Origin of the sequence: Paenibacillus luteus, from assembly GCF_006542765.1 — a bacterium.
Classification (GTDB): Bacteria; Bacillota; Bacilli; order Paenibacillales; family Paenibacillaceae; genus Pristimantibacillus; species Pristimantibacillus luteus.
Window position 1 is genome coordinate 115,343 of the sequence record NZ_SKCD01000011.1, and the last position, 115,343, is coordinate 230,685.

Sequence of the window (115,343 nt, forward strand, 5' to 3'; positions counted from 1 at the left end):
ACGAGGCCATGCGAAGCGGCGGCGAACGATATGTAACCTTCCCAGATCGGCAAAAATACGAAGGGCAGCCTTACTTTGTCAGTGAATATGGCGGAATTTGGTGGAACCCGGGGCAAGCCGACCAGAAGAGCTGGGGCTACGGCGACCGTCCGAAGACGGAACAGGAATTCATTAGCCGTTATGAGGGCTTAACTTTATCGCTGCTTGAGAACCCGTATATTTGTGCCTTCTGCTATACGCAGCTTTATGATGTTGAACAGGAAGTTAATGGTCTGCTGACTTACGATCGAAATCACAAGTTTGATCCTGAAATCATTCGCCGTATTAATGCTACCGTTGCGGCTATCGAGAAGATAGCCGCAAATACAGTAAAGTAAATGTTCATACGGAAAACAAGCCATTCCCTCAGGAAATGGCTTGTTTTCTTAGCTTAGATTCAACCTTGCTTAGCTTATTCTAGCGCCTTCAAAACGTGTGGCTAAGCCGCTTTGTATATCTCCGTTTTCCCCGGTTGCCCTTGCAAATACCTCTACCCGATCACGTGCATGTAATTGTATAATGCCTGCTGCATCAATCAACCCTGTTCTAGGGGTGAAGTTTTCTTGATCAGATATTCGGGGAACGCCATTGATTCTAATCTGCAAATCCATAACCACAGGTGTAAGTGTGATAGTTTCAAAAGAAACACTTGCAAATAGAGAATAGATGCCATTGTGCTTTGGACGGAAAGTGGATGTCGCTGAATTATACTCATTGTTCAGATCTAATTCTTCCACTTGGTATCTCACTTTAGTAAATACACCATTTAGGATCGTTTGATCCGCACCGGAGACCGCTCTAAACGCTGATCTCCGGATTTTAATCGGTTTACAGACACGCTTCCTGCTAACTGCTTTTTTACAAACCGTTTTTTTGCAGATGATTGTTGTACAAGTCCTCTTTGCGACTCTAGTTCTTCTAATTGTCATTCATCTTCCTCCTTGTAGTGTGCTATTCTAGCATTTACTATCATATGGAGGAGAGATTCTAATAGAAACGATATCAGCCCGTCCTAGATTAAAAAAGGCTTTTATCAGCCAAACGGTTGTTAATTGCTGCTCAGAGCAGCTTGGTTCGTTATCTCCGTCGTTTGGAATCTATTTTTTTGCTAAGATGTTTTTCTAACAATTGTTTGTTTTCCAATAGATTAGGATCATTTGGAGCATACGAAAGTGCAATTTCGTTATGTCTGTAAGCCTGTTCTAAATCTCCGAGCTTGCCATAGCATGCCGTAAGCTGCAAGTGGGGAAACCAAGTCCAGGCCATGTTATTCATTCCTAACAACCGTTCTTGTGGCTTATCGAGTTTGAGCGCCAACTGATACCAGTAAACAGCTTTGTTAAAATCATGGTTTTCTTGAAAATAGTAAGCAATTCGGCAAACATAATCCGCTCGCGGAATATCGAAATTAAATGTCATTAATAATGCCTGCAGCTCTAGTTCTTTCTGTCCAAGCTCATGATAACAGTGAGCAATCCGGTCACAAGCTTGCAATTTATACTCAAAATAACTGGAAGCGTCAGTGATGATGGAGGTAAAGATCTCGACCGCTTTCTCGTAATTGCGATTAGCTGACAACTCCATGGCATAATGCAATAATTGCCGATCTGATAGTCGCCCCCCTTGACTTGCTATTTCCTCAAAGATACGTAAATTCCGTTTCTGGTGAGTATGGACCCGGTCATGACTTACCGCTATATCGGAGAAGACGATATTCCCGCTGACCAAAAGATACTCATGCACCGGATCCTGCCATTGAAAATCCTTGGAACGCTTTACGAGTCTGTTTCTCTTTACAACGGTAATGGGCTGTCCATGTGGATCGAAAGCGATGTTGTAGTCCATACAAACGGAATCTACTTGGTGATCCAGAGTCTGCTTCAAGGTCTTGAATTTGTTCAGATCGTCAGCCTGCAGCACATCGTCCGCATCTAACCATAAAATATATTCTTGAGTAGCTTGACGAAAAGAGAAATTTCTCGCAGCTGAGAAATCATCGTTCCACTCAAAATGAAACAGGCGATCGGTATACCTCGCGGCTATGTTCTTCGTGGCGTCGGTCGATCCCGTGTCCACGATGACGATCTCATCCACGAGATTTTTTACCGAACGCAAGCATCGCTCCAACACTTGCTCCTCGTTTTTTACAATCATGCACAAACTAATGGTAATCATTCCTAAACCCCTCCGTCACCTGTGACTGTAACCGTTCTGCTCCCTATCCATGTCCTTGGTTAGAGAGCACTGACTGGAACGTTTCTTTATATTACGTATAGACTATTGTAATTGCATGTACATATCGTTAATTTCCACGTCGTGAAGTAAGATACAGCCTTGTGCAAAAAACAAAAAAGCCGCTCCTCAATGAGAAGCGACTTTCTTGATTTAATAGCTAATGTAGATTGGTTGTTTACTCTACTTTTACGGGAATGCTGATCGTTTTGGACCAGGTTTTCCCGCCATCCGTAGTTTTGTATACGGCCGGACTTGTCAGGCTTGTATCCGCCATCCAGCCGCTATTTTTGCTAGTAAACGAGATGACGCTCTCGTAACCTTTGATCGGTTTGAGATTGGTCCAGGTTTTTCCGGCATCTAATGAACGGCCCACGCCAATGGCTTCTCCTGCAGGCGAGTATCCGGCGAGTATAGCCGCTCCGTCTACGAGTTGAAAATTGCTTGGATGGCCGCCTGGCGAAGCTGGGCCTTCCGTCACAATACCTACAGCACCGCCTGGAGCAGGACCTCCGCCTGCGGTGTCTTGGCTAATCACTTTGCGCCAGCTCGCACCACTGTCCGGTGAAGCATACAGGGAATAAGATTGCTGGGACATCCCTGCTCCTCCATAAAATTCGGCCCATACCTCATTGCCCTTCGTGAAAATCTCTCCGCCGCTAACCTCATCGGATTTCACATTGAGCTTGACGGCCCACTTCGCTCCGCCATCGGTAGTTCGGTAAAGTTTATAGCCGTAACCTGGGAGGACAACAAGTGCCCAGCCATGCTTCACATCTTCAAACTCTGCGTATCGTGTATTTGCTGGTGTAGAGATTTTGGTCCAGCTCTTGCCGCTATTGGATGTTTTATAAGCAAAAGCTTTCGTGTAACCAAATCCATTCGATGCATCTGTAAAATGGATTCGCTCCAAAGCGATAGCTCCGGTTGGGTATTTCGTAAAAGTGCTTCCGCCATCCGTTATATGAATAAGGGCATTAGGCCCAGTAACGGATGATTTGGCTAACGCCCAGCCTGTCGTGTTGGATATATAGTCTAACTGGGTAAATTGCCAAGTCCCTTTATAAATGGATTGCCAAGAAGCTCCTGCGTCCGAGGTGCCGATAAGGAAGCCGTTTCCAGCAGCGCGGCCGGTCGTATTGTTCAGAAACTGAATTTCGCTGAACCGATACTCGGAAGCTCCAGCTGGCGTACCGTTGAAAAGTTCCTTGCCTGCGGTACCTTCTTCTGCTTGTGCTAGCGGAGTGATGGTTGCAAGTCCAATGACCAAAGAAGCAGCTACAATACTATGTTTGAATTTGAATTTTTTCATGTGATTCCTCCTTCTTTCTCTTAGCAGTAGGATTAGCTTATTTATGGAAATATACCCGTTTTACCTATAAACGAATCTTAGGAAGAAGTCTACTATAGAATTGAAACGATACAGAACGACGAAAGCCCACTACGGATAGTGGGCTTTCATCGTTCTAATTCTCAGTCAAGTTGTAGGTCAGTTTGGTTTCAGTTCGGTCCATAAAGTAAACATGAGAGAGGAGCAGGCTGCTTCCAACTCGTTCAATTACTTTTAGGCCATCCCATTGATAGAAATAGCTATCTCTTATATCGATTGTTCTATAAATCTCGAGCTTATCTTTATCCAGCAAAACGTCTGCCAAACGTGTCGCTTTATTGGTTTTACGATCAATCAACGTAAGCCAACCTGTATCATGCGGCCGGACCACCATATACTCCTCATCATACAGCTCCACTTGGAAAGAAGAAGCATCCAAACCGGTTAGCGTTTTTAAATCATGGGTCGCTTTAACGCTACCGTCACGATTGACTTCGATTAATTGGGTTCCATTGAGGAGGAGCGCATTTTTTCCCGTAGACCAATCTATATTTTGAATCGGATGGATTCCCCAATACTGAACCTTCGTTTCCAGTTTGAGCTTTTCATCCACAATGAGCAGTTTGTAAATATCATCGTTAAGATGCGGTTCACCATAGTTATCATGAATTTTTAATAAATCGACATTTGAAGAGAGCGTATCGATGGAAAATGTAGGATATTCCCATATATTCACATCCGTGTCAGCGACAAACGTGGCAGCCTTGGCGTTGACAGATAGATAAAGCTTGCCATCCTTTTTATCCACCCAATACGATTTAACGCCCTTCTCTGCAAAAATATATCGTTGATTAAAGGCAAGGTTCACCCGTTGTTCTTTATCGAACCATTGCACGCCTGCTCCTAGCCCTTCCGTCACAAAACGGACTGGAACATATACCGTTCCGTTAATATTTTTGGGTATGGTGGGCAGCGTGTAAGACTTACCGTTCAACATGGTTTGCTTGCTGCCGAGCCTCATTTCGATGTGAGTGGTTGGACTATTCACGATGATGCTTTTACCTTCGGAAAAATAGGTCGTTTTACTATTCATTAGCGTTCCGATTTCTCTTAGCGGCAAGAGTACAGCACCATTGATAAGCAGCGGCTCATTCATTAACTCCACATGACTATCATTAATGGTGACTTTAACAGGCAAGGATTTTGCCTCCGCGTTTTCTAATAATGAAGTTATTCCCATTGTGATAACTGTTATTGCGATCATAGCAGCCAGAGTTTTTTTCCATTTCCTCATTTCAAGCAACCCCCATCACTCTTTTCTTTCAATAATTAGACGGAAATTGAGGGGAAATGTTTCTTTTTTAAAGTAAATTTCCAAATATGTACATCCTAAAGCTCGAAAGCCATCAAATCCCGGCCCATGGTGATCTTGTTTGAGTAGATATCACTCATGCCTTGCATGTACTCGGCTTCTGCTTCATCTGTTGCTGCAGGCGCGGGAATATGATGGGTAAGTACGAGATGAGCCACTCCCGCCTGCTTGGCCATCTGAGCCACCTGCAGCGTAGTTGAATGGTATTTGGCGGGATTGGAAAGCGATTGCGCTTGTTCTGGGAATTTTGCAATTAGCGCATCTAGCCATGCTTTGTTATAGGATTCGTGGATAAGGAGGTCTGCGCCTTGACTATATTTAATCATATTTGGAACAGGAATCGTATCTCCAGAGATGACAACCGTTTTGCCGTTGTATTCGATTTTGTAGGCGAGCGCCGGATAGACCGGACGATGGTCAACCTCGAAAGCTGTAATTTTTAGACCAGCTCTATCATAGACGACACCTTCATTATTTTCGATATAGTTGATTTTCGAGCCTTCGTCAGCGGATAAGTTATAATTGACTCTTAAATTGGCATCGAAATCAAATGATTCTCGCATTTTCCCAATGATTTCTTTTGTCGTTGTTGGTCCATACACGTTCATAGGAACTGATCGTCCTTCAAACACTCTCTCCGGTATGACATGCGTGCGCCAACTGGATATAAACAAATCAAAAAAACCGGAATTATGGTCGCTGTGATGATGGGTGAAAAATACATCGGCTATTCGCTGCGGCATGATGCCTGCTTTGATCAACTGATCGACTACGGCGCCTCCACAATCAATAAGGATGACTTTATCTCCTGCTAATATGGCGACGCTTGATTTGGCTCTTCCACTGTAAGCACGTGGTGTGCCAGTGCCAAGCAGTATGACTTTCAAATTTTCGTGGAAATCGGGAAGCAGTGTTTCTTGTGATTGAATTTGCATAGATAAACCCTCCATCGTATTGAATTGATTTTATAAATTGCTCCAGTTCAGACGTGTTCCGCGCGTTAAATATCATCAAAAAAGCGATTAGGATGCAAAATGCTTATTTTTTTCTTCGTATACGTGATCATCTCGTTCTCTTTCCATTTATTCAACGTCTCAGTTATCGTTTGTCTGCTGCAGCCTATGACATAGGAAATCTCTTCGTGGCTGAGCTGCAAATTCACCTCAAGAGTGCCCTCTCTTCGCTTACCTATTTGATAGAGGAACCAACCAAGGCGCCATGCAGCAGGACGGCTGATCAGCGATTCTACCCTTTGCTGGGTTTGAAGCAACCTGCGTGCTGTTATCACGGCCAATGAATAGGAAAACTCAGCGTTCTGCATGGTCAGCTCGTGATACTGCCTGGACTCCAACGACATGATTTGACTGGCTGTTAAGCATTTGGCATAGCGTCTGCGATTCACATGGGCAAGCAGCTCTGCATTCCCGAAGACCTCGCCGGGGTATCGCAGAAACAACGTTATTCCCTGTCCTTCCTGTGTGGATTGGGAAATTTTCACCAGTCCATTCTCCACTAAATAAACGGCAGTGACAGGATCATTTTCTTGGAAAAGGAACTCGTTTTTCTTATATGTCCTGCTCGTCCCAAATTTGTTAAAGGCATCGAGAATGATTTGATTATGATGATCGGAATGATGTGCATCGATCGCATGACTGGTTTCTATTTTTATTTCTATTTCAGTTCCGCTCATAGCTGCCCTTCCTTCTCCGCAAATCCAACTATTCTTATGCGTTATAGCTAGAGTACCACAATTTCAATAGTAAAAATGTCGGTTAACTGACAAAATCTTATCTTTGGCACTTTACCGGCTGCACTCATAGGGTCATCTTCTGTGAAATGTGTGAAAAAAAACCTGATCATACCGATCAGGTTCGTGATTACCACTCTTGTTAACTTAGGGAAAGGTTAGTGGCCGCGTGATAGCGCCGACTGTGCCATTCGCTCCTGGCGTAAAGACGTTCAGGCCGGCATTGAACATATAATTTTGAGAATTGTTATTATCCCATGTGCCGCTGCCGTTATTAAAGACCGCCTCCAGCTGCGTGGCAGTGCCTAGATCAATGATGACCTTTGCATAGCCGCTAACCTCGGAGTCTGCCATCGGCTTGCCTGGAACGGTCGTCCAAGTTCCGCCAGCTGGTCGATAGTGAATATAAGGTGATGAATATCCTTTCTTATAATAAATCGTTACCTGGTTTAAACTGGATAGTGGATTAGTCGTGACACTCAGGATTGCGCTTGCTTCAGAAATATTTCCAGCACCGTCATACGCCTTGATAAAATAGCTATAAGCGGTATTAGAGGTTAACCCTGTGTTTGTATAGCTCGCAGTAACCGAGTTCGCGATTTTGACACCATTGCGCCAGATTTCATAACCAGCTACCCCGGTCATATCGGTCGATGCCGTCCAACTTAAGGAAATCGAGCTGTCGGTCTTAGTTGTTGAAATTAAGCCTGACGGTACGGTTGGTGCGGTTGTGTCCACGCTTTGCGGCGCACTTGCCGTAATTGTGCCCGCCGCTCCGTTGATACCTGGTGTATAGGTGTTTATGCCTTTATTAAATCTGTAGTTCTGCATGTTGTTGCTGTCCCAAGTGCCGTTTCCATTGTTGAAGCAGGCTTCAAGTTGAGCAGCAGATGCGATGGCGATCGTTATTTTGCTGTAACCGTTTATTTCAGAGTCTGCCATTTGCGCTCCAGGGGCGGTCGTCCATGTCCCTCCAGCCGGGCGATAATGAATATACGGAGTTGCATAACCTTTCTTGTAATAAATGGTGACCTGATTATCACTTGGCTGAGCAATCGGCTGCGCATGGCTGATTACATATTGCTTATAGCCGGCCATACTGCCGCTAGCCGAGCCGTCTCCATTCACTACGTTAGCCAAACGCAGAAGAGTAAAGCCGTTATAGCTCCATTTGGTTATTTGCTCTTCGATTTTTTGGAAGCTTCCTGTAGGAAGCGCATTTTCGCCATTCAACCTAACCCCTTTGGCATTGGCTATCGAAGAAACGGTATCGACAAGCGTGGAGGGCAGCGAAAAAGCAGGTGAACTTCCGCTATCGTACATTTCAAGTGCGGTAAAGGTTAAGTCAAGATTACTATCTTTAAATTTCTGAATCAATTCATTGTAATTGTAGTAGCCAGCTGCATGCTCGGCGCTGTGCTGCGCACTCGGGTTGTTCATTTGCCAGTGGATTCCGGAGATTTTAGCGCCAATTCTCACGCCGAATACAGAATCGAATTGTTGATGGGCTGCCGCTGCAATAACGCCCAAATGATTTTCGAGTACGCTTTGATTCCAAGCCAGAAAATCCTTTCCATATGCCGTGTTGTAGCCTCCGTTAGCGTAGAAGGCATCTCCATCGCTAGGCGGATTGATTTGGCTTGTGTTTGTTAACTGCAATCCCCACGCTTGGTTGACTCCGTTTAACGAGCTGTATTTACTGAGCATTGCTGAACGGAAAGCATTTTTGGCAGAGTCCGTATAGACTTGAAATTTGCCTCGTGACGGATAACTCCAGCCTGCCGACTGGTAATAGGATGGATAGCGAAGCTCACCGGATGGACCGGCGCTCAAGTAAATTTTTGCTATCATAGGCTTGTAGGAAGAGAAGTTTTGGGCGAAGGAAGAATATAGCTCATTATATTGCTGTTCAATGCCACTCCAAAAAGGTGAAATGGCTTCATTGTTGACATAACCAGTCTCGCTTTTATATTTCATTTCGTCAGCAGTGCCTTTGCTCCAGAGCCAGGAAGGAATCGGAATATTGCAGTCATCGCCGGGGTTTCCGCCACAGGTATGCGTAGAGAGGATGGGTACCCATTTTAAGCCGGTTTCTAATACAGCGTTAGCATAGGTCTTATAGTAAGTCCAATCAAACTGGTTGTCCCCTGCTGCTTCCACATCGCCCCACCATACATCGGTAGTCAGTGCATAGACGCCATTGTTTTTCAACGTATTCAGCTGATTTTTGAATGCATTCCAGTCCGTAATCTTCGTAAGCGGTGCCATAACCGAAGCTTGAAAATCGTTTGCAACATTCGCGCTAGCTGATCCTGGAAAAGAACCGAAGAAGGTTGAAATAAACACCATGGCACCTAATAAAAGTAAATGGCCCTTCTTCCAAAGCATTTTTCTGAAATACAAATTGATCATCCTCCCATGTTTTAAAATAAGTAAGCCATCTTTTGTTCCACAATAAGAAAACGCTTACAAATTTAGTTTAAAATCTTTTCCTTCATTTGAACACGCAAATCCTTGTACTAGGAGGTGGAATATTTTGTCTTGCTTTTAATGTTCGGTTGACTGAAATAGAAGTCCAAATAACGATGCACGATCATCTCCACCTTTGTTCCATGCAACAAATTGTAGACCCGTCACGTTAAAGAAGGTAAGCAGATGTAAAATATACCATTACTGAGAAAAGGAGTTTCCCGTATTTTGAAAGCGAAAAAAATAGGATTGCTATTCATTGTACCTGTCGTTTCCATCTTTTTTGCCGTCTACTTCGGAATATATGTCAGCAAAGCCTATTACCCTAACCTTCCTTTCGAAGGCGGATCAAAAAAAAATGTCGTTGAAAAGCTGGAGAATAGCAATCAAGAGCTGGTGACATTAGCAAAGGTAAACGGCTATTATTGGCTAGGTTTTGAAGGGAACCAAAAAGAAGGAAAAGATAAAATCATTAAAGAAATGGAAAGCAAAGGATTGAAATACAATTATTACGAAGGGTCCGGCATTTTTTTCGGAGAAACGGATCGCGTTGTCGTAACTGGGCAGGTTTGGACCCGAAAATATATTCTGTACAAAATTCCGGAAGAAAGCTTTTTGGGGAATGAAGATACATAAAGATATTCCATCTCCATGTTCCACGTAAGCAGACTGCAGCCATTGCAGATAGACTCGATTTTTTGCCACCCTTCTTCGCTTTCATAGTGAATCGATCCGCTGTTCATTCCACGTTCCAATAAAAAAAGCTAACCCTCAAACGAGGGTTAGTCTTGGTATTTTATGGTGCAAAGCTTAGTGACAGAAGAAAATAAAGTCTTAGACTGATTTTACATCATTAAGCTAATGGGCAGATTCTACGTCTTTTGATCAGTCCGGACTTCTCCCTCGATTGGTACAATAATGACATCAGTGAAATCTTCGTTCAAATGGTAGTCGTTAAAGCCTAACACGGTACTTGTACCTTTACTATCGATCGTTCCGTAAATTTTTTTTTCAAGCATAATATTATCAGTGAAAAAGACGGATTCGCCAAAGCCCTCATGTCTCTTGCCTACTTCACCATTCCTTCCCATAGAATCATTTTGCCATGTCACAACCGCAATTCCATCCTGATTAATCTCTCTATAATTAATTAGTCCTTTATACTCTACCTCAAAACGCAGCGCTTCTCCCTTTGGAAAAGTATAAGTAAAAGTGAATCCTTCTCCTGATGCTTCTATTTCTTTATCCACATACGTTGCTGGATAACGAATTGCAATTTCACGAGCTTTTACTAAATCTCCGCTCATGAGTATTTTGAAGCGCTCATGACCAGAAGGAGTCCGAACAATTACAGTCTTATCCGTACTGTTGTATTTCACTGTTCCCCCCAGTGTTTCTGAGAGAAAACGCAGAGGAAGATAAGTTCTACCATCTTTAATCGTTACAGGGGCATCCAGCTTGACGCTTTTACCGTTAAATAGGGCAGTTTTGGCTCCACCAGTAAGGCGCACAGTTAAGTTCTTTTCTTTATTAATTATTATTATCGTTTTAGTAGCCTGTTCATAGGAATAAATTAGTTTTTCAGGATCATTAAAAGATTTTAGTTGTACCATTGTCCTTTCGTTTACTGTTAGTACATTTTCCTGCAACGCGCCATCAATATAAACCAATGTTTGTTTTTGCGGCGCAGCGGAGATTGCCGATCCTGATGCCAGCATTCCAATAATGGAAAGCGAAGCAACTGTTGTGTGCATCCATTTTTTCAATTGTAAGTCCTCCCTATATCGATCTTCTTTATTTCTACTGCTAATGACGTAATTTTCCATATAAAGTTGCAAGTTTATAATATTTTCTAGAAGATGGAGATTCCTTGAGCTAACAGGAGACGTTTGAACTCAATAAAACAGCGGCAGTCTAGGACTTTTTTCCTCGTCCTTGACTGCCGCTGTTTTATAATTGGGGCCGGTCTGATACTTTATTTTCTTTCTATACTTAGTCGTCAAGCAAAGACTTGACGAAACGCAGCGCGTAAAGAATCAAGTTGATGAGATCTAAGTAAATATTAACGACCATGAGTGGAATATCACTCTCTTCAAAGCCTTCCTTGGACATACGGTTGAAGTCATACAAGGTGTAGCCGATAAAGATCAATAAGCCAAAACCGGCATAGATCGTTTCCATCACGCCTCTAAAGGGAATGAAAAATTGCATTAAGCCCATTACGACAAGCCCAATGAGGGACGCGAACAGAAAACCACCGAGAAAGCGGAAATCCTCCTTTGTGTAGGTCGCATAAATAGCAAGTCCCGCATAGATGAGGACTGCAACGGCTACCGTTTGGATGACAATGGATGCCCCCATCGATGCGATGTAATAGCTTAAGGCAAACTGGAGCGTCGCACCGGATACGACCATAAAAGCGTACATTAAAGAATACCCAATGACCTTTGACTTGCGAAGAAACATGATAGCAATGATTAAGCCAATCTCCACTACGAACAGTGGAATTCTCGCTGCGTTAGGAAGCATTGTACCGATCAGCATGCCGCCGACTGAGACGAGCATGGCGAAAAAAAAGGTCAACATCAGCTTTTGCATCGGTTTGCCAAAACTTCCTGATTGAATAATACTCATCTTCCATTTCTCCCCAGTAACGATTTTTATAGACCCAATAATAGCATGAAATATGACTATTAAAAAGAGATATAAAAAAAGAGCAATGAATATGCTGCTGCCGGGGTTTGGGAAGAAGCGGTGAGGACTAATACAAACGTGTGAAGGTCGATCGCGTCCAAGCCAGCTTTAAGCCCGCGCGTTCCATGTTCCGTTGACTGCTGGAACCGAAGCTTGCTTGCGCTGCGACGAGCTCACAGCCATCCTCATAGGCGTCATGCAATCTTCTTTGAAGGAGCGCATATTGCAGCCCACGTTGTCTGAACGCTGGGGCCGTTGCGGCTAGCGTACAGGAAGCGATGCCCTTGCTGATATGCATCACAGCCACCGCAGCAGGAATGCCATTCCAATAGGCTAAATAGATGCTCCAGCCTGCACGGTTCAATAAACCAATATTGTTATTTACGAAATGGTGCTTGTCCGATAAAGGCATGCCCGATCCAAGACAATGAATTTCGGCATAATGCTCAAATTGTTCAGGCTGTTCGATTTTTATGATGCTGATTTGATTTGGCAGCTCGGGCTTCTCCGACACTGGCAGTCCGTACAAGACGGAATGAAAGCCGCTTTGGCGCAAGCCATGTTCGGCAAGCTTCTGGAATAGCGGAGTACTCACTCCAACGGGATTCAAATCCAGCTGGAAGTTTCTGTCTCTGGCTTCGTAGAACTGAAGGATATCCTCAAGGCTTCCGCTGTCTTCATCGGATAAACCCTTTACGGAATTGAAAATCCCCCAGGGCATCGTTCTGATATAACAAGCGGTCGTTCTGCCGAAGGTTTCGATCTCCACGCCTTCGGGATTCCCATCCCGCTCGCCAATCGATTGAATTCTAGATGTTATAAAATCGATTTCCGATTGCTGCAAACGCAAGGCAAGCTCTTCATTCATGATTGGAAGCTTCATCAGCTACCTCCTTATTCGATGATGAAACGATCGTTCATCGCCTAAGTATTCAAAATCAGCTTCAAACCTTCAACCTTTAATTGCTCCATGCGGACAACCCAGTCTCTGAGAGCTTCGAAGGTTTCATCCGAGAATCCGAATAGCCGTTTCATTTCATTCGTGATTTTCTTCTCATCATCGTTAAAGTCTCCGTCTGCATAAATCAGCAGCAAGATCTCGGCGAAAAAAATATTTTTAATATGCTCGTCTTTTAGACCGCCTATAATATCCCCAAGCTGTTTTTCCTTAGAAAAACTGATGTCCGTATGTTTAATTTCCATTTCTTCCATAAACGATTGCAAATAATCTCTTTCTTTCTTATGTACGAAGCCATCAGCGCTTGCCACAAGATGAGCTAATTCCAGAAAAGCCTCTTTATGCTCTTTAGTTTGAAGAAAATGTAAAAACAAACGGTCCACTCCCTAGTTTCAAATATGACTGACATTACAGTAATTCGACATCTGCTTATCTTTTCCTACTAGTTTTCTATTTTATTAGATGTTTAAGGTTCCCTAGTTTTTGTTTACTTCTAATAAAAAAGGAAGGTGACCGCAAATGACACAAAAGTCACAGACGATCCAATTTTTCAAATGTCTTTACAGTCGCTTTAAGGATGATGATGTTCCTGCGCTGGGAGCTCAGCTTACATACTATTTGATCCTTGCTTTCTTCCCGTTCCTCATCTTTATGGTTAGCTTACTGAGCTTTATCGAGCTGTCTGGTGACAGCGTCGTGGCAGAACTTATCCGTCTGCTCCCAGCGGCTGCGAGTGATTCGATAAGCGGAATTTTAACAGAGGTAGTGGATAACAGCAGAGGCACTCTGCTCTCCTTTGGTATGATTGCAACCCTGTGGTCGGCTTCCAACGGAATTAATGCTATTCTTAAAGGTTTAAATAAAGCTTATGATACCGAGGAGGTTCGTCCATTTTGGAAGGTTAGGGGCATTTCCCTTATTGCAACGGTATTCCTCGTCGTTGTTATCATGTTGGTGATGATTATGCTCATTTTCGGGAAAAGCATCGGTCAATATTTATTCGAATGGATGAATTATCCTAATGGATTTGAATGGATTTGGAGTGTCCTGAAATATGCGATACCTATTGCGGCGATGATTGGAGCCTTTTCCCTGCTCTACTGGATTGCCCCTAGCCGAAAAATAGGTTTAAAAGAAGTGCTGCCAGGAGCGGTATTTGTAACCTTCGGTTGGATTGTTACGTCCCTGCTTTTCCAATTTTATATTAACAACTTCGGAAATTATTCGAAAACCTACGGCAGTTTGGGTGGCATGATCATATTGTTAATTTGGCTTTATATTAGCTCCATTCTCATTATGCTTGGCGGCGAGATCAACGCAACGCTGGCTTCGGCTAAATCTAATCCTCCTCGTGATCATTCCGCTCGTCATAGCTTCCGATTGTCCCATAAGAAAAATAACGGCGTGAATACGATTCATTCCTAAACAACAAAAACCTGATAGCTGCGGCCATCAGGTTTTGTTTGAGAACCTTGCACCTCTTTGGGCATATGCTGAATAATCAGCTTTCCAAGGGGGAATTACGTTTGTTAGCTTATGATCACAATGGATTATTTGCTCATTATCCTTATTATAATACGTATCCGTACTCGTTTCGCACGCAGCTAGCCTATCAGCCGCTTACGTTTGTGCTTGTCCATGGCTCTTGGGCGGATGCAAGCTTTTGGGATGAAACGGCGTTTGAGCTGCGCAAGCTGGGTCATCATGTTTATACGCCGGAATATGCTGGCCATGGCGCCGACCCCAACAAAAATGTCACACATGCTATGATTGTCAAATCCGTCACCGATTTTATTGTGGCGCATCAGCTTCAGCAGATTATTTTGGTGGGGCACAGCTTTGGAGGAACGGTTGTCCAGAAGGTGGCGGAGGTGGTTCCTAACCGCATTAAGCGTCTCGTTTTTTGGGATGCATTTGTACTGAAGGACGGGGAAGCGGCAGCGAATGAGTTTCCAGCAGCCGCTTTGGCCGCTTTCCAGCAGCTAAGGAAAAGCTCCAAGGATGATACGATTATGCTCCCTTTCCCCTATTTTCGTGATGCATTCGTTAATATCGCTCCACTAGAGACCGCTCTGCAAATTTATAATAAAATTACGCCCGAGCCGGCGAAACCACTCTTTGAGAAGCTGGATCTCAAAGAATTTTACAGACTCAATATTCCAAGAAGTTATATTTTTTTCACCCAAGACAACGTGCTCCCGCAATACAATGCCGAGTACGGTTGGCATCCGCATATGTCCAGCAGATTGGGCATGTTCCGTTACATCCAAGGTGACAGCGATCATATGTCCGCGACCAAGCTGAATCCGGATATGCTAGCTTGGAAGATATACGAGGCAGGACGAGATTAAAGCTTTAAGAAGGGAGGGCGCCTGCAACAGGCACCCTCCCTTCCTTGTCTGTTTAATTAAAGTGAGATCATATAGCTGCTTTGCTTACCCTTCTAATTCTAAGCGACATGATGGAAGCAAACAGGCATAAGAACCCGGCTACGACAAATGGAACGGTGTAGTTGCCAAGCAAATCCCGCAGTATGCCTGCGCCATATGCAGCTAAGGACGCTCCTGCTTGATGTGCCACGACAATCCAGCCAAATACCATGCCAGCCTTCTCTTTGCCGAAAGCATCGGAGGTGAGCTTGGCGGTAGGCGGTACAGTGGCAATCCAATCCAGTCCATAAAAGACGGAGAAAATAAGCAGCTGCGTATATCCTGCACCGAGCGCATAGGGCAAGAAAATAAGGGAAAGCCCGCGTAAACCGTAATACCAAAGCAGCAGCCATCTGCTGTCAAATCGGTCAGTCAGCCAGCCCGACATCGTCGTGCCTACTAAATCAAACAAACCCATTAACGATAACAATCCCGCTGCAATGACGATTGGAATTTGAAAATCACCGCATGCGGGTATGAGGTGCGTACCGATAAGACCGTTGGTGGAAAAACCGCATAAGAAAAACGTGCCTGCCAGCAGCCAGAAGGTTCCGCTCTTGCTTGCTGAAACCAAAGCCAAAATCGGGGTCAAAAAGAGATTGCCTGCAAATGGAACAGGCTTAGCCAGCTCTGTTTCTCCCAAGGGAGCGATGCCAACGTCATAGGGATGGTTCCTCATCCAGATGGCAACGACCGGAAGAAGCAAAGCGAGTAAAGCAACAACTGAAAATATCGAATATCTCCATCCAATTTCACTTGTTATTTTCGCGATTAGCGGGAGGAACAGCAATTGGCCAGTAGCGGCGCTGGCCGTCAGCAAGCCAATGACAAGCCCCTTATGCTTCACGAACCAACGATTGGCAACGGATACGCCGAGTACATTGGCGAGAGCGCCTGTGCATAGACCGACCACGATCCCCCATAACAACACAAACTGCCAGATTTGTGTGATAAGCGGCGTGAGTGAAATGCTTGCAATTAATAAGATAATCGCAAAAACCATTATTTTGCGAGTGCCATATCTGGCCATTAGTGCTGCGGAGAACGGCCCCATTAAGCCGTATAATAGAATTCGGATTGAGACCGCTCCGGAGATCGCGCTGCGATCCCAGCCAAATTCATTTTCCAGTGAAAGCATCAGTACGCTGGGGACTGAGCCGATGGCAGCGGACACAAGCAGCGTGAAAAACACGATGGCAACGATGATCCAGCCGTAGTAAAAAGGATGTTTTAGCGAACCCTTTTGCATGCAAATCCTCCTCATATGTAACTGGATTAGTTGTATTTGATTGCAAAAAACAGGTTATGGACCTGCATGGGAAAGCGTGTCTTGCACGAGCGTAGTCAGCGTCGTTTTAGACAATTCCTTTCTGAAGGCCGCTTCTGCTGATTCGTAATATTGTGTTAAGGCAGGCTGTATTCCCCTCCCAATAGGACAAGTGTAATTGGGCTCGCTGTAGTGCAGTTCTTTCAGCGGCTTTTCTTCTACGGCTTCATACACGTCAAGCAAGGTCATTAGATCTGCGCTTTTAGCGAGACTCCACCCGCCATTTACGCCTCCACGCCTCACGCTCACCAAGCCTGCTCTGTTAAGCGCCCCAAGAATTCGACGGATAAATACGGCATGGCTGTTCACACTTCTCGCAATGAGCGCTGAAGAGACGAATGGCTGGTTCTTATCCTTGTCTAAATAAATTCTGGATAAAATATGAAGGGCTACTGTGAAATGACTGTTCGATGCCATAGGACCACTCCTTAATGTAACTATATTAGTTTCATTTGATTATGCTGTCAATCGTCATTTGTACAGACATAGAAAAGCCGCGCGATGCGCGGCTTTGAATGTAGCATTCATGTTAAGGCACGAATTGCTGGACGATGCGAATGATCTCTCCATCCTTCACAGTTAAATGATAAGGAAAGCCCTTGATATCCAAATCATCCTCTGTGCTCAGCAGCTCGATAAACTTATCGACCGAAATCGGCTCATTCCATACGATGTCTGCTTCTAATACATTGCCTGTGCGGTTATAAATTTGCATAAGCACCTCGGCATCGCTGGCGATGGGCAAATCATGCAGCGTCTCGTCATCATTAATGATGTAATAATCGTCCGGTGGGCCATCGAGCCCTGAATCTGCTTCTCGCTCAAGAAATTTCTGAACGGCTGCTTCGCCTTCATACCAGTCGACTTGATCAATGGATAGCAGATAGTAATCGTTCTTCTTATGAACGTTTTCAATGTAGCCCGTTTCCATGTCTGGGGTCTGTTCTACTGGCACATATTCACGGCCTCCCGTCGGCGCAAAGCTAAAGGCCGTGAGACAAGCTATCGCAACTACTGCGATGATTGCATATTTTTTCATAGCGCAGACGCTCCTTCTATTTGGTCTATATTCTTATTCAGCTTACTTATAGAATATAACGAGTTGGGGGCACAATAAGTTACAGAAAAGCTACAAAAAAATTTAAAGCAAGAAGAAACGGCTTCTCCGTCCCTTGAAAGAGGACGTAACCCGTTTCTCGCAAAATGATAAGGCTTCTTTATCGTTTAAAACATATAAAGCCTTATATTTTTAAAAAGCGAATGCCTGCGTATGGCGCAGGCATTCGCTTAGATGACAAACAGATCCATGAATCGCTGGACCGAAGTCTGCTCTAACGTCTTTTGATCATTACAAAGCTCTAAGATTGCTTGTGTTTGCTTGGCGGGAAATCGGCTTCTTACATTCGTTTCGAATTTTTGAAGCAAGAGCGGGATCGCTTCCTTCCTCCTTCGGCGGTGACCGATCGGGTATTCCACTGCAATTCGGTCAGAAGTCGTTCCATCTTGAAAGAAAAGTTGGATGGCATTGGCGATGGAACGTTTGTTTTCATCCCTATAATCCAAGGTATAGGACGGTTCTTCGACAACGGTCATTTTTTGGCGCAGCTCATCGATACGCGGATCTAGAGCCGAAGCATCCTCATAGTGGTCAGCAGTCAGAGTCCCATGGAGAAGTGCAATGGCTGTCATATACTGAAGGCAATGATCACGGTCTGCGGGATTATGAAGCGGACCTGTTTTGTCAATGATACGAATGGCAGATTCATGGGTGGTCAACACGATTTTATCAATCTCATGAAGCCTGCTTATGATTAAAGGATGAAGCTGGATGGCGCATTCCACCGCGGTTTGCCCATGAAACTCAGCAGGGAAGGAAATTTTAAACAAAATGTTTTCCATGACGTACGAGCCAAACGGCCGTTGCACGGAGAAAGGTTTTCTTCCAAACAACACATCATAAAAACCCCAACCAGGTGCGGTAAGCGCGGAGGGATAGCCCATCTCCCCTTTTAACGCCAGAAGGGATAGCCGAACGGCCCTGCTTGTCGCATCGCCTGCGGCCCAAGACTTTCGAGGACCGGTATTGGGGGAATGCCTATAAGTGCGAAGCGCATGGCCATCAAGCCAAGCATGCGAGACGGCAGCTTTGATTTCTTCGAGCGTTCCTCCGAGCAGCGCAGTCACAACAGCCGTTGAGGCGACTTTTACCAGTATGACATGATCAAGTCCGACTCGGTTAAAACTATTCTCAAGCGCGAGAATCCCTTGGATTTCATGCGCTTTTACCATGGCGACAAGCACATCACGCATGGTTAGCGGTGGATTGCCATTAGCTAGATTTGTACGGCTTCGATAATCTGCGGCAGCCAGTATTCCGCCTAAATTATCGGACGGGTGCCCCCACTCGGCTGCCAGCCACGTATCGTTATAATCGAGCCAGCGAATCATGCAGCCGATATTGAAAGCCGCTGTGATAGGGTCCAATTGATGCGATGTGCCAGGCACACGTACACCATTCGGGGTAAATGTACCGGGTACAATTGGACCGAGCAGCTTGGTGCATTCGGGGTAACGCAGCGCAAGCAAGCCGCATCCCAAGGTGTCCATGAGACAATAGCGTGCCGTAACAAGAGCCTCTTCGCTTCCTGCCTGACTGCTTACGGCATAGACGGCAATGTCTTCAATCAATGGGTCATAGGCGGGTCTGCTATTGTCAGCAGGCATGGACATTTGCTTTTTCCTCCTCTAACCATTACGGGCGCTGATCGATAGGGAGCCACGACCTGCGATCAGGTCCAATGTAGTCCGCATTTGGCCGAATGATTCTGTTAGTTGCCCTCTGCTCTATAATATGAGACGACCAACCGCTAATTCTAGAGATTACGAAGATTGGCGTGAAAAAGGTTGTTGGTATACCCATCCTCCGGTATGCCGATGCGCTATAGAAATCCAAATTCGCAAATAGACCCTTCTCCCGCTGCATAACCCCCTCTATCCGCACCGATATATCGAATAAAGCCGTATCGCCGGCTTCTTCATTTAACTTTCTAGACCAATTTTTTATGATGTCCGATCTCGGATCTCGGATAGAATAGACCCGATGGCCAAATCCCATAATTAATTGCTTGTTGCCTAGCCTATTCAGGATTCCGGCTTCAGCCTCGTCTGGACTCGCGAATTGCTCAATTAAAGACATTGCCGCCTCGTTGGCTCCGCCATGAAGAGTTCCGCGTAACGTGCCAATCCCGGTTGTCACAGCCGAGTAAAAATCGGACAACGTTGAAGCGGTTACCCTCGCCGCGAAAGTGGACGCATTAAATTCGTGTTCTGCATACAAAACGAGTGAGGCGTCCAACGCGTTCTCATGAAGCTCGCAAGGTTTAGAGCCATGAAGGAGCTGAAGAAAATGGCCTGCAATGCTTGAATTGTTCGTGGCGGTTTCGATTCGAATGCCGTTCGTATGAAAATGATGCCAGTATAGCAAGATCGAGGCGCTGCATGCTATAAGTCTATCTGCGATCGATAAAGGTCCGTGTTCCCCATCTTCAGGTTCGAAAGCGCCGAGTGCAGATATGCCTGTTCGCAAGACATCCATGGGATGAGTCTTTGGCGGCAGCTGTTCTAAAATAACGGTTAATCCGGCAGGCAGCTGCCGCAGAGAGATAAGCTTTTTTGTATACTGCTGCAGTTCGGCATCTTTAGGCAGTTTTCCGCGAAGGAGCAAATAAGCCGTTTCTTCAAAGGAGCCATGTTCAGCAAGATCCTCAATGGTAAACCCTCTGTACGTTAGGCCCTTACCTTCCTTCCCGACCGTGGAAACGGCGGTTTGACCGGCAATGACATCAGCGAGGCCCCCTGCTTTTTTAATCGTCATCGCTGTTTACCTCCTCTTGGCTGGAGTATAGCCGATCCAACTTCTCCTCATAGCTGTAATAACCTAGAAAATCATAAAGCTCCGCACGGGTTTGCATTTGAGCGATCACATTTTTTTGCGTTCCTTCATGCCGAATAGCCTGAAATACTTGAAGCGCAGCTGCATTCATAGCACGGAAGGCGGATAGCGGATAAAGAGCCATGCTGACGCCCGCATGGCTAAGCTGCTGGAGCGTAAAGAGCGGGGTTTGCCCGAACTCCGTAATGTTGGCCAGCACAGGTACATTTACGGCTTCCGCGAAGGCTTGATAATCCTCCAGCTGCATGACAGCCTCGGGAAAAATCATATCGGCGCCAGCTTCTACAAAAGCGCATGCCCTATCAATCGCAGAAGACAGTCCTTCCACTGCAAGGGCGTCTGTGCGAGCCATAATGACGAATTGGCGATCTTCCCTGGCGTCGGTCGCCGCTTTAATTCGGTCAACCATTTCCGACTTGCTGACGATGGCTTTATTCGGGCGATGGCCGCAGCGTTTGCTTGCGATCTGGTCCTCGATATGAACGCCTGCTGCTCCTGCACGCTCCATCATCTTGATCGTACGCGCGATTTGAAGGGCACCGCCAAAGCCCGTATCGACGTCAACAAGGAGCGGAAGCTCTGTAACGCTCGTGATTCGTCTGACCTCCTCCAGAGCATCCTGCAGCGTTGTCATGCCCAGGTCAGGAAGTCCATGAGCCGCATTGGCAACGCCGGCACCGGAGAGGTACACTGCGCGAAAACCGACTTTTTCGGCCATAATGGCTGAGTACGCATTAATCGTTCCTGCAATTTGCAGAGGTTTCTCGATTGTTATTGCTTCACGAAAACGATCACCAGCTGAACGGCCCATTTCGTCACCGCCTTTTCCACATAACGTTTATTTAAGCAGCTTCCCGCTTATGACGATCCGATGGATTTCATTTGTCCCTTCATAGATTTGTGTCGCCTTGGCGTCACGGAATAATCGCTCAAGCGGAAAATCCTTTGAGCAGCCGGTAAGGCCGCAAAGCTGCACACCATCACCCGTCACCGATACGGCGGTATCGGAAGCGAACATTTTGGCAGTCGACGCTTCCTTGGTACACGGAAGGCCTGACTGGTATAAATAAGCAGCGTGGTAGACGAGCAAACGCGCAGCTTCTACCCGTGCCGTCATTTGGGCTAACGCCTCATAAGGCTGACTTCGCTTTATTTGGGATGGGAACGGATGATTGCTGCGAATCGAGAAATGCCGTTCAATCAGTTGAAGCGCTGCTTGAGCAATGCCGAGCGCTTGCGCTGCAATGCCGATCCGCCCCCCATCCAGCGCCCCTTTGGCAATGGCGAAGCCTTCCCCTTCTAATCCGAGGCGCTGTGCTGCGGACACCTTTACCTGATCGAATACAAGCTCGCAGGTGTTTGAGCCGTGGAGGCCCATCTTATTTTCGCTTCTGCTTACCTTCAGCCCCTCTGCGCCGCTCTCCACTATAAATGCCGTAATTCCCCGAGTGCCCTGCATGCGATCCGTTACTGCGAAGGTGATGTACGTATTTGCTGCGCCAGCATTTGTAATAAACTGCTTCACGCCGTTTAAAATGTAAAACTCTCCGTCAAATTGAGCTGACATACGGATCGAAGCAGCATCCGAGCCGGCTTGCGATTCCGTTAATGCGAATGCGCCTAACCATTCCCCTGCCGCTAGCTTTGGCACATAGTGCGCGATTTGCTCATTTGTACCGTAACGAAGGATGGGGAAAGTGCCGACTGAGGTATGAACGGATAGAATAACACCAACGGCTGCGCTGACCTTGGATATTTCATGAATGGCAATGACGTACGATATGAAATCGGACTCCGCCCCGCCCCATTTTTTCGGAATGGGAATGCCCATCAAACCAAGCTCAGCCATCCTTTTTATAAGATGAGTAGGGAACGTGTGGTGCAGCTCCATCTGATCGACAGCTTCGGCAACCTCCGTTTCCGCAAACAGCCTGACGGCTTGCAGATATTCCATTTGCTCCTTCGTAAATTGCAGATCCAAGGTACAGCACCCCTTCCCGAATGCGCTAGCCCTGTTGTCCGTTGTATAGGAAAAAGCCTCTTCCGGCCTTTCGCCCCAGCCATCCGGCTTGCACGTATTTGCGCAGCAAAGGGCAAGGTCTGTATTTGGAATCTCCAAAGCCCTGCTGCAGCGTCTCCATAATGGCTAAGCAGGTATCCAGTCCAATAAAATCAGCTAGTTCAAGCGGTCCCATCGGATGCTTCATTCCGAGCCTCATAATTTGATCGACCGACTCTGGCTCGGCAACGCCTTCATAGACCGCGTAAATGGCTTCGTTAATCATGGGCATTAAGAGCCGGTTGGAAATAAAACCGGGGAAATCCTTTACCTCAACAGGGTTTTTCCCTATCGCCTGCGCAAGGCGATTGATTCGCTTAAACGTCTCCTCTGAGGTGGCAAGCCCGCGAATGATTTCAACTAGCGGCATAATGGGTACAGGGTTCATGAAATGCATGCCGATCACGAGCTGAGGCCGCTTTGTTGCTGATGCCATATCCGTAATCGATAAGGATGAGGTATTCGACGCAAATAGCGTAGTAGGCTGGCAAATAAGATCCAGACGGGCAAATAATGCTTTTTTGACTTCCATTTGTTCAGGAGCAGCTTCAATGACAAGATCTACATCCTTCGCGTCTTCAAAATTTAGGGAAGTAGATAGGTTTGCCAAAATCCGATCACGCTCCTGAACGTCTAGCTTGCCCTTGGTCGCTAACCGGTTCAACCCAGCAGTGATTGCTGCCTGCCCGCTGTCAAGGACATCTTGCGAAATGTCATAGAGCGTGACGGACAGATCGCTTTGGGCGAGGGTCTGAGCGATGCCGCTGCCCATTTGACCGGCTCCGATAATCATGACCTTCTGGATTACCTTCGTCATCTTCATCGTTATACCTCCGGTGTCAGGCATCGACCTGTATCATGACTGCATCACCTTGCGCGCCGCCGCTGCAAATGGCAGCGATGCCAATGCCCCCGCCTCTTCGTTGCAACTCTTGCACCATGGTGAGCAGAATGCGGGCTCCGCTTGCACCGATCGGATGGCCTAGTGCGATGGCTCCTCCGTTTACATTCACTCTCCCTGCATCCCAGCCAAGCTGCTTGCCGCATGCCAAGACGACAGATGCAAAGGCTTCGTTGACTTCGAATAGGTCGATATCACCGATGGAAGCGCCTGTTTTCCTTAATAGCTTCTCGATGGCAAGAGCAGGCGCTGACCCAAGTCTGCCAGGACTCGTGCCTATCGTACTGTGTCCAAGTATTTTCGCCAGCGGTATCGTCCCCGTTCGTCGTGCCTCTACATTTGACATCAGCACTAATGCGGCGGCTCCGTCATTGAGGCTTGGTGCATTACCGGCAGTTATCGTGCTGTTGGTATCATGTAGCGGCTTCAATCTAGCTAGCTGTTCAGCGTTGGTGTCGGGCCGCGGACCTTCATCTGTATCATTGATAGCGCTTCCCGAAGTCGGGAAAGGCACGATTTCTTCCTTGAATAGTCCATTGCGGATAGCAGAAGCTGCGCGTGTATGGCTTCGAAACGCCCATTCATCCTGATTGAATCGGGTTAATCCGTATTCAGCCGCAACCTGATTGCCGTGCACTGCCATCAGAACATCTTCGAAGGGACAAAGCAAACCATCATGGAGAAGTAGGTCGGTCAGCTCCGTATGGCCAAGTCGTCTCCCCCATCTCCCGGTTTGCACAGCAAAAGGAGCCTGGCTCATGCTCTCCATCCCGCCTGCGACGATGGTTTCCGCGTCACCGGTCCGAATTACCTGATCAGCGATCGTAATGGCCCGCATGCCGGAAGCACACACTTTATTGATCGTTTCCGCTGGTACCTGCCAATCAAGTCCTGCTAGCCTTGCCGTTTGCCTTGCCGGGTTTTGGCCGCTGCCCGCTTGAAGGACCATGCCCATAATGACAGCGTCTACTTGATGCGGTTGAATTCCGCTTTCCGACAGTGCTCCTCGGATGGCGGCTGCCCCCAGTTCAACAGCTTTAGCTTCCTTGAATATCCCGCCTAATTTACCAAAAGCCGTTCGCCGTCCGCCCACAATGACTGTATGACGCATGCTGAACTCACCTCCTAGTCCGACAAGACTGCAAGGCTGCAGTCCGTGCTCATGCCTCCGGTCCCCATTTCCGTTTGAATGCATTTGGCATCACGCATCAAGCGCTCCATTCGATATTCCTGCATATAGCCGTTGCCGCCAAAAATTTGAACAGCCTCTTTGGTCGCGAATACCGCCATATCGGCGGCATACTTGCGGGCGATTGCAGCTGCTCTGCCATAGTGCAAGCCCTCGTCCTTACGCCAAGCGGCCTGATAAACGAGGAGCCGAGCAGCATCCAGATTGGCGGACATGTCCGCGATTTTAAATGAAATGCCCTGCTGTTTGCTGATGCTCGTGCCAAATTGCTTGCGCGTCTTGGCATAGCTTGCCGCAGCTTCCAACGCGGCTTGAGCCACGCCAACCGATTGCGCAGCAGCACTTAAATAACCAAGGACTGTTAACGAAGAATACATCTCTTTGCCTTGGTCGTTACGACCAAGTTTATAATTTTCCGGGATGCTGCACTGTTTGAAAGAGGCATTGGTAATTATAAGGGAGCGCAAGCCAAGCGTTCGGAATTCTTTTCCGAATTGAAGTCCATTCGAACCGCCTTCAATAAGAAAAGCTTCCGCGCCAGCACTTCTGTCACGATCCCCTTTGTCCTCCTTAGCCCTAGCATATACCATGTACCAATCCGCATTTCCCCCATGCAGGACGTAGGGATGCCTGCCGTTAAGTAGCCAATGGGTTCCGTATGCTTTCACCGAAAGTGTTTTCATTTGTTTTGCTTTCCCTATTTGCACATCAGGCAGCGCACTGCCTCCCAGGCAGTTTCCGCTGGCAAGCCGAGGCAAAATGAGGTTTCTCGCTGATTCGCTTCCGTAAGCATAGAGCGGCCATGTCGCATAAACGGTATGCGCGTGCAGCGCAGCCGCAGTGGACGCACACACTCTGGCAATCTCCTCCAAAATGATGGCGTACGTGAGCCAGTTGCCCCCAGCACCTCCATAACGCTCTCCGATTGGAATACCGGTTAAGCCGAGCTCCGCCATCTTCTGGAAAAGTGGTCGGTCAAACCGCTCGGCAGCATCCCGTTCTGCAGCGCCTGCTCCAATCTCATTCTCCGCAAACTCCCTAATGATTGAACGGGTGAGTGCCAGTTCCTCGGATAAGGCAAACTGCATCGCCCTCCCCCCTCTTCTCATAGCTGTTCCAACTAGATGGACAAAGTTCGACGGGTTCCGCACATATCGTAGTATATGAGTGCTCCTTCTGGAAAAATGCCTTGCGCTTCGCCTTAGCAAAACCTACCAAACAAACAAAAAAGCCAGTCTCGAGTGAGACTGACTTTGGTGCCGAGTAGAGCTTCATGTCGTACGGTATACATAGGGATCTTCCGGCGTTTCAATCGGTTGCCATTCGTTAACCTTCAAGACAGGAATCGTTTGTTTGAACGGCTGATAGAGCTCCCATGTCAGCTTACCAGTCACACGCACCCAATCATCGTCCTTCATTTGCGTGTTTTTGGGGAATTCAACCAACATTCCGAAAACTCCGGAATCGGCAACACAATGAATGAATCCAAATCGGAAAATGAAATAATGGTTGCCATCCACTTGCTGGCCTTTGTAAGCAAAGCCATCAAACCCAATGGTTTTGCCCATGAAAGCCTCTGGCGAATTATAAATAACCTCCATGCCTTTTAAATAATCCGCTTCGGTTAGGAGAATCTCAGGTCGCTTGATATATTCGGCCAGCTCTTTGTTTTTAACAAGGTCATAGTCATCTTTACGGTAAAAAACGCTGGAATCCGGCTTCAAAAATTGATGGGCGCCAGGATTTTTTTCAATATTTTCTTCAAAGCTGGGAAAGGAAAAGCCTTTGGCTTTAACAAAGCTGGAATCCAGCGCGTAGGCGGGCAGAAATAACCCTGTAACAATCGGTACAAACAATATTGAGTAGCTTATTAAGCGCTTTAGCTTGCTTTCATTGCCATGGGAATGTCCATGATCGTGGTCATGACAATGCACGTGATCATGTGATAGGTTAGCATGAACATGCGCATGGTCATCGCGATCACAACTGCTCGATTGATTAGCAATTTCAGCAGCTTCCCGTTGCTTCTCTTCGGTTATTTGCTTCCGCGAAACCCGTACAAACTCGAATACACTTAATAATCCCATAATGACTACGGCACTCAGTGATAGATAGGAATATTTCATATTAATATATTTCTTAATGTCACCCGTATAATGAAGCATGAAAAACATGAATGAAAATCCGAATAAAATAAAAAAACGTATCATCCGAATATCCTCCCTACAATCAACGAACCCGCCAAGGTGAAAACCGTGACTAGCGCGATCAACACAAATACAAATTTACTGCGATAGGTTCCGAGCAGCATCAGCGTATTTTTAATATCAATCATGGGGCCAAATACAAGAAAGGCGGATAAGGAACCCACGGTAAATGTACTTCTGAACGATGCAGCAATGAAAGCATCGGCTTCCGAGCACAATGAGATTAGGAAAGCCAGAGCGATCATGACTAGCGACGAAGTGACAGGATTACTGCCTAAATGCAGCAAATAGGACGTTGGTACAAAGGTTTGCATGCAAGCGGCAAGGAAGGCGCCAAAGACCAAATACTTCCCGACAGAGAAAAATTCTTCAATGGCATGAACAATGACTTCATACATTTTCTTGCCGATTGATGCTGGCCGCCCTTTTCGTACAGAGACTTGCTCAGTCCCGGCTGCAGCTTGTCCGTCCTGCACTCGGAAAGGCAGCTCCTTGAACGTCAAGGAAACAATCAAGGCCACGCAAAAAGCAACGGCAACGGCAAGCCCTGCCCGGATACCGACCATCTCCCAATCATTTCCGAAAGCGATATAGGTTGAAAATAATACGATCGGATTGATAATCGGTCCGGTCAGCATAAAGGCAATGCCCGCGTGAAGCGGCATGCCTTTGTTAATAAGCCTTTTCGTTATCGGAACGATCCCGCACTCGCAGGAGGGGAAGAACATGCCGATGCCGCAGCCAAAAAGAATGGCCAAGACCCGATTCTTAGGCATAATACGGGCAATCCAGTTATCTTTTACGAAGGCTTGAATGAATCCCGAGATGAGGACGCCGACTAGCACGAATGGAATGGCTTCCATCACCATGCTAATAAATATCGTATTAAGTTGATAAAGGGTTGTCACATTGTCTCATCTCCGGGCGAACAGGCTCATCGTGCATTCCTTGTTATACCGATTGCTGGCTGACGGTACCTCCGGGCTCGAAGGTAAGCAGCTTCGTTGCGATTTTATCAATAAAGAAGCGGTCATGACTGACCGTTACTACAGCTCCGGGAAAATGAAGCAAGGCCTGCTCCATCACCTGAATGCTTGTCAAATCCAAATGATTCGTTGGTTCATCCAAGATAATGACCTCTGCGCCGGACAGCAGGCATTTAGCTAAAGCTACGCGTGCTTGCTGGCCGCCGGATAGCGTGCCTATGACTTTCTGAAGATCGGCCTCGGAGAACTGAAGCATGGACAAGAACTTGTTCACCTTTTTTCTAGGCGCATTCAGGCCAAGCCCAAATATATTAACGGCATGGCTTACCGTGTCCTTCGGATCAAGCTCGTCCCACATCCGATTGAAGAAAGCATAATCGACGCCTTTGTTCCATTGCACCTTGCCGGAATCGGCAGGCTCCTGTCCCGTTAATACTTTAATGAGCGTTGATTTACCGCTCCCGTTGGAGCCGATGATCGCTATCCTGTCTTCCTTTTGGATATCAAAGCTGATATTTTCAAAAATAACCCGGTCCGCATACGTTTTGCTAATCGCCTCTACCGAGCACAGGTTATCCGGAAATCGCAGATTCTCATAAATATCCGTAATCAATACATTAACCGGATGGGGCTCTACTCGCTTCTTCAAATCTGCGAGCTTGCGCGAGAGGCGATCTTTAGAAGACTTTCGTTTGGAGCGGTCATCGATCTCTTCCGCCTCCATCAGGAGCAGCTCCTCTTCCCATTCAAATTGGCGATCAAGCTCTTTTTTGCGAAGCTTCTTTTTCCGAATATAATCGGTGTAATTGCCCTCGTATTCCTGAAAATGATAATTTTCAATTTCAATGGTACGCGTAACCACGCGGTCAATAAATTGGCGGTCATGGGAGATAAGCACCATCGTACCGCTGAATCGATGCAGCCATTGCTCCAGCCAAGCCAGACCCTCCAGATCCAAAAAGTTAGTCGGCTCGTCGAGCAGAACGATGTCGGGCACTTCAATGAGCATTTTGGCAAGCGCTGCGCGATTGCGCCACCCGCCGGAGAGCTGGTCAACAGGCTGCTGGCGCGATTGATCATTGAAGCCAAGCTTCGTCAGCACCGTATCAATCTCAACTGCTGCATTCCAGCCATCATGGTGCTCCATTTGCTCGAACAGCTCCGCTTGGCGATCCAGCAGAGCGTTCATCTCTTTGTCATCTGCCACACTGCCTAGCTTCTCGCCGATCTCAGCTAATTCACGCTCGATGCTCCATATATGTTCATAACATTGTTCAAGCTCCTGCTTGACGGAGCGCGTACCGCTCAGCTCGGAGAATTGGGAGAAGTAGCTGAGCTTTAGCTGCGGATCTCGCTCTACCTTACCGGCAGTGGGCTCTTCCTGCCCTAGAATGAGCTTGAATACGGTTGATTTCCCAGCGCCGTTTCGTCCAATCAACCCAATCCTCTCGCCCTTGCTAATGCGAAAATAAATATCTCGGAATATGAGCGTGTCCCCATATTTTTTAGTTACATTTTCTAATCGAATAATACTAATGACAATCACCTCTGTATATGGTTTTAAACCACGGGAGACCTTTGTGTCAAGCAATCGGCAAGAAAGGACCACATGGCCCATTGCTGGCAGCTCATTGTGGTCCTTCGGAATAAGTAGAAATTATAGCAACTGTTCTAATTTGAGAGATTTTAAGCGCAGCGGTGCAATATGAACAGTCGAGGTTTTAAAGCCAGGCATTTTGCAGTCGGGATCGAGCTCGGGACTCGTCGCTTTATTTACGTTTTGCAATCCGCCCCAGTGCATGGGAACGAACACGGTGTCCTCTCTTATCTTATCCGTTATTCGGCTTCGAACAGAGAAGCTGCCTCTGCGCGAGGTTACCTCCACCCACTCCCCGTCCTCAATCCGGTGCTTTCTTGCCGTGGCGGAGTGCATCTCCACATAGTTTTCAATGTTCCGGGCAGCAAGCGAAGGGCTTTTATGGGTCTGAACACCAGTTAAATAATGAGCCAGCACTCTTCCGTTCGTCATAATTAATGGATACTGTTCGTTTGGTATTTCCTGTGGGAGCTTGCTGTTAACGGGGAAAAATTTAGCTTTGCCGTCTGGATGGGCGAACTCGTGCTCGAACATCATGCCTTGGTTTCCGTTCTCATCAGTGGAAGGGCATGGCCAGTATACGCCGCCCTCACGCCGCAATCGCTCATACGTAATTCCGTAATAATCGGCAAGCCCACCGCGACTTGCAAGCCGGAGCTCATCAAATATATCTTGAGCGGAATCGTATTTGAAATAGCACTGCTTGCCGAGCTTCTCGGCTAATTGGCATAATATGGACCAATCATGACGGGACTCGCCGGGAGCGGCCGCTGTGGATTCGCGTAGCAGCACTCGCCCTTCCAAATTCGTTAGCGTTCCTGTATTTTCGAGGTAAGCCGTAATTGGGAGAATAATATCAGCCATCCGGGCGGTTTCCGACATGAACATGTCTGCCACGACCAGAAGCTCAAGGCTTTCCAAAGCTTCCTCTACCAGATTGGCATTGGGATTCGAGACGACCGGATTAGACCCCATGACGAATAAGGAACGGATCTCTTGCTGGTGGACAAGCTCCATCATTTCGTAGGCGGACACTCCCTTGCGCGGAAGCTCAGCTGGTTCAATTCCCCAAACACCTGCTACATAACGTCGATCTTCTTCATTCTCAATACTCCGATAGCCGGGCAATTGATCGCTCTTTTGACCATGCTCCCGTCCGCCTTGCCCATTTCCTTGACCCGTAATGGCGCCATAGCCGCAGCCAGGCTTGCCAATCTTTCCAGTCGCAAGCACCATATTCAAGAAGTTACGAACGGCCACATGTCCGTCGGTTTGCTGCTCAACGCCTCGAGCGGTGAAAATAATGCTAGTCTCCGCTAGTCCATAGGCGAGCGCCGCTTTACGGATAACAGCCTCCTTGAGGCCGGTTAGCTCCGCCACCTCTTCCAGCAGAACGCTATCCATGTGTGACTTCAATTGTTCATATCCGCTTGTGCGATTGGCGATAAACGAGTGATCGAGAAGATTCTCTTCGAAGAGAACCTTCAGGAGGCCATTGGCAAGCGCAGCGTCAGTTCCTGGTTTTACTTGCAGATGGATATCTGCCATATCGGCAGTTGCCGTAATTCTAGGATCAATGACGATAATGATGGCCCCGTTTTCTTTTGCTTTCGTAAAATAAGGCATCAAGGTCGGCTGGCATTCCGCGATGTTGGTTCCTGCCAGCACGATGCAGCGAGCAAGCGGAATATCGGAGAGTCTGCAGGTCAATCCACGGTCTACGCCAAAGGTTTTATTGCCGGCAGAAGCAGCGGCAGACATACAGAAACGGCCATTATAGTCCACATACCGTGTACCAAGCGCGACTCGGGAGAATTTGCCTAGCAAATAGGCAGTTTCATTCGTTAATGAGCCTCCACCATATACGCCGAGAGCATCTGCCCCGTGCTTATGGGTAATCGTTTGGAACTTGCTCTCAATCGCATCCAATGCTTCTTCCCAGGTGACAGGTACGTGCTGGTCATTCTTCTTCATTAACGGTTGAAGAATGCGATCTCGGCTAGTCGCGTGCTGATGTGCATTCCTGCCCTTTACGCACAAGCGGCCTTCTGAAGCAGCATTAGGAAGTCCTTCAATCGAATAAGTAAAACGACGCGCCCCCGTGGTATCCGGTTCTTTAACCACCCGCATCTTACACTGTACGCTGCAAAACGGGCACTGCGTATCCAGTACAACAAGCGAATCTTTTACCGCAGAGCTTTTATTTATTGGCTGCATATGCGTTCACCAAGCCTTTCACTATTTAGATAAGAGGCAGCAGCTTCCGCTCGGCTCATAAGGTCCATACGATGCTCAACATCCAATACCGATTCCCTGATCTCATCGATCGCTATCCTCTCCAACCACTTCCATACCCTTTCCCCATTTTCTGCTTGCTCCCGATAGAGTTGTAAAATGGCTATACAAAGTTCTATTGCTAAGGAATCAGACTCGGCAATCCCGATCAACTGTCCTTGCTTCACGGGATGCTCTGCATGGCCTCCGGCATAAACCTCCCACCCTGCTGGAGAACCGGCAATCCCGAGATCTTGGACAAGCACACCTGCTGGGCTATGAATTCCAGAGGAGATCGCCCCTTTCACAGGTGATGGGAACGTTAGGTATTGGCAAGCATGGTGCATTTGTTTCGCTAACAAAGTCGTATTAAATCCGCTGACTGGTGGTGAAGGGACGTCTAGGGTTAGCTTGCGGGAATTGTTGCTTTTGTTATAAGCAGACGCTTCATTCGCTTGCTGCGGATAATAAAGAGTCCAATAATAGGACAAAGCCTCAGAACAAGTTGAACAGCCCGCTAAGTTTTGCCAGCCTAGCGTCTCCATAACTTCATGTTTACTTGTAAATACACCATTCTTCATGGCAGACTTGACCATATCATGATTGAGGGTAGTACAATTGCAAATCGGGGTAACCGTAGGAGCCAACGATTCCTTATCATCCCGAAGGGCATAACGGACGATTGCAGCTACCATAGGCCGGCAGCCACCGCAGGAGCTTGAAGCTTTTGTACGGTCGCGCACTTGCTCAATGGTTCGCAAGCCATCCTCCATAACCGCGCACATAATGGACGATTTGGTGACTGCGTTGCAAGCACAGACCGTCTCGCGCTCAGGCATGCTAACAACTATGCTATCCTCGTCCGATTGATCTTCCTTTGGCTTTGCAGCGAGCTCGGCTATAGGAGCGCCCCTCTTTACTAAGCCGAGCAAGGAAGTTCCTTCTGCTGTACTGCCAAACAAAATAGCTCCGCTTACTTTGCCGTCTTTCATCGTTATTTTCTTATAGGTTCCTTGAATGCCATCATAGACCTGTAACGCAGTATCCGCCTCTCCTTGCTGAATACTGCCTACCGAAAATACCTCTACACCAGATACTTTCAACTGCGCATAGGGCACAGAGCCTTCATAGCCAACCGCTTGAGTACCGCATAAGCTTCCTGCAAGCACCTTCCCCTGTTCATAAAGCGGCGCAACAAGGCCGTATGCGACCCCGCGATGCTCCGCGCATTCGCCGACTGCGTAAATACTGGGATCGCTCGTTCGCATAAAATCGTCTACGACGATGGCTCGATTCGTTGTTAGCCCGCTTTCTTTGGCAAGGGTAATGTTAGGCCGTATTCCAACAGAAATAACGATTAGATCCGCCTCCAGCGTACTGCCGTTGGAGAACCTTATGCCTTTCGCACGGCTCAGTCCTATAATACTTTCGGTTTCCTTGCTAAGCCAAAAACGCATGCCCTGCTGCTCCAGCTCTTTGCGCAGCATGTCAGCAGCCATGACGTCAAGCTGGCGATTCATTAAATAAGGGGCATTATGGATGACTTCCGTTTGCATACCGAGATTCAAGAGACCGCGTGCTGCTTCAAGACCTAGCAGACCTCCTCCAATTACGGCTGCTTTTTTATACTTTTTCGAATATTCGATCATGGTGGCGCAATCCTCCATGCTCCGGAAAGCAATAACGCCTGGCTTATGAATGCCGACGATCGGGGGAATGAAAGCGGAAGATCCTGTTGCTATAATAAGAAAATCATATTTGGCGCGGATACCGGATAAAGTCGTCACTTGACGGGCTTGGATATCCATATGAACGACCGTCTCTCCTGTATAAAGCTTAATCTCTCTCTCTTCGTACCATGACCAGTCGTTGATAACGATGCTGTCGATGGTCGAATCTCCTTGCAGCACCTTGGATAATAATATCCGATTATAATTGGGATGCGGCTCGCTGCCAAATACAGTAATGTCAAACCGGTCAGGCTCCAGCTTTAGTATCTCCTCGACACACTTGATGCCAGCCATGCCATTTCCGATTACAACAAGCTTTTCTCTCTTCATCTATGCTCACATCCACTCGCGAATTTACTATATCATCAATGTAACCCACCGAACCTCTTGCCCTGCATCGGCACCAGAGCCACCAGCTTGAATAAGAGCCAATGCATTTGCCCTTGCGAAAGCAGCCACATTTCCAGATTTATCATTGCGAAGCGGCTCGATCATCCACTCTTTTCCATTACGGTATACGAACGCTCTTATATATCGAGGATATGGAGATGGTTTGTCTATCGGATCGGTTAATCTTCCCTCCAGCCATTCTTGACGATAATCATTTCTGCCGGTAGCTTTCATGACGATTGGGCGCAGCAGCAGCTCGGAGCCTGTGAAGCAAGCTGACGGATTGCCGGATAAACATAGTAACAGCTTGTTTCCAAATTGATAAGCAGAGGCAGGTGTTCCCGGTCTCATAAGAACCTTAGTAAACAAGGTTTCACCGCCAATCGCAGCAGCAGCTTGCTTAACAAAATCGTATTCACCGACGGAGACGCCCCCTATCGTAACTACAATATCAGCTCTATGAAGCGCATCTGATATTGCGTTCTCAATCGTTTTCTGGCAATCAGCTATAGGCTTGTAGCGCTGTACTTCCGCACCAAGCTCACGCAGCCTCGCTCCAACCATAAAACTGTTAGCATCGAAGATTTGACTTGGACGAAGCTGGCAGCCTGGCGTGGCCAGCTCGTCACCAACTGGAATAACCGCAACAATGGGTTTCTTGTACACATGGACCTCACTTTGTCCAAACGATGCAAGCACAGCAATTTCCTTTGCTTTAATCGCCGTACCCCGATATAAAATATTCAGCCCTTGTGGAACATCCTCGCCTTTTTCAGCGATATGCTGCCCCTTTTGGCTAGTGCGGTCAACTTGTATGGAAGGAAGACCGAGCAAATCTTTTCTTGCGACAGCAGCTTCCTGAATGACGATCGCATCATACCCCGCAGGCACGGGGGCGCCCGTAAAGATTCGGACAGCTTCTACAAGGTGTAACGTTGCTTCCTTCTCTTCTTGATACTGGCCAGCACGAACCTCATGACTTACCTTCAGTCGAACGGGCTGTTCCCTTGACGCGCCCAGCGTGGAAGCAGAAACGACGGCATACCCGTCCATAGCTGCCCTGCGGAATGGAGGTAAAGCGAATGGGCTTTCAAAGTCCAGAGCAAGCACGCGTGATAATGAAGCTTCTAACGGAACTGCTTCCGCAATAGGGATCTGAATAACTTTTACCATTTTCATGACGGCGATGGATACGGATGCAGTTAGCGAATCCGGCAAAGTGATGGTTGACATGAAATTCCTCCCCGTAAGTTAGGTATAACGATAAATGAACAGAAAAAGCCCTCTCCCGCTAATGGGGAAAAGGGCATCGTTGCCGTAGGAGCGTGCACGCCACTGTGCTCAACTCGTTTATATAGTAAGCTTAAACGACTCTCACGATCATGTCAATATACATTACGTGATATCTGAATATCTGTTAATTAAAAAATATATGTAATGTATATTGACATACATATTACGTGATCTTATAATTCGAGTTGGGATTACAATATCGTCATCTCTCAAATGTGAGGTAGCACAAAGACGTGCAACCGATGGCAATGAAGCCGCATTTCGTTCCTTGAATAAGGACGGATTGCGGCTTTTTAGGTTGATTATAAGAGATAAGGGAGAGATTGGGATGGACAGAAAAGGATTTTGGCAGAGTGGACACAAGCCAACATTGTTCAGCGCATTTTTGTATTTTGACATGAGTTTTATGATTTGGGTATTAATAGGCCCTCTAAGTGTTATCATTGCGGCAGATTATCCTATGGACCCTGTGCAAAAAGCGAATTTAGTCGCCCTTCCTATTTTAGGAGGTTCTATTTTAAGGTTGGTAATAGGCTTTATGACGGATTATATCGGGCCAAAGCGGACCGCGCAATTCGGAATGCTCTTTACTCTTATCCCTCTAATCATGGGCTGGAAGTTTGTTGATTCCTTAGATCAGCTTTATGTCGTTGCCCTATTGCTTGGAGTCGCGGGTGCATCGTTCGCCGCCGCTTTGCCTTTGGCGAGCCAGTGGTACTCCAAGGAGCATCAAGGTCTGGCCATGGGCATCGCTGGAGCCGGAAATAGCGGCACGGTAATTTCTACATTATTCGCTAACCGTATTGCCCAACATTACGGCAGCTGGGAGCTTGTCTTCGGACTAGCCATTATTCCAATCGTCCTCGTATTTATCATATTCACTATTTTTGCGAAAAACAGTCCGAACCGTCCTGCTCCGAAGAAGCTGTCGCAATACGCACAGGTGTTGAAGCAAGGCGACGCATGGGTATTTTGCGCCTTCTATTGCGTGACCTTTGGCGGGTTTGTGGGACTCTCCAATTATTTGACAATTTTCTTCAACACGCAATATGGGCTTTCCCCCGTGAGAGCGGCAGATTTCACAACCTTCTGCGTCATCGCGGGCAGCTTCTTCAGACCGGTTGGCGGCTACTTGTCCGATCGGATCGGCGGCGCCAAAATGCTGACGATTTTATATGCTGGAGCAGGACTTATGCTTGCTGCTGTAGCTTCCATGCCCGCCTTGCCAATTGTAATTACAATGTTATTCATTGGCATGATGTGTCTAGGAGCTGGGAACGGTTCGGTATTCCAGTTGGTGCCGCAGCGTTTTGGCAGTGAACTTGGATTAATGACCGGGATTATAGGGGCAGCCGGTGGCCTAGGCGGATATGCGCTCCCTCTTATCCTTGGCAAGCTTTATCAATCAAGCGGTTCTTACACGCCTGGATTTCTGATTTTAAGCTTGGTCACGCTCGCCTCCCTCATTCTCCTAACTGTCATGCAAACGAAATGGAAGCACAAATGGATGGCCAAAGGGGGCAAAGCAAGAATAGACCATATCTCCGACACCTCCCAAGTTAATGCTTAGCTAATCGCAGTTAGCTAAAGTATATCCCCCTGGACCGGCTAATGATCAGTCAAGGGGGATATTTTTGTCGTTTAGAAATCTTTTGAGATATAAACGTTTGGGGGTTTGCAGAAAGCCCGCCATCGCCTCCGTCCAGCGATCCTTACGAGCACCGCCCGTCCGCTCACTGTAATAACCAGAGATCACCTCGTTGTATGACGCCAACTGCTCCAGAAGTTGATCGGTATACGGATTGTACTCATCCTCATGATACACGCTGGAGAGGGGCAATCTTGGTTTCTGATCAGACGCATTGGAAGGATAGCCCACGCTTAGTCCAAATAAAGGAATAACTCTTTCAGGCGTCTTAAGCAGCTCGGCAACCTCGTCCAGCCGGTTGCGCAAGCCACCAATATAACAAATGCCGCGTCATTGCAGAATCAGCTCTCCTGACCATAAGACGATAGCGGCAATAATATTAAACCAACCGATAAACAGGGATACCTTGCTTTCTTTCATCAATCCCGCCAGTTTAAAGCCCTTGACATCAATCTGCAAAATGAGAATTCCGCTCAATAGCCATAGAAAAATGGCGTAATTGAGATAACTTGTCGTATAGCCTTCGAAAACCATCGGCCTACTCTCCTTCTTCTTTGGATACGCTCTACTATTTAGCTTTCATCCCAATTCGCCGCAGCTTCATGATTATTTTGATATCAAAGGTGCAGTCCTTGTACATCTTCTGCCAACCTTTAGCCGTTCTGACATGCTTGTTCCAAAATGATGGTTTTTTACCCCTGACATATTCGCCAAAACCGAAGATATCCGAGCCTTTTTCCTGTGTTTTCTTGATGATATCCGAGTAAAACTTGATGGACACTTCTTCCTGCTTTTTCTCGTATTGTTTTATGATAGCAGGATTATTAAACTGGATATTCTCGCTCAGCTTCTCTTCAATATTTATTTCAACCGATATGGTAATCGTAAAATGGGGGACATTATCTTTGATCTGTACCTTGGTAGTCGCTCTTCGATGAGTCGTATTTGTCATGATGGCCGTGGAAGCATCGCCAGGCTGAATGAATACGCGGTAGCCTGCAGGATTGACGCCCTTGATTCCCAAATAGCCAGCAATTTCAAGCGGCTTGGTGATGCCCACCAATTGATTGTCCCGAAAGTAAGCTAGACCTTTAATTTCGATGTTTTGCTCTTTTTTTAATTCGACATAAGGTAAAAATCCCTCTTGTCCCTTCTTGGATAAATTACTCCAAAAAATGCCGATATAATCCTTGGGGAACTTACCCATACGACTTCCTTCATCCAAGGTTGACATCAAATAAAGAGTCGGTACTCTTTCCAGCTTCGGAGTTGCATTCATAAATCGAATGGCTCGTCCCTTTGAGATCATCATCCAAGCCATTCTCCGCACTTCCGGGTTTCTGCGGAAATAATCATTTATATTTTCGAGCCCTTTTTTGGCGACGGATTCGGATACGACAATAACGCGGAGATGACCAAAGAATAGTCGGCTCGACACTTGCTGCTGCAAATTCATAAAGGCATCATCAATGCTATGACCTACTACATCAATGACCCAAACGGTTTTTTCGGCCGGTCCATTCCCTCCTCCGCTCTCTCCGGGACCAAGAGGTATTCTGCCCGGAAGTGCGATTTGAACAGCAACCCTTATTAGGTCTTTATTCGGTGGTGGTATGGATTCATTGAGATGGGAAACCTCCCCCTCTTCCTCTTGGGAATTTTCTGATTTCACTGTATCAATCGACACACCTAAGACAACGGCTCTCTCTTCGATTTCAAGCCGATCCCAGCAACCAGTCAGCATTGGCGTAATGATGAAAAGACAGCAGAATAGGTTAACGGTTTTGATCCACTTTTTTCTTCTCAACCGAATTACCTCTCTTCTTGCGAAGGATGGAAATGAATAATAACAAACCGGGATACACAATCGTAATGCAAAGGCCAATCTGGCCAACATTAACAATAATTTCATACATTTCTACAATGTTTTGCGGCAGCATCGCCATCGTAAACACAATTGGCAAAATAAAATAGGAGAACAGTTTGTGGTCCTTCAATCGGAACAACTTGCTAATCGAATATATCGTTAAGAAATAACTGGACAAAAGGGTTGTAAAAACAGCAGTTACCCATACGGCCAAAAATGCGGCATCAAGCCGCTCTAATATGTTGGCAGGCAAGGATGTTGCTTTAGCCAATTCCAGCGTGGGCCAGAGTAATTGCTTGATTTCTTCTGAGCCAAATACGCTTACCGCTGCTGCAACAATAATGACATATAGTCCACCAGCAATCAGCATTCCGCCTACACTAGCTTTCATCGCTTTCTGAGGCTTATTCATCGAAGGGATTACCGCCGTTAATACAAACGTGCCCTGAAACAAAGCGGCTATCGTCAACGTACCTTTCAACATCCCTTTTGGTTCGTTCCCCCATACCGGAAGTAAATTAATCACCTCTGCGTTCTTGAGAGACAATGCTACAATTAATAATACGGGGACTAACAGCAGTGGAAAATAAAAAGTGTGGATATAAGCAATAGTTGTAATTTCATTTCGCGTGGAAATGGCTGCAAGCAGCAGCATAACGATAACGGTAACTTCAACCGGTGTAGACCTCAGGACAGAGGTAACGACAACCTCGCCGAATTCCCTTGCTGTCAAAGAGGTAAGCACCGCAAAAAAAACGATAATAAGCACGCTTCCGACCCATGCGAGACCTTTACCGATAATATCTTGACTGTATTCAATGACTGATTTGTCGGGAAACCTCATCCCTAATGCCGTAATTAAAAGCAGTCCGACAAAAGCGAGCAGCATACCGAGAAAAGTAACTAGAGGTGCACCGGACTCTGCAGCTTTAACTGCAAATAATGGAAGGGCTAGTACCCCTACTCCGATAATTGAACTGACCAGAATAGCAGCTGCTTGTATGACGGTAATTTGGCGGTCCTGCATAACTGGTCATCCCTCCTGTTGATTGCTATCGTTGTTCGGATCAAGTGGGTTTGAGGTCTGATCAGTGCTTATGTCAAGCTCATTTGCCTTCATCTTCGTAGCATCCATGGGCTGCAGGAATGAAGGGCGCTTGTTCATCGCCCATAAAGGCCCTCGAATAATTAAATCCTTTAGACCTTGGAATTCTGTTGGGACAAGCGGACTGAGGTAAGGAACACCAAATGACTTCAACGACAGCAAATGATTGGCGATGAGGATTAACCCGATCATGACCCCATACAAACCGAAGGTTCCAGCAAGGATAATTAGCGGGAAACGGAGCAGCCGCAGGGCAAGAGCTGCATTGTATGCGGGTGTCGCAAAGGAGCCAATTGTCGTTAAAGCAATGATAACGATCGTGATTGGACTCGCAAATCCTGCGGATACCGCTGCTTGACCGATGACCAGAACACCTACGATGGAAAGGGCTCCGCCAACTTGCTGTGGCAGCCGGATCGTCGCCTCGCGCAGCACCTCCATGGATATTTCAATAATCAGCACTTCAATAATTGCGGGAAATGGAACTCCCGCCCGCCCTCCTGCAACTGCAACCGCAAAATCTGTTGGAATGAGCTCGGGGTTGAAGGAGATAATGGATACGTAAATGGATGGAAAAATTAACGAGAACATCAATGCAATTAATCTGGCTAGCCGGATAGAGCTCATCAGAAGATAACGCTCCGTGTAATCCTCTACCGTCTGATAAAATTGGCTGAAAACAGTTGGAACGACAAGTGCCAGTGGAGAACCGTCTACGAGGATTGACACGCGTCCTTCTAGTAAATTGGCAACGACCTTATCCGGCCTTTCTGTATACTGCACTTGAGGAAAAGGGGAATAATGATTGTCTTCTATAAATTGCTCGAGATAACCTGAGTCCAGTACGCCGTCAATGTCGATTTTGGATAGCCTGCGGTTGACCTCCTTCACCAGCTTTGGATTCGTTATGCCATCCATATAACAAACGGCTACCTTTGATTTTGTCCGACGTCCAATTTCCATTGTATCGACACGCAAATCTGGTGACTGGAGGCGATATCTTATTAATGAGATATTGGTACCTAGAGGTTCAATGAAGCCTTCACGCGGACCGCGAATAACCTGTTCCGTTGCCGGTTGATCAATCGCGCGCTTGTCAATATTTCTCGTCCCTAGAAGGAATGCCTTGTCCAACCCCTCTACAACGACTACTGTTTCTCCTCTTAAAATGCTCTCAATTAAAGCCGTAAGCTCAGACTCTAGTTTGCTTTCTCCGTGATATAAGGCATCATTTTGCAAAACATCGATTAATTGTCCAATTTCAATGGAGCAGCCAATCAAATGGTTCGGGACATACATTAATGGTTTGACAATATCTACATTAATCGTGCTCTGATTAACCATGTTCGAGAAATAAATAATGACTGCCGGATGCTGGCCAAATACATGAAATCGGCGTATCGTTAAATCTTCGTTTACACCTAAAATATTTTGTATAAAAGAAATGGTTTGTTCCATTTGCGTACTGATTTTTTCGCCTTTATGACGATCAAGGACGCTGCTAGGGCCGACCGCTATCGCTTTTGATTTTGTCTTCTTTCTGTTTATAGGCATTTCATCACTTCCCCGTCGACACGTAATAGCATTTGTGATTTGATTTTGGAAATATTACTCACTTTTTAGCTTTTACATGTCGAGGGTAATTTAATCATTGATGAATATTCCGCAAAATCGATAACAAAAAAGCCTTGAAAAACCCTTAATGGGTCTTTCAAGGCAATCCATAAGGAGCTACGCTGCTTAAGATGGTGAAAGCTCACGGACGGAGCCATCCTTGTGGCCGACGATGACATGTGTAGCCAATTTGACGAAGAGGCCATTGTCAACGACACCTGGTATTAGGTTTAAGGCCTGGTGAAGTTCCTCTGGATTGGCTATTTTACCAAAATGACAATCTGCGATAAAGTTTCCGTTATCCGTTTTGTAGATTTGGTCGTCTGTTTTTCTCAATAACGGTTCTGCACCGAGTTTATGGAGCTGCTTGAGCGTCATCTCATAACCAAATGGAATGATTTCCACCGGTAATGGAAAAGACCCTAACTCCTCAACGATTTTACTCTCATCTACAATAATGATTAGCTCCTTGCTTACTGAAGCAACAATCTTCTCACGAAGCAGTGCACCACCGCCGCCTTTTGTTAAATTCCAGTTGGAATCGACTTCATCTGCCCCATCTATGGTCACGTCAATCGTATCGATTTCTGCAAAGGACAATAAAGGAATACCAAGCTCCCTAGCTAACTTCTCCGAGGCGGTTGATGTTGCAATCGCTTGAATTTTCAGGCCTTCCTTCACTCTTTGACCGATTTTTCGAATGGCCCAAAAGGCGGTTGAGCCTGTGCCCAGCCCCACAATCATGCCGTCTGTCACAAATTCCACGGCTCTCTCTGCGGCTACTCTTTTTGATTCCATTACGTCAACTCCTATTCATTTATTTCCGACAATGGTCACTTGGTTACATCACGCACATCTCCGATTAGGCCAGGGGTTACCAGAAGGTTTTCAAACTTCACCTTACAGCCCTCGCCAATAGGTGATTGTGCGACTACTCCTACTTTAAGCTCTTGTGGAGCATCCATTCCGAAATACCTCACCATCTTCCATTGTTCACCGTCTATTGAGTAATGAAATGCGAAGCATTTCCCGGATCTTGCTATCCTTAAGTAAGGGTGCAATGTTGCTGCTTCGCCGGATACACAATCATCCGAATTATTTTGGGTGACAACACTTAGAATGGAAGGTTTGTTGTCAAAAAACTCAAAGCAGAGCTTCGCCCAATTTAATTCGTCAGCCATAATCATCAAACAACCAGAATCATATTGCTTTAGCATATCCACACTCACTCTAGTTTCCACACTGAAATCACCATTGATCGTCGTATAAAGAAACGGCGCAGATGCTTTAATCGAAACGCCAGCTGGATCTCGGAAAAAATCAGCCATTGCGGGTGCAGACACCGTTAGGGCTTGATTGTCATCAAATGACCATTCTTTAGGATCATTCATCCATTTAAGCTCTGAAGACAAGCTTTGGTCTAAGCAGTTAATAAATAAATCCATAATCATCATCTCCTGTTGAATATTGTAATATGATATCTAATGCTATTATGCTGGTCATATTCTACCATTAATATAATCTTTTCTCATAGGTTTCCTTTAGCGAAGCTGCAATATCATCTTCATGGGATGCGGTGTGCGCTGCTAATATTTTTGCGGCGTTTGGCAAATGTTCGCTTGAAAGCCAACTATCTGGTTGCCATAGCCTTGAGCGTTTGAAAGCTTTTGCGCAATGAATATAACATTCTTCGACTTCAACTCCGATCGCGACTAGCGGTTCTTTGTCAAACGCCTTCATACGCTCCAATATCGCTTTATCCTTGATAACAGTAGCTATTCCGTTGATCCGTAAGGTTTCTTCGAGCTGCGGGATTACAAACAGAATTCCAATGTTAGGATTCTCAAGTATATTTAAAATAGAATCGAGCCTTCGATTGCCTGGCCGTTCCGGAATAACGAGATGCTTGTCGCCTAGGATATGGACGAAACCGCTTTGATCGCCGCGCGGGGAAACGTCACACGAACCTAAACGATCTGCGGTGGATATGAAAAGCATAGGAGATCTTTCTATAAAGCTTTTGCAATGCTCATCGAGATAGTTAATCGTTTTTTTCATGACGAGTGGGCTAGGATAACCAAGCAGCTCTCTTAATTGCTCCTCGCTCTGAATCGAATCTTTAAATATAGGACTCATAGCTAATATCTCCTTCTCTCTCTTCAGCATGAAGTATTCTTCTATTTAGACACTTAATGCCATTATAACGATCTTTGTTAGGAATGAATACCCAAATTCAGGGAAATGCGACTTTCACTTTCAACCACTTCATGTTTTTTAGAGTTCATTGTTTATGTCATTAATTAAATGGTTATATACTTTAGGCGAATATTGATTTAGTTGTCCCAAAGCCAGATAAAAGCTAGATCGAATGAACGCTATTTATGTCGTTAATTTTTTCTTTTCCCTTCCCATCAAGCGACAAACATCCCGCCTTGTATCTGATAATATTTTTACTAGGTTGTCCCACCACAGAATAGGAGCGCTGATTATGAATACAATAGCGAATGAACATTTTACAAACGAAACGATTGCTTTTGACGGATTTAGCTTTATTGGCTGTACCTTTACGAATTGCGTTATTATTATCACTACGCTTGAATTTAACTTTGAAAGATGCTCGTTCTTTGAGTCCTCCCTGCATGTCAATCCCAAGCTATCCATCTTTGAAATTTCGCACAAGCTCTCTCAGTCCACGTATGATTCGGATACCAATTGCTATCGTAATGATTATAAATACCCTCAGACTGTTGTTGATCTGCCAGTTGCAACGCTTCGTTAATTGAATATTACTTTGATGGATTCAAAATAATAATGCTGTTAATGCTACTCCATACAGTAATAAAAGAAGAAGCTATCCCACTGTCATATGACAGAAGGATAGCTTCTTCTTTTCAACCCCAAAAGTCTCGAGTTAGCTATAACATTCGATTAGCTAAGCGCTCGATGCGCAGCACAAGCTCCTGCATATGAAATGGTTTGACTACATAATCATCGGCACCGATTTGCAACGCTTGAACAATGTCCGCCGTATTGTTGCGAGCGGTCAGCATTACGATTAAAAGCTGCTGCTCGGGATAATTCATGCGAAGCTGCCGAAGCACCTCTAAGCCGTCTAGATCTGGCATGGAACCGTCTAGCAAGATGATATATTTTTCGCCTTCATTGTACCAGGAAGATTCCAAAAAAGCGTTGCCGCTTGCATACTCCGAAGCTGTCACCTTAATATGGCTGGCAGGCTTCCAATCATAGAAACGATGGATGACAATTTCTCTAATTAGAGGATCATCATCGACAATAATAACGTTAAGGGACATTTCGCGGCTCTTCTCGATTAATTCCTTCGAATAGACCACGGTTTGGTTTCTGCCAGATCGCTTGCCGCTATACAATGCCTGATCTGCTTCCGCAATTAACAGCTCAACATGACTGTTAGGCAGGCAGATCTCCGTTACACCGGAGGAGAATGTGACCTGAAAAGCTTCATTATTCGATTGAAACTTAACGACATTAAATACTTGACGGAAACGCTCGATGAGGATGGCAGCTTGCACGGCATCGGTTTTTGGCAAAATCAAGGCAAACTCTTCTCCACCATAGCGGCACAAAATATCCGTTGGCCGAATATTCTCTTGAGCAGTTGCCACAAAAGCCTGCAGCACTTCGTCTCCCATCAAATGCCCGTATGTATCATTTACATGCTTGAAGTAATCCAAATCAAGCATAACAAGCGAGAAAACTTCATTTGAACGCTTGAAGCTTTCAATTTGCTGTTCGATGGATTGATTAAAATGTTTTCGATTATAGGCGCCCGTCAGCTCATCAATAATAATGGAACGCTCCCAATCCTGTTTCATAGCAAAGCGGTTATCGATAAGAGCCGTCAGAAGCTCTACGTCAAACGGTTTTGCCAAAAAATCCATTGCTCCTGAACGGTAGGCATTAATTTGGTTTTCAATAGAGAAGTTGCCGCTGACCATAATGATGGGAATATGCTCCTGTTTCGCTTTATCGACAATTTGATGAAGGACTTCCATGCCGCTTTGGTCCGGGAGAACGATATCGAGCAAAATGAGGCCAGGCTTCCATTCATAGAATAGTTTGAGCCCTCGCTCGGCATTTAGTGCAATAGTCACGGGATAGTTTTGCTTTTCTAAAACTTCCTTTACATACGTAACGAAATGTACATCGTCATCAATAACAAGCACACGTTTTTGTATGTTATCTGGATTATCCAGTCCTGCGGATTCATTAAGAACTGTTGATTCAGTTCCTTTATTCTCCAAATTTGCATAAGGCAAAAGATGCGTTAGCGGCAGCAAATGCTCTGACCATTCCTTGCGTAAGAGCGCTTTAGTACTTTTTTCTGAAAATATCTTCTCTTTTTCTTCTGAAAACTTCTCAATTTCTAGCAATCCGATTGTTCCGCTTGTTCCTTTGAGATTATGAAAAAATCGATAAATTTCTTGTTCTTGGACACGGGCTTGACCGGACCAAACATCAATGGTTTCCAGTATTCGTTGTTGAATAAGCTTTTTGTATTTTTCGGTTTTCATTGCAATGGACTCCCTCGATTATCGCAGCATGTGCGTAATGGCTGCACTTAGTCTGCCGGGTAAATAGGGTTTTACTAGAAAGACATTGATTCCCCATTGTGCCGCCTTCTCTTTCTCCTCAAATGCACTGGAGATGATGATCGGTTTGTTATGCAGAATTTCTGATTTTTTGATTTTGCTAATAATATCCCATCCGGTGATGTCGGGCTCTAGCATAAGGTCAATTACGACGATATCAGGATTCAGCATTTCAATCTCATTTATCGCCTTCATACCCTCCGTAAACAAATGGACATGAAATCCACTGGATTGCAGCTCATCTCGTAACAATATTGATAAGTTATGATCATTTTCAATTAGCATGACTTGAATGGTCGTCTCGGTCCCTACATAAACCCGTTGCTCTTCCTCTTCTACAGGATGTGGGTTCGCTGTAGGCAGCGTGACCGTGAAGGTACTGCCGTTTCCAAACTCGGACTCCACCTCAATCGACCCTTCATGCCTGGCAATAATTTCTTTAACGATTGCAAGTCCCAAACCGGTGCCGCCAATCTCTCTGCGATCTGAATTATCTACTCTGTAAAACTTTTTAAATAGATTGGGAAGTGCATCCTTTGGAATGCCAAGCCCCTGATCTTCCATACGTACTATGATTTTATCATCTTTTATGCCGCAATATAGTGTTATTTGTCCGCCATTTGGGGAGTATTTAATTGCATTGCTAAGCAAATTGATAAAAACCTGCTGGAGTTTGTCACGGTCTGCCAGTATGGTCGCTTCAGGAGCATCGTTTTGCCATACGATTTGATGGTTGCCTGAAGACAATTGCTGCATCTCAATAACCTCATCAATTAATGACGTTAATGAAATAGATTTGATTTCATACGTTTGCTTCCCAGACTCCATTCGCTGCAAATCAAGAAAATCATTTATTAATGTCGTTAACCTTCTTGCTTCTTGATGGATGGTTGTTATATATTTTCGCTGCCGTTCGGGTTTAAGCTCCCGATGCAGCAGCAGCTCCGCAAACCCAAGAACACTGGCAAGCGGAGTACGAAGCTCATGGCTTACTGTGCTGACGAACTCTGATTTCATTCGGTCAACTTCATACTCCTTGGTGATATCCCGGTGAACAAGAAGCAAACCAAATTTTTGACCGTTCCGATAAAGCGGCTCACCATAAATTTGAATGAATTTCCGTTCCGGCTCCGTAATTTCGTAATTCATGCTTCGAAGACCGTTCAAATGCCCTGCTGTCACAAGTGCCTCCATGAAATGAATAAATGGCTCTGCTTCAACAACGGTGGATTGCACATCAATTTTAAATTGCTCAAGCGGCAAATGAATCGATCCATCCGATTGCTGAAATAACCCGAAGATTTCAGACATCTTGCGGTTAACTTGTAAGGTAGTTCCATCCAGGTCCAGCAGTTGTATACCTTCTTGTACCGTATTTAGCATATCGCTTGTCATAAGACGCTGCTTTTCTGACTGCTCATACAAATACAATTTATCGAATGCCAATGAAATTTGCTTCACCATACTTACGATTTCCGTCTCTTCTTGCTTTGTAATGCTCCGGTTTACTTTGGTGATGACGATACATGCTACCATTTCCTCATTTGCATTCAATATAGGCAGAATAAGATCGGTAGCTCTTGTCGATTGTTCATGATAGCCTTGCTCTGGTGCTGTACAATCGCGTGTAATGGTGTACGCTTCTTTCGTCTGGAGTGCCCGAAGTATTATTCCGTCGTCTATCGTCTTGATGAACTGGTCAGCTGCATATTCAGATATTCCGATTGAAGCATAAGAATGCTCTCGGTTCATCATCACAATGAATCCTTTATCCGAATCCGTAATGGCAACCATATTGCTTATTATGCTTTCCAGCAGTTCTTGCTGCTCTAGCGTATTGGATAACGATTGGACCAGCAAATTCCGTTTCTCCAAATACTGTTCATTTTTTTCCATACGTCCGAGCGCCTGCTGCAGTTCTTCTTGTTGTGCTTGCAGTTCATCCTGCTGAGCGAACAATTCTTCATTCTGAGCGACCAGCTCTTCCTCTTTATTCTGAATTTGGGCCATCATGCTCTGGAAAGTTCGGGCAAGTTCGCCAAGCTCATCCTCCCGAGTTATGTGTTCAACTTCAATGAACTCTCCCTCCGCAAATCGCCGCGCATATCCGGTTAACTTCTGAAGCGGTACGCCAACATCCTTCGCGACTTTTCTTGTAATAACGGAAGAAATAACTAGAATTAACAGGATATACGCAATAAATAGCAAGGCTTGAAATGATAAACTCTGAATGAGCTGATCGTTTTTGTCTTCTGCAATCTTCTGAACTTGATGCTCAAAATCGCGCGAATAGCTGATCAGTTTATTCACAGGATTATCTTCTCCAGCAGATACCAGCACTCGGAGGGCAGCATAATTTTGCACTTTGGAGTATTCGATTGCTTTGGGAAGAATTTGGACGAAATAGTCAATGAAAAAAGATTCGATATTTTGCATGACCTCTTGCTCTGAAGCACTGAGCGGCAATACTTTAATTTCCGCTAGAGCCTGATCCAGCGAAGCTTTTTCGATAAAAATCTGCTTGTATTCAAAATCCGATAAATAAACATAGTAACCGCGAGCACGCAAAATAATCTCGTTAGAATGGTCGGCTATTTGGGACACTAGCTCTTGTTTCTCCCGCAGCTCGGTTGTCTCTTCTTCATAATCTTTTAAAATGAATAGCGTGCTTAACAGCACAAAAACAGCACCAACCAAAATCAAGGTTAGCGCTAGAATCATCATCGATGTGAACTGCCGCGTAATGCTTTTTTTATAATAGTGCTGCAGCTTACCCACGAAGCATCTCCTCTACCTTATCGATAAGCTCCAACGGACTAAACGGTTTTGACATAAATCCGTCAGCACCCGCTTGAATGACCTTATCCTGCTCAGCTTGTTGGCTCTTGGCTGAGAGCATCAAAATCTTAGATTGCTGGCGGCTCTCCAACTGCCTTGCCTTTTCGATCACTTCTATTCCAGTCATCTTGGGCATCATGTAATCGAGAATGACCAAATCAAAATCAATTTCTTTTATTTTTTCCAATGCTTCTTCTCCATCGGCGGCTTCTTCCAGTGTATAACCTTCATCCTCTAGCGTATCCATAATCAGCATACGTAAGATTGGTTCGTCTTCGGCAATTAATAGTGTTTTCATTTTGTTATCCTCCACTGCGATGTTCGTTAGCTCTTCTCGACATATGATGCCATAAAACTACATATTAGGAGTTCGACATTCGACAAACAATCCCTTTAAGTGAGAATGAAATTGTATGCAAAAAAGCAGATGCCTCAAGGCATCTGCTTTTTGTCAGGGTACATTACCGTGCTTTAACGATAATTTTACGGATGCTCTCCCCTGACAAATGATATTTCCGCTCCAGATCCGCAACGGTCCAGCCGCTCGTGTAATAAAGATAAATTTCTTTGTTCCGCTCTGCCAGCAGTTTCCGCGTTCCGCTGACCTCACCCCAATGTGCTCGTTGATCAGCAGCCTTAGGAACGTAAATCAGGTCTCCCTGGATATATTTCTGCAATTCCTTCAACAAACTAGGGGGAAGCACATCTCTCCCATTTTTGTAGTTCACAATAAACGTCCTCCTCGAACAAACTCAGCTTAGTTCTATCATTCATAGTCGCACCTCTTAACATCTTTACTGCCTCCCTTCGATTATTTGTAAAATTATTCGTGCCTTGAAATAAAAAAAGCCATGGTTGCCATATCTCCCATAGATACTTCTTTTGATAAGTACTTTATAAGTATATTGTAAGCCTTTACAGTTGACAAGAAATGTTTGACATGATTTCCAGTTTATTTTGATCTGTCATATGAGAAATAAAAGGAGGCCTTGCGGCCTCCTTCTTATGGGTGATCTCCGCTTAAACGGAGATCACCTCCAAGTTGTTAATCAAATCGATCAGCTCCTTTCCTATTCATTCGTCGGCCCGACTTCATCATTATATAGCCTCGGAACTAAGACAAGAAAGTGTAAAAACAGCTATAACTGAACTTTACCAACTCTAGTAATGTCAAGAAATAAAAATGAGATTTTTATTATGACTTTTTAATAATTGCCAATTTGATTAGTCGTATCAAGGCTTTTTTTTCTCATAGGTAATTTGTGGGTAATTAATCTATGTTATGGTATTTCTAGCAGATTCACAAACTACATAATACTAGGAGGAACATCATGATTAACTCGAAGAAAACACGGTTTAGTAAAGTAATAGCAGGAATTGGTATTAGCCTATCCATTGCGATTTCCGCAGGCTCGTTCGCACTGCCTCAAGAGGTACAAGCGGCAACAAGCTCATCAACAGCATCAAATGTTATCGCCACAGGTAAGAAGTATATCGGCGTGCCTTATAAATTCGGAGCATCCTCCGGTATTACTAGTTCATTTGACTGCTCATCCTTTACTCAATATGTATACAAAAAAAATGGAATCAGTCTTCCGAGATCATCCAAGCAGCAAGCAAAGTCCGGTTATTACGTATCAAGAAGCAATCTTAAAGCGGGCGATCTTATTTTCTCGGACACGAATCGTGACGGCATTATAAACCATGTAAGCATTTATATCGGCAATGGCAAGCTGCTTCATACGTATAGAGTAGGTGTTGGCGTTACGATCTCTACTTTTGCCGGCAGCACTTGGGACAAGACTTATGTCACAGCACGCCGTGTAATTTAATGTACTCAAGAGGCTTGTCTTCTCTAGACGAAGACAAGCCTCTTTTTGTTGCACCTCTCTTCTGAAGCTGCTTCTAGTCTGCCAACAAACCAAGCATCTTCAAGCCATGCCGAATGCCGTCCTCCGACACATCCTTCGTAACATAACGAGCCATTTGCTTTACGATATCAGGTGAATTCCCCATAGCTACACTATGGTAAACATATTGGAGCATCTCCAAGTCATTTAATCCATCACCAAAAGCATAAATATCCTCGTGACTCACGCCTGTCCGTTCAATTAATGCTTGGATGCCTTTTGCCTTAGAACCGCCTGGCGGAAGTATGTCGCTTCCATACAAATGCCATCGGTTGTATCCAAATTCAGAAAAGTTTGCTTTGTAGTATCCCTCGTCTTCCTCTTTGCAATAAAGCAAGCATTGATAGATATCTTTTCCAATGTGATAATCTGGCTCTAGCGGTGGAAGCCGCAGCTTTAATGGTTCGTCTGCGTCCTCCGTATAGGCGGTTTGCAGCGTATTGGAACGCATGCCGTCCGGTGTCATATACACCAGCGGGTGTTTATTCGTGATTGTTATTTGGGCAAGCTCATTCAGACGTTCAGCATCAATCGGATGGCTATAAATCACTTCCCCTTTATAAACGACATAGGAACCGTTAAAGCTAACGTAGGAATCGATCTGCAATGCTTCGCTTACCGGTTTTAACATGAAAGGCCCTCTGCCTGTGGCGATGACTACCTCGTGTCCAGCTTTCTTCAATTCTGCAATGGATTCCTTCGTTGATGCAGGAATTTTTTTGTCATGATCAACCAGCGTTCCGTCAATATCAAAAAATAATAGTTTTTTTGTCATGTTCAGTGCCCTCAATCCTTCGTATCATAAGCTTCATTATACCCTATTTCTAGCATGCTCGGGCGTTGTCTGAATATCGACAAATAAACTGATGCCGTGAGCGGCATCAGTTTATTTGCAAACACGGATAGCTAAGACTTATGCAGCCATTTGGAGCATGGAATGGATATAAGGTGCTCGGCTACTCGTTTGCACGAGTGTTTTTCTGGTGATTTGGGTTACGACGGCAGCTTCGTCCAGCATCGCAAGCTCAATAAGCGCATTCAAATCGCCGTTTCGATAAGCGGTAGTGATTGCTTTGAGCAACTTTTGTCTATCGTCACTTAATGGCTGAATTGCCGCTGCCTCTTCAAGGCTGCTTCTTACCTCATGCAGTCTCTCTCTTGCACGATAAAGCGCCGCTTTAACCGCTCCCTTTGATAAATGGAGCAGCTCTGAAGTGTCAGATATAGAAAGTGCCAACCCCTCGCGGAGAAGGAAAACCGTACGCTGCAGCGGCGATAAATGCTTCAAAATCGCATGCAGGGATTCCTCTATTTCTAAAGTATCTGTTCTTGACTCTGCTAGGATTGGATTTTCAATCAAAAGGATGCGTGCGTACTGATTACGTCGCCTTGTCTCGTCAATCCATGTATTTTTGGCGATACGCAGCATCAGTGCTTCCTGATTATTGTGCTGGTGCTGGCCCTTGTCTGCTGCCCGCAGTGCCTTTAGCCAAGTCTCTTGCGCCAAATCCTCAGCATCCCACTTAGACTTCGTTAAGGACAAACAATATCTTTGAACGGTACCATGCAGGTGCTCGATTTTTATGTCAGCGTTGATACTTTTAATGTCCGCTCGCTTCTTTTCCATTATTCTGCCTCCTCAGCTCTATCCCATCTTACGCCAGGTAAAGGGAGTTATCCTTATTGAAGTAAACGAATGAACTCACCAAAAGGATACGCATAAAAAGATTTTTCTTTTCCGTATCCTTTGCCTCCGTATATTCGTTTTCAGATCGAAAGCAATCAAATGATATTGGAGGCAAACAAACATGAGCCAATTTGTACCTTATGTCGTTGAGCAAACGAGCCGCGGTGAAAGATCCTATGATATCTATTCCAGGCTGCTCAAAGACCGCATTATCTTTCTTGGTTCTGCCATCGACGATCAAGTATCCAACAGCATCATTGCGCAGTTGCTGCTATTAGCCGCAGAAGAACCGGATAAACCGATTTTTATGTACATCAATAGTCCTGGCGGTTCCACTTCAGCTGGTTTTGCCATACTGGATACGATGAATTACGTGAAACCGCCCATACACACCATTTGCACAGGGCTTGCCGCATCTTTTGGCGCTATTTTGCTGCTGGCAGGGGAGAAAGGACAACGGGGTGCGCTGCCGAATAGTGAAATTATGATCCATCAGCCTCATGGCGGTGTCCAGGGCCAGGCCAGTGACATCGCAATCAGCGCCAAACGCGTATTGAATATTCGCGCAAAGATAAATCAAATCTCAGCAGAAAATACGGGTCAGCCCATCGAAAAAATCGAAAAGGATATGGATCGAGATTATTATATGTCATCACAAGAGGCATTGGAATACGGAATTATCGACAAGATCATTACGTCTATGTAGAGATTAGGCTTTTGTGCATCCAGATCGCCGCTTGGCTCCCATCACCCATCGCAATGGTTACCATCTCGGAATGGGCGGTTACGTCTCCTGCCGCCCATACATATCGTGAGCTGGTTTGCTTGGTACGCGGATCAACAACAATATGATGGTTATCTGTTAGTTCTGCACGTAGCTGTTTAGCCAGTTCAGATTGCACATGATTCCCTCCCATTGCAACAAAACAATGCTTACGGGATATTATTGAGCCGTCCTCCAAATGAATACCGAGAAATTGGGAATATTCAGTCAAAACGGTACGGATCGACTCGTTAAGATAGGTAATCTTTTTGCTAATTAATTGGTTGTGGAGTTCTTCATTAAGCGCTACCTGTTCATGATTCACGTAAATAAGTTCAGACGTCCAGTGCATTAAGGTTAGTGCCATTCTTGCACCAGCGTCACCAGAACCAATAACGAGTGTTGGTTGATTTGTAACTTCATAACCATCGCAGTCCGGACAAATAAACACGCTAATGCCCATACATGGATAAAGATCCGGAAAATCAGGGAGCCGATCCTTGACACCCGTTGCAATTAAAAGTCTCTTCCCGTAAAAGTTTTGCTTTTCTGTTGAAATAATATGAATACCATTTGCCATTTGGTGAGCTTGACTGGCTTTTGCCTTGATAAAAGAAACACCAAGCTGCTCTGCTTGCAGTTTGCCTGCGGCAATCAGCTCCGAGCCGCTAATGCCGTTTGGGAATCCAATGAGATTATGATAGCTCTTGCAAATGGAGGATCGTCCTTCTGCAGCATCGATAACAGCAACACTATGGCGATAACGTCCTAATTGGATTGCCGCTTGAAGGCCTGCAAATCCCCCGCCAACTATCAGGCAGTCGTAGCGCATTGTCTTCCCTCCGTAAGCTAATTTCATTTAGTAGGTAGCTTTGAATCTTTAGTATTGATGAAATGAATGTCGGGTATGCAACAAGCCATAACAAAACAAGCCAGCTGTCTCCATCGAGACAGCTGGCTTGTTAACTTGCTATTTATTGTAAACTTAGTCGTCTTCGCTTCATAAGCTTCATAAGCTCCGGAAGCGCAATTCCGATGAGAACGACCGCAACGCCTGCCCATTGCAGCGCGCTCACATGCTCATTAAGAACAAAAGATGATAGCATTACCGCTACAGGAAGCTCCGAAGCACCAAGTACGCCTGCCATTCCCTCTCCGATATGCGGCACGCCCACCGCAAACAGAACGGGTGGAATAAAAGCGCCGAACATGCCCAGCAAGAAGCCGTATAGCATCAAATCTCCCCAAATCAGACCGTTGAACAAAAAGGCTGGCGGGAACAAAATAAAGACAAGCACCAAGCCGCCCGTTATCATCCAGGCACTGCGGTAAACAGGATGTACGGAAGGGACAGCCTTTCCGCTAAATAAAATAAATAATGAATAGCTTACCGCTGATAGAAGCCCAAGCACGACACCCATCATGTTGAATTGGCCTGTGCCTTGCTCCATGATGCCGGCAGCAAGCATCGTCCCGCCGAACAAAATCGCAATTGTAAACAACATGATACCGTTCGGACGTTTACGCTGGCTGACTGCTTGAATCAGAACGCCAATCCAAGTGAATTGAAATAACAAAATGATAGCCAATGATGCAGGTATATAACGTAGAGATTGATAATAGAGCAAACCAGTAATCGCTGTTGGAGCTCCAGCTGCCATCAATAGCAGTCGCTGTTTCCAAGTTAGTCGATTTGCATTGCTCGAGATTGCTGCTTTCTCAGCCTTGCTGCCTCCTTTGCCCTGTTTCTCGCGCCACTTCATAAATAGCGCAAGCCCCCATGCGAGGATAAAGCCGGTTAGCAGTTGGCTGCCCACTACCTCCCCAAGCTGATAACCATTGCCGTATGCCAGCACTACGATTGTGGATAATATGCCATAACTGGCCGCTCCTAAAAATACGGATAAAATATACTTCATCTGTGGTAATGCTCCTTCCTGTCTTTTGCAAAATCATTAAAACAAAAAAAATCCTAACGACGAATATAGGATCATTGTGCAATGATCGCATATTCGTAGTTAGGAAGTTAAGGCTTCCCGTAGAAACCCTCACCCTGTTAAATAAATTCCGTGAGGTTATACGAATTATTCAGTTATGCGGACTCGTGTTCAACAGTTCAGATGTTACATGACAAGTGAGGTACTGTCAATAGACAATATGTTGGAAAACGAAAATCAGGCCGCTATCTTCAGCATAGTATGAGCAAAATCGAAAGGATATTCAACTCATATATGATATGATATTCAGACAAGATATTGGTTACAGGATGGAGTGAACGATGATGATCAAACCTACAATGAACGGAACGGTCCGTTCCGTATGCCCTTTTGATTGTCCTGATACTTGCGGTCTAAGCGTGACCTTCGAGAAAGGGAAAATAACTAAAATTACAGGTGATTCCGAGCATCCTGTTACCCGTGGAGCGATTTGCAATAAAGTGCGGCAGCTCAATGACCGTGTTTATCATCCTGAACGCCTGCTGTATCCGATGCGGCGCACGGGACCAAAGGGTGAACTTGCTTTCGAACGCATTACATGGGATGAAGCATACAAAGAAATTGCTACACGAATGAGAAGTATTATAAATGAAAACGGCGCAGAAGCCATATTGCCTTACAGCTTCTATGGCAATATGGGAGTCCTTAATTCAGAAAGCATGGATCGACGTTTCTTCCACCGGCTAGGCGCAACCCAACTCGATCGCGCTATCTGCAATGCCGCAGGCTCCAAAGGTTATTCTTACACAATGGGAGGCTCAATCGGCATTGATCCTGAGGATACTGTGCATACGAAGCTGTTTCTCATCTGGGGCTGCAATATGGTATCCACGAATATGCATCAGACCATGCTAGCTACCGAAGCTAGAAAAAACGGCGCCACGGTCATCCATATCGATGTGCACCGCAATCGAACCTCCGCCTGGGCAGACCGATTCATCCACCTTCGTCCGGGTACAGATGCGGCGCTCGCCCTTGGCATGATGCATGTCATTATCCGAGATGGGCTTACGGATATGGCGTTTCTTGAACAAAACACGCTAGGCTATGAGGAGCTCTTCGAGCAAGCAACCGAATATACGCCGGCGCGCGTGGAAGAGATAACAGGCGTTCCGGCAGCTGAAGTCGAAGAGCTTGGCCGCTTGTATGGCAGCACTTCCCCATCTTTTATTCGGATCGGCAATGGCCTCCAGCACCATGACAACGGCGGCATGATCGTTAGGACAATATCCTGCCTGCCTGCACTAACTGGACAATGGGGAATTCAGGGCGGCGGTGCCATGAAAGGCAACAGCTGGTATTCCCGTCTTAATGGCAAGAAGCTTGAACGGCCGGATTTATTGCCCGATCCCGAGGTTCGCACGGTAAGCATGAATCAGCTTGGTGAAGCGCTGCTGGAGCTCACTCCACCTATCCGTATGTTATTTGTCTACAACAGCAATCCGGCTGTCGTTGCGCCTGATCAGAACCGGGTTCGGGATGGTCTGCTGCGGGAGGATCTTTTTACGGTGACGCATGATTTGTTTCTAACGGATACTTGCAAATACTCAGATCTTGTTTTGCCAGCCACCTCGCATTTTGAAAATTTAGATTTGTATACCTCGTATTGGCATTTGTATTTGCAGCTTCATGAGCCCATTATGGAGCCGATGGGCGAATGCAAATCCAATTTTACGCTGTTTAAAGAACTAGCTCTTCTCATGGGCTTCGAAGAAGCTGAATTTGATCTTACCGAGGAGCAAATGATAGCTGAGGCACTCGATAGTGAGAACAATCCTCTTCTAGATGGCATCACCTTTGAGACGCTGAAAACAAATACATGGATGAAGGCTAGCGGCGGCAAGCTCCCTCCGGTTACTGAAATGATTCCAACAGCATCGGGAAAAATCGAGCTCTATTCCGATGCGATGGCACAAGCCGGGCTGCCGCCCGTGCCTGACTACACGCCGCTGCGCGAGCCTGACACGTATCCGTTTCTGCTCACAACAGGGCCTAATCATAGCTTTATAAATTCGACATTTGGCAATCAAGAACGTCTCCAAAAGCTGGAGAAGGAGCCGCTCCTCCACATGCATAGTCAGAATGCAGATGAGCTTGGCCTCAAGGATGGTGAACGGGTGAAAATACGAAACGACCGAGGCGAAGTGGAAATGGCGGTTCGGATCGGCCATGACGTGCTTCCAGGCGTTCTCGTTACCCAAGGCCTTTGGTGGGATGACAAGAAAAAAGGGCATCAAGCCGTCAATGCGCTTACGCCTCAGCGGTTAGCTGATATGGGCGGCGGTGCTACCTTCTTCTCCAATCGCGTGGAAGTCTTGAAGCTGTAGTAACGATATGGCTTAAAGTCCAAAAAAACGGTACCCCTCAACGCGGTGTACCGTTTTTTTTGGATCGAGGCGCCATCGGCTGGTTAATAGCAAATTCCCACGCGCTCCCGCACAAATGTCTCTCTCAAATAAGCAGAAACCGTAAAGTGTGCCGTATCCGCAAATGAAATTTGCGAACCTCCCGTAGGCAAAATATTTTTTTGTACGCGATATTCGCCCGTGAACTCCGTTTGAACAAGTCTTGTTGGGCATACTATCGTCCAATCTAGTTCGGACTCAGCCAAGGTGTGATAAGCTTGCTCATGCTCCATGGCCGCTTCATGGTTCACCCTTTTGTTCTCGATGGATTGGTATCGCAAGAGATGCGGCTGAAGCTCGCTTTGCAAAATACCAGCCGTCCCTATCGTCACAAGCCGCTTAATTTTATATTCTTGCATGGATCTGATGATATGCTGAATACCGATTAGAAGCGTGCCGTTTCCTTCGGTATTCAAAGCACATATCACCCCTTCTGCACCCGACATGGCTTGCAACACATCCTCTTCGTTCCGAATATCACCAAGAATGCTTCCAGGCTGAACTTGCTCCGGCAGTCGGACAAATCGCTTAGCTTGCAGTCCCTTTTCTTCGATAAAATGCTGTATGTATTGCCCGGTTTTCCCTGTAGCTCCGATAAGCAGCAAACTCACTGGCCCAAACTCCTTTATCTGTTCATTTTAATCTCTCTGATCCTATCATCATTTCCGACTCAGCAGTAAAAGTAAAGCAAGATGCCCTATGTTCATTCCTTTAAATGGACAATTGCTGCTTTTCCATAGAAATTCCTCAACCATTACGCTATGATATATAAAAATGCGAACGGAGCTTGTCCATGGAAATTCGCCAGCTAGAGTATTTCGTAACGATTTGCGAAGAGCTTCATTTTACGCGTGCGGCAGAACGTCTCGGCGTGACGCAGCCCACGTTAAGTCATCAAGTTAAGGCGCTTGAAGATGAACTTGGCTTGCCATTGTTTAATAGGATCGGCAAGAAAATCTCATTGACGGAAGCAGGCTCTATCTTGAAACAGCAGGCGGGTGTTCTCTTCCAGGCTTTGCAAAGTGCCAAAGAACAAATGGATGAGCTGCATCTCATTGAACGCGGGACCTTAACGATCGGCTCTTTGCCTGGCGAGCTTAATCAGCTTGTTGCCTCATTATTGGTTGATTTTAACCGATTATATCCGAAAATTCAGATTAAAATCGTTGCTGCAGGTGATATTTTGGAGCGCGTGCTTCACAACGAGCTTGATTTGGCCGTGACCATCCATCCGGATGAGGATGAACGTATTTTAAAAATTCCGTTGTACGAAGAAGAGTTTTACATGCTGGTTCCAATGGGTCACGAGTTTGCAAATGCCGAAAGCATCGATTTCCAATCGCTGCAGCAGTTGCCGCTCATTTTATTTCCACCGGATCATAAATGCCGCCAGTTGGTAGATGCCACCTGCAGCACGCTCGGTCTTCATTTCAAGCCACTTATTGAAACCAATACGATTGATTCGATCTTCAGCCTAGTACAAGCAGGAGCTGGCGTAACAATCCTCTCCAGAACCTTGATCCAATTGAACGGCAATCGTACCTTGAAGGCGGTTAAAATAACGAATCCTTCGTTAATCAGGAAAATCTCGATCGTCCATCATCAAGGCAAATATTTAAGCAGCTCGGCTAAAGCATTTATCGAGCTATTGAAAAATCATATTGCGCAAAGAGATATTAGTGATTCAGTGATTTAAGATAGGCTCGCTCTTCTTCCATTGCAGACTCCTCATAATAATAAGTGAACCAGAAAGAGCCATCCCAGATTTGGAATGGCTCTTCGTTATGAAACCTGACATCAACACCTAATCATTGCTGCTGCCTATCGTTTGCTTGTCTTTACCCGGCTGCAAACTGTCATATAAGGCTGGATTTACGATTTTACGCAAAAGGTGCATCGGTCCGTCACCGTTGTCAAAATCAAATACATACAGCTTCTCGTAACCTCTTCGTTCATACATAGGAAGCAGCCATGGATGCTTCTCGGCAGTTGCCAGCGTAACAGCAGCAGCGCCTACCTGATCACGGATAATGTTCTGCTCTACCCATGTGAGTAGCTTGTCTCCGAGGCCTGCACCTTGGTAGGCAGGATCTACCGCAAACCATTTGACAAACGGAAAATCTGTGACTGCTTTAACCTCTTCGCCTTTGGACAATGTAACCGTTGCAGCAATCACGCCATCTTTCTCAAGCACATAACATTCATTGGAATGGATATTGTCTTGAATTAAAGCCAAATCAGCATGTGCCGCTGGCCAATGAAGCTCCAATTCCCTAATGGTGACATAAGCCTCATAAATGACATGCTGTAAGCGCGGCGCGTCTTGAAGTACTGCCAGTCGATAGTTTTCGCTCATCTATTTCACCCCTGCTTCATTTGATAGAACAAACAATGCCGATTGATTTAATCGGGATTGTGTTTATTCACTGTATCATCCCTTCAAGCAGGTATCCAATAGACAATTTCTATCGAATGATAAAAATAAACTTGAGTTATCTTAGTTCATCAACGATACTTGGAGGCGTTTGCCCGGTTAAGGCATAAACTAAGTTTTTTGCAGCAAGCATGGCCATGTCATTTCTTGTTTGCGTCGTTGCTGATCCGATATGCGGCAGCGTCAATACGTTCTGCATCTGAAGAAAGGGATGATCAGGCGGTATCGGTTCTTTCTCAAACACATCGAGTCCAGCGGCAGCTATCGTGCCTGCTTGAAGCGCCTCGACCAATGCATTCTCGTCTACCGTTTGACCTCGTGACACATTAATAAAAATAGAGGATGGCTTCATTAAGCTGAATTGCTCTTTTCCAATAAGCTGATTCGTTTCTGGTGTCAATGGAGCAAGCATCACCACAAAATCCGATTCAGCAAGCAGCTCATTTAATTCTGAATAGTGGACACCTAATAGTTCTTCAGTATGAAGCTTTCGGCTGCGGTTATAATAAGCCACTTCCATTTCGAATCCGAACCTCGCCCGGCGTGCTACCGCTTCACCGATCCGTCCCATACCGATGATACCTAGCTTGGCATGATGAACATCAGTCCCGAATAAGGTCTTGCCGTCGCCCTTCTTCCAATGTCCTTCCTTCACGTACCGATCAAGCTCCGCTACTCGTCTAGCCGTACCGAGGATAAGAGCAAATGCCAGATCGGCAACGGTATCATTCAACACATGAGGCGTATTGGTTCCGATGATGCCGCGCTCTTTCATTGCAATTAAGTCAAAATGGTTATATCCTACGCTGATGCTGCTCACGACCTTTAGATGCGGGGCATGCCCTAAGAACTCAGCATCAATAGACGCACCTGCCGTAAGCAGCCCGTTTGCGTGCGCTACCTTTTCAAGCAGCTGTTGCCGAGGAATTTGCCCTTCGCCATCCCATTTGTCAATCGTACAATGCTCAGCGATAAATTTTTCAACCTCCAATGGTACCTCTCGATCCAAAAAAACCGTTGGTTTCATCATCTGTTTCCTCCCATCCTTTTATGCAATAAGCATAGCATAATCAACGGATACTCGCACAAACGGAAGGAGAGCGGCTACGAATGGCCGCTCTCCCCATAGATCTATGCAAACATGGCTGCTTGTCTTTTCATTAAGTCTTCTACAACGATACAAGCCATCGCTTCAACGACAGGGATGATGCGGGGGCAAATACACGGATCATGACGTCCGATCGTCTCAATCATTTTCTCCTGACCATGAATGTCCATCGTCTGCTGTGGCAAGGAAATCGATGAGGTTGGTTTTACTGCGATCCGAAATACGATTTCTTCTCCCGTACTGATTCCACCAATGATGCCACCGGCATTATTGCTCAAAAATCCGTCTTTGCTCATTCCATCGTTATGTTCGCTGCCAAGCATATCCGCTGCTGCAAATCCGGCGCCAAATTCAATGCCTTTGACAGCGCCAATGGAAAGCATGGCTTTGGCAAGCTCTGCATCCAGCTTGTCGAAAACAGGTTCGCCGATACCTGGCTTAACGCCCCTAATTCTGCATTCGACAATCCCACCGCAGCTGTCTCCTGCTGCAGCCAACTGCTCTACTCTTTCAATCATACGCTTAGCGGCCTCAGGATCACATGCACGAACGGCATTCTTTTCAATTTCGTCCTCGTGGAATGTTTCGCATTTGATTCCGCCGATTTCCTTGGAATAAGCTACGACGCTGATTCCCTTGTTTTCCAGCAGCTTGCGTGCAACTGCACCGCCAGCGACACGTCCTGCCGTCTCCCTGCCGGAGGCTCTGCCGCTGCCACGGTGATCGCGAAGCCCGTATTTTTTTAAGTAGGTGAAATCGGCATGCCCTGGACGGAAGGAATACTGGATGTCATTATAGGCATCCGGTCTCATATCCTTGTTATGCAGCATAATAAAGAGCGGCGTGCCTGTCGTTTTTCCTTCAAACATGCCCGACAAGATGCTAATCACATCATATTCCTTACGCGGTGTAGTCACGGAAGACTGTCCCGGTTTCCTACGGTCCATTTGCGTTTGGATATACTTTTCATCTAGTTCTACGCCTGGTGTAACGCCATCTACAATCACCCCAACGGCCTCGCCATGCGATTCGCCGAAGGTTGTAATTTTAAAGCTGCTGCCATATGTGCTTCCTGCCATTTTGTTGTCCTCCTTGGATCTAGCTTTGACGCTTTCTATCTATATCCATTATAATTTTGATCATGAAATAAATGAAATCAAAATTTCGAATCCGTGACATAGAGAGAAGTGATATCATGCAAGTCAATATGGAATGGTACCGTATTTTTTGGCATACGGCTAAATTAGGCAATTTGACAAAAGCAGCCCTCGAATTGCACATCACGCAACCGTCGGTTAGTTATGCGCTAAAGCAGCTGGAAGCCCAGCTGGAGGTAAAGCTGTTTAACCGATTGTCCAAAGGAGTGAAGCTGACGCCCGAAGGGCTTGAAGTATTCCGCTATGTGGAACAGTCTTTCATGACTCTATTCGCGGGTGAGAACAGGCTGCAGTCCCTAAAGGATTTAAATGCAGGCGAGCTAAAAATTGGCGCAAGCGGGCCCATTATTAAGCATTTACTGCTCCCTGTACTCGATACATTTCATGCCGAGCATCCTAGCGTGCGTATACGGCTCTCTCAAGGCAAAACATCGGATATCCGGTCTCGCTTAAAGTCTGGTCAAATTGATGTCGGATTAGTCCATTTGCCGCTATCTGATCATGAGTTATCCGTGCAGCATCTCACTACGATCCAAGATTGTTTTGTGGTAGGACAGTCCTATATGCATTTAGCAGAAACACCGATAACGCCTGAGGCATTGTCCGGCCTCCCCCTTCTGCTTCTGTCAGAGGGCAGCAGCACAAGACAATATGTCGAGAAATGGTTCTCCGCCGGCGACATAACGGCTGAAGCCGATATGGAACTAAGCAGTATGGACATGTTGATTGAGCTTGCTGGCCGCGGCTATGGCGCAGCATTTGTGACACACGCCTTCGTCAATCAGGAATTGATAGACGGAAAGCTGTTTGTACTGCGGACGACAGTTCCGATCCCTCCCCGCGCGGTTGGCTTTGCCACCCGAAAGGATACCGTTCTCTCCATTGCTGCAAGCCGGTTTATAGCATTACTCCATTGAGGTTGCTAAACGAAGGAAAACAAGATTTCTGCTCCAAATTTCCAGCCTTTTAAGTAGACAGTAAAATCGACGCAAACCCCAAAAATACGCTAAGCCACACGGGCTTAGCGTATTTTTTGGTTAAAATGATGAAACCTCATCTTCTTTGCCTTAGCTTTAGAGGGATGCTTCTAATCCGATCTACCACTACTCGTGAATTAGTATCAGTATGCTCTCTCGTATTGCTTAGGTGGCTTTATTTCCCCTTTTACGATTTGAATGGCATGGAGAGCCCAGTAAGGATCAACTAGCATTCCGCGGGCAACAGCTACGAGATCAGCATCCTCGCTTGCAATGGTCGCTTCTGCAAGCTTGGCATCCTCCAGCATGCCGACTGCGATGACAGGAACTTTCAGTGCTTGTTTAAATGCGCGCGCAAACGGTACCTGATAACCGGGATAATTGCCGGGCTTGCGCGTGCCGGACGGACCTTCGCCTCCACTGGAAACATGAAAGATATCAACACCTGCAGCAAGGTACTTCTTGCTGAGTTCAATACTATGATCTAGGTCATACCCGCCATCCATATATTCGATCGCAGAAATACGTAAGATTAGCGGCATATCAGCCGGCATTTCGCTTTTGACTGCTTGAATGACCTCTACACCAAACTTTGCATAATCCTGCCCATATTCATCATCACGCTTATTGATCTCGGGTGATTGGAATTGATGGACAAGATACCCGTGAGCTCCATGAATTTCGATCGTATCCACACCAGCCTCTACCGCTCTTCGAGCCGTTTGCCTAAACTGCTCAACAATTTGTTTAACTTCATCCGTTGAGAGTGGCTTTGGTGTTCTGTAGTTAGGACCTGCTGATATTGCCGAAGGACCGACTGGAGTTACAGCATCTTCTGCCTTCCGGCCCGCATGTGCAATTTGAATGCCGATCTTAGAGCCATATTTATGAACTTCATCAATAATTCGTTTGTAAGCTGGTACTTGCTCGTCTGACCATAATCCGAGGTCATTGTCTGTAATCCGTCCGTCAGGATCAACGTCGGTCATTTCCATAATTATAAGTCCCGTCCCGCCAATCGCTCGCGATACATAGTGGATATAATGCCAATCATTCGGTGTGCCATCCTTCGCTTCTACGGAATATTGGCACATGGGCGCCATGACGATTCTGTTTTTAAGCTCAAGATTTTTGATGGTGAACGGTGTATTTAAATGATTTACAGTCATGCTTCTCTCTCCTTTAGTTTAGTGCGGATAGTGTTCTCAGTTCTATTTTAAACATAGTAAACAAAGAAAATAAAGTACTGATCTTTTTTACATATAGTTTCCGAAAAGTTACTTTTGTACTATACTTGGTCTCAAACCTAAAAATAAAAAAGAGGGATCTCGATATGAACCAGCAGGAACCGCTTATATTAAAGCGTGGAACACCTGGCATTCCATGCGTCATAGGCAAAGCTCTTGAAGTTATTGGAAACAAATGGACGTTTCTTATCATTCGCGACTTGCTTGTTGAACAAACGCTGCGTTTCAGTGAACTGCTCAAATCATTGGAAGGCATTAGTCCAAAAACGCTCTCTCTCCGCCTGAAAGAGCTCGAAGAGCAAGGGATTGTGAAACGAACGATATATGCCGAGGTTCCTCCAAGAGTAGAATACACCATTACGGATAAAGGTAAACAACTGGAGCCTGTTTTTATCGAGCTTAAGCGATTTGGTCTGACGTTATGACGTCTATCCAAGCACGTGCTGACCAATCCTATTGTTATATGGTTTTACCGTTGAAATTTCGTGCAAGTTCAACTATAATATAGACTGCTTTTAATTGTTTACCGGGAAGGAAAGACTACGATGAGTGATGACAATCAATTTCGCGTTTTATTGTATTATAAATTTATAGCAATACCCGATGCGGAGCAATTTGCTGCGGAGCATCTTGCCTATTGCAAGGAGCTAAATGTAAAAGGTCGTATCCTAATTGCTGACGAAGGCATTAACGGTACGTTATCAGGAACTGTAGAACAAACAGAGCAATATATGGCGCATATGCGTGCGAATCCTCTGTTTTCGGACATTGTTTATAAAATAGATGAGACAGACCAGCATGCCTTCAAAAAAATATTTGTTCGCTACAAGAAAGAGCTTGTTACCCTTCGTTACGACAAGCCTTTAGACCCGAATACACTAAGCGGAACACGCTTGTCTCCAAAAGAGTTCCATGAATATCTGCAACGCGAAGATGTGATCGTACTCGATGGAAGAAGCGATTATGAATACGATTTAGGTCATTTCCGCAATGCGATCCGGCCGGATCTGGAGACCTTCAAGGAATTTCCGGAATGGCTTCGTGAGAATATGGCTGAATTCAAGGACAAACCTATTCTTACTTATTGTACGGGCGGCATCCGCTGCGAGAAGCTTACGGGCGTTATGATGAGCGAAGGCTTTAATGACGTTTATCAGTTGGAAGGCGGAATCGTTACCTACGGTAAAGACGAGGAAGTGCAAGGCCGATTATTCGATGGCAAATGTTATGTATTTGATGAGAGAACCTCTGTCGTGATCAATCAGACGGACGAAGCTGTCGTTGTGGGGAAATGTCACCACTGCGATAATCCAGCTGATACTTACATTAATTGTGCAGATGATTCCTGTCATCTTCAGCATATCGTATGCGAAGAATGCCTAGAGACCAAGCATGGCTTCTGCTCCAACGAATGCGAAGAGCATGTCGTGGGAGTCAAATAAATCATCTATTTTAAAAAAACAGCGATTAAAGGTTTGGATTCTCAGGCTTTTAATCGCTGTTTTATTACGGTAAGGGCATAAATAACAAGCGGAAAAATAAAAAATCCCGTTAAAATATAGAGCGTTCCCGATTTTGAAATGAAGTCCCCTATCATTTGAAAGTCCTTAGCGAGCCAAAATGTAGATAACAACAGCAGCAGGCCTATCGGTAATATAATGACCACTGGTTTTTGGAGTTCCAGCGTTTCCGATAAGCTTAAATAGATGGTAAAATAATAAAAACTGATTTTGAAAAATTCGCCAAGCACCCATACCATCATCACGATGGCCTCCACATGCTCGAAAAACTCTGCATAGGCGATATACCGCGCTGCCGTAAAGACCGGATAATTGTAAAAAGAAGCACTCTCGCTCATGAGCATAAATACGGTAATATTGGCGATTAGCATTAATAAGCCAATCCCCGTTACGCAAATGTACCCCCATTTCTGAATGGACTTCTCTTGTTTCACAAAAGGCAAGATATAAACGACCAAGAATATCTGGCAAAACCAGCCTGCAACTACGACTGAACCTTTGAAGACGGGGGCTGCTCCTTTCTCAAAGATCGGAAATATCGTAGATGGGTCAAGTTCTGGGATCAAAAAAACGAAGATGAACAACGTGCATATCGTAATGATGGGAATAAACACTTGTCCCGTTCGAGCTAACACTTCAATTCCACCGCTAACTACCCAAGCACATAGAATTAGCATGCTGGTAATGATAATGTAAACCGGTGTTTTCAAATAGAAATTTGTCACGATGAACTCCCCGTAATCACGTGTAGCAATCGCTATGATATGAACTTGAAAGATGATAAACAATACATTCATACCCTTTCCAATCACTTTGCCGAACGTCGATTCCAACAACTTTACGAATGATCCGTGCGGTGCTAGTTTATATAGCTTGAAGGCTAACCAAATTGTTAGGTAACCGATAAGCATGCTGAAGATAGGCGTCATCCACATGTCTTTACCAGATAGCATCGTTGTAATCGAAGGCATCAGAAGAACGGAAGAACTCAAAATCATTTGAAACATTAGAAGAAACATTTGAAATGAGGAAATTTTGTTCTTCATTTGAATTACCTCCTCTTAAGGACTTAACCAGCCGTGAAGAGGCCGATAGAGTGCATTGACCCAATCGGTAAGACTAGGCAAATTTGGATTCAATCCTAGTCCCAGCGATAAGACAAAAGCGATGAATAATAAGCTGAACAGCACCTTTTTCTCTTTTTTATCGTGTTTTTTCCAGGATGGATTCACGATCCCGTAACCTCCGATTAGCACCCAAATCGTAATGAGAGTATGCCATGACATATTAGTTGTTCACTCGATTCATCTTTTTTATATTTTGGTTTAAAATGCCTGGTCTTTGGATGTTGATTTCAACATCTAGTTCCGTCTCTATTTCCGAGAACAGGGTACTCCAGTTTTTCTTTTCTTTCTGCCATTGCTTTGGAGCATGCTTACGGAAACGGTCGCCGAAATCAAGGACATCGGTTTTGTATTTTTTCTGAAGTACCTTTAACGTTTGCCTGATGCTCATCTCTACCTCTTCATTCGTTTTTTTGATCATAGCCTTATGCTGGGCTGGATTCATAAAATCGAGCGAGCTTGTATTTTGCAGCAGATTGCCTTCTCCGCGAACCTTTATTTTCATCTTCCACTTTCCATCAGGCGTGATTGAAGGAATCAGTGTTGTTTTGCTGTGAGTTAGTAGGACGGCTAAGGTTTGTTCCTCCGGCATTTTCAAGCTAATAATCGTATTTCCTTTGATTTGATTCGTGATCCAGAAGTATCCCCATGTTAAGTCTGAATTTAAATTTCCGTTCATTTTTCCTTTCTTGAATAGACTCATCCCCCTAAAATAAGGAACGTTCGGATTGCGCACATGGCTCTCGTCCGTTAATAGCTTTCCGCGATTAATATATGGAATAGCGTAGGTTTCGTCAGGCGTTTCTACAATTCGTTCAATAATTTCCTTTAGATCAACGGTAATGCTGATTTCTGTTTTGGACAGCTCACTTAATGCCTCCATCGAATTTGGTTCTAGCCTGGGTATGATGCCTAGCACATCGACAGCACTGCCTTCCGCTATGTAAATATTTGCTCTTTCGCGCATCCGAACGTATCTCAAAATAAAATCAAGGTCATCCTCAATGCCGTGCTCCGCCCTCGCTTGCCCAATGACAAAAATATCATTATGGCCCCAATATAGCTTGCGGGAAAGACGCTCTTGGAGCTTGTACATCGCTTCAGCCATAGAGGAGCCTGCCGCACTGGAAACAAATGTTTTTCCGTTGCCATTCCCCGCTTTCATGCCGCTCTCCTGACCTTCCCCCGTACTTTCTACAGGGATATAGATCTCCGCCGAAAGCTTCACCTGCTTGCCGTCCATTTGGTCGATACCAGCTCCAACGATGATAGCAATATCATTCACTTCGACTCGATCCCAACAGCTCGTCATGAGAGGAACGCTCCAACAAAGGAGGCCGCATAACATTGCCCGAATCATACGTCGCTTCATTGCTGTTCACTCTCTTTCTGCTGATGTATCAGGCTTAAAGTTTTGAACCTTTTGTTCTGCGAATACTGCCTCCGCTTCTCGTAAAGCGCGGTCTCCGATTTGGCTTCCATGCTGGCGGACGCATAACTACATCCTGCCATTCTCCGGCCATTAACGGGGCGAGCGGCGATAAATAAGGAACGCCAAACGAACGCAGACCACTCAAATGGATCACGATGCCAATTACACCCATCAGCAGCCCGAGTAAACCAAGAACACCTGCAAGCAGCATGATTGGAAACCGCAATAACCGAATGGATATGCCAACCGAATAATGGGGCAGCAAAAAGGAAGCAATCCCCGTAATCGCTACAACCATAACCATCGGTGAAGACACGAGCCCGGCAGAGGTGGCTGCTTGTCCAATGACCAAAGCCCCTACGATACTAACCGCGGCACCTACCTGCTTGGGAAGTCTTACACCCGCTTCGCGTAATGCTTCAAACATCGTTTCCATAATAAATGCCTCAACCAAAGCAGGAAACGGGATCGATTCTCTTGATTTTGCAATACTTAGCAGCAAAGCTGAAGGTATCATTTCTTGATGGTACGTTAATAAAGCAACATAGGCCGAAGGTACAAGCAGCGCGACTAGAAAAAATAAATAACGCAACCAACGGATAAAAGTTGAAATGAGAAACCGCTGGTAATAGTCCTCTGGTGACTGAAGCAAAGAAAAAATGCTAATCGGTGCAATGAGCACAAAAGGGGTATTGTCTGTCAAAATGACTGCCCTTCCCTCCAGCAAGCCGGCAACTACCGTATCAGGACGTTCGGTTGATATTAACTGGGGGAACGGGGAGTATGGCTGATCCTCGATAAACTCCTCAATATTTCCGCTCTCTAATATGCCATCCACTTCGATAGCCGCTAAACGATGTTCAATCTCGGCGATCAGCTCCGGTGCAGCCAGCCCCTCAACATAGCCGATAACAATTCTTGTTTTCGTATATTCCCCAATCTCTATCCCCTTCATCTTAAGTGAAGGCGTTCGGATTCTCCTTCTGATCATCGACATATTATCATCCAGTGTTTCCGTAAATCCCTCCCTTGGACCACGAATCACGGACTCTGCGACGGGGTCTTCAATAGCTCTTTTACGCCAGTCGCCAAGGGAAAATACATAGCCGCCATCGGATCCATCAACGAACAGAACAGCATTCCCAAGCGTAAGCTGACTCATCATCTCCCGAAAGGTTTCAATTCTCGTACAGCTAAAGGAGGTTACCTCTTGCTCCATCGTTTCCAGCCATTCTTCAGTCTCGCTGAAATCCCAACTAAACATGGAATGCCTGATCTCATTAAGCCGTTCCTCATCCGTCAGGCCATTAAAATATACAAACATGCCAGGCACTTTACCGCCAAGCTTGCAACTGAGATAAGCAGCGTCACTGCAGTCTTTGAGTGATTGTTCTATATGGTGTCTGGATTGTTCCAAATCTTTTGAAATCCTAGGTTCAGCTTTTGCAGCGTTTGCTTCCATGGCAGGAGTTCCCCTCATCTGGATGGGATTAAATGTTTGCTTATTATTTTCCAGTACCCCGCTTCCTATCCAGACAAAGCCGGAATAACCGATAATTTCTGAAAACTTGGTTAATCTAATTAAGTGCAACGATGAAGAGCAGTTTACTTTTGGGAGGTTTAACATGGCAAATAACAAACATAAATCGATTCCAGCTAAGAATCAGGCTTTTGAAGCAAGCTCCAAAGAGGCTGAAAATAACGTTGCCGCTTCAACTGAAGAAAATCGCAATCAAAAAGGTCATGTGCCAAACAGTCCTTCAACGGGGTAGTCAGTGGTAATTTTGTGCAAAAACAAAGAGCTTCCCGTGAATTCGTTCACGGAAAGCTCTTTGTCTTGTTCAGCCAGATAGAAACATTAGTCCTTTTTCACAATGGGTTCCCAGCGGTGCTTGTATTGCAATAATCGCGGGTGTAGTTTGGAGGGCTCTTCAGTCAATAGCAACCGAATTTTAACAATCCATTCTTCAAAGGAGGAGAAGGAAGCGAATAAATTAGCCATGTCTCCGCTCAAAAGTAGAAACAACGGTTTAGGATAAGTTTCAGCCAGATGCCGCAATGCCGTATCGATAGGTGTATACTTCTTACGCTTGATTTCCAATCTTTCCACGATTACATTTGTTTCTCCGCGATCATGTCTCCATTCATGAAGCCGGTCCTCTCGTTTATGGAAAGGACTTACTTCGTCCTTCGACATCCGCTTCACGCTCTGCTCATGTAGTGGGTATAACACCAGCTTGCTGAAGGATCGATCCTTAGCCGTATAGGCTGCGACATCCAGTTCTCGATCGGTGACATGCTGGAACGAATCATAATAGACGAGGGTACCTTTGTGCTCATCCTTTGGCGGTTCATAACCAAAAGGCATCTTTTGAGCGATTTCACGCATACAGTTGGCCTCCTACGCAGCACTAGCTTGGTTTTGTTAGGGCTAGGAGAAGAAAATAACATATTTAAGGCCAAATTGCCAAGCTAAAGCTTTCGGTAATCGCTTTTCATTATACTTTTCACTAAGCTCGGCCACTTGGAATTGGCAGGGCAATATTTTTTGGCAACCTTCTCGATGGTGGTGAGCCCTTTCCCCACATAATTTCTGGATAACAATTGTCCGAACTTTCGCACGCTGTCTCCTTTGGTTTCAAAACTGAATGCTTTATTGTATTTGTCGCCATCAATCGCGTTCAGGCCAAATAGGTTATTTTTGTTTTTGGCCAATCGACTCTTGCCATTTCCGCTCTCCAACTTCATGACTGCAATCGTAAAATAAGCATTAATGCCATACTCTTCCTCGATTTCGAGGATAGCTTGTTCCAAATCCTCGCCGGAGAGCGCCGTGCCTTCAAATATTTTAGCGATATGTTCTTCCGTTAAGCCGGATTCGGATTCCACAATCGAGGTTGGCTGGGTCGGTTCTTCATCGGGAAGTTCATCTATAGTTTCAGATTCCAGCGCTTGCTCGGCGCCGATCTCTTGAATTTCAATCGTTGGCTGGCGTGTATCGGTTACGGAGAAGGACAGGATGGTAGCTTCATTTTTCACCTTTTTGGCATAGCCTCCATGAATATATCCGCCGCTTTGCAGCTGCAGCCAGCCATTTTCTGTTTCGGCAATGATCTCAAGCCTCGTAGCTTGCTTAACCACTTTTTGAATAGCTGACTTTGCATTTGGCTCTGTGCGGACATTTAAGTAAAAAGCAGTAACTTCATAGGTATGTACGAGTTCTTCAGTGATCGCCGTTTCTTCCTTCGTTGGGGCAGGGATGTCAGCAGTAGGTATTGGAGGCGGGTCAGCTGGAATGGGCGCAATGGCTGACGTGGCAGGGATCGTTGAGGTTCGCGAGATTGGGATAGGAGTTATGGCAGAACTTTTCGTTGGTGCAAGCAGCGGTTCGGTGCTTATAGCGGAGACTACATTCCTCTCAGGTACATCCAATACATGATTTTCAGACGTGTTATTTAAAGGTTGAACATTCATTCCTAAGGTAATGACTAAGGATAAAATAAGCAAATAGACGAATAGATGCTGATTTAACTTTTTTCGCATGGTTATACCTCTCCCTTAAGTTAATGAAGTTTACTTTAATATGTTTTACACGATCAATAAGCCTTATAGTTCTGCGAGAAACGGATCGCCTCCTCTTACAGAGGACGGCGACATCTGTTTCACCTTGAAATATAGGAAAGGTTATCATTTCGCTATCCCTTCTCTACATTTCTCGGAATGAAACGCGCTGCGCCGCCAAAGGACGGCGACATCTGTTTCACCTTGCCACGATTGAAGTTTTACGATAAAGATAAACGGTTGACAAGAATAAGTGGACGGTCTGTGAAGATTATATGTCGCTGTCCCCTTCAAAAGACGAGTTTTTATGTATCCAATGAATTATAAGAAAAAATTAAACGAGTAAAATCGCAGTTCTATGCGCTCTTTTTACCTTTTTTCCATGCAAAAAAGCTCTTATTCCCGGGAGAATAAGAGCTTTGCTGATAAAGATGTCTGATAAGAAAAGTGCCGTGTTTATTTTTTAAAGCCGGACGCGTGCGCCGTTATGATCGCATCCATCTGCTCGTTCCACTCGGAATCTTCCGTGCAGCGCTCGGGGTGAGCTTCAAACCAAGCGACCGTTCGTTTGATTCCTTCCGCAAACGATAGTGTCGCTTCAAATTCTGGTACAAGCTGTTTAATCTTGCTGTTGTCAAATACGCTGGTTACGGCTTTATCGCCAAGCAGGCCGCCAGCAAGCTCAGGGTCGTGCGATACGAGAAACTCGCTCGAGATATGCACAAGCTTCGGCTCAGCACCAGCGGCTGTGCCGATCGCTTCATAAATTTGATTCCAGGTCAGCACTTCATCGGAGGTGATGTGATAGGCCTCACCAATCGCTTCCTCTCGACCGAGCAAACCGACAAACCCTTTTGCAAAGTCCGAGTTATGTGTCATCGTCCATAATGACGAACCATCGCCATGAACGATAACCGGCAATCCCGCTCGAATGCGTGCGATCAGAGACCACGGATGGGGCCAGCTATTTAAGGCTGCCGGTATCATCGTATCCCCGTAGGTGAAGGATGGACGAACGATGGTGAAAGGAAATTCGGTTGCCGCATGCTCTTCCTGCAAAAGCTGCTCGCAAGCAATCTTATCGCGGGAATACTGCCAATATTTATTTTCAAGAGGCGTGGCATCTTCCGTAATGATATAATGCACGGGCGGCTTCTGATAAGCCGATGCCGAGCTTATGAATATGTATTGCTTCGTACGGCCACGGAACAATTCAATATCAACGCTAACCTGCTCAGGCGTAAAAGCGATCCAATCGACGACGACGTCAAAATGATAACCATCCAAAGCGGCTGCCGCAGATTTCGGATCTCTAATATCTCCATGGATGACCTTTGCTCCACTCGGTACACGAGCATCCCGCTTCCCGCGGTTAAAGAGATACAGCTCTATTCCCCGTTCTATCGCCAGCTTGGACACTGCCTCGCTAATTAAGCCTGTTCCGCCAATAAACAATACCTTCATTGTCAATCGCTCCTTTTGATCTATCGTTTTTTTTACGATTTCATCGGAAAGCCTATGATATAGAAGTTCACAATCGTCAATTAATAGTACCATAGCAGATCATCTTTTAATATTTGAAAATGATATACTATAGCCATACCTAAACAAATAAGGAGTTGCCCTACGTGAAACGTTTAGCGACAACAACACTCTATTCCGTCTTACTATCTTCCATACTGCTTAGTGCATGCAGCAGCCAGACTCAACTGGCGAAAGCCACGAATGAGGCCAACATCGAAAGCGGCTCCGGACATGGTGAGCATCATACCGATTCGGGAGATCTTCAAGAATGGACGGCTTCGCTCGAAACGCTGCCTTCTTTCCTGGATACGGCTTCCTCAACCTTACAAACCGCTTATCGAACTGCCGCAACTGTAACGGATATTTTGCCCTTTATCCCCTGCTATTGCGGCTGCGGCGACAGTGCCGGCCACAAGAGCAACCTAAACTGCTTTATCGCTGAAGTAAAGGATGACGGGTCAGTCCTATGGGATGATCACGGCACCCGCTGCAGTGTCTGCGTTGAAATTGCCGTTACTGCGGCAGCGATGAAAGCTACGGGAATTGAAAACGAACGCATTCGCGCATTTATTGACGAAACCTACAAAGAAGGGTATGCAATGCCAACGTTAACGGAATATCCACCTGCCACCTGACTACCACGTATTTACTAAGAGGCAAGAGGCTTTCTCTCATCAGCTCTTGCCTCAACAACCAATCAGAAGAAGTCTCACAGAGGTCTCACTTTACCTCCGTATTTTTCAACTGATAGAGACCCTCATCCGTTCGTATGATTTCGTAAACTGCCTCATGACGGCTGACCTTCCTTGTGGTTGAAGTAAAATCAACTAGCATTCGATCAAGCGTTACATCTAGTACAACGTCATCACCTCGTACGAAAACAAGCTTATGAAGAGAATCATCCAATAAAGGGAATTCCTCTCCGGTTAGTTGATGTGACAAATAATTGAAATAGGTTGGCTCAGCGCTCCATTTCACGCCTACGGTTTTCTCCATTTCAGCTTTTGATAGATATGGAGGGAACATATACAGAGTATCCCATTCGAAATCGGTTGTTTCCTTCAAATCCAACTGGCTGTTTTGACTAACGGCAGCCTGCAAATTTTTAATGAATCCGGCTTTCTCCAGATGATTGATTTTGAGTGTACGGTAGTTCCCGTAGCTAACAGCCAAAGATATAAATAAGCCTAAAATCATTGCCATAATGACATATTTATTCAAAATCCGCATGATAACCTCCTATTATATCGTTTCAACGACTTGAGCATGCTCACGTTTCGCAAAAAAACAAACAAAATCATAACTTTACGGCATCGCCACAGCAGGGTCAAACTTACTAAGATTAAGCTGCAAGGTGTTACGGTTAACTCATGTCTGCTTGATGGAGGGGATCTATGAATCTTCAAAAAAAGCTAGTGTTCATTACGGATGCGGACAGCCGCAGCGGCAAAGCGATGATTGCTCGGTTAGCGAGTGATCGCACCCATTTTATTCTTAACAGCAGCTCAGGCGGATTGGAATTATCAGCTGAATTAGAGCTTGTCTGTCATGCAGGCTTAAAGGCTATCATGGTGAATATAGACCTGTGCAAAAGCCTTGAAATTGAAGGAATGCTGCAGCACGCTGAGCATGAGTTGGGCACAGTCGATGTTTTGGTCCATAACAATCAAGAGATTAAACCAAGCACCATTGAATATGGCGAGGAAGAGCAATTTCTGAGCAGCATAGCCGTAAACGCCAAATCGGCTTTTTTCTGTACCCAAGCCGTCGGCAAGCAAATGATGAAGTCGCAAGCTGGCAAAATTATTTTTGTTTCCTCGATTCATGCAGAAAAGCCTACGGGATCTGCTTTCACGTACAGCATCTCCAAAGGGGCTGTCAAAATGCTCGCTAAGGAAGCTGCACTAGCTTTGGGCCGGTATGGCGTAAGCGTCAACACGATTGAGCTGGGACCGCTTCCCGGAGATGACGAACGTTTTAAGAGCACACTCTCCACTCTATACGATCATTATGAATATAAAGTTCCCGATGCGGTGCTGGGCAGTGATGAGAATCTCGCAGAGCTTGTTGCCTTCCTCTCCTCTGATTATTCCCGTTATATCAACGGTTCCGATATCAGGCTGGATGGCGGCTTCCTTCTGCACTATATGAATTCCAAAATGAAACAACCTTAACCGCCATACGGGAGGTGTAACATGAGTATAGCAGGCAAAGTGGCTCTAGTAACTGGCGCAGGCACGGGAATTGGCAAGGGCGTTGCCATTGAGCTTGCTCACAGAGGGGCTTTGGTGGCCATTCATTATAATCAAAGCGATGCGGGAGCTCTCCATACCAAGCAGCAGATTGACGAGTTTGGCGGTGATGCGATCCTTGTACAAGCAAATGTGGCTGTAAAAAAAGAAATTGATCATATGATCCGAACCGTTGTAGATCATTATGGCGGGATTGATATCTTGGTCAACAACGCCGCTCTCCAGCTCAATTATAACTTCTTCGATTATGACGAGGCTTCCTTTGACCGCATGATGAACATCAATTTGAAGGGCTATTGGCAGTGCATTCAGGCCGTTGTTCCTCATATGAAAAAAAAGCATTTCGGGCGAATTATTAACATGTCTTCGGTTCACAGCAAACGTCCGACCGACTTTGATGCCGTCTATTCGATGACCAAGGGTGGCATTCGCATGTTAGGCAGGGAAAGCGCGATCGAGCTCGCCCAGTATGGGATTACCGTCAACACGATTGAGCCTGGTGCCGTAGACGTCGGCAAGCAAAGCGCGCGTGAGTCCAAGCCGATTATGACTGCGGAGGATATAACAAAGCTTAAAAAAACGACCAGATCGATTCGCGATAAATTCCCGCTTGGTCGTGTGGGACGCCCGCTTGATGTGGCGCAGCTGGTTTGTTTTATCGCTTCTGACGAGAGTGAATTCATGACAGGGTCTTCCATTCGGCTTGACGGTGGCAGTATGCTGCTCTAAATCAACGTATAGCTGCTTGTTCAACCTTATTCCATACTAGGAGTGATTGTCTGTGTCCAATAACCAATCCTATGAAGAAACGTTAGCGCATGTCAGCACCTTCTCCAGTCCCGCTACGCTGCGCATCACTGATATTAGGTTTACCGATATTGTTGGTGGCCCTTTCCACAGCAGCTTGATTAAAGTGTATACCAATCAAGGATTAGTTGGCTTTGGCGAGGTTCGGGATGGTGCCGATAAGGTATATGCCCAAATTTTGAAAGGGAGATTGCTTGGCGAGAACCCTTGCAACATCGACAAGCTGTTCCGCCGCATTAAGCAGTTTGGCGGGCATGCCCGCCAAGGCGGCGGCGTCAGCGGGCTTGAAATCGCGTTATGGGATTTGGCTGGCAAAGCTTACGGCGTCCCGATTTATCAAATGCTTGGCGGGAAATTCCGCGAGAAGATCAGAATGTATTGCGATACCGAGGTCGTAGGCAAGGATACGGGCACAGCTATGGGCTTGGCACTTAAGAAACGAATGGATGAAGGCTTCTCTTTCCTCAAAATGGATCTGGGCATTGGCCAAATTATTGATGAGCCAGGCACATTAAGCGCTCCTGTAGGTTTCCTTCAGGAAATGCGGGACATCTCCAAAAATCGGTACAGTTCCAATCAAGATACCCTTACCGAGGACGAGATTCGCGATATCCGCAATAAACATTTTGAAATCAACAATATTCCGCATCCGTTCACGGCCATCCATGTGACGGAGAAAGGTCTTGATCTGCTGGAGCAGTACGTTGCAGATGTCCGGGCGGTCATCGGTTACGAGGTGCCTCTGGCGGTTGACCATTTTGGCCATATTGGCCTTGAGGATTGCATTAAGCTCGGAAGACGCGTCGATAAATTTAATCTGGCTTGGATGGAAGATATGCTTCCTTGGCAGTATACGGAACAATACGCGAAGCTGGCACGTGCTGTCGCTACTCCGATATGCACAGGTGAGGATATCTATTTGAAGGAAAATTTCCGTCCGCTTCTGGAAGCAGGCGGCGTATCTGTGATCCATCCGGATGTGCTGACGACTGGCGGCATTCTAGAGACCAAAAAAATCGGCGATATGGCGCAAGAATATGGCGTGGCGATGGCCATTCATATGGCAGAGAGTCCTATCGCATGCCTTGCGGCCGCTCATGTCGCTGCTGCTACCGAAAACTTTATGGCACTGGAATACCATTCCTGCGAGGTGCCTTGGTGGGATGATATCATTATTGGCAGCAAGCTGCCGAAGAAGCTTGTACAAAACGGCTTTATCCATATGACCGACGCTCCTGGACTTGGAATAGACGATTTGAATGACGAAGTGCTGGCCCAGCATCTGCATCCGAAAATACCCGGCTTATGGGAAGCAACGGATAATTGGAACCACTACTACTCGAATGACCGGCTTTGGAGCTAAAACGAACATAAAAGCAGCTGAGCAGACTTTCCTGCTCAGCTGTTCTTTTTAAAACATGATAGATCATATCAAAAAAGAAGGACGAGATGTTGAAACATCTCGTCCTTTTAGCTATGGCTTACGCATATTCCCGAACGCCTGCCGCCTCCATTAATCCGCGGATATAGCCGATTCCATATAAGCGGCCTAGCAGCTCATAACCCGGATTCGTGTTTTCCTCTCCTTCCATCGTCGGTACATGGTCAGGTCTTGCCGGCCCTTGGAAACCTACCTCATAATAAGTGTGCATCGCCTCGAGCATATTGGTTTTCCCGTCATCGTGGAAGGTCTCTTCAAATTTCTCAGGCGTGCCGATTACATCCCGAAAATGAACAAAAAATAGTTTATCCTGCTTGGTAAAATGTCGAATCACGCTCGGAATATCGTCCCCTGCCGTAGCCAAGGTGCCTTGGCACAACGTGATTCCGTTATACGGGCTAGGCACGAGATCAATGGCCCGCTGCAAAGCAGCTGCACTTCGCAATATTCGCGATATGCCCCGTATCGGCGTAATTGGGGGATCATCAGGGTGAAGCGCGAGCTTCACCCTCGCTTGCTCTGCTACGGGAACGATACGTTCCATAAAGTAGCGGAGATTTTCCCAGAGCTGATCCTCCGTAACAATACCTGCCTCCGTTAAGGGGGCATCCTTCATCAAGCTGTGGTCGTAGCTCGATACGAGCGCGCCGCCTCTTGTACGTGTCGTTGTTGAAGTCCGAAACCAGTTAAACTGTGCCATGAAATTATAGCAAAGCACAGGAATGCCGGCAGCTCCCATATTTCGGATAAACTGCTGGAACACTTCGATCTCTGCATCTCGCCCAGCCGTACCTAGCTTAATTTCATTGCTCGGCGGCATGGATTCAATGACTAACAGCTCCAGTCCAAAATCGGAAAACCGCTGCTTCATCCGGATAAGCGGCATGAGATCCCAGGGCTTCTCGACTTTCTCTTCCCAAGGCAAGCCTCCAACCGCGTGATTGACGCCAAGCTGCTTCGCCAAATGCCAAAGCCGGTTCGGCTGGGACGGAAACACTTCTGCTAGCTGCATGAATACGACACCTCACTCTGTAAATTTATTGGCCGCCTGCTTTGGCTGCTAATTCTTTGCCCATTTTATCAATTTTGTTGAACGCATCCTCAATGGATTGCTGGCCGAAGGTTACGGCTTCCATTTCTTTCTTGTACGTATCGACCCATTCCGAGAAACCTGCTGCTGGTGGATAGAATGGCAAAGCTTTGTCCAATGAAAGATCGTAAATCTCTTTGCCCAGCTTATCCTTGTTCTCAAGCGTTGGCTCGAGCGCATTGTATACTTCCGGATTAATCGGAATCCCGCGCGTAAGGCCTAGCGCCTTTCCTGCTTCTTGATCAGCAATAAACCATCTTACGAATTTTTTCGCTTCATCCTTATTTTTCGAGTTTGCGCTGATGCTAAGGAAGATCGTTGACTGAGCCCAGCCGCCGCCTGCAGGGCCGACCTGCATGTTAACCACGCCAACTTTGCCTGGCATAAGCTGCTCTAAAGCGCTTACAGAGCCAGTGGTCGCGCCTCTGGTCATGACGACGCCTGAGGCCATAGGGTCCGCTTGTGGATCATTTTCAAGGAATGATGCCGCTTTCTCGGCTGGAGGGACAATTTTTGCTTTACGGAATTCTTCATAGGTTTGATAGAAGGTCATAAACAATGATTTGTCGAGCGTAAATGTTTTGCCGCCATCGGACATAATCGGAGGTTTGCCCATGGCCGTTTGATAATAGTTGAATGCATCCCAAGTCGTCGTATCGCCAATCGGATATTTGCCTTCCGGCAGCTTTTCTCTCGCGTCTCTGGCCCATTGGAAATACTCCTCATACGTCCAATCCTTGTGCGGGAGCGGTATGCCAAGCTGCTCAAGCTCCGGTTTGTTAAAGGCCATCCCTTGTGCATTTTGACTGAGTGGTATGCCATACAGCTTGCCGTCAATTTGTAAATTAGCGATGACCGATGGATCTACAATTCCGCTCAAGTCAATATCGGAGAGATCCTCCAATTGCCCGCGCGATACATATTCCTGGATATAAGCAGCATCCATCTGCAGCACATCTGTAATCGACTTCGACGCAGCCAGTGTAGGAAGCTTCTGCCAGAAGGCATCCCATGCCATAAATTCGGGCTTAAATGTAACGTTTGGATTTTGTTTGGTGTAAATATCAAGTGCTTTTTGGGTTGCTTCATGACGGGCATCAGGTCCCCACCACATGATGCTCAGCGTTGTATTGCCGCCTGCTGGCTTTTCTTCTTTATTGCCTTGCTCCGTGTTGCTTTTCCCGCCCTCGTCGGTTTGCTTCCCGCCGTTATTTCCCCCGCCACCACTGCATGCCGATAATATCAGCAGCATTGCAAATATTAGGAATATCGTGCTTCTTGACCAACCTTTGACCATTCTGAGTCATCCCCTTTAACCTGTTAAAATATAAAGCGTTTAACCTTTCAAGCCTGTTGTAGCTATTCCTTCGACAAAGTGCTTCTGCGCAAGGAAAAAGATAAGTACCGAAGGGAATATCGACAGCAAGGACATGGCTAGCAATTGCCCCCACTGAATGTCGAACTGGTCAATAAACATGCGTAAGGCTAAACCGACGGTAAATTTATCGATGGAGCTTAAGTAAAGCACTTGGGCAAAAAAATCATCCCAGCTCCAAATGAACGTAAAGATCGCTACAGTGACCAGCGCCGGTTTGAGCAATGGCAGGACGACACGCCAAAAGATGCCGTACACACTCGCGCCGTCGATCGTTGCCGCCTCATCAAGATCTCTTGGAATGCCCCGGATAAACTGGACTAACAAGAAGATAAAGAATGCCCCGCCGCCAAAAAAATGAGGCAGCACGAGCGGAACATAGCTGTCAACAAAACCTAGCTTGTTAAAGAGAATATACTGAGGAACAACTGTAACTTGTCCCGGAAGCATCATCGTCAGGAGCAAAATGGAAAACCAGAAGCCACGAAGCTTAAAGTTCAGCCTTCCAAAGCCATAGGCAACGATAGCCGCTGTAGCTACGCCACCAAGAACGTTGCCGAGCTCCATCAACAATGTATTTCCAAAAAAATGAGCAAACGTATATTCCGAAGAGAAATGCCAGCCCTTCCAGTAATTGCTCCACATTGGTGTTGAAGGCCAAATCGTCGGCAAGCTCAGCTCCTCTGTTTTTTTCAAGGAAGCCCCTGCCCACCAAATGACCGGATATAGCATCAGAAAGGAGAAAAGGGTTAGATACAAATGGCTCGTCAGCTTAGACCGCAGCGAATTCATTTCGGTTTCCCTCCGTCCGACTCGTAAAATACCCAATACTTCGAAGCCGCAAAATTAATAATCGTCAATAACGCCACAATCGTCAGCAGGATCCACGCCAGCGCGGAAGCATACCCCATCTGGTAATGCTTGAATGCTTTCTCGTACAGGAACATGGCATACATATAGGTAGAGTTGATGGGTCCGCCCTTCGTGATAATAAAAGCAGAGGTAAACGTTTGAAACGACCCGATAATACCGAGCACGAGGTTAAAGAACATAACGGGCGAGAGCATCGGCAGCGTGATACTGATGAATTTCCTAAATTCCCCAGCACCGTCTACCGAAGCCGATTCATAAAGCTCCTGGGGCACCTGCTTAAGGCCTGCTAGAAAAATCACCATCGTTGAACCAAACTGCCAGGTGTTAAGCAGGATCAGTGTTCCAAGCGACGTATCCGGATTGGATATCCATCCAACGCCCTCGATGCCAAACCAGGCCAACACCTGATTGATATACCCATCAATTCCAAACATATTGCGCCACAGAGCAGCTACCGCGATGCTGCCCCCGATCAGGGACGGAAAATAAATGGCTGTCCGGTAAATATTCATTCCTCGAATGTTTTTGTTAAGCGCCAAAGCGACCATTAGCGAGAAAAACAGCTTAAGCGGTACCGAAAACAGGACAAACATAAACGTTACGCTAAGCGATTTGGTAAAGGTGGTGTCGGCCGTAAATATTTTCGTGTAATTGTCCAGCCCCGTCCAAACCGGTTCCTCCAGCAATGAATAGTCGGTGAATGATAAATAAAAGGATTGCGCGATCGGCCAAAGCGTGAGCAGCAGAAAGCCGATCAGCCATGGGGATATAAAAATGTAACCTGCCGCTAGGTTGGATTTTGTTTTCTGGCGTGCGGTTTTGGTTTGCCGGCTGCTTGTACGCGTCTTTTCCGTATGCGCTGTCTTCACCTCGTTCATTCCTCCCCTTCCTCTCGTCCGCGGGTTTACCCTTTGCTAAGCGTTCTATGCTCGCAAGAAGCTCGTTACACCTGCTGGATAACGTTCCCTTACTTTATACGAAAGCGGTTACATCGTTGAAGGTGAATAATTTATGAATTCGTTTGATTTTATATAGTGTGAAAAATTCATAGATGGCGGGCAAATGCCTTAAGAAAGTCGCATCGACAAATACAGCAACGTCCCTAACAATAGAGATAGGAAACGGGGCTTAGGCCTGACAATCACGCTAGCGAAAGAGGTGCTCAAATGAAATTCGATAACCCGGAAGATATCATTCAGCTAACGCCGCTTTGGGAGGGTGAACGCTTTCCTAACGGTCGGCCAAAAGTATCCGAGGACGTGCTGCGCCGCATGCGCAAAATTACGCTGGAGGAGGCCTGGGGCCCACTCTGGAACAGAGGTTACACCTTTCAATTTGAGGGTGATTTCAAAATCATTCATCCTAAGCAAACGATGGTTGGACGCGCGGTTACGGCGGTCATGGTGCCGAAGCGGCCTGATTTGCATGAAACCCTTCTTAACTACGGGCACGAGCAGGAGGAACGCAAAGGCTTCTTCAATCAGTGGGTAATCGATACGCTGGTGGAGGATGACGTTGTCGTCGTTGATATGTTCGACAAGGTGCATCTGGGTACTTACGTAGGTGGAAATTTGTCGACAGCGATCTCCACGCGAACAAAGCGCGGCGGAGCGGTCATCTGGGGCGGGATTCGCGATAACCAGCAAGTGGTGGAAATTGAGAACATCAATGTGTTTTATCGGGGCAGTGATCCGACCGCCATTGCGGACGTAACGATGGTAGGCATGAACGTGCCGACGCGCATTGGCAAGGCGATCTGCATGCCTGGCGATGTTGTTCTCGGTACGCCGGCCGGGGTTATCTTTATTCCTCCCCATCTGGCGGAGCTTACCGTCGTGCAAGCGGAAAAATCCCAGGTTCGGGACGTATTCGGATTTATTCGCTTGCGCGACAGCGTCTATACAACGGCACAAATCGATGCGGCTTGGGACTTGGCGCTGTGGACGGACTTCCTGGATTGGTTCGAAAATGAGGGGGCTGCGGCTGAGTATCGGCATTTATGCTGGACCTCCGAGCTAGAGAATGTGCGCGCGACGGAACGTAATGGCCCTCAAAGCGATGTTCGTCTGTAATACAAATAAGGACTCTTGTCGGCAGCGTCTTTGCCAATAGAGTCCTTTTTGGTGCCATCCTCTTATTTGCCGACCGAATCCCTATATTCGCTAGGCGAGAGTCCAACCTTCTTTTTGAAAATTTGGCTAAAATACCGCGGATCCTGATAGCCCACTTTTTCAGCGACCTCATAATTTTTGAAATGTGTGCTCTTGAGCATGTCCTTCGCTTTGTCAATCCGGATGTCCGTCAAGTGCTCGATGAAAGTTTTGCCGGTATTCATTTTGAACAAGAGACTTAAATAGGTCGGGGTCATGTATACCTTTTGGGCGACGCTTTGCAAGGAAGCATATTGGCATTCCTGCTCCATGTGGTGAATCGTCTTCTTGATAATGCTCCGATGGCTTTCCTTCTGGCCATGCATCAGCACATCCTTTAACCCGATCAGAAAATGGATCACGTATTGCTTAATTTCATCAAGCGTAGCAAGCTTCACAATCGACACGACATCGAATCTTTCGTAATCAATTATGTTCTCTGCTTCGGCAAGCACGCGTTTCTCCACGCCAACCAGCAGCCTGACCGTCGTATCGTATATGTTTTGCGTGTCGATGGGTCCTTTGCGCAGCATCTCTTCATAAAAATTCAGGACGCATTGTGCAATCTCCGACTCTGATTCTGCAGCTTTGTAGGTGTCGAATAGCTCCTTCTCCTTGTCGGAGGGGTATTGCAGCAATGATTCATAATTGTCAAGTTCGCTATAATAAATGATCTTGCCCGTCCCACGGTAAAATTTATGCTGCAGCGCTGCCGAGGCTTGTCTATAGGATTGCGCTATATACTGTAAATGGCTGCAGGGCTTTCCTACCCCGACATTAAAGGGTTTTTGGAAATAGTCTTTCAGCATAGACTGGATCGCGTTGATCGCTTCTTTGGATACCCATGAGAAGAGCCACCCTACCCTACCCTCTTCGTCTACAAATACGACGCTGCCATCGGATATCTTTTTGTGTAGAAAATCACGCATGCGCTCCAAGTAAATAATTTTCTCATGCTCATCATGGAAACAAAAGGCAGGCTCTAGCAAGGCTAGAGCTGGGAACGTAAAGTAAGGGTTCAGCTGCAGCCGCGAAAAGCTCTCTTTCACATCAGGCCTCGCTATATTTGCATTGGAAACCAAATTCCGTAAAAAACGATCCCTCATCCACGTTAAGATGACATCCTCTTTAAACAATAATCCTTCACTCAGCATGCGCCATTACCCCTTTTGTAAGGTTGACTTGCGAGATGCTTGATTTCATTTTTAACCAAGATGAATCATTTTGTAAGAATGCATATGCTCAATAAACGTTTGCTCGGCCAGGTCCGCGTCACCAGAACGCAGCACCTCAATTAATCGAAGATGCCAATCCGCAAGTCCGTCTGTTTTATAATGACGGTTGGAAATGGCCATGAAACGCATCACCTTCATCCGCATTTGGTTCCAAAGCTCCAAAATCATGTGGTTGTCACAGCGACGGTAAAAGAAACCGTGAAATTCCATATCCAGCTCCAATATGCTCAAAATATCATTTTGCTCATGGGCCTCATGCATTTTGCGGATAATTTCTTCAAGGTAAGCATAATCAGCTACGGTGAGCTGGCGCATCGTCTGCCTTACAGCAAATCCCTCGATAATTTCTCGAAGCTCGAATATATCTTTAATTTCCTTTGAAGTAATCGTGGACACGACCGAGCCCTTATTCGGAATACCCGAAATAAATCCTGCGGATTTGAGTCTCTCCAGTGCTTCACGAACCGGCGCTTGGCTGATATTGAATTTTTTGGCAATTTCAAGCACGAGCAAACGCGCCCCCGGCTGCAGCTCGCCCGCAAGAATTTCTTTTTTTATCGTCGTGTAGACATGCTCGCTAATCGAGTTAACGGGTGCATAAGGGACGTTTCCATACATCAATCTCACCTCTTTCGGTTCACATTATCGATTATCGATAATCTAGTTTTAAAAAAGAAAGCGTTAACAAATCGCTCCAAAAAAAATTACTTTGTCCTGCCTCCCCCATTGGGTCGGATTATCGATAATCTGTTGCTTACCGTTATTATAGAACTTATTACCAGCCAAAACAACCGATTAATTTGTCGAATGCCACACAATTTTAAAATCATTTGGTTACCAACCATTTATTTATATCGCGTATCTAGTCATCCCCCCTAGAACAGCATATAATAGAGATTGGTTTATATCCGATATAACTACTTGGACAAATGGAGATATGATGATGAATGTAAAGCATCCGACGATAAAAAAACAAGTGTTTGATTATATTATTCGCAATGGATTAGTGTCTAAAGCCGCGCTAATGGAACGCCTGACGGTTACAAGCACAAGCTTGTCTCGACTGCTGGAAGAACTGCTAAGCGACGGATTAATTCTCGCATCCGAGCTGGGCCGCTCCACCGGAGGACGAAAGCCGATTTTATACCGGGTTAACCCCGGTCACCGCGCTGTTTTCGGACTTGAAATTTCCCGCTTCAGCTCCTCCATCGGCCTTTACGACCTCAACCTAAAGCCGTTGGCGTTCGAGAGATGGAAGATGGATGAACACATGACGCCGGAGCGGTTGCTGTCGAAAATTACCGACATGGCTGAACGAATGATGAGTGAGTGCGGCGTTGAGCGCGAGAAAGTGATCGGTATTGGGATTGGTGCTGTTGGACCTTTAAGCCGCGAGGATGGCATTATGCTGCAGCCGCGCTACTTCCCTGCCGACGGCTGGAGTAATGTACCGATTTGCGAGTGGCTGCAAGAGCGGCTAGGCCTGTCCGCGCTGCTCGATAACGGAGCTAATACGGCGATTATCGGGGAACACTGGGCACTTCGCAGCGAAGAAGTCAGGCATATGGTTTATGTGCACGCGGGTGTTGGCTTGCGAACCGCTATGCTCTCCAACGGTCAAATTGTGCGTGGCGCCGTAGACATGGAAGGCTCCTTCGGGCAAATGATCATTCAGACCGATGGCCCAAGACTCGGCGATGAAGGAAATTATGGTGCGCTTGAGGCGCTGGTTTCCATACCTGCCTTGGAGAAAAAAATTCGCTCACAGCTTAAGCTTGGCCGGACAAGCTTGCTCTCTGGGTTTCCTCCGGAGGAAGTCCAGTTCGAAGCGCTGCAGAAAGCTTTTATCCAGAAGGACGCTCTCGTTACCGAGCAATTTCTGCAAACTGCAACCTATCTGGGCATCGGCATTGCCAATTTGATTAACATTTTGCATCCGGAAGCGGTTATTCTCGGCGGTCCGCTCGTCAAGGTACACAAGACCATCTATGATACGGTCATTCAAGTGGCGCGGAGCAACATCTATTATTCGCAGCAATACGAGCCTAAATTTACGCAAGGCCAGTTGACGGAGGATGCCGTTACAGCTGGAGCCGCTATTATGGTTTTGCAGGATTGGGAGCTCAATTAACGGTAAATTACTTGAACCATGTACATCATAGCAAAGCGCCATAGAAACCCTATCCTCACGAGAGAATATAGGGCTTCCTATGGCGCTCTTTCATTCAAACGCAACTCATTGCCAAGCCTAAACTAATAACGCTGGAAGCTCGCTTAAATGAGCAATTTCGTAGGTAGGCTTTGCAGAGGTCGAATTCAACTTATGGCCAGGGTTGAACCAGCAGGTATCAATGCCGTAATTGTTGCCGCCTAGGATATCGGAAGTTAATGAATCACCAACAATGAGAACTTTGTTCTTTTCGGTAATCATTAACTTATCGAACGCATAGTCGAAAATACCCATATGCGGCTTGGAATAACCCGTATCCTCGGATATTATAATATGCTCGAAGGAATTCGCAAGGCTTGACCTGCCGATTCGACTATGCTGTGTCTTCTTGATGCCGTTAGTGATAATAGCAAGCCGCTGGCCTTTGGCAAGCAGCTCTGTGACAAGAACATCCGCCCCGTCGATCAAAAAAGAGCCTTCCCCTAAAAAATCGACATAACGTTCACTAAAATGAATGGCATCAAGATCAGCTTGGATTTCCACAAATAGCTTTCTAAATCTTTCGTGCCGTAAAAAATCAAGCGTTACTGTACCCTTCTCATAATCATGCCACAGCTGCTGATTGACGCTTCGATAGAGCTCTACATGCGACTGCATGAGCTCTATCTGATGCTCCAAGAAGGTACTCTTCAGTGCATGTGCCTCCGCGAGAGCATAATCGAACAAGGTGTCGTCCGCATCGAATAAAATCACTTCATATTTCAATTTACAAGTCTCCTATTGCTTATATTCTTCTTTATACCCAAGGGTCTTATTTTATTGATTTGCAATATTAATTATTTTGCTCAAGATATTGGTAAACCGCCATCATTTCTTGTTTATTCAACTCACGGATTCGATTAAAAATAGGGATTTCTGCCACAGCCTCAATATTTAGGCTATCCGTAACCACATCGCTTACTTTGCCCGTTAACCATCTTTGCACGTCTACGCCTTCCACAATTTCTGTGCGCCCTTCATCATTGATGCCACTGGCATAACAACTGACACAAGGCACCGATAATTTAAATACGCCATCATGCAGCCCGTCTTCCGAAATGACTCTTTTCCCTTTGCAGAAAGGACATGGTTGACTTGCTTTAATCTTATTAATTAAGGTAACAATTTTTTTGTAACCAAATGCTTCATAGACATACGTCAGTTTCTTGTATTTTCCATTGGTGAAATATTGATCTATGATGGTTTCTCTCGTTTCGGAGATATTAGCAAAGTCACAGACGGTAATCCGATTATGAAGGCTGATGGATTCGATACTGCTGCTAATACTGCCCCAAAATGGCAGGACATTTTGCAAGACCATTTCATAGCCCGCAAAGCTTGCCAGCTCTAGTTCAAGCATTTTTAGCGCGACTTGCGTTTCCCTAGGCAATAATGAGACTTCTTCCGTCAAAACCATATCACTGCCGACGATCGCTTTCACTTTTTCAAGTACCTGTAGTTTCCCAACAATGTTCATTGCTTGCCCAAGAGGCTGCTGAATAATCTCGCGAATATCCGTTTCGCCAAAGGTTAGCTTTTTATGATGCTTTAGTACGGTTCCTTGGCAGATGGGACAGCTGATTTTGTGTTTGGATTGTTTGATATGCTCTTTAATGATCGATTTTGATACAACCATATACATGCCAATGATGTGATTAAAGCCTTCCCAGGTCCTTGTTGCTTTAGCGGCTTTATCATAAAATGACTTTTCCCAATATCCATACAAAAAAGTATGCTTTTCTGCTTCTGTCATTTCATTATAGCTTTTGCTTATGTCTTGGCCGAGCTCATTCTTAATCTCATCAAAGATGAATTTTATTTTTGGGAATTGATAAAATTTTAAAATATCCATTGCATCCGGATGCAATAAGCCATCCCAGAATGGCACGGATTTGTCCTGTATAACGATATCAAAATCAAATTTTTCAATGACTCGACGGCCTGAGCAGCACGGACAATGATTGGCTTGGTTATAGAAATCGAAGCTATTCGTATCTTTATTGGTTGGATGTGCCGCTACGATATGATTGATCAAGCCGCCAATTTCATAAAGAAAAGTATATTGGCTATACAAGTGCCGTTCCAAATCAATGGCAATGACGGGTGCAATGGTATCCGATTCATATTCGCCATAAATTAGGCGGGCCATGGAAGATAGGCTTTTTAAGATGCCGCCTTTATAGACGTTTTCGGCATTTTTGAAATAGGCAATAGGGTTATCTTTTAAATAATGGATTCCGCTTTGTTGATGGAGTGTAGAGGGGATTTTCAGTGTAGCCGCTGTATCCTTGTTGTTTTGATGACGATAATATTCATCATGACTGACTACCTCAAGTTGCTCCACGGGTTCAAGCTGTCTTTTGCCAAAATCAACGATAAAATCAGAGCTTTCCAACATATACGAATGATGTTCTATCATGATAATGGAGACGGATTCATCTTGCAGAATGACCCTAACGCTATCCATAAATTGATTTAAAATGTTTTGTGATAAACCTTTTGAAGGCTCATCAAAAATAAAAAGCGTATGTGGGTTTCTTGAACCCGCAAACAGCTCAGAAACTAAATGGACGCATTGAAATTCACCCGTGGACAAGGATTGTGTTTTGCGTTCCAACGTCAAATAACCAAGTCCGAGTTTGATCAATAGGCTCAAACGTTTATGAGCGATGTCTTCATTTGGCAGTTCATCAATGATATCTTCAATCGAGCGCTGAAAAATATCATCAATATCTTCGCTGTATTTGGTGAGCTTTCGTTTAATATCAAGGAAGGTCGCAACGGTAGACCGGCTGGTAATCGATTGGTTTCGGTCTTGCCCAACTATTACCAGTTTATCCTTCGGATATCGCTTTAGAAAATCTTTGGCCATACACTCATTGACGAGCGTAGATTTACCGCAGCCAGACTCCCCTGTAAACGTTACAAGCCGATTTTTGGGAATTTGAATCTCGGCTATTTGAATATTTCGGCAATATAGATCGTTAAATTGGTAATAGTCGGTTGGAGCTGCTTGATTCCGTTCCCCATAGATCGGTTTTGGGCGTGGTGACTCTTCAACGATTTTCCCGCCGTATTTACCGCTGCCAGGCCCAAAGAACAAGTGCTCGTCCGCTGCGCCGAGTACCGTATCAGAATGGTCAATGAGCCAAATTTGATTCTTATGCCCCAACTGTTTAATCTCGGCTAAAATTTTCAATAGGGTTTGGTGATCAAGTCCAACGGAGATTTCATCAATGATAATTACCGTATTTTCACTGGTTGCCATGAATTCTGCCAAGTAAAGCCGCGTTACTTCTCCGCCTGACAATGTACCCATAATCCGGTTTAATGTTAAGTAACCAATATTCATATTGATTATATTTTTCAGGATGTTTTGTTTACCCTCGCTAATCTTTAAAACCTCTGCTAGGGAAAGAATGGTTTCAACGCTTAACTCATTGATATCGGAAATACTCTGCGCTTGGTTAAATAATTCAAAGGTATACTGCTCAACTTCTTGATTGTAACGCTTTCCCAAGCACTTTTTACATTCGATATTTTTAGTCGTTCCGCGGCCTTTGCAATCCGGACACCAGCCTAACTCATTATTAAATGAAAAAACTTCCGGAGAAAGATTATATTTTTCAGCAACAGCAACACGAATTTCTGTAAATACGCCAGTATGTGTGCCAATGGTTGATCGTGGATTCGAAGAAATGGATGATCTGCCTAGGAACAGTACAAGCGGCATTTCTTCCATCTTGATGGCACTGAAATTCGTTTCCATAATAGTGGGAAATAAATACTGATATTCCGCTTTTGGCAATAAGGATACGAGACGTTTCTTGGATTCTTCCCCAATGCTTTGACAAAATGTGGTCTTTCCCGATCCGGATAAACCAGCGATCCCTAATGATTTATCTACTGGCAGTACTTCGTCTAATTTGTTAATATTGTTCGCGATTAATTGATTTATTTTCAAAGCAAATTACCCTCCATTCTCTAAAGCTACCCATAAAAAAAGAGCGCAATTCTTACTACGGAATTGCGCTCTATCGTTGAAGAATAGTTTATTTGTATCTTTCAATCCTATAAATAATATCCATTTACAGTTCTGCTAAAACGGTTCCGAGCTGTCCACCGAAATTTTTCCATGCATAGGTTGCTCCCTCGATGGCTCCTTGGCGGGCTTTTGTTTCTTCGCTAAATCCGGTTTGATCAAGATGCAGGTGGACCGTTCCATCTGAACCTTCTTTCAATGTCCATGTGATCGTGGTGCTTTCTCCTGCACTTAACCAAGTGTAAGATAAAGTATGAGGCTCGTCCACTACGAGTACCCCACTATCTACTATTCCGTTCCACCATTCGGATGGCTCTGTCCTAAACTGAAATTTATGTCCAACGACTGGTTTAAAATCATTTTCCCAGACCCATTTCGCAAGCATATCCGAATCGGTTAAAGCGTTCCACACCTTCTCGATTGAGCTTGTAAATTGAAAATCTAAAGATACATCGGCTTTCATTATTTTTCCTCCAATAAACGTTTTAGTTTAATGATATTTTCTTTCCAGAATCCTTCGTAAAAAGAAACCCAGTCTTGTATTTCTTTCAATGGCTTGGCATTCAACCTGTATCTCGTTTCTCTACCAACCTTTCGTGCAATGACGAGATCAGCATCTTTAAGGATAGCCAAATGCTTGGAAACGGCAGTGCGGCCCATTTCAAAATGAACCGTTATCTCATGAAGGGGCAAGTCTTCAACATTAGCTAACAGTTGAAGCAATTTTCTCCTAGTTGGATCGGCAACAGCGTCATAAACATCCCTCATTTGACCGCTTTCGTCCAAAATCACCCCCACCTTTTCAGTAATATTTCCTGTCTAGTCACCGATTATCCTTCATAACACGCTAATAGGACACCTTTTGTAGTCACATTGATTATAGGACACCAAAAAGTGTCCTGTCAAGTCGCGGAAAAAAAGACAAAACACCCACATGGATGTTTTGTCTTTCGGCAGCATTAGGAATCCTTTGATCTGTTGGCCATATCGATGATCATTACGATAAGCACGAGTAGTTGAATGAGCACTTCAATACTCATATCAATCCCTCCCAGCTGTAGGTAATGCTCCTTCGTTTCGGCCTCTCCTCCCCTTATGACAAGGGTAAAAATACATCTCCCATTACCATATCTATGGTCGGAATTTGGAACTTATGACAGAAACTTGGACCGCTGCAGCAGCCATAACGATTGACAATAGACATACGGCGACAAAATGAAGTAATGTATTTTCAATAAACCAAGACTCAAGCTTGGCCGCTTCTGCCGCTCCTCGAACAAGCACAATCGCAATAGGATGCAAGATATAGATCCATACCCGCCATTCCCGGAAACTTTTGCCCGATTTCCCTTTCCATTGCTGCGCCCATTGAAACAAAAAATAGGTGGCAGGAAGCGCAAAGATATACATGCTGTCATGCCTAGGTATTTCCGCTGAGTGCAAAAATATGCCTTCTGCAAACATGAAGGCAAGCGAAGCTGCAAACAAGCCGGCATTCGTGAGCGGTGTTCTTTGCGCGTGGCGCCCTTTGGCAGCCCATGCTCCCATGGCAAGGTAGACAGGGGCATAAAATATGCCGTTGCGCGTAAAGTCGAATATGGCGAACATGCCGTCATACGCCTCCGATATTTCGTGATATGGCTTGATAAAGCCATAGTAACTGTCACCGAGCAAACCAATGACATACAATAGAGCAGCTACGGCGAGCATAGCCTTAAGCTGCATTTTCTTATAAAGCACCGTAGTTAATACGATGCCGATCAACAAAGCAGGCAAATACCACAAATGATAAAAAGTGCCGTCGAACAGCAAATCCTTGAAGAATGAATACGCGGTAAAATCATCTTTAAAGTAGCCTGTATACACATTGAGAGGGATATACAAAACGATAGCGATAACATATAGCTTTCCTATTTTTTTTAGGTAGTTCTTCAGGGCTCTCAGATCGCCAGCTTGATCCCCGTTCAGTTTACGGAAATAGAAGAAGCCTGAGGTCATGAAAAAAATGGGGACAGCCACACGAGTCAGAATGCCGCTGAGCAGGAAATTCGCATAGGGACTGTAAGACAGCAGCGGTCCTGTATGGTTGGCGACAACCAAGAGAGCAGCAATAAACTTAAGCCAATCAAGTCCGTTGTAATTTGGTTTATCCAGCACTAACTTGCGTCCCTGAGCCTGAATATGCCGTGACGATGAATCCATCCCTATTGTTCCCCGATATCCGGTACAGATCACATTTAACAATGGGGACAGTCGTATAAGAGCCCTTTTCCGCCGGAATATAATAAATGCTCATCGTCAATTGGTTATGCTCATATCGAAGATGCTCGCCTTCATACCGATAGTTCTGAACAAAGTCGATATACTCCTCCAGACAAAAATCGTTCTGCTCCATAATAGCGGCATGGGGATATCCGACGTACCTGAAATGCCAAGGCTCGCATGAAATCGATGTAATCGTTTCTTTTCCTTCCTTATATCGTTGAACAAATCCAAATTCAGCAGCACGCTGCTTGAAGGAGCGGTAAACCCCTGTGTCAGGAAAAGATGGCGCAATAAAGTCTACTTCCTTATCCAGCTTGCCGACATCGATGGCTAACCCCGTTTGATGCTCGCTCCGGTCAGGCAAGGCTACGTAACAGGACGTATACTCCGGTCCATTTTCAAGCAAGGAATCTGCATAGATCTGGATTTGTTCTTCTTTGGTGCGATACCCGCTAACCGCAACGATATCCTCCATTCCCTGGCAAGCTTCCAATAGGGATAGGAGATGTTTTAGGCACGTTTTCTCGAGAAGCATGCCATCATGCAGCTCTCTGATCTTTTCATTGGAGCTAAGCGCCAGCAGCTTATGCGGCGGCAGCGGTTTTCGAATCGGATTCTCGCGATTGATGAGCACCAGCGTCCCCTCGTACATCGCTGAACGGCTTACCTGAACGGCAGCGGGTAGGTCATAGCTGCTTTGTTGAATTTGCTTTGCAAGATTCGTTTGTCCCATCGTGTCCGAGCCTCCTCTATCCCTTTATATATTCGAGCCACTCTAGGCGAGAGCGACGTTGATATTTCTTGCGCAACACTGCCAATATGGGCAGCCAGCTCTGCAAAGGTGATTTCCTCGCCGTCTTGGCGGCCGATTAACGTCACCAAGGTCCCTTCTGCATATTCATGCGGCAGCCTTATCATGAGCTGATCCATGCAAATTTTCCCCACCACCTTTGCCCGTTTACCCCCGACCAAAACTTCAGTATGCTGCATGGCTTGTGACCAGCCGTCCGCATATCCGATCGGAACCGTACCTATCCATTCCTCTTCTTCTGCCTGATAGGCATTGTCATAACCCAGATATTCTCCTTTGCGCAGCTGCTTGACCTGCATGAGCTTGCTATGTAGGCTTAGCGCCGGTTCAAGTTTTACAGAGGTAACCAGCTTTTTCGGGTAAAAACCGTACATAGCTGCGCCAATACGAACCATATCCATCGCTAATTGAGGAAAACGAAGCGCTGCTGCACTCCCGGCGCAGTGATAGTGGCGAATCAACAGCTTAGATGCCTTTGCCCATTCCATCATGCCAGTGAAACGGTTGACCTGCAGCTCAAGAAAAGCAGTATCGGTTTTGCTAGCAGTAGCAAAATGAGTGTAAAACCCGTCAACGACAATATCAGCAGCTTTTAGCCAAGGCACTAATGCTTCCCATTCGTCCTTCGTTTGCAAGCCGATTCGACCAAGTCCCGTATCCACTTTCACATGAACTTTAAGCTTCCTCCCGTGAAAAGCGGGCTTGTGCGCCCTCATGTCTTTAAACCAATGGGCACTCGTGACGGTTAGCATCAAATCGTGTTCAATTGCAAGTTTGGCATGCTTGGGAAGAATCGGAGTCAGAATTAGAATTGGGAGCTTTGTCCCATTTTCCCGCAGGCGAATGCCCTCATCCAGATAAGCGACTGCAAGGGAATCCGCTCCTGCTTGCTCAGCCATAGCAGCTGCTTCCATGTCTCCATGTCCATAGCCATTTGCTTTGACGACCGCCATCAGCTTGACTTTTTTAGGCAAGCTTTGGCGTATTTTCAGCATATTCTCGCGGATATGGTTCAAACTAATTTCAGCCCAAGTCGCTCTATGCAATGAAATCACCTCGTATAGTGAAGCAATTGTTTTTCAGCGTGACGGGTAAACGCATAATCGATAAGCTTCTCGACAAGCTCGGAGTAAGCCGTTCCGTTCGTACGCTCCCACATGACCGGATACATGCTGAAATTCGTAAAGCCCGGTAGCGCATTGATTTCGTTTAAGTAAAGCTGACCGTCACTTGTGTAGAAGAAATCGACACGCGCGAGACCGGAGCAATCATGCGCTTCGAAAGCTTGAACGGCAAGCTGTCTAATTCGGACAGTGATTTCTTCCGGCAGCTGCGCCGGGATGGACATCGTCAGCTGCTTGTCCATATATTTGGATTCAAAATCAAAGAAAATATGATTATGCACGAATTCTCCTGGCAAGGAAGCAAGCGGCTTCCCATTCCCCATCACCGCGACTTGAATTTCCCGGCCGATGACTTCCCGCTCAATGACGAGCTTGCTATCGTAGTTGAAAGCTTCGACGATTCCGTCTATCAACTGATGCTTATCGATGCATCTGCTAATTCCGATACTAGAGCCAAGAGAAGCTGGCTTTACATAACAGGGATAACCGATGTTTTTTGCGACAGCATCGAGCACAGCCAAACGGTTATCCTGCCACTCGCCAACACGGCAGGCAAGGTAATCGGTTTGGTTAATGCCGGCTTGGGCGGCAAGCTGCTTGGAAATCGCTTTGTCCAGCGTAACCGCCGAAGAGAGCACGCCATTGCCGACATAAGGAACGTTTAATAGCTCAAGCAGCCCTTGAACGGTTCCGTCCTCGCCATTCGAGCCATGGAGAAGCGGCAGCACCACTTTTTTTCCTGGGACCGACAATTGATTCGTAAGCACCTGTCCCATCGATTCGGCTGCGGTCTGAGATAGGGCTTGGAGGGATAAGTCAGTGAGTTCCAAGCCTTCACGGCTAAAGTTTTGCTTCACGCACCAGATGCCGTCTCGAGTGATGTAAATAGGAGAAATATCAAATTTGGATTCATCTATGGAAAGGATGACTGTATAGGCTGTTTTTATGGATACCTCATGCTCGACGGATTTCCCTCCGTAAACAATAAACAATTTTGTTTTCACAACAAAAAACCTCCTAAAATCGACTTGTTATCTCTATTAAAGATAACCGTCAATCGTTAAGAGGCTTGTAAGTAAAGTTTAATTAAGTCTTAAGATTCCATAAATTGTTTATATGGTTTGCTTTGCTGTGACCGTCATCGCCGCGGCCAGTTCCTGTAAATCCCTGCCCTGCAGCGCGCCGGCTACAAGCTCCGGCAGACGGTCCGGCGTACAGCCGAAGCTTGGGATGCCAAGCCCCGCAAGTCGCTTGGCCAGCTCCGCATCATAGGATGGAATGCCGCCATCGGACAAGGCTAGCAAGCATAGCACGCTTACGCCCGATTGCCGCATGTTCTCCATCCTTCGTACAAGCGCGGACTGATTGCCGCCTTCGTATAAATCGGAAATAAGAATAAAAAGAGTCTTCTTCGGATCATGAATAAACTGCTCGCAATACTGGACGGATTTATTAATGTCCGTGCCACCGCCAAGCTGAATGCCAAACAGCATATCAACAGGATCATTGACGCATTGCTCGCTTAGATCGACGACTTCCGTATCAAAGGCCACGACATGCGTGTCAAGAGCAGGAAGGCTCGCGAAGATCGAACCGATAATCGAAGCATAGATGACGGAATCAGCCATGGAGCCGCTCTGGTCAATATCCAGAATGACGGTCCATTCCTTGCTTCGCCTTGCCCGCTCAAAAAAGTAAAACCGTTCGGGAATGAGCAATTGGCTATTATGGTCGTAATGCTTTAAATTTCGACGGATCGTCGTTTTCCAATCCAGTCCCGACATGGACGGGATCGGCGAGTGCCGCCTGCGATTCAAGGCGCCTGTCACGGCGCGGCGTATTTCATGCTCTAGACGTGTTAATATTTCATTGACGACCTCGCGGACAAGCAGCCTCGCCGTTTCCTTCGTTTTCTCGGGGATTCGTCCCTTTAACGCAATAAGCGTAGCCACCATCTTAATATCGGGTTTAATCTGGCTGAGCGTCTCCGGCTCGAACAGCAGCTGCGTCAAGCCTTTCCGCTCAATCGCATCCCCTTGGATGACCGATACGATATCCGGAGGAAAGAAGCTCCGTACGTCTCCCAGCCACTTCGTCAGCTTGGGCGAAGAAGACCCCAGACCGGCGCTTCGCTTGCCAGACGTATTTTGGTTATCTTGACTAGTATCGAATGTTTCATCGTATATCGCGGCAAGCGCTTCATCCATTAAGCTATATTCTTCATCGAGCAAGCCTTGACCTTTAGCTAAATCAGTCAGCTTCTCGTTTGCCGCTTGGCCTAGAATAAGCCGCCAACGTTTCAATTGTTCCAATTCCTGATGATCGCTCATGTTATAGGTCTCCAAAATCGAACTCATTGAGCTCGTCCAATTTTTGCTGTTCCTCGCTGCTTAGCTCCCGCTGCAGAACATCTGCGACTTCGTCAACCCCAAGACCCCACAACTCGCCGAGCAGCTCAGCGATTGCGTTTTTCTCCCTTGCTTCAAACGATGCGAAGGCCCGCCTCAAAAAGACGAGAGAACGCCGGAACTGCTCTTCATCCAGCGATTGCAAATAGAGATCGAGCTGTTCCCACAGCTGGCGGCGCGATAGCAGCACATACCGGTTTCGAAGCGAAAGCCCTTCAAACCAGCCGGCGCCGATATCGGCCGGAATTCCTGGCGATAACCGGCGGGAAACCTCGCCCGCCAGCCGTTCATTTTCGATTTTATTCCTCTCTAGCAGCAGCGCGAAAGCAAGGCCGGATAGCTTGGCATTGCGGTCATCGCGATAGGCAAGCTGTTCCAGCTGCTGCTGCCAGCGTTCATCATCCACCAGGTCGTAATGCTGCTGCGATACCGTATGCATATCTATAATCGCTGCAGCCATGCTTGTAGCCGCATCATCACTGCACACGGCAGAATCGACAAGGAGCAGCGTGCCTCTCAGAAAGAGCTGCTGAAGCAGCGGGATCAGTACAGCGGTATCCATTTTGCGAACATCGCCAAATTGCACCAAAATCGATAGCTCGCGCAAAGCTGCGGCAATTTGCGAATAATCGCCGGCCTCAACCGCAAGCTGCTGCAGTGTCCGGCGGGCATCCTCCATCGAAGTCGGGAGGCCGCATTGCCATGCAGCCTTTACTAAGGCTGCGGCTTCAACGATATTGGCGCTTTGCTCCAGAGACTCTTTGATGCAAAAGGAAGCGGCAAGCTCGATGGTCTCCCCTTTCATAATCGATTCGACGATCTCGATCTCGGCCTCTGGCGTCCAGCGCAGAACCCAGTTCTCCGCCCAGGTCGCGCCATCCTGCCTTACCGAGCCTTTCTTCGCGAAGCTGATTTGCAGAAGCTGAAGCCGCTCGAGGAAAAAAGACCTGCGAAGATCAAGGAAAGCAGCTTCCTCCGATTTGACCCTTCGGTTCTCACGAAGATCAAGCGCAAGGTCAGTGGCCACGGTTGTTTTATATTTTTCAAGCTTCAACATTTTTAAGTTCCGGTTCAAATCATCCTGTATCGGCGTTTGGCTAACGCCTTCAGGCAATGCTCCGATAGCTGTGCCAATATCGGTTCTTACCAGTGCGTCCGCGACGACGGATAGCTCTCCATCGCCCAAACAGGTAACTGCCGCATCGCGCAAATCCTTTAAGATCGGCTGCTGCCCGCCATGCATAGAAGCAAGTGCATCTGCCAACCGAACGGCTTCAATCACCGATGCTGCTGAACGATACGTCCCGCTATCCCGCATCTGCCCTGCAATCGATGCTAAATATAAGGAAGACAGCTTGCCGCGGTCTCCGCTTTGCAAACATCGCCACGCCAGTTCGAAATAAGCGGGTGCGGGATTGCCTGCTCCGTAACCCGAATGGCTGGACAATTTATAATACGAATAGGGCATAAGCGTTAGCTTCGTCCCTATAGACGGCAAACTTGCAGCTTCCTTATCTGACATGGGGGCAATATCCGATCCAAGCGCTGAAACATGGTAAGCTCCCGTAACGACAACGATTTTTTCGGCTGCAATCCCTTCTTCCAATGCCTTGGCGATACTCATGCGCATATAAGCTTCGCGAATATCATTGTGCGCAGCTTCATAAGGGGTATGAAGGCGTTCCTCGCTCTCGGACAGCTCCCGCATTTCCCGCGAGAACGCATGGATGGCCTGCCGGTATGCCCCCGGCTCATCCATATGTTCGAAGCAGCGTTCCCAGTAAGCTTCATAATCCGGCTCTCCGGCGAGCTCGGCGACACGTTCATATCGCTCGTTTATGTGATGGTAGTGCTGCTGGGCAGCATCGCCTGCTTCATTCTGGTCTTGGATTGCTCTTCGGCTTGCTCGCAGGCTAATCGAAACCGGTGAGGGAAGGTCAATAAATCGAGCTTCCACCCCATGCTTCGCCGCCCATACAAAGGCTTGGTATTCAGGCGAATATTCCGCTAGCGGAAACACGACCGTTTGAATGGGCAGCTGTTCCGTATAGGCCAAAATAGCGATTGGAGGCTTTACGCCGCTTAGCGTCATTTGGCTAATTAAACCCGTAGCATCCGAAGGGCCTTCTACGAGAACAAGCTGCGGCTGCACAAAGTCAAGAAATGTTCGCAAATGGATGGCCCCGGTCGGCGAGAGATGCCGAACGCCGAATAATTGCACGCCGCTCGTAGCTGCGGCAGCCGTACTCACGAGTTCAGCTCACGGCAAGCCCGATACAATCCTCTCCAGTCGGCTCCCCGTTTCTTCATCACATTCTCCAAATACTCCTTCCAGACGGTGTCGTCCTTAGCCTCATCCTTCACGACTGCTCCAAGCAAACCCGCGGCCAAATCCTCTTCCGCTACCTGCCCGTCCCCGAAACTGCTAGCCAGAGCCATGCTGTTTATCAACAACGAGATCGCTTCGGCAGTCGATATCGCGCCGCTTGGCTGCTTCAGCTTCTCCTTGCCATCAACGGTCATTCCGCTGCGCAGCTCGCGGAATATCGTCACGACCTTGCGTACCGCCTCCTCTTCCGGAACGGCACTGCCCAAGCGGTAATTGGCCGCAATTTCGCTCACACGCTTCCGAACGATCGTTACTTCCGTTTCTAAGTCAGATGGTGCCGGAAGCACAACGATATTGAAGCGCCGCTTAAGGGCCGCAGACATATCATTGACCCCACGGTCACGCGTATTGGCCGTTGCAATGATCGAGAAACCTCTTGCCGCAGGCATATCTTTACCAAGCTCGGGAACGGAAATCGTCTTCTCTGACAAAATGGAAATCAAGGCATCTTGCACTTCGGAAGCACAGCGGGAAATTTCCTCGAAACGCGAGATCCCGCCTGTCTCCATCGCCCGGTAGATGGGACTCTTTACAAGCGCCTCCTCGGATGGGCCGTTCGCAAGCAGCATGGCATAATTCCAAGAATAACGGACCTGCTCCTCTGTCGTACCCGCTGTCCCTTGAATGACCTTGGACGAATCTCCATGAATGGCGGCCGTCAAATTCTCTGAAAGCCAGGACTTTGCGGTACCTGGCTCACCGATCAGCAGCAGTGCGCGGTCCGTCAGCAGCGTTGCGATCGCAATTTCCACCAATCTCGTATGGCCGATGTATTTTGGCGTAATATCCACATCGCCAGCACGCCCGCCAGTAATAAAAGTCAGAACGGCACGCGGCGACAGCTGCCAGCCTTCAGGTCTCTCCCCTTTGTCGCTTGCCTTAAGCGCTTCAAGCTCATGCGCATACAGCAGCTCAGCCGGCTGCCTTAATATATTTTGTTTTTGATCCATGACAGAAATCCCGCTCCCTCTTGTTTTTCATTTATTTCCTCAGGTTTGGCCGCTAATTGCTCCGCTAGCTGCTTTAATTGATTTTTTGCATATTCATAAGTCACTTTATCCGCGATCTGTTGGATCCGCTCCGCATAGCTGCTTGGGAGCATGGCAATGACAACTTGCGCTTCCCTATCCAGGTAGTGAAAGGATTTTTGAGCGGCAAGCTCAAGCGCATCGATGACCATATCGGGCGTATCGCGGTGTCCCAGCCGAAAGAGAGCATAAAATAGATGAATGGTTCGCTGCTTTAGGAGCTGAGGTGCCACTTTAGACTTTTCGACGAGGTAAGCAATGACCTTCTTATCCGGCTTCGTGGCGAGGCGACAGACTAGCTCCTCTTCGTTAAGCTCAATAAACCGGTCTACCCACCGCTCATCCCATGCCAAATCCTGCCTAGACCTGCCTTCAAACAAAATATCGATAAGCGGATTGTGGCTGTACTGGTATACCGTTTGAAGCAGATCACTCATATACTTGCCTTTTTTAGTTTTAAAATAGCTCTCGTACAGCTCATAAACTTGAGCCGCATCATAAATGCGCAGGGCAGCCTTAAAGGAATAACCGACGAAATATTCTTTTTCGCTGCGCTGTTCATGCATGAACGTTAAGGCGTTGATATCGTTTGAGTGCAATAAAATAGCAGCCGCTTCGCTTGTGAGCGACTCTGTGCCCTTGAACTCCAAATGATTATTTTCAAGCGCTGCCATTAAGAAGCTGATAACCGAACCGTCCTCTGCCCTTGTCTCCAGACATTGGATTACGCTGCCTAGCTTCTCCCGCAGCTCTACATCCTTCACGCTGGGAACATTTTTGTCGATGAGCGCTTGGCCGTAATGGAGTAATTGTAGCGTTAATGCAGCTGATTCATAGTTTTGGATGGGCCCAATGGAAAGCTCAGCGTCTTTGCCCATTAAAGCTTCCATGAATCGATCGTCGATTTTGGATGAAGACAAGTGAGACAACGCTGCAAGCGCCGCTCCGCGTACTTCTTTCTTTCTTGCATAGGACAAGTCAAGCAGTTCCTCTTCGAAATGCGGCAAGTCGGCCATTAACGCAATCGCTGCCAAACGCACAGGCAGAGCCGCTTCCTTTGAGACCGACGATAGCAGTGGCCACAGCTCCTCCCGGTTATCGGTCAGCTTATAAAGGGTTGTTAATATTCTAGCATCGCCACTTGCTCCGTCCCGATCAAATTGCTGCTGAAGCATAGGAAGAACAGCCTTGCCGACGATCGGAATTACGTGCTCAGCGACATAATCGGCAATTTCAGAATAACTATCCCTAAGGGCATGCACTGCCGGAAGCGCTGTTCTTAAGTCAGCGAATGCCCCGTCCGTTTTCCCTTGGGTAATCATTTCGAGCCTGCCAGGCCCGCGCTGCGTGAGCGCGTCCATTAACGGCTTCAGCTTGCGGTAAGGAATGTTCGTAGAAGCGACAACGCTTGTTGACGAACCTAATGCCGACAGTTCGCCTGGCGCTTCCGTCGTGCTTTGGGTATGGAGCACGGCTTGCAGCAGCACGGCCAAATCAAGCAGCTTCCCTGCCGCATGCTCCGGCTGAGCTTTCGTCAATCCCGCTACCTCTTCGGCTACCCGCTTAAAGATTGGCGCCTTTTCGCCTAGCTGCACAAGCTGCGGCTGTATTCGATTCAAACGAAGATCGTCAATGGCCATGCTTGCTCCAGCAATGGAAAGCCGGCGAACGTCTTCATGCAATTCTCGCAATAATGGAATACTCATACTCTGCTCCTTCGGCAATCTTTAATAGAATAAACGAACGATATCGTCATTGGTCATTAACGTCAGCGGCTGGGCCACGAGCTTGCCTTCCGCAAGGCGATCCTCAAACATGACAAGCACTGCCGTTTCCGTTAGCATACTTGGGCTGACATATGGCAAGAGCTGCATGGTCGGCTGATTGATCCGCTGGATATGGGCGAGAGGAAGCCTAGCTCCTTGCTCATCGACAAGCACATACCCTTCCCCGATTTGAGCGATCTGTGCAGCATGCAAAAGCATCACCGGATTTTTGTCAGCCAACGGGCTTTTGAGTTGATTTTTCACGGCTCTTACTGCAGATGCGACGCTCCGCTCCGCAAAGGAGCAAATAACCGACCGATCGGAAGAATGAAGCTCCCGCATCGTCATCTCTTCCCACCGTACCCGGGCATTCAGGTCACCTGGATAAGCAAACAGCTCCTTGGTCTGAACCACCATCAAGCAGGTATCCTCTTCCTTCATATGCTTGGCTGCCCGGAATGGACGGTAGCTGCGCGTAACTACAAGTTCTCCGCCTTGCAGCTGCACCCAATAGCCTTCATCCACATGTTCGCCGCGGGCTTCGTCGGTATAGGAGTGGAAGCATAGCTGAACTAGCTCTGCATTTTCGTGTACGCGGCCAAGCTCGCGCAGCTCGGCGAGCTGCCAGGCATGTCCGATTTTTTCTTCCAGGACGGTTGCTACATCTAGCGGGCGTTCAGGATCGGCTATGCGAGCATTTAAATGCTCTTTGCTCCGCTTGATTAGCGCATGCAGCGCTGCCAACTTTTCTATAGCTTCCGAATAGTTGGATTCGGGGTTGTCAGCTGAACCGGTGAGCACCAGCACCTCTCGCACGGCTGCCTGGATTCCGGGGATATAATGGTTGCCAAGCTGCTTGGCTTGATCTTCATACATTTTAATGGAACGCTTATCCAAAGCCGCAAGGCCGGATTGAACGATTTGCAAAACAAGCTTATGGGCAAGTTCTATTCCTTCCAATTGAGCGGCTAGCTTCTTGGCTAGCGCATTTTTGTTTACTTTCCGTTTGCTTTCCGTTCCGGCTGGGGCGGACGCGGTATCCTTCTTCTTCTCTTCGCGTTTATCCGCTTTCTCCCGTTTATCGGCAATATCCACCGGGAGCTCCTCTACCGTAAACTCTTTTCCCCCTGCATAAGCATACATCAAGCCTAAAATATGCTTACAAGGAAATTGGCGGCTGGGACAGGAGCAGCGAAAAACGGGCTGTTCGGCCTTTACGAAATCGGCAGAGCAGCTGTATGGTTCTTTGCCGCTTCCTTTGCATTCTCCGAACAGCAGTGTCCCGTCTTCCGTACGGCTGAGCTTCTGGAAGCTGTTTTTACGAACAAGGTCATTCCCGTTTTTGATGGCTCCTGCATTAAGGGCTAATGAATCGATATAAGCTGCTGATAGATCTGTCATAGTTTCCCTCGCTTGTTAGGTTGTTTTACCCCAACTATTTCCACAAATTAATCGCGGTTTCCTGCTTTTGGAGAGAATATGCGGCTTTAAGCATAGAAAAACCCAGGCATAAATGCCTGGGTCCCTGTTTTACCATGCGTAATCTCCGATGTTATTCAGAATCGCATCGATTTCCTTCAATTCTTCTGCCGTCAATGGTGCGCCTTCTAGCGCTTTGACGTTTTCCTCGATTTGGCTCACACGGCTCACGCCGATTAACGCCGAGGTTACGCCGCCTTCGCGCAGCGTCCAGTTCAAGGCCAACTGGGAGATGGTTTGTCCCCGTCTTGCCGCCAATGCTTCCAGGCTTCGGAATTTTTGCACGCGCTCGGCGGTAATCGCTTCCGGCCGCAGCGTGCTTGAAGCAGCGTTCGATTCCGCTTCGATTTTATCCGCGTATTTATTCGTAAGCTGTCCCCTACCAAGCGGGCAATAGGCAATGGAGCCAATGCCGTTCTCTTCGAGTACCTCTTGCAGGCCGTCTTCGATCCAGCGGTTCAGCATCGAATAATTCGGCTGATGGATCAAGCAAGGCGTGCCCAACTGCTTCAAAATTTTGACCGCTTCGCGCGTCTGGTCCGCGCTGTAATTCGACAAGCCTACATACAGCGCTTTGCCGGATCTTACCGCATAATCAAGTGCGCCCATCGTTTCCTCGAGCGGGGTTTCAGGGTCCGGACGGTGCGAATAAAATACATCGACATAATCAAGCCCCAAGCGCGTGAGGCTGCGATCCAAGCTCGAGAGCAGGTTTTTACGGGAGCCCCATTCACCATAAGGACCTTCCCACATGTAATAGCCGGCTTTGGTTGAGATCAGCAGCTCATCGCGGTAAGGAACCAAATCCTTCTTATATACTGCGCCGAAGGTCTCTTCTGCAGAACCGGCAGGCGGTCCGTAATTGTTCGCGAGGTCAAAATGGTTAATGCCCAGATCGAATGCTTTCAAAATCATGGCACGTGAATTTTCCAGCGGCTGGTTACCGCCAAAATTTTGCCATAGGCCCAGCGAAATCGCTGGCACCTTTAGCCCGCTCTTGCCCGAGCGCTTGTACACCATATCGGAATATCGTGATTGATCTGCAATATAAGGCATAATGTTGTTTTCCCCTTTGTTATACTAGATGATTTCAGCAGCGAAAGCATGCTATAATGATTACTTCCTTTGCTGATTGCTAACCCAGTATAGTTCAGAAATGCAGTGAAAAGGAATGTCTGCAAGCAAGTTATATATGTCATAATGTAATTTAATTATAGAATGCAAGCAGGAGTTGATCACGGATGTGTGAGCGGTATGATCTGATTTATTACTACCATGGAAAACAATTTTGCGAGCCGGGCTACAACTGGGGACCTGGGGTCAAAGACCACTATAAAATCTTGTTTATTCACGAGGGTAAAGGCACCTATCAAGTGAATGGCTGCACATACTCCTTAAAAAAAGGCGAGGGATTTATGGTGTTTCCGGACACCATTTGCCATATGGTTGCTGACGAGCAAGACCCTTGGGTTTACTCCTGGATTGCTTTTCAAGGCGACTATGTCGAACCACTTCTTTCGCAAGTTCAATTAAACAAAAAAAATCCCCATTTTCAGTTTGCTCCTGCCGGGTGGTTCGATCCTTGGCTCGATCAACTGACGGAAGCCCATAAGCTTGCCAAGAACAGCGAGCTTGTTGTACACAGCATCCTTTATCGCCTCTTCGCGGAATGGCTTGACATGCTGACTGCACCGCAAGCCATCGGCTACTTGCCGAAAGCGAAGGAGGTCTACGTTCGTAAAGCTATGGAGTATATCAAAACAAATTATTACAACAAAGTTAGCATTACGGAGCTAGCTGGAATGATCGGCATCGATCGAATCTATTTGTCCTCGTTGTTCAAGGAGTCCATCCAGCTCTCTCCGCAAATGTATTTACTGCAATACCGGATGGATAAGGCTTGCGATTTAATGAATAATCAACAGCTCTCCATCTCGGATATTTCCCATTCGGTAGGCTACAGTGATCCGCTGCTCTTCTCCAAAATGTTCAAGAAGGTTAAAGGCATCTCTCCCTCTCATTACCGCAGAAAAATTGTCTGATGCAAGTTAAATAGGGGCTGCGGTCGCTGCAGCCCCTATTTAACGCATATCCAATTAATTGGGATGAATCTGAAGTCATAGGCGGTTGCTAAATTTCCATAAGCATTCCTTATAACCTGCTTACTTTCTCGTCTTGCTTCTAACGAAATAAATAACAATCCCGAACAGCACTACTACTGCCGCTGCAAGCCCTATAAAGAATTCCTTGCTGGTGTTCTTATCTTGAAGGACCTTGCCGACTTCTCCTTCGTTTGGTTGGGTTTGTTTTTTCACTTCTTCAGACCGTTTATTTTCTGTACGGTTATTGAAATCATCTTCTAAATTAACGATATTGGCTGGTTCCTTACCTTCACCTAAAATCATTAAATCTTCTTTTGCTTGGATCAATGGCCTCGTTCGATCGCACATAATGGTTACGAGCAGCTCTTTATCGCCATACATAGTCGAGTTTTGAGCGTATACCAGATATTCCGTGCCTTCTGTAAAGCTAATTCCACAATCTCCTCCGCCAGAGCCAGTAAAGATGATGATTTGCGATTCTTCAGCGCCCTTCCAAATTTCGCTTACTTCAAAACGTACGGCTTTCGTGTTCGTATAACCTTCCTTGCTAGCCTCCACTTCAAGAACTCGGCCTGCAAAAACAGTGTCTGAGTGGCTTATTTGCTCTTCAACACTCAACGGTTCTACGCAGGAACACGCAAAGACCGCCGTAGGCAGAAAAATGATCATCATACTAAGCAGCAGACTGCTCAGAAGCACTAAATTCCGATATTTTCGCAATAAATTCCCCCCCCTTGTTCTCTAGACCCTAATTCCAAGAAAAAGGTTTCACATTTTTGTGTTTTTTACCGAATTTCTTTAAGAAGTACCGACAACAAAACACGGAAAACGTACGTTAAGCCAATAACATACTTTTGACTGCTGGAGACATTCTCTACTTGACTTACTTTGTTTACAAGCATAAACTAAAATTAACGTTTACGCTTGTAAACAAATTATATAAAAGAGGTGAAGAAGATGAGCAGCTTTCCCCACATAACCGAAGCCGAAAGCCAAGTAATGAAGCTTCTATGGCAGAAGGAACCTTTGTCTGCTTATGATATTATTTCGAAGTTGTCGGATCAGATGAGCTGGACGGATCAGACGATCAAAACCTTTCTTAACCGCCTGCACAAGAAGAATGCGATCCGTTTCGAAAAGGCCGGCAGAAATTATCTCTATTATTCGTTGGTTTCACATGAAGAATACTTAAAAGCCGAGAACCGATCCTTTCTAGACAGAGTTTATAACGGGGCTGTAGGCATGCTGTGTACGAAATTTCTTGAGGAAGAGTCTTTATCCGAGAAAGATATCGAGGAGCTTCAACAACTGCTGGAAAAGAAGAAGAACTCATGATATTCATGAAGACGATGTTCTCCCTTATTTTGAATGCATCGTTGGCATCGGCGGCAATCATCTTATTACTGGTTTTCATTCGGAAGTTGTTCCATCTGCGGCTTACACCTAGATTCATTCATGTCTTGTGGTTCCTTGTATTAATTAAACTGCTTGTACCTGTTGGTCCGTCGAGTTCTATCAGTTTGTTTAATCTGGTGCCGCAAGCGATAGCAGATCAATGGACAACCGATCAAAGCCATCCTGCTGATAATTCCGGATCCGTTAAGCAAAGAGCGGACACTTTCGGATCCAGCGACGAAACGAAGGCAGTCTTACAACAACGCTCAGAAGAAGCTCTGCCTTTCGATTTATCGGCATCCCGGCTTGAGGATTCTGATTTGTTAACAGCAACTCCTCTCTCTCACAGCGGCGAGCAAGATCGGGGTGGGTCAAATATCCTTAAAATCGGCTTATGGATATGGCTTGGAGGATTAGTATTTCTCAGTATGTATTACCTGATTGTGACACTAAGATTCAGAAAACAACTCCGATTCGCCCACCGGATCAACAATGAAGAGGTACTTTCTGTTCTTAAAGCGTGCAGTAAACAACTCGGTATGAAACCAAACATTCCGGTTTATGAGATAAGCGGTTTTCAGAGCCCATGGATCTACGGAATGTTAAAGCCTAGCATTTATTTACCGGAAGATATGGTTGTCATCGCAGATTCCCAGCAATTGAGACACGTTCTTCTACACGAGATGGCACATTATAAACGCAAAGATTTATTGTTCAATTCCTTATGGACGTTAGCGGTATGGCTACATTGGTTTAATCCTTTGGTTTGGCTGGCGCGGCAAAAAATGGCCTCCGATCGGGAAATGGCCTGTGATGCGGTCGTGCTTGAAGCGCTGGGTGAGCAGGAATCTTCGTCTTATGGCATGACACTCCTTCAGTTGTCGCGTTTCACTTCTCGAAGCTCTCATCCACGGATTAATCTTTCATTTTTCTTCAACAACAAGAATGAGACGAAACGGAGAGTTATGATGATTACGAAGTTCAAACAAGGTTCATACAAGCTGTCTGCCACGGCTATTGTGTTGATATTAGTCTTGAGCGCAGTTTTGCTTACCAACGCCAATGTGAATTCAAATGCTTCTCAGGCAGCGGATTCAAACGATGAGAATACGGTTTCCTCCTTTCAGATCGACAGACCGATTCCATCATTCAAATGGTTTCATAATCTGGACCGGGCGCTCGCTTTTTCAACGTTTGACTTTAAAGTGCCCGATTATCTGCCCGAAGGGTATCGCCTAAGAAACGTGGATTTAAATGAGAATTTCAGTAAATCCAATAAATCAGACTTAATTGAACTCGTTACGATCACTTTCGTATCGAACTTTGGCCAACAAGGCGAGCAAAATTTTGAGATAAAAGCTTCCAAAGGAAGCGGCACTTTGCTGGAGCATCAATTATTGTGGGGGGCTTCGTATTCCCAAGAATCGGGCCGTACTCCTTCTTACCGGCAAGAAGACCTGACATTAGGAAGTATGAAAGGTATTATGTACACAACTGCAAGGTCCAAATATAAGCAAAAATCTGAAACAGCCAAAAGCTTTGTATGGCAGGAAAACGATGTAACGTATTCGATCAATTATTATAGCGCTGATCTTATACAAGAAGAGCTGGTAAACGTTGTTCAGTCATTTGCATTGCCAGACCAAGTACAATCTGTCGATTATAAGGGTGAGGGCAATTCATTCCCTTTATATGATGAGACGGATTTGCAAGAAGCAAAACAGATTCTTGGCTTTCCAGTGAAATTCCCGTTTGCCCTATCAGACTATGGTCTTAAACTTTCCGATTCGGTTTTGCAGCAGGCTGACGATCAGAACACCGGGTTCTACATTAGACCGGACACAGACGCCTTGATGATTAGTTATCGCGTTCCTTACAATTCCTCCATTTATGATACAAATGACTCGATGGATTATTATCAGAGCAAAGCGCCTATTGTGGATGCGAGCAAGTTGTCGTTCTTGCACAAATTGGAGATTAACGGTATCGAAATATCGGCATATGCAGATAAGGATCATATCTATTGGGAGCCTATCCATTTGGATAACAATCAATTGAAGTTCAAATCTCAAACGTATTATGTGTGGAAGCAAGACGGTATTTATTATACGGTTTTTTTCCTTGGAGTCGACAAACACCAGGAAGAAAATCTTGAAGCTTTAGTACTCGCTACTGTCCAATAATACAAACGCTGAATCCAATTAACCTAGGATTCAGCGTTTGTAGTCTGTCCCATTACTACAATGAAACTGCGAGCATATTATTTTTCTAGATTTGATTTAAAACAAGCAACCACTCTAACGTCGTTACGACCATTAAAGAACCTGATTGCTGATTAACTATTTGTGAAATTCTGATCCTCTCCCCCTTTAAAGACAATTTTAAAAAACCGTTCAACAGCAGCTTAATACTGCTTGAACGGCCTCATGAATTGCATACCTATTAATGATGAAGAGTCAAATCATATGTTTAATGCTGCTTCATTAACGATTTCAAATCATTGACGTTACTGCTCGTCAAAATCGGAATGTTCTCGGTTATTTTCGCGATCTCCCAGTCCCACCATTTCATTGATGTGAGAATCTCTATGACTTCCTCATCAAATCGACGTCGAATCAGTTTGGCTGGATTCCCTCCAACGATTGAGTACGCAGGAACGTCTTTGGACACGATCGCATGTGAGGCAATGATCGCTCCGTCACCAATTTGAATTCCTGGCATAATGGTAGCGTTATAGCCGATCCATACATCGTTCCCGATGACGGTATCGCCTTTGAAGCCCCCGCTTAAATTGTCCAACCCACTCACCCAATCCCCGCCAAATGCTCCAAATGGAAAAGTGGTGAAGGCACCGGTATTATGATTTGCACCATTCATAATAAATTTAACTTGGGATGCGATCGCGCAAAACTTACCGATTTTCAGCTTATCACCGATAAAGTCAAAAAGATAAAGCACGTTTTTCTCGAAATCCAACGGATTTTGATGATCATCATAGTACGTATAATCCCCAATTTCAATTTGAGGATTAACGACGATATTTCTCAAGAAGCATAAGCTTCTAATACTTTTCATGGGGAAAACATGAGTTGGATCTGGTCCAGACATTCAGCATCGCTCCTCAAAAAAATCATTGTTCAGCCCATCTAAGCGAAAGCTTAGAAAAAAATTAATGCGATAAATCTTTAACCATCTTAACATGAGGAATATTTTCTTCCATGAACACTGTCGATGCGACTTCGTAGCCTTGCTTCTCATAAAATGCAGCAGCCTGTACTTGCCCGTGCAGCTTCGCTTTAACTACGCCTTTTTCCTTAGCAATTGCCTCCAATTCCTCCATGATCGCTTGTCCCAAACGATGTTTACGATGGGATGCAAGTACGCAAATCCGCTCCAGCTTAGCCATATCTTCAACGATGCGGACCCTTCCGGTACCGACGGGCTCGTTCTCGTAATAAACAAGCACATGGGATGCTGTATCATCAAATTCATCGAGCTCTACTTCCTCCGCGACGCCCTGTTCTTTCACAAAAACCGTTTTCCGAATGCGGAAGGCTTCCTCTAATTGCTCATCTGTCGTAATACGTTTCGTCTCCATCATCATCTACCTTCCATTCGTGCTTCTCTTTTGTTGCTGACTCGTATCAGCTATATCTCTTATTATAAAGCTAACTGTCCAAGATGCAAAAACTTAGCAGCATTTCAATGCTAAAGAGATGACGGCTTCGGCAGCTAGCGCTGAATAAGGATTCAAGTTGCAGGAAAATCACCAACGAGAGGAACTATTCGCCAAATGCAGACCGTTTTTTTCAATCGTTGAAATGCTATGCTAGGAATAAGAAATTCATTTTAGAAGAGGCGGGATAAAACATGTCTTATCTTTCGATTAGCACTTGGAGTTTGCACCGTATATTAGGTCCGCTGCATTGGACCGTATGGGATGCCCAATCGGGAAAACATGCCACCACCGAACAAGAACAACCACTGGTACACACACTGCTGGAGCTGCCTGCTGAAGCTGCTTCCAGAGGATATCAAGCTCTTGAAGTTTGTCATTTTCATTTCCCATCGACAGAGCCCGAATATTTAGAAGAGCTTCGTGCTTCATTCCAATCTGCAGGGATGCGGTTCGACACGCTGCTGCTTGACTATGGTGACCTAACGAATGCCGACGAAAACAGAAGGACGGCCGATAAGGCATTTATTAAACAATGGATCGACATCGCTTCTCTTTGCGGTGCGAAACAGATTCGTGTCATAGCAGGCGAAGCTTTGCCAACGGATAAGGCAGCATTGCAGCTTTCTGCTGCTTCACTCCATGAACTGGCGCAATATGCCGCACCTAAAGGTATTCACGTCATAACCGAAAATTTCAAAGCATTAACCTCTACCGCTATCAGCAGCCTTGAGCTGCTTGGGCAAGCAGAAAAATCCGTTGGTTTCATTACCGATTTTGGGAATTATCATGGCATAGGCAAAACAGACGAGATTGGGGCGACAACGCCATTAAGTGTCTCCGTCCACGTAAAGCCGACCTATGACAGCGATGGTTTTCCCGATCAAGAAGAGCTTGTTGCTTATTTGGAAAAAGTACAAGAGGTAGGTTTTGACGGCGCCTATGTCCTTATTTATGATGGTCCCGGTGATATGTGGGAAGGACTTGCCCGTGTGAAAGCCATAACCGCGCCTTTTGTATTGACAGCACGTTAGTCCGCTCCTATACTTATAGAGTTGAAAGAATGATAATCGTTATCGATAAATCAAATACTCTATAAGTATTTTTATTTTGATCGCTAAGGGAGTGCGCTGATGACACAGGACATGGATTTTACGCTTGTTGAAAGCTTTTTTCACATTTCTCCAAAAGGTGCAGACCATCCGTATTACGAGCTGCCCGCCACTGATTTTCTAGATCAGGCCATCTCGCATGCTACGCTAGTTAAAGCCGGAGAAATGGTGCAAGCGATTGGAATGCAGCTGCCAGCCTCCTTCGTTGGCACCTCCTTCTTTCATTTGTGCATTACGAATCTAATCTTCTCCGCGCAATACAACCGGTATTTGGATTTATCATTACATAATCTCATTTATCAGCTAGAGAAGCATGATGACCATGCCCATTTGGGTTTCAAGATCAAGGAGCTTCGCTGGACCGAGGTTCCAACTGACGAGCAGGAGCGTAAAACCTTTCTGGAGAACGCCTTTAGCTCCTTCTTTAACCAAGAAATTAACGGTATTGTAGAAGCAGTGGCCTCCAGCGCAAATTTAAAATCAGGGATGATCTGGAATCAGGTTGGCACACTATTTCTATCTGTGGTTGAATATATAGAGGAAAATATTAAGGATCAAACACTCGTTGATCGTTTCAAAAGTGATTTTGACGTCCTTGTCGGGCTTCCGGCAGAGGTATTTAACCGCAAGCGAAGCCCTTTCATTCATAAGCCTCGTTATATTGACAATCCGTGGTCACCGCCGAACGGAAAAGCAATGATTCGTTCGGCTTGCTGCATGTACGATTGCCGGGTTGATGGACAAAAATGTTATACTTGTCCGCGGATGCTGCCTGAAGAGCGTGAAGAAAGACGCAAGCTTGTTCTTGCCGGTTCCGTATAAATTCGAAAAGCTGCTGATCGATAGAATTCTATCGGTCAACAGCTTTTTTTATCGAAGCATACTTCATATTATAATAAGTTAACATAACTATAATTATGTTAACTGTTTTATTTTCTCGCCGGAATTTTAGTGGAAATATTATCCATAGCACGCCGCAGCTGTTTATTATCAATATGTGTATAAATTTGGGTCGTCTCTATACTTGCATGACCAAGCAGTTCTTGAAGCGTTCGGATATCGGTACCGCTTCGGATTTGCATCGTGGCGAAAGAGTGTCTTAGCTTGTGGCTGGACAACTGTTTGTCCGCGAGCGATGGCAAAACATCCTTCAGCTGCTTTATCGTATCATCGGCAACCGTCTGAATCATCCGTATGGATAATCTACGGCCAAACTGCGATACAAAGAACGGCTGTTCCTTCCCCTGCCGCGAATCCTTGCGATCCTCAAGCGCTTCATTCAAAAAGCTTTGCAAAGCTTCAGGGAGAGGAATCACCCGCCACTTCCGCCCTTTCCCCAAAATATGAATCGAGCCGTCCTGTCGGAAATCCTGCACGTTCATTCGGTGAACCTCGCCAACACGAAGTCCCGCATAGGCCATCAGCAAGACGATTGCCGCATTTCGAATATAATATTTCCCTTTTATTGCATGGAATAACTCCTCGAGCTCATTCTCTTCCAAATAAACGGGAATGCGGTTTTTTTCTTGTTTGGATTTTGCAATGAGGGCCGCTGGATTAGCTGACAAATGCTCCATTTCAATTAGCGCTTTAAAAAAAGAACGCAAAGACGACAGCTTGCGGTTACGTGCTTCGTCTCCTGCTCCATTTTCCCGACACAGCGCCATATAGCGCATAATATCCATTTTCGCAATGAGCTTCATCTCGGTTGGATAAACGGATTGCAAAAAATACCCGACATCGCTCAAATAGGCTTGATGGGTCGATTTGGTCATTCCTTTATTTTTCATCCAGATGGAAAAAAGCTCTAGTTCGGTTCCGTAACAATCCATGACCTCGTGCTGCCTCATACGCAAGTTAAATCCCCCAAATTTATGCAATTATGTACTCTATTTAAGTGACTACTACTCTAGTATCTTAACTGAAAAGTAGATATAAATGCAAATTGCGTGAAATATGTATTTCACGCAATTTTTTTGCCCGTATTTTTCCGTTAATGTCCCTGTTTTTCACCCATTTCAGTGATTTTTAGCGTTACGTCGTAATTGACCTCTGCTCGGTTAAAAGTCTCATCCCAATCCATTGTTTGTAGAAATAAAAAAAAAGAAGAAAGGCTGTTAGCCCCTCTTCTCTTAAATCAACCTTATTTTGTTCAGCTCTAACTAAGTGAGCGCCACGCCTTTAGGTAAAATGTGTTCTACCTGCTCCCGAACATAAGCATCATTCATTTTCTCGCCGAAGATAACGATGTTTCCGCTGTCTTCACGCGTTCGAATCAACCGACCTATTCCTTGTCTAAGCCGCAATAGCATGTATGGCATATCTACCTGCTCAAACGGCGATATAGCATCGTTGCGCCTTGCTGCAAACAATGGATCGTTAGGAGGAAATGGCAGCTCCCATACAATGACCTGCGATAAGGACGGACCTGGAATATCCAAGCCTTCCCAAAGGGTTACGGCGCATAAAATACTGGCTTCGTTATTTTGAAACTGCTCGATTAGGTAACTAATTTCGCTTGAGCCCTCATAATAGAAGGTGAAGCCCGCTGCATCGGCGTGATGCTCCAATTCGGCTTTAAACTGCTCCA

Annotated in this window: 106 protein-coding genes and 1 riboswitch (2 of these 107 running past the window's edge); of the genes, 25 read left to right on the plus strand and 81 right to left on the minus strand. The window is 46.0% G+C overall.

What is annotated here, in order from left to right; translation table 11 throughout:
- Positions 1-377, plus strand: the 3' portion of a protein-coding gene (locus E0496_RS08500) for a glycoside hydrolase family 2 protein (RefSeq protein WP_277755840.1). 1,393 nt of this gene lie to the left of the window's left edge; the window shows 377 of its 1,770 coding nt (coding positions 1,394-1,770); the start codon falls outside the window, past its left edge; its stop codon occupies positions 375-377.
- A gap of 69 nt (positions 378-446) precedes the next feature.
- On the opposite strand, the gene E0496_RS08505 is transcribed toward E0496_RS08500, so the two are convergent.
- From E0496_RS08505 to E0496_RS08535, 7 genes are all read right to left on the minus strand, one after another.
- A complete protein-coding gene (locus tag E0496_RS08505) occupies positions 447-968 on the minus strand; it encodes an ABC transporter permease (protein ID WP_141501161.1) in 522 nt (173 codons plus the stop codon).
- Positions 969-1,116: 148 nt separating this feature from the next.
- Positions 1,117-2,214: a tetratricopeptide repeat-containing glycosyltransferase family 2 protein gene (locus tag E0496_RS08510; protein ID WP_141501162.1), complete on the minus strand. Its 1,098-nt coding sequence runs from the start codon at positions 2,212-2,214 to the stop codon at positions 1,117-1,119.
- Between the two features lie 235 nt (positions 2,215-2,449).
- Entirely contained in the window at positions 2,450-3,583 is a 1,134-nt protein-coding gene (locus E0496_RS08515; RefSeq protein ID WP_141501163.1) for a WD40/YVTN/BNR-like repeat-containing protein, read from the minus strand.
- A 154-nt stretch (positions 3,584-3,737) separates the two neighbouring features.
- Entirely contained in the window at positions 3,738-4,895 is a 1,158-nt protein-coding gene (locus E0496_RS08520; protein ID WP_141501164.1) for a stalk domain-containing protein, read from the minus strand.
- Positions 4,896-4,990: 95 nt separating this feature from the next.
- Positions 4,991-5,908 carry an MBL fold metallo-hydrolase gene (locus E0496_RS08525; protein WP_241674643.1) on the minus strand — a complete coding sequence of 306 codons (918 nt, stop codon included), beginning with the start codon at positions 5,906-5,908 and terminating at the stop codon, positions 4,991-4,993.
- Between the two features lie 65 nt (positions 5,909-5,973).
- The gene (locus tag E0496_RS08530; protein ID WP_141501166.1) at positions 5,974-6,663 is read right to left on the minus strand and encodes a Crp/Fnr family transcriptional regulator; all 690 of its coding nucleotides are present in this window, start codon (positions 6,661-6,663) and stop codon (positions 5,974-5,976) included.
- A gap of 204 nt (positions 6,664-6,867) precedes the next feature.
- Positions 6,868-9,108, minus strand: coding sequence for a family 14 glycosylhydrolase (locus E0496_RS08535; protein WP_421923666.1), 2,241 nt, complete (start codon positions 9,106-9,108; stop codon positions 6,868-6,870).
- A gap of 309 nt (positions 9,109-9,417) precedes the next feature.
- Here E0496_RS08535 and E0496_RS08540 point away from each other — a divergent pair, with 309 nt between their 5' ends.
- The gene (locus tag E0496_RS08540; protein WP_141501168.1) at positions 9,418-9,825 is read left to right on the plus strand and encodes a hypothetical protein; all 408 of its coding nucleotides are present in this window, start codon (positions 9,418-9,420) and stop codon (positions 9,823-9,825) included.
- Positions 9,826-10,061: 236 nt separating this feature from the next.
- Here the strand turns inward: E0496_RS08540 and E0496_RS08545 are convergent, their stop codons facing one another.
- From E0496_RS08545 to E0496_RS08560, 4 genes are all read right to left on the minus strand, one after another.
- Positions 10,062-10,955, minus strand: a complete 894-nt coding sequence (locus E0496_RS08545) for a copper amine oxidase N-terminal domain-containing protein (RefSeq protein WP_161601343.1) — start codon at positions 10,953-10,955, stop codon at positions 10,062-10,064.
- A gap of 226 nt (positions 10,956-11,181) precedes the next feature.
- Positions 11,182-11,823 (minus strand): Bax inhibitor-1/YccA family protein, encoded by a 642-nt coding sequence (locus E0496_RS08550; RefSeq protein WP_141501170.1) that lies wholly within the window; start codon positions 11,821-11,823, stop codon positions 11,182-11,184.
- Positions 11,824-11,950: 127 nt separating this feature from the next.
- Positions 11,951-12,766: an N-acetyltransferase gene (locus E0496_RS08555; protein WP_139998871.1), complete on the minus strand. Its 816-nt coding sequence runs from the start codon at positions 12,764-12,766 to the stop codon at positions 11,951-11,953.
- A gap of 41 nt (positions 12,767-12,807) precedes the next feature.
- Entirely contained in the window at positions 12,808-13,215 is a 408-nt protein-coding gene (locus tag E0496_RS08560) for a tellurite resistance TerB family protein (RefSeq protein ID WP_141501171.1), read from the minus strand.
- 145 nt (positions 13,216-13,360) lie between these two features.
- On the opposite strand from E0496_RS08560, the gene E0496_RS08565 reads away from it, so the two are divergent.
- Complete coding sequence (locus E0496_RS08565; protein ID WP_141501172.1) at positions 13,361-14,266, plus strand: YihY/virulence factor BrkB family protein; 906 nt, start codon at positions 13,361-13,363, stop codon at positions 14,264-14,266.
- Between the two features lie 101 nt (positions 14,267-14,367).
- On the plus strand, positions 14,368-15,192 hold the full coding sequence (locus E0496_RS08570) for an alpha/beta hydrolase (RefSeq protein WP_241674644.1): 825 nt from the start codon (positions 14,368-14,370) through the stop codon (positions 15,190-15,192).
- 67 nt (positions 15,193-15,259) lie between these two features.
- Here the strand turns inward: E0496_RS08570 and E0496_RS08575 are convergent, their stop codons facing one another.
- From E0496_RS08575 to E0496_RS08650, 16 genes are all read right to left on the minus strand, one after another.
- Entirely contained in the window at positions 15,260-16,519 is a 1,260-nt protein-coding gene (locus tag E0496_RS08575; RefSeq protein ID WP_141501173.1) for an MFS transporter, read from the minus strand.
- A 54-nt stretch (positions 16,520-16,573) separates the two neighbouring features.
- Positions 16,574-17,014: an Rrf2 family transcriptional regulator gene (locus E0496_RS08580; RefSeq protein ID WP_141501174.1), complete on the minus strand. Its 441-nt coding sequence runs from the start codon at positions 17,012-17,014 to the stop codon at positions 16,574-16,576.
- 112 nt (positions 17,015-17,126) lie between these two features.
- Complete coding sequence (locus E0496_RS08585; RefSeq protein WP_141501175.1) at positions 17,127-17,636, minus strand: hypothetical protein; 510 nt, start codon at positions 17,634-17,636, stop codon at positions 17,127-17,129.
- Between the two features lie 248 nt (positions 17,637-17,884).
- Positions 17,885-19,327: a bifunctional 2-methylcitrate dehydratase/aconitate hydratase gene (locus tag E0496_RS08590; protein ID WP_141501176.1), complete on the minus strand. Its 1,443-nt coding sequence runs from the start codon at positions 19,325-19,327 to the stop codon at positions 17,885-17,887.
- 22 nt (positions 19,328-19,349) lie between these two features.
- Positions 19,350-20,471 (minus strand): bifunctional 2-methylcitrate synthase/citrate synthase, encoded by a 1,122-nt coding sequence (prpC, locus tag E0496_RS08595; RefSeq protein ID WP_141501177.1) that lies wholly within the window; start codon positions 20,469-20,471, stop codon positions 19,350-19,352.
- Positions 20,461-21,360 (minus strand): methylisocitrate lyase, encoded by a 900-nt coding sequence (gene prpB, locus E0496_RS08600; RefSeq protein WP_141501178.1) that lies wholly within the window; start codon positions 21,358-21,360, stop codon positions 20,461-20,463. The genes prpC and prpB overlap by 11 nt, the downstream gene beginning before the upstream one ends.
- A gap of 27 nt (positions 21,361-21,387) precedes the next feature.
- Entirely contained in the window at positions 21,388-22,530 is a 1,143-nt protein-coding gene (locus tag E0496_RS08605; protein WP_141501179.1) for an acyl-CoA dehydrogenase family protein, read from the minus strand.
- Between the two features lie 25 nt (positions 22,531-22,555).
- Positions 22,556-23,431 carry a 3-hydroxyacyl-CoA dehydrogenase family protein gene (locus E0496_RS08610; RefSeq protein WP_241674645.1) on the minus strand — a complete coding sequence of 292 codons (876 nt, stop codon included), beginning with the start codon at positions 23,429-23,431 and terminating at the stop codon, positions 22,556-22,558.
- Positions 23,432-23,447: 16 nt separating this feature from the next.
- Positions 23,448-24,620 carry an acetyl-CoA C-acetyltransferase gene (locus E0496_RS08615; RefSeq protein ID WP_141501180.1) on the minus strand — a complete coding sequence of 391 codons (1,173 nt, stop codon included), beginning with the start codon at positions 24,618-24,620 and terminating at the stop codon, positions 23,448-23,450.
- 14 nt (positions 24,621-24,634) lie between these two features.
- The gene (locus E0496_RS08620; RefSeq protein ID WP_161601344.1) at positions 24,635-25,786 is read right to left on the minus strand and encodes an acyl-CoA dehydrogenase family protein; all 1,152 of its coding nucleotides are present in this window, start codon (positions 25,784-25,786) and stop codon (positions 24,635-24,637) included.
- Positions 25,787-25,969: 183 nt separating this feature from the next.
- The gene (locus E0496_RS08625) at positions 25,970-26,908 is read right to left on the minus strand and encodes a TIGR03943 family putative permease subunit (protein WP_141501182.1); all 939 of its coding nucleotides are present in this window, start codon (positions 26,906-26,908) and stop codon (positions 25,970-25,972) included.
- Positions 26,905-27,774: a permease gene (locus E0496_RS08630; protein ID WP_241674704.1), complete on the minus strand. Its 870-nt coding sequence runs from the start codon at positions 27,772-27,774 to the stop codon at positions 26,905-26,907. Before E0496_RS08630 ends, E0496_RS08625 begins: the two co-directional genes overlap by 4 nt.
- Before the next feature lie 82 nt (positions 27,775-27,856).
- On the minus strand, positions 27,857-29,428 hold the full coding sequence (locus E0496_RS08635; RefSeq protein ID WP_141501739.1) for an ATP-binding cassette domain-containing protein: 1,572 nt from the start codon (positions 29,426-29,428) through the stop codon (positions 27,857-27,859).
- A 120-nt stretch (positions 29,429-29,548) separates the two neighbouring features.
- Positions 29,549-31,705 (minus strand): assimilatory nitrate reductase catalytic subunit NasC, encoded by a 2,157-nt coding sequence (gene nasC / locus E0496_RS08640; RefSeq protein ID WP_141501184.1) that lies wholly within the window; start codon positions 31,703-31,705, stop codon positions 29,549-29,551.
- Positions 31,693-33,822, minus strand: a complete 2,130-nt coding sequence (gene nirB, locus E0496_RS08645; protein WP_141501185.1) for a nitrite reductase large subunit NirB — start codon at positions 33,820-33,822, stop codon at positions 31,693-31,695. The genes nasC and nirB overlap by 13 nt, the downstream gene beginning before the upstream one ends.
- A gap of 27 nt (positions 33,823-33,849) precedes the next feature.
- On the minus strand, positions 33,850-35,115 hold the full coding sequence (locus tag E0496_RS08650) for a molybdopterin molybdotransferase MoeA (protein ID WP_141501186.1): 1,266 nt from the start codon (positions 35,113-35,115) through the stop codon (positions 33,850-33,852).
- Positions 35,116-35,503: 388 nt separating this feature from the next.
- Here E0496_RS08650 and E0496_RS08655 point away from each other — a divergent pair, with 388 nt between their 5' ends.
- Positions 35,504-36,745, plus strand: coding sequence for a nitrate/nitrite transporter (locus E0496_RS08655; RefSeq protein ID WP_141501187.1), 1,242 nt, complete (start codon positions 35,504-35,506; stop codon positions 36,743-36,745).
- 45 nt (positions 36,746-36,790) lie between these two features.
- Here the strand turns inward: E0496_RS08655 and E0496_RS08660 are convergent, their stop codons facing one another.
- The 8 genes from E0496_RS08660 to E0496_RS08695 form a co-directional block, all read right to left on the minus strand.
- Positions 36,791-37,129 carry a nitroreductase family protein gene (locus tag E0496_RS08660; protein ID WP_141501188.1) on the minus strand — a complete coding sequence of 113 codons (339 nt, stop codon included), beginning with the start codon at positions 37,127-37,129 and terminating at the stop codon, positions 36,791-36,793.
- Between the two features lie 24 nt (positions 37,130-37,153).
- Complete coding sequence (locus E0496_RS08665) at positions 37,154-37,357, minus strand: CLC_0170 family protein (RefSeq protein WP_141501189.1); 204 nt, start codon at positions 37,355-37,357, stop codon at positions 37,154-37,156.
- Positions 37,358-37,391: 34 nt separating this feature from the next.
- Positions 37,392-38,630 (minus strand): Ger(x)C family spore germination protein, encoded by a 1,239-nt coding sequence (locus E0496_RS08670; RefSeq protein WP_241674648.1) that lies wholly within the window; start codon positions 38,628-38,630, stop codon positions 37,392-37,394.
- Positions 38,599-39,717 carry a GerAB/ArcD/ProY family transporter gene (locus E0496_RS08675; RefSeq protein ID WP_141501190.1) on the minus strand — a complete coding sequence of 373 codons (1,119 nt, stop codon included), beginning with the start codon at positions 39,715-39,717 and terminating at the stop codon, positions 38,599-38,601. The genes E0496_RS08670 and E0496_RS08675 overlap by 32 nt, the downstream gene beginning before the upstream one ends.
- Positions 39,718-39,723: 6 nt before the next feature.
- Complete coding sequence (locus tag E0496_RS08680; RefSeq protein ID WP_141501191.1) at positions 39,724-41,349, minus strand: spore germination protein; 1,626 nt, start codon at positions 41,347-41,349, stop codon at positions 39,724-39,726.
- Positions 41,350-41,535: 186 nt separating this feature from the next.
- Positions 41,536-42,207 (minus strand): ribose-5-phosphate isomerase RpiA, encoded by a 672-nt coding sequence (gene rpiA / locus E0496_RS08685; RefSeq protein ID WP_141501192.1) that lies wholly within the window; start codon positions 42,205-42,207, stop codon positions 41,536-41,538.
- 35 nt (positions 42,208-42,242) lie between these two features.
- Entirely contained in the window at positions 42,243-42,854 is a 612-nt protein-coding gene (locus E0496_RS08690; RefSeq protein ID WP_141501193.1) for a DUF1349 domain-containing protein, read from the minus strand.
- Positions 42,855-42,921: 67 nt separating this feature from the next.
- Positions 42,922-43,545: a pyridoxamine 5'-phosphate oxidase family protein gene (locus E0496_RS08695; RefSeq protein WP_141501194.1), complete on the minus strand. Its 624-nt coding sequence runs from the start codon at positions 43,543-43,545 to the stop codon at positions 42,922-42,924.
- Between the two features lie 352 nt (positions 43,546-43,897).
- On the opposite strand from E0496_RS08695, the gene E0496_RS08700 reads away from it, so the two are divergent.
- Positions 43,898-44,188 (plus strand): hypothetical protein, encoded by a 291-nt coding sequence (locus tag E0496_RS08700; protein ID WP_141501195.1) that lies wholly within the window; start codon positions 43,898-43,900, stop codon positions 44,186-44,188.
- A 136-nt stretch (positions 44,189-44,324) separates the two neighbouring features.
- Here E0496_RS08700 and E0496_RS08705 read toward each other — a convergent pair whose 3' ends face one another.
- The 4 genes from E0496_RS08705 to E0496_RS08720 all read right to left on the minus strand — a co-directional run bounded on the left by E0496_RS08705 (position 44,325) and on the right by E0496_RS08720 (position 49,606).
- Complete coding sequence (locus tag E0496_RS08705; RefSeq protein WP_141501196.1) at positions 44,325-45,962, minus strand: GGDEF domain-containing response regulator; 1,638 nt, start codon at positions 45,960-45,962, stop codon at positions 44,325-44,327.
- Positions 45,963-45,980: 18 nt separating this feature from the next.
- Positions 45,981-48,818, minus strand: coding sequence for an ATP-binding protein (locus tag E0496_RS08710; RefSeq protein ID WP_141501197.1), 2,838 nt, complete (start codon positions 48,816-48,818; stop codon positions 45,981-45,983).
- Positions 48,811-49,176, minus strand: a complete 366-nt coding sequence (locus E0496_RS08715; protein WP_141501198.1) for a response regulator transcription factor — start codon at positions 49,174-49,176, stop codon at positions 48,811-48,813. Before E0496_RS08715 ends, E0496_RS08710 begins: the two co-directional genes overlap by 8 nt.
- A 163-nt stretch (positions 49,177-49,339) precedes the next feature.
- Positions 49,340-49,606: a CD3324 family protein gene (locus E0496_RS08720; RefSeq protein ID WP_175598030.1), complete on the minus strand. Its 267-nt coding sequence runs from the start codon at positions 49,604-49,606 to the stop codon at positions 49,340-49,342.
- A 603-nt stretch (positions 49,607-50,209) separates the two neighbouring features.
- Between E0496_RS08720 and E0496_RS08725 the strand changes: the two genes are divergently transcribed.
- Positions 50,210-50,710 carry a C40 family peptidase gene (locus E0496_RS08725; RefSeq protein WP_141501199.1) on the plus strand — a complete coding sequence of 167 codons (501 nt, stop codon included), beginning with the start codon at positions 50,210-50,212 and terminating at the stop codon, positions 50,708-50,710.
- A gap of 73 nt (positions 50,711-50,783) precedes the next feature.
- Here the strand turns inward: E0496_RS08725 and E0496_RS08730 are convergent, their stop codons facing one another.
- Positions 50,784-51,563 carry a Cof-type HAD-IIB family hydrolase gene (locus E0496_RS08730; RefSeq protein WP_141501200.1) on the minus strand — a complete coding sequence of 260 codons (780 nt, stop codon included), beginning with the start codon at positions 51,561-51,563 and terminating at the stop codon, positions 50,784-50,786.
- A 138-nt stretch (positions 51,564-51,701) separates the two neighbouring features.
- Positions 51,702-52,415: an RNA polymerase sigma factor gene (locus E0496_RS08735; protein WP_141501201.1), complete on the minus strand. Its 714-nt coding sequence runs from the start codon at positions 52,413-52,415 to the stop codon at positions 51,702-51,704.
- A 181-nt stretch (positions 52,416-52,596) separates the two neighbouring features.
- Between E0496_RS08735 and E0496_RS08740 the strand changes: the two genes are divergently transcribed.
- The gene (locus E0496_RS08740; protein WP_141501202.1) at positions 52,597-53,181 is read left to right on the plus strand and encodes an ATP-dependent Clp protease proteolytic subunit; all 585 of its coding nucleotides are present in this window, start codon (positions 52,597-52,599) and stop codon (positions 53,179-53,181) included.
- Here the strand turns inward: E0496_RS08740 and E0496_RS08745 are convergent.
- Complete coding sequence (locus E0496_RS08745) at positions 53,174-54,070, minus strand: NAD(P)/FAD-dependent oxidoreductase (RefSeq protein WP_141501203.1); 897 nt, start codon at positions 54,068-54,070, stop codon at positions 53,174-53,176. The two genes, E0496_RS08740 and E0496_RS08745, sit on opposite strands and share 8 nt — an antisense overlap.
- 142 nt (positions 54,071-54,212) lie before the next feature.
- Positions 54,213-55,157 carry an EamA family transporter gene (locus E0496_RS08750; protein WP_141501204.1) on the minus strand — a complete coding sequence of 315 codons (945 nt, stop codon included), beginning with the start codon at positions 55,155-55,157 and terminating at the stop codon, positions 54,213-54,215.
- 76 nt (positions 55,158-55,233) lie between these two features.
- Positions 55,234-55,341: riboswitch (purine riboswitch) on the minus strand.
- 178 nt (positions 55,342-55,519) lie between these two features.
- On the opposite strand from E0496_RS08750, the gene E0496_RS08755 reads away from it, so the two are divergent.
- Positions 55,520-57,562 carry a molybdopterin-containing oxidoreductase family protein gene (locus E0496_RS08755; RefSeq protein WP_421923493.1) on the plus strand — a complete coding sequence of 681 codons (2,043 nt, stop codon included), beginning with the start codon at positions 55,520-55,522 and terminating at the stop codon, positions 57,560-57,562.
- Positions 57,563-57,645: 83 nt separating this feature from the next.
- Here the strand turns inward: E0496_RS08755 and E0496_RS08760 are convergent, their stop codons facing one another.
- Entirely contained in the window at positions 57,646-58,251 is a 606-nt protein-coding gene (locus E0496_RS08760) for an NAD(P)-dependent oxidoreductase (protein ID WP_141501206.1), read from the minus strand.
- A 182-nt stretch (positions 58,252-58,433) separates the two neighbouring features.
- Between E0496_RS08760 and E0496_RS08765 the strand changes: the two genes are divergently transcribed.
- Entirely contained in the window at positions 58,434-59,336 is a 903-nt protein-coding gene (locus E0496_RS08765; RefSeq protein ID WP_141501207.1) for a LysR family transcriptional regulator, read from the plus strand.
- 108 nt (positions 59,337-59,444) lie between these two features.
- Here E0496_RS08765 and E0496_RS08770 read toward each other — a convergent pair whose 3' ends face one another.
- The 3 genes from E0496_RS08770 to aroC all read right to left on the minus strand — a co-directional run bounded on the left by E0496_RS08770 (position 59,445) and on the right by aroC (position 62,261).
- Complete coding sequence (locus E0496_RS08770; protein ID WP_141501208.1) at positions 59,445-59,996, minus strand: GNAT family N-acetyltransferase; 552 nt, start codon at positions 59,994-59,996, stop codon at positions 59,445-59,447.
- A gap of 136 nt (positions 59,997-60,132) precedes the next feature.
- On the minus strand, positions 60,133-61,101 hold the full coding sequence (locus tag E0496_RS08775) for a 2-hydroxyacid dehydrogenase (protein WP_175598040.1): 969 nt from the start codon (positions 61,099-61,101) through the stop codon (positions 60,133-60,135).
- A 104-nt stretch (positions 61,102-61,205) separates the two neighbouring features.
- The gene (gene aroC, locus E0496_RS08780) at positions 61,206-62,261 is read right to left on the minus strand and encodes a chorismate synthase (RefSeq protein WP_141501210.1); all 1,056 of its coding nucleotides are present in this window, start codon (positions 62,259-62,261) and stop codon (positions 61,206-61,208) included.
- A 116-nt stretch (positions 62,262-62,377) separates the two neighbouring features.
- On the opposite strand from aroC, the gene E0496_RS08785 reads away from it, so the two are divergent.
- A complete protein-coding gene (locus E0496_RS08785; protein ID WP_141501211.1) occupies positions 62,378-63,256 on the plus strand; it encodes a LysR family transcriptional regulator in 879 nt (292 codons plus the stop codon).
- 203 nt (positions 63,257-63,459) lie between these two features.
- Here the strand turns inward: E0496_RS08785 and E0496_RS08790 are convergent, their stop codons facing one another.
- Positions 63,460-64,485 (minus strand): NADH:flavin oxidoreductase/NADH oxidase, encoded by a 1,026-nt coding sequence (locus tag E0496_RS08790; protein ID WP_141501212.1) that lies wholly within the window; start codon positions 64,483-64,485, stop codon positions 63,460-63,462.
- A gap of 164 nt (positions 64,486-64,649) precedes the next feature.
- Here E0496_RS08790 and E0496_RS08795 point away from each other — a divergent pair, with 164 nt between their 5' ends.
- Positions 64,650-64,988, plus strand: coding sequence for a winged helix-turn-helix transcriptional regulator (locus tag E0496_RS08795; protein WP_141501213.1), 339 nt, complete (start codon positions 64,650-64,652; stop codon positions 64,986-64,988).
- 120 nt (positions 64,989-65,108) lie between these two features.
- Complete coding sequence (gene trhO, locus E0496_RS08800; RefSeq protein WP_141501214.1) at positions 65,109-66,005, plus strand: oxygen-dependent tRNA uridine(34) hydroxylase TrhO; 897 nt, start codon at positions 65,109-65,111, stop codon at positions 66,003-66,005.
- Positions 66,006-66,046: 41 nt separating this feature from the next.
- Here trhO and E0496_RS08805 read toward each other — a convergent pair whose 3' ends face one another.
- From E0496_RS08805 to E0496_RS08820, 4 genes are read right to left on the minus strand one after another with little or no spacing between them, the layout of a single operon-like run.
- Complete coding sequence (locus tag E0496_RS08805) at positions 66,047-67,129, minus strand: GerAB/ArcD/ProY family transporter (protein ID WP_141501215.1); 1,083 nt, start codon at positions 67,127-67,129, stop codon at positions 66,047-66,049.
- A gap of 15 nt (positions 67,130-67,144) precedes the next feature.
- Positions 67,145-67,369, minus strand: a complete 225-nt coding sequence (locus E0496_RS08810; protein ID WP_141501216.1) for a hypothetical protein — start codon at positions 67,367-67,369, stop codon at positions 67,145-67,147.
- 1 nt (position 67,370) lies between these two features.
- Complete coding sequence (locus E0496_RS08815) at positions 67,371-68,579, minus strand: Ger(x)C family spore germination protein (RefSeq protein WP_141501217.1); 1,209 nt, start codon at positions 68,577-68,579, stop codon at positions 67,371-67,373.
- A gap of 34 nt (positions 68,580-68,613) precedes the next feature.
- On the minus strand, positions 68,614-70,101 hold the full coding sequence (locus E0496_RS08820) for a spore germination protein (protein ID WP_241674649.1): 1,488 nt from the start codon (positions 70,099-70,101) through the stop codon (positions 68,614-68,616).
- A 163-nt stretch (positions 70,102-70,264) separates the two neighbouring features.
- On the opposite strand from E0496_RS08820, the gene E0496_RS35855 reads away from it, so the two are divergent.
- Entirely contained in the window at positions 70,265-70,411 is a 147-nt protein-coding gene (locus E0496_RS35855) for a hypothetical protein (protein ID WP_175598031.1), read from the plus strand.
- Between the two features lie 86 nt (positions 70,412-70,497).
- Here the strand turns inward: E0496_RS35855 and E0496_RS08825 are convergent, their stop codons facing one another.
- The 3 genes from E0496_RS08825 to E0496_RS08835 form a co-directional block, all read right to left on the minus strand.
- The gene (locus E0496_RS08825; protein ID WP_141501218.1) at positions 70,498-71,028 is read right to left on the minus strand and encodes a hypothetical protein; all 531 of its coding nucleotides are present in this window, start codon (positions 71,026-71,028) and stop codon (positions 70,498-70,500) included.
- Positions 71,029-71,111: 83 nt separating this feature from the next.
- Positions 71,112-72,182 carry a glucosaminidase domain-containing protein gene (locus E0496_RS08830; protein WP_141501219.1) on the minus strand — a complete coding sequence of 357 codons (1,071 nt, stop codon included), beginning with the start codon at positions 72,180-72,182 and terminating at the stop codon, positions 71,112-71,114.
- A gap of 474 nt (positions 72,183-72,656) precedes the next feature.
- Positions 72,657-73,664, minus strand: a complete 1,008-nt coding sequence (locus tag E0496_RS08835; RefSeq protein ID WP_141501220.1) for an SDR family oxidoreductase — start codon at positions 73,662-73,664, stop codon at positions 72,657-72,659.
- Positions 73,665-73,828: 164 nt separating this feature from the next.
- On the opposite strand from E0496_RS08835, the gene E0496_RS08840 reads away from it, so the two are divergent.
- Positions 73,829-74,359: a PCYCGC motif-containing (lipo)protein gene (locus E0496_RS08840; RefSeq protein ID WP_141501221.1), complete on the plus strand. Its 531-nt coding sequence runs from the start codon at positions 73,829-73,831 to the stop codon at positions 74,357-74,359.
- 85 nt (positions 74,360-74,444) lie between these two features.
- On the opposite strand, the gene E0496_RS08845 is transcribed toward E0496_RS08840, so the two are convergent.
- Positions 74,445-74,954, minus strand: coding sequence for a hypothetical protein (locus tag E0496_RS08845; RefSeq protein WP_141501222.1), 510 nt, complete (start codon positions 74,952-74,954; stop codon positions 74,445-74,447).
- A gap of 164 nt (positions 74,955-75,118) precedes the next feature.
- Here E0496_RS08845 and E0496_RS08850 point away from each other — a divergent pair, with 164 nt between their 5' ends.
- From E0496_RS08850 to E0496_RS08860, 3 genes are read left to right on the plus strand one after another with little or no spacing between them, the layout of a single operon-like run.
- Positions 75,119-75,898 (plus strand): SDR family NAD(P)-dependent oxidoreductase, encoded by a 780-nt coding sequence (locus E0496_RS08850; protein WP_141501223.1) that lies wholly within the window; start codon positions 75,119-75,121, stop codon positions 75,896-75,898.
- Positions 75,899-75,919: 21 nt separating this feature from the next.
- Entirely contained in the window at positions 75,920-76,705 is a 786-nt protein-coding gene (locus E0496_RS08855) for an SDR family NAD(P)-dependent oxidoreductase (RefSeq protein WP_141501224.1), read from the plus strand.
- Positions 76,706-76,757: 52 nt separating this feature from the next.
- Positions 76,758-78,146, plus strand: coding sequence for a mandelate racemase/muconate lactonizing enzyme family protein (locus E0496_RS08860; RefSeq protein WP_141501225.1), 1,389 nt, complete (start codon positions 76,758-76,760; stop codon positions 78,144-78,146).
- A gap of 118 nt (positions 78,147-78,264) precedes the next feature.
- Here E0496_RS08860 and E0496_RS08865 read toward each other — a convergent pair whose 3' ends face one another.
- The 4 genes from E0496_RS08865 to E0496_RS08880 are packed head-to-tail and all read right to left on the minus strand — an operon-like array spanning position 78,265 to position 82,440.
- A complete protein-coding gene (locus tag E0496_RS08865; protein WP_141501226.1) occupies positions 78,265-79,236 on the minus strand; it encodes a mannonate dehydratase in 972 nt (323 codons plus the stop codon).
- 25 nt (positions 79,237-79,261) lie between these two features.
- Entirely contained in the window at positions 79,262-80,611 is a 1,350-nt protein-coding gene (locus tag E0496_RS08870; RefSeq protein WP_141501227.1) for an ABC transporter substrate-binding protein, read from the minus strand.
- A 39-nt stretch (positions 80,612-80,650) separates the two neighbouring features.
- The gene (locus tag E0496_RS08875) at positions 80,651-81,481 is read right to left on the minus strand and encodes a carbohydrate ABC transporter permease (protein WP_141501228.1); all 831 of its coding nucleotides are present in this window, start codon (positions 81,479-81,481) and stop codon (positions 80,651-80,653) included.
- Positions 81,478-82,440: a carbohydrate ABC transporter permease gene (locus E0496_RS08880; protein WP_141501229.1), complete on the minus strand. Its 963-nt coding sequence runs from the start codon at positions 82,438-82,440 to the stop codon at positions 81,478-81,480. Before E0496_RS08880 ends, E0496_RS08875 begins: the two co-directional genes overlap by 4 nt.
- Positions 82,441-82,728: 288 nt before the next feature.
- Here E0496_RS08880 and E0496_RS08885 point away from each other — a divergent pair, with 288 nt between their 5' ends.
- Entirely contained in the window at positions 82,729-83,634 is a 906-nt protein-coding gene (locus E0496_RS08885; RefSeq protein ID WP_141501230.1) for an RraA family protein, read from the plus strand.
- A 62-nt stretch (positions 83,635-83,696) separates the two neighbouring features.
- Here the strand turns inward: E0496_RS08885 and E0496_RS08890 are convergent, their stop codons facing one another.
- Together E0496_RS08890 and E0496_RS08895 are read right to left on the minus strand one after the other, a co-directional pair.
- Positions 83,697-84,866, minus strand: a complete 1,170-nt coding sequence (locus tag E0496_RS08890) for a helix-turn-helix domain-containing protein (RefSeq protein WP_141501231.1) — start codon at positions 84,864-84,866, stop codon at positions 83,697-83,699.
- 51 nt (positions 84,867-84,917) lie between these two features.
- Positions 84,918-85,565 (minus strand): GntR family transcriptional regulator, encoded by a 648-nt coding sequence (locus E0496_RS08895; protein WP_141501232.1) that lies wholly within the window; start codon positions 85,563-85,565, stop codon positions 84,918-84,920.
- 325 nt (positions 85,566-85,890) lie between these two features.
- Here E0496_RS08895 and E0496_RS08900 point away from each other — a divergent pair, with 325 nt between their 5' ends.
- Entirely contained in the window at positions 85,891-87,078 is a 1,188-nt protein-coding gene (locus tag E0496_RS08900) for an ROK family protein (RefSeq protein ID WP_338325832.1), read from the plus strand.
- Between the two features lie 117 nt (positions 87,079-87,195).
- On the opposite strand, the gene E0496_RS08905 is transcribed toward E0496_RS08900, so the two are convergent.
- From E0496_RS08905 to E0496_RS08970, 14 genes are all read right to left on the minus strand, one after another.
- Complete coding sequence (locus E0496_RS08905) at positions 87,196-87,882, minus strand: YjjG family noncanonical pyrimidine nucleotidase (RefSeq protein WP_141501233.1); 687 nt, start codon at positions 87,880-87,882, stop codon at positions 87,196-87,198.
- A 67-nt stretch (positions 87,883-87,949) separates the two neighbouring features.
- Positions 87,950-91,120 (minus strand): ATP-binding cassette domain-containing protein, encoded by a 3,171-nt coding sequence (locus E0496_RS08910; protein WP_141501234.1) that lies wholly within the window; start codon positions 91,118-91,120, stop codon positions 87,950-87,952.
- 124 nt (positions 91,121-91,244) lie between these two features.
- Positions 91,245-91,661: an SRPBCC family protein gene (locus E0496_RS08915; protein WP_141501235.1), complete on the minus strand. Its 417-nt coding sequence runs from the start codon at positions 91,659-91,661 to the stop codon at positions 91,245-91,247.
- Entirely contained in the window at positions 91,661-91,966 is a 306-nt protein-coding gene (locus tag E0496_RS08920) for an ArsR/SmtB family transcription factor (RefSeq protein ID WP_421923669.1), read from the minus strand. The genes E0496_RS08915 and E0496_RS08920 overlap by 1 nt, the downstream gene beginning before the upstream one ends.
- 363 nt (positions 91,967-92,329) lie before the next feature.
- Positions 92,330-93,400, minus strand: a complete 1,071-nt coding sequence (locus E0496_RS08925) for an acyltransferase (RefSeq protein ID WP_141501237.1) — start codon at positions 93,398-93,400, stop codon at positions 92,330-92,332.
- Positions 93,345-94,196: a D-alanyl-D-alanine carboxypeptidase family protein gene (locus E0496_RS08930; RefSeq protein WP_241674650.1), complete on the minus strand. Its 852-nt coding sequence runs from the start codon at positions 94,194-94,196 to the stop codon at positions 93,345-93,347. The genes E0496_RS08925 and E0496_RS08930 overlap by 56 nt, the downstream gene beginning before the upstream one ends.
- Positions 94,127-95,320, minus strand: a complete 1,194-nt coding sequence (gene alr / locus E0496_RS08935; protein WP_141501238.1) for an alanine racemase — start codon at positions 95,318-95,320, stop codon at positions 94,127-94,129. Before alr ends, E0496_RS08930 begins: the two co-directional genes overlap by 70 nt.
- A 5-nt stretch (positions 95,321-95,325) precedes the next feature.
- On the minus strand, positions 95,326-96,402 hold the full coding sequence (locus E0496_RS08940) for a D-alanine--D-alanine ligase (RefSeq protein WP_141501239.1): 1,077 nt from the start codon (positions 96,400-96,402) through the stop codon (positions 95,326-95,328).
- A gap of 108 nt (positions 96,403-96,510) precedes the next feature.
- On the minus strand, positions 96,511-97,728 hold the full coding sequence (locus E0496_RS08945; protein ID WP_141501240.1) for a VWA domain-containing protein: 1,218 nt from the start codon (positions 97,726-97,728) through the stop codon (positions 96,511-96,513).
- A gap of 1 nt (position 97,729) precedes the next feature.
- Complete coding sequence (locus E0496_RS08950) at positions 97,730-100,057, minus strand: DUF5682 family protein (RefSeq protein ID WP_141501241.1); 2,328 nt, start codon at positions 100,055-100,057, stop codon at positions 97,730-97,732.
- Positions 100,054-101,145, minus strand: coding sequence for an AAA family ATPase (locus tag E0496_RS08955; protein WP_141501242.1), 1,092 nt, complete (start codon positions 101,143-101,145; stop codon positions 100,054-100,056). Before E0496_RS08955 ends, E0496_RS08950 begins: the two co-directional genes overlap by 4 nt.
- On the minus strand, positions 101,121-102,929 hold the full coding sequence (locus E0496_RS08960; protein WP_141501243.1) for a hypothetical protein: 1,809 nt from the start codon (positions 102,927-102,929) through the stop codon (positions 101,121-101,123). The genes E0496_RS08955 and E0496_RS08960 overlap by 25 nt, the downstream gene beginning before the upstream one ends.
- Positions 102,930-102,950: 21 nt before the next feature.
- Positions 102,951-104,390 carry an SWIM zinc finger family protein gene (locus E0496_RS08965; RefSeq protein ID WP_141501244.1) on the minus strand — a complete coding sequence of 480 codons (1,440 nt, stop codon included), beginning with the start codon at positions 104,388-104,390 and terminating at the stop codon, positions 102,951-102,953.
- 129 nt (positions 104,391-104,519) lie between these two features.
- Positions 104,520-105,524: an aldo/keto reductase gene (locus tag E0496_RS08970; protein ID WP_141501245.1), complete on the minus strand. Its 1,005-nt coding sequence runs from the start codon at positions 105,522-105,524 to the stop codon at positions 104,520-104,522.
- Positions 105,525-105,709: 185 nt separating this feature from the next.
- Between E0496_RS08970 and E0496_RS08975 the strand changes: the two genes are divergently transcribed.
- Positions 105,710-106,510: an AraC family transcriptional regulator gene (locus E0496_RS08975; RefSeq protein WP_141501246.1), complete on the plus strand. Its 801-nt coding sequence runs from the start codon at positions 105,710-105,712 to the stop codon at positions 106,508-106,510.
- A 120-nt stretch (positions 106,511-106,630) separates the two neighbouring features.
- Here the strand turns inward: E0496_RS08975 and E0496_RS08980 are convergent, their stop codons facing one another.
- Positions 106,631-107,188, minus strand: a complete 558-nt coding sequence (locus E0496_RS08980) for a hypothetical protein (RefSeq protein WP_206669736.1) — start codon at positions 107,186-107,188, stop codon at positions 106,631-106,633.
- A 339-nt stretch (positions 107,189-107,527) separates the two neighbouring features.
- On the opposite strand from E0496_RS08980, the gene E0496_RS08990 reads away from it, so the two are divergent.
- Together E0496_RS08990 and E0496_RS08995 are read left to right on the plus strand one after the other, a co-directional pair.
- A complete protein-coding gene (locus tag E0496_RS08990) occupies positions 107,528-107,905 on the plus strand; it encodes a BlaI/MecI/CopY family transcriptional regulator (protein ID WP_141501248.1) in 378 nt (125 codons plus the stop codon).
- The gene (locus tag E0496_RS08995; RefSeq protein WP_141501249.1) at positions 107,902-110,148 is read left to right on the plus strand and encodes a M56 family metallopeptidase; all 2,247 of its coding nucleotides are present in this window, start codon (positions 107,902-107,904) and stop codon (positions 110,146-110,148) included. Before E0496_RS08990 ends, E0496_RS08995 begins: the two co-directional genes overlap by 4 nt.
- Positions 110,149-110,434: 286 nt before the next feature.
- On the opposite strand, the gene E0496_RS09000 is transcribed toward E0496_RS08995, so the two are convergent.
- Together E0496_RS09000 and E0496_RS09005 are read right to left on the minus strand one after the other, a co-directional pair.
- Positions 110,435-111,073, minus strand: coding sequence for a CatB-related O-acetyltransferase (locus E0496_RS09000; RefSeq protein WP_141501250.1), 639 nt, complete (start codon positions 111,071-111,073; stop codon positions 110,435-110,437).
- 61 nt (positions 111,074-111,134) lie between these two features.
- The gene (locus E0496_RS09005) at positions 111,135-111,563 is read right to left on the minus strand and encodes a GNAT family N-acetyltransferase (protein ID WP_141501251.1); all 429 of its coding nucleotides are present in this window, start codon (positions 111,561-111,563) and stop codon (positions 111,135-111,137) included.
- 272 nt (positions 111,564-111,835) lie between these two features.
- Here E0496_RS09005 and E0496_RS09010 point away from each other — a divergent pair, with 272 nt between their 5' ends.
- On the plus strand, positions 111,836-112,675 hold the full coding sequence (locus E0496_RS09010; RefSeq protein WP_141501252.1) for a sugar phosphate isomerase/epimerase family protein: 840 nt from the start codon (positions 111,836-111,838) through the stop codon (positions 112,673-112,675).
- A gap of 99 nt (positions 112,676-112,774) precedes the next feature.
- Positions 112,775-113,575, plus strand: a complete 801-nt coding sequence (locus E0496_RS09015) for a hypothetical protein (RefSeq protein WP_141501253.1) — start codon at positions 112,775-112,777, stop codon at positions 113,573-113,575.
- 107 nt (positions 113,576-113,682) lie between these two features.
- On the opposite strand, the gene E0496_RS09020 is transcribed toward E0496_RS09015, so the two are convergent.
- Positions 113,683-114,603, minus strand: coding sequence for a tyrosine-type recombinase/integrase (locus E0496_RS09020; RefSeq protein WP_241674706.1), 921 nt, complete (start codon positions 114,601-114,603; stop codon positions 113,683-113,685).
- 312 nt (positions 114,604-114,915) lie between these two features.
- Positions 114,916-115,343: the end of an ATP-dependent DNA helicase gene (locus E0496_RS09025; protein WP_141501255.1), read on the minus strand. It continues 1,510 nt past the right edge of the window; 428 of the gene's 1,938 nt are visible here — the last part of the coding sequence; its start codon lies off the right edge, out of view; its stop codon occupies positions 114,916-114,918.

Bases quoted from the DNA above. Each gene is read 5' to 3' on its own strand.
- E0496_RS08505 (WP_141501161.1), bottom strand. From the start codon at position 968: ATGACAATTAGAAGAACTAGAGTCGCAAAGAGGACTTGTACAACAATC.
- E0496_RS08510 (WP_141501162.1), bottom strand. From the start codon at position 2,214: ATGATTACCATTAGTTTGTGCATGATTGTAAAAAACGAGGAGCAAGTG.
- E0496_RS08515 (WP_141501163.1), bottom strand. From the start codon at position 3,583: ATGAAAAAATTCAAATTCAAACATAGTATTGTAGCTGCTTCTTTGGTC.
- E0496_RS08520 (WP_141501164.1), bottom strand. From the start codon at position 4,895: ATGAGGAAATGGAAAAAAACTCTGGCTGCTATGATCGCAATAACAGTT.
- E0496_RS08525 (WP_241674643.1), bottom strand. From the start codon at position 5,908: ATGCAAATTCAATCACAAGAAACACTGCTTCCCGATTTCCACGAAAAT.
- E0496_RS08530 (WP_141501166.1), bottom strand. From the start codon at position 6,663: ATGAGCGGAACTGAAATAGAAATAAAAATAGAAACCAGTCATGCGATC.
- E0496_RS08535 (WP_421923666.1), bottom strand. From the start codon at position 9,108: ATGCTTTGGAAGAAGGGCCATTTACTTTTATTAGGTGCCATGGTGTTT.
- E0496_RS08550 (WP_141501170.1), bottom strand. From the start codon at position 11,823: ATGAGTATTATTCAATCAGGAAGTTTTGGCAAACCGATGCAAAAGCTG.
- E0496_RS08555 (WP_139998871.1), bottom strand. From the start codon at position 12,766: ATGAAGCTTCCAATCATGAATGAAGAGCTTGCCTTGCGTTTGCAGCAA.
- E0496_RS08565 (WP_141501172.1), top strand. From the start codon at position 13,361: ATGACACAAAAGTCACAGACGATCCAATTTTTCAAATGTCTTTACAGT.
- E0496_RS08575 (WP_141501173.1), bottom strand. From the start codon at position 16,519: ATGCAAAAGGGTTCGCTAAAACATCCTTTTTACTACGGCTGGATCATC.
- E0496_RS08580 (WP_141501174.1), bottom strand. From the start codon at position 17,014: ATGGCATCGAACAGTCATTTCACAGTAGCCCTTCATATTTTATCCAGA.
- E0496_RS08585 (WP_141501175.1), bottom strand. From the start codon at position 17,636: ATGAAAAAATATGCAATCATCGCAGTAGTTGCGATAGCTTGTCTCACG.
- E0496_RS08590 (WP_141501176.1), bottom strand. From the start codon at position 19,327: ATGTCCATGCCTGCTGACAATAGCAGACCCGCCTATGACCCATTGATT.
- prpC (WP_141501177.1), bottom strand. From the start codon at position 20,471: ATGACGATTAAAAAAGCAGGGGGCCTCGCTGATGTCATTGCCGGTCAA.
- prpB (WP_141501178.1), bottom strand. From the start codon at position 21,360: ATGGGCCGTTCAGCTGGTGATCGTTTTCGTGAAGCAATAACAATCGAG.
- E0496_RS08610 (WP_241674645.1), bottom strand. From the start codon at position 23,431: ATGAAGATGACGAAGGTAATCCAGAAGGTCATGATTATCGGAGCCGGT.
- E0496_RS08615 (WP_141501180.1), bottom strand. From the start codon at position 24,620: ATGCGTCATACAGTCATTGTGGGCGGACGGCGAACGGCTTTTGGTAAA.
- E0496_RS08620 (WP_161601344.1), bottom strand. From the start codon at position 25,786: ATGCAGTTTGCCTTATCCGAGGAACTGGCACTCACCCGTTCAATCATT.
- E0496_RS08625 (WP_141501182.1), bottom strand. From the start codon at position 26,908: ATGATACGTTTTTTTATTTTATTCGGATTTTCATTCATGTTTTTCATG.
- E0496_RS08630 (WP_241674704.1), bottom strand. From the start codon at position 27,774: ATGGTGATGGAAGCCATTCCATTCGTGCTAGTCGGCGTCCTCATCTCG.
- nasC (WP_141501184.1), bottom strand. From the start codon at position 31,705: ATGCAGCCAATAAATAAAAGCTCTGCGGTAAAAGATTCGCTTGTTGTA.
- nirB (WP_141501185.1), bottom strand. From the start codon at position 33,822: ATGAAGAGAGAAAAGCTTGTTGTAATCGGAAATGGCATGGCTGGCATC.
- E0496_RS08650 (WP_141501186.1), bottom strand. From the start codon at position 35,115: ATGTCAACCATCACTTTGCCGGATTCGCTAACTGCATCCGTATCCATC.
- E0496_RS08655 (WP_141501187.1), top strand. From the start codon at position 35,504: ATGGACAGAAAAGGATTTTGGCAGAGTGGACACAAGCCAACATTGTTC.
- E0496_RS08665 (WP_141501189.1), bottom strand. From the start codon at position 37,357: ATGGTTTTCGAAGGCTATACGACAAGTTATCTCAATTACGCCATTTTT.
- E0496_RS08675 (WP_141501190.1), bottom strand. From the start codon at position 39,717: ATGCAGGACCGCCAAATTACCGTCATACAAGCAGCTGCTATTCTGGTC.
- E0496_RS08680 (WP_141501191.1), bottom strand. From the start codon at position 41,349: ATGCCTATAAACAGAAAGAAGACAAAATCAAAAGCGATAGCGGTCGGC.
- rpiA (WP_141501192.1), bottom strand. From the start codon at position 42,207: ATGGAATCAAAAAGAGTAGCCGCAGAGAGAGCCGTGGAATTTGTGACA.
- E0496_RS08690 (WP_141501193.1), bottom strand. From the start codon at position 42,854: ATGGATTTATTTATTAACTGCTTAGACCAAAGCTTGTCTTCAGAGCTT.
- E0496_RS08695 (WP_141501194.1), bottom strand. From the start codon at position 43,545: ATGAGTCCTATATTTAAAGATTCGATTCAGAGCGAGGAGCAATTAAGA.
- E0496_RS08700 (WP_141501195.1), top strand. From the start codon at position 43,898: ATGAATACAATAGCGAATGAACATTTTACAAACGAAACGATTGCTTTT.
- E0496_RS08705 (WP_141501196.1), bottom strand. From the start codon at position 45,962: ATGAAAACCGAAAAATACAAAAAGCTTATTCAACAACGAATACTGGAA.
- E0496_RS08715 (WP_141501198.1), bottom strand. From the start codon at position 49,176: ATGAAAACACTATTAATTGCCGAAGACGAACCAATCTTACGTATGCTG.
- E0496_RS08725 (WP_141501199.1), top strand. From the start codon at position 50,210: ATGATTAACTCGAAGAAAACACGGTTTAGTAAAGTAATAGCAGGAATT.
- E0496_RS08730 (WP_141501200.1), bottom strand. From the start codon at position 51,563: ATGACAAAAAAACTATTATTTTTTGATATTGACGGAACGCTGGTTGAT.
- E0496_RS08735 (WP_141501201.1), bottom strand. From the start codon at position 52,415: ATGGAAAAGAAGCGAGCGGACATTAAAAGTATCAACGCTGACATAAAA.
- E0496_RS08740 (WP_141501202.1), top strand. From the start codon at position 52,597: ATGAGCCAATTTGTACCTTATGTCGTTGAGCAAACGAGCCGCGGTGAA.
- E0496_RS08745 (WP_141501203.1), bottom strand. From the start codon at position 54,070: ATGCGCTACGACTGCCTGATAGTTGGCGGGGGATTTGCAGGCCTTCAA.
- E0496_RS08750 (WP_141501204.1), bottom strand. From the start codon at position 55,157: ATGAAGTATATTTTATCCGTATTTTTAGGAGCGGCCAGTTATGGCATA.
- E0496_RS08755 (WP_421923493.1), top strand. From the start codon at position 55,520: ATGATCAAACCTACAATGAACGGAACGGTCCGTTCCGTATGCCCTTTT.
- E0496_RS08765 (WP_141501207.1), top strand. From the start codon at position 58,434: ATGGAAATTCGCCAGCTAGAGTATTTCGTAACGATTTGCGAAGAGCTT.
- E0496_RS08770 (WP_141501208.1), bottom strand. From the start codon at position 59,996: ATGAGCGAAAACTATCGACTGGCAGTACTTCAAGACGCGCCGCGCTTA.
- E0496_RS08775 (WP_175598040.1), bottom strand. From the start codon at position 61,101: ATGAAACCAACGGTTTTTTTGGATCGAGAGGTACCATTGGAGGTTGAA.
- aroC (WP_141501210.1), bottom strand. From the start codon at position 62,261: ATGGCAGGAAGCACATATGGCAGCAGCTTTAAAATTACAACCTTCGGC.
- E0496_RS08785 (WP_141501211.1), top strand. From the start codon at position 62,378: ATGCAAGTCAATATGGAATGGTACCGTATTTTTTGGCATACGGCTAAA.
- E0496_RS08790 (WP_141501212.1), bottom strand. From the start codon at position 64,485: ATGACTGTAAATCATTTAAATACACCGTTCACCATCAAAAATCTTGAG.
- E0496_RS08795 (WP_141501213.1), top strand. From the start codon at position 64,650: ATGAACCAGCAGGAACCGCTTATATTAAAGCGTGGAACACCTGGCATT.
- trhO (WP_141501214.1), top strand. From the start codon at position 65,109: ATGAGTGATGACAATCAATTTCGCGTTTTATTGTATTATAAATTTATA.
- E0496_RS08805 (WP_141501215.1), bottom strand. From the start codon at position 67,129: ATGAAGAACAAAATTTCCTCATTTCAAATGTTTCTTCTAATGTTTCAA.
- E0496_RS08810 (WP_141501216.1), bottom strand. From the start codon at position 67,369: ATGTCATGGCATACTCTCATTACGATTTGGGTGCTAATCGGAGGTTAC.
- E0496_RS08815 (WP_141501217.1), bottom strand. From the start codon at position 68,579: ATGAAGCGACGTATGATTCGGGCAATGTTATGCGGCCTCCTTTGTTGG.
- E0496_RS08820 (WP_241674649.1), bottom strand. From the start codon at position 70,101: ATGGAAGCAAACGCTGCAAAAGCTGAACCTAGGATTTCAAAAGATTTG.
- E0496_RS35855 (WP_175598031.1), top strand. From the start codon at position 70,265: ATGGCAAATAACAAACATAAATCGATTCCAGCTAAGAATCAGGCTTTT.
- E0496_RS08825 (WP_141501218.1), bottom strand. From the start codon at position 71,028: ATGCGTGAAATCGCTCAAAAGATGCCTTTTGGTTATGAACCGCCAAAG.
- E0496_RS08830 (WP_141501219.1), bottom strand. From the start codon at position 72,182: ATGCGAAAAAAGTTAAATCAGCATCTATTCGTCTATTTGCTTATTTTA.
- E0496_RS08835 (WP_141501220.1), bottom strand. From the start codon at position 73,664: ATGAAGGTATTGTTTATTGGCGGAACAGGCTTAATTAGCGAGGCAGTG.
- E0496_RS08845 (WP_141501222.1), bottom strand. From the start codon at position 74,954: ATGCGGATTTTGAATAAATATGTCATTATGGCAATGATTTTAGGCTTA.
- E0496_RS08850 (WP_141501223.1), top strand. From the start codon at position 75,119: ATGAATCTTCAAAAAAAGCTAGTGTTCATTACGGATGCGGACAGCCGC.
- E0496_RS08855 (WP_141501224.1), top strand. From the start codon at position 75,920: ATGAGTATAGCAGGCAAAGTGGCTCTAGTAACTGGCGCAGGCACGGGA.
- E0496_RS08865 (WP_141501226.1), bottom strand. From the start codon at position 79,236: ATGCAGCTAGCAGAAGTGTTTCCGTCCCAGCCGAACCGGCTTTGGCAT.
- E0496_RS08870 (WP_141501227.1), bottom strand. From the start codon at position 80,611: ATGGTCAAAGGTTGGTCAAGAAGCACGATATTCCTAATATTTGCAATG.
- E0496_RS08875 (WP_141501228.1), bottom strand. From the start codon at position 81,481: ATGAATTCGCTGCGGTCTAAGCTGACGAGCCATTTGTATCTAACCCTT.
- E0496_RS08880 (WP_141501229.1), bottom strand. From the start codon at position 82,440: ATGAACGAGGTGAAGACAGCGCATACGGAAAAGACGCGTACAAGCAGC.
- E0496_RS08885 (WP_141501230.1), top strand. From the start codon at position 82,729: ATGAAATTCGATAACCCGGAAGATATCATTCAGCTAACGCCGCTTTGG.
- E0496_RS08890 (WP_141501231.1), bottom strand. From the start codon at position 84,866: ATGCTGAGTGAAGGATTATTGTTTAAAGAGGATGTCATCTTAACGTGG.
- E0496_RS08895 (WP_141501232.1), bottom strand. From the start codon at position 85,565: ATGTATGGAAACGTCCCTTATGCACCCGTTAACTCGATTAGCGAGCAT.
- E0496_RS08900 (WP_338325832.1), top strand. From the start codon at position 85,891: ATGAATGTAAAGCATCCGACGATAAAAAAACAAGTGTTTGATTATATT.
- E0496_RS08915 (WP_141501235.1), bottom strand. From the start codon at position 91,661: ATGAAAGCCGATGTATCTTTAGATTTTCAATTTACAAGCTCAATCGAG.
- E0496_RS08920 (WP_421923669.1), bottom strand. From the start codon at position 91,966: ATGAGGGATGTTTATGACGCTGTTGCCGATCCAACTAGGAGAAAATTG.
- E0496_RS08925 (WP_141501237.1), bottom strand. From the start codon at position 93,400: ATGGATTCATCGTCACGGCATATTCAGGCTCAGGGACGCAAGTTAGTG.
- E0496_RS08930 (WP_241674650.1), bottom strand. From the start codon at position 94,196: ATGGGACAAACGAATCTTGCAAAGCAAATTCAACAAAGCAGCTATGAC.
- E0496_RS08945 (WP_141501240.1), bottom strand. From the start codon at position 97,728: ATGAGCGATCATCAGGAATTGGAACAATTGAAACGTTGGCGGCTTATT.
- E0496_RS08955 (WP_141501242.1), bottom strand. From the start codon at position 101,145: ATGGATCAAAAACAAAATATATTAAGGCAGCCGGCTGAGCTGCTGTAT.
- E0496_RS08960 (WP_141501243.1), bottom strand. From the start codon at position 102,929: ATGAGTATTCCATTATTGCGAGAATTGCATGAAGACGTTCGCCGGCTT.
- E0496_RS08965 (WP_141501244.1), bottom strand. From the start codon at position 104,390: ATGACAGATCTATCAGCAGCTTATATCGATTCATTAGCCCTTAATGCA.
- E0496_RS08970 (WP_141501245.1), bottom strand. From the start codon at position 105,524: ATGCCTTATATTGCAGATCAATCACGATATTCCGATATGGTGTACAAG.
- E0496_RS08975 (WP_141501246.1), top strand. From the start codon at position 105,710: ATGTGTGAGCGGTATGATCTGATTTATTACTACCATGGAAAACAATTT.
- E0496_RS08990 (WP_141501248.1), top strand. From the start codon at position 107,528: ATGAGCAGCTTTCCCCACATAACCGAAGCCGAAAGCCAAGTAATGAAG.
- E0496_RS08995 (WP_141501249.1), top strand. From the start codon at position 107,902: ATGATATTCATGAAGACGATGTTCTCCCTTATTTTGAATGCATCGTTG.
- E0496_RS09000 (WP_141501250.1), bottom strand. From the start codon at position 111,073: ATGTCTGGACCAGATCCAACTCATGTTTTCCCCATGAAAAGTATTAGA.
- E0496_RS09005 (WP_141501251.1), bottom strand. From the start codon at position 111,563: ATGGAGACGAAACGTATTACGACAGATGAGCAATTAGAGGAAGCCTTC.
- E0496_RS09010 (WP_141501252.1), top strand. From the start codon at position 111,836: ATGTCTTATCTTTCGATTAGCACTTGGAGTTTGCACCGTATATTAGGT.
- E0496_RS09015 (WP_141501253.1), top strand. From the start codon at position 112,775: ATGACACAGGACATGGATTTTACGCTTGTTGAAAGCTTTTTTCACATT.
- E0496_RS09020 (WP_241674706.1), bottom strand. From the start codon at position 114,603: ATGAGGCAGCACGAGGTCATGGATTGTTACGGAACCGAACTAGAGCTT.